Source organism: Mucilaginibacter kameinonensis (assembly GCF_003675385.1).
GTDB lineage: Bacteria > Bacteroidota > Bacteroidia > Sphingobacteriales > Sphingobacteriaceae > Mucilaginibacter > Mucilaginibacter kameinonensis.
The window spans coordinates 807,401-922,743 of record NZ_RCWZ01000005.1 but is presented as its reverse complement, the minus strand read 5'-3'; the positions used below and the strand labels follow the sequence as shown (position 1 = coordinate 922,743).

General features: G+C 43.4%; 83 protein-coding genes (2 of these 83 running past the window's edge). 47 read left to right on the top strand and 36 right to left on the bottom strand.

Annotation, left to right across the window (positions count from 1 at the left end; genetic code table 11):
* From EAH55_RS26670 to EAH55_RS26615, 12 genes are all read left to right on the top strand, one after another.
* On the top strand, positions 1 to 291 hold the 3' end of the coding sequence (locus tag EAH55_RS26670) for a SusC/RagA family TonB-linked outer membrane protein (RefSeq protein ID WP_121812339.1). The gene continues 2,787 nt to the left of window position 1, outside the view; only the last 291 of its 3,078 coding nucleotides appear in the window; its start codon lies beyond the left edge, outside the window; it ends in the stop codon at positions 289 to 291.
* Between the two features lie 17 nt (positions 292 to 308).
* A complete protein-coding gene (locus tag EAH55_RS26665) occupies positions 309 to 2,024 on the top strand; it encodes a RagB/SusD family nutrient uptake outer membrane protein (RefSeq protein ID WP_121812338.1) in 1,716 nt (571 codons plus the stop codon).
* Between the two features lie 12 nt (positions 2,025 to 2,036).
* The gene (locus EAH55_RS26660; protein ID WP_121812337.1) at positions 2,037 to 3,410 is read left to right on the top strand and encodes a sugar porter family MFS transporter; all 1,374 of its coding nucleotides are present in this window, start codon (positions 2,037 to 2,039) and stop codon (positions 3,408 to 3,410) included.
* Positions 3,411 to 3,440: 30 nt separating this feature from the next.
* Entirely contained in the window at positions 3,441 to 4,916 is a 1,476-nt protein-coding gene (locus EAH55_RS26655; protein ID WP_121812336.1) for a family 43 glycosylhydrolase, read from the top strand.
* Between the two features lie 6 nt (positions 4,917 to 4,922).
* Entirely contained in the window at positions 4,923 to 5,894 is a 972-nt protein-coding gene (locus EAH55_RS26650) for an ROK family protein (protein ID WP_121812335.1), read from the top strand.
* 238 nt (positions 5,895 to 6,132) lie between these two features.
* Positions 6,133 to 6,654, top strand: coding sequence for an N-acetyltransferase (locus EAH55_RS26645; protein WP_121812334.1), 522 nt, complete (start codon positions 6,133 to 6,135; stop codon positions 6,652 to 6,654).
* Positions 6,655 to 6,832: 178 nt separating this feature from the next.
* Positions 6,833 to 7,576: a DeoR/GlpR family DNA-binding transcription regulator gene (locus EAH55_RS26640; RefSeq protein ID WP_121812333.1), complete on the top strand. Its 744-nt coding sequence runs from the start codon at positions 6,833 to 6,835 to the stop codon at positions 7,574 to 7,576.
* A gap of 264 nt (positions 7,577 to 7,840) precedes the next feature.
* Positions 7,841 to 8,692, top strand: a complete 852-nt coding sequence (locus EAH55_RS26635) for a phosphodiester glycosidase family protein (RefSeq protein WP_121812332.1) — start codon at positions 7,841 to 7,843, stop codon at positions 8,690 to 8,692.
* A gap of 20 nt (positions 8,693 to 8,712) precedes the next feature.
* Positions 8,713 to 9,942: an exo-beta-N-acetylmuramidase NamZ family protein gene (locus tag EAH55_RS26630; RefSeq protein WP_121812331.1), complete on the top strand. Its 1,230-nt coding sequence runs from the start codon at positions 8,713 to 8,715 to the stop codon at positions 9,940 to 9,942.
* Positions 9,943 to 10,023: 81 nt separating this feature from the next.
* Positions 10,024 to 13,290 (top strand): SusC/RagA family TonB-linked outer membrane protein, encoded by a 3,267-nt coding sequence (locus tag EAH55_RS26625; protein ID WP_121812330.1) that lies wholly within the window; start codon positions 10,024 to 10,026, stop codon positions 13,288 to 13,290.
* 18 nt (positions 13,291 to 13,308) lie between these two features.
* Positions 13,309 to 15,021, top strand: coding sequence for a RagB/SusD family nutrient uptake outer membrane protein (locus EAH55_RS26620; RefSeq protein ID WP_121812329.1), 1,713 nt, complete (start codon positions 13,309 to 13,311; stop codon positions 15,019 to 15,021).
* A 62-nt stretch (positions 15,022 to 15,083) separates the two neighbouring features.
* Entirely contained in the window at positions 15,084 to 16,940 is a 1,857-nt protein-coding gene (locus tag EAH55_RS26615) for an outer membrane protein assembly factor BamB family protein (RefSeq protein ID WP_121812328.1), read from the top strand.
* Between the two features lie 8 nt (positions 16,941 to 16,948).
* Here EAH55_RS26615 and EAH55_RS26610 read toward each other — a convergent pair whose 3' ends face one another.
* From EAH55_RS26610 to EAH55_RS31095, 7 genes are all read right to left on the bottom strand, one after another.
* Complete coding sequence (locus EAH55_RS26610; RefSeq protein WP_121812327.1) at positions 16,949 to 17,452, bottom strand: glycosyl-4,4'-diaponeurosporenoate acyltransferase CrtO family protein; 504 nt, start codon at positions 17,450 to 17,452, stop codon at positions 16,949 to 16,951.
* Positions 17,453 to 18,269: 817 nt separating this feature from the next.
* Positions 18,270 to 18,728 (bottom strand): MarR family winged helix-turn-helix transcriptional regulator, encoded by a 459-nt coding sequence (locus EAH55_RS26605; RefSeq protein ID WP_121812326.1) that lies wholly within the window; start codon positions 18,726 to 18,728, stop codon positions 18,270 to 18,272.
* 6 nt (positions 18,729 to 18,734) lie between these two features.
* Positions 18,735 to 22,019 carry an efflux RND transporter permease subunit gene (locus tag EAH55_RS26600; protein WP_121812325.1) on the bottom strand — a complete coding sequence of 1,095 codons (3,285 nt, stop codon included), beginning with the start codon at positions 22,017 to 22,019 and terminating at the stop codon, positions 18,735 to 18,737.
* A 2-nt stretch (positions 22,020 to 22,021) separates the two neighbouring features.
* Positions 22,022 to 25,276, bottom strand: a complete 3,255-nt coding sequence (locus tag EAH55_RS26595; protein ID WP_121812324.1) for an efflux RND transporter permease subunit — start codon at positions 25,274 to 25,276, stop codon at positions 22,022 to 22,024.
* Between the two features lie 44 nt (positions 25,277 to 25,320).
* Positions 25,321 to 26,505, bottom strand: coding sequence for an efflux RND transporter periplasmic adaptor subunit (locus EAH55_RS26590; protein WP_121812468.1), 1,185 nt, complete (start codon positions 26,503 to 26,505; stop codon positions 25,321 to 25,323).
* Between the two features lie 17 nt (positions 26,506 to 26,522).
* Complete coding sequence (locus EAH55_RS26585; protein ID WP_121812323.1) at positions 26,523 to 27,992, bottom strand: TolC family protein; 1,470 nt, start codon at positions 27,990 to 27,992, stop codon at positions 26,523 to 26,525.
* A gap of 184 nt (positions 27,993 to 28,176) precedes the next feature.
* On the bottom strand, positions 28,177 to 28,557 hold the full coding sequence (locus EAH55_RS31095; RefSeq protein WP_162997060.1) for a hypothetical protein: 381 nt from the start codon (positions 28,555 to 28,557) through the stop codon (positions 28,177 to 28,179).
* A 255-nt stretch (positions 28,558 to 28,812) separates the two neighbouring features.
* Here EAH55_RS31095 and EAH55_RS26580 point away from each other — a divergent pair, with 255 nt between their 5' ends.
* A complete protein-coding gene (locus EAH55_RS26580; protein ID WP_121812322.1) occupies positions 28,813 to 31,305 on the top strand; it encodes a M1 family metallopeptidase in 2,493 nt (830 codons plus the stop codon).
* Positions 31,306 to 31,357: 52 nt separating this feature from the next.
* On the opposite strand, the gene EAH55_RS26575 is transcribed toward EAH55_RS26580, so the two are convergent.
* Both EAH55_RS26575 and cobA read right to left on the bottom strand, forming a co-directional pair.
* Positions 31,358 to 31,723, bottom strand: coding sequence for a DUF7009 family protein (locus EAH55_RS26575; RefSeq protein WP_121812321.1), 366 nt, complete (start codon positions 31,721 to 31,723; stop codon positions 31,358 to 31,360).
* A gap of 6 nt (positions 31,724 to 31,729) precedes the next feature.
* Positions 31,730 to 32,458, bottom strand: a complete 729-nt coding sequence (gene cobA, locus EAH55_RS26570; protein WP_121812320.1) for a uroporphyrinogen-III C-methyltransferase — start codon at positions 32,456 to 32,458, stop codon at positions 31,730 to 31,732.
* A gap of 289 nt (positions 32,459 to 32,747) precedes the next feature.
* Between cobA and nirB the strand changes: the two genes are divergently transcribed.
* From nirB to EAH55_RS26540, 6 genes are all read left to right on the top strand, one after another.
* A complete protein-coding gene (gene nirB, locus EAH55_RS26565) occupies positions 32,748 to 35,243 on the top strand; it encodes a nitrite reductase large subunit NirB (protein ID WP_121812319.1) in 2,496 nt (831 codons plus the stop codon).
* Between the two features lie 46 nt (positions 35,244 to 35,289).
* Positions 35,290 to 35,640 (top strand): nitrite reductase small subunit NirD, encoded by a 351-nt coding sequence (gene nirD, locus EAH55_RS26560; RefSeq protein ID WP_121812318.1) that lies wholly within the window; start codon positions 35,290 to 35,292, stop codon positions 35,638 to 35,640.
* Positions 35,641 to 36,315: 675 nt separating this feature from the next.
* Positions 36,316 to 37,857 carry an alginate export family protein gene (locus EAH55_RS26555; RefSeq protein WP_121812317.1) on the top strand — a complete coding sequence of 514 codons (1,542 nt, stop codon included), beginning with the start codon at positions 36,316 to 36,318 and terminating at the stop codon, positions 37,855 to 37,857.
* A gap of 111 nt (positions 37,858 to 37,968) precedes the next feature.
* The gene (locus EAH55_RS26550; RefSeq protein ID WP_121812316.1) at positions 37,969 to 39,264 is read left to right on the top strand and encodes an MFS transporter; all 1,296 of its coding nucleotides are present in this window, start codon (positions 37,969 to 37,971) and stop codon (positions 39,262 to 39,264) included.
* A 90-nt stretch (positions 39,265 to 39,354) separates the two neighbouring features.
* On the top strand, positions 39,355 to 42,867 hold the full coding sequence (locus EAH55_RS26545) for a nitrate reductase (RefSeq protein ID WP_121812315.1): 3,513 nt from the start codon (positions 39,355 to 39,357) through the stop codon (positions 42,865 to 42,867).
* A 4-nt stretch (positions 42,868 to 42,871) separates the two neighbouring features.
* Positions 42,872 to 44,314 (top strand): rubredoxin, encoded by a 1,443-nt coding sequence (locus tag EAH55_RS26540; RefSeq protein WP_121812314.1) that lies wholly within the window; start codon positions 42,872 to 42,874, stop codon positions 44,312 to 44,314.
* A gap of 13 nt (positions 44,315 to 44,327) precedes the next feature.
* On the opposite strand, the gene uxuA is transcribed toward EAH55_RS26540, so the two are convergent.
* The 6 genes from uxuA to EAH55_RS26510 all read right to left on the bottom strand — a co-directional run bounded on the left by uxuA (position 44,328) and on the right by EAH55_RS26510 (position 57,813).
* Positions 44,328 to 45,518: a mannonate dehydratase gene (gene uxuA / locus EAH55_RS26535; RefSeq protein WP_121812313.1), complete on the bottom strand. Its 1,191-nt coding sequence runs from the start codon at positions 45,516 to 45,518 to the stop codon at positions 44,328 to 44,330.
* A gap of 52 nt (positions 45,519 to 45,570) precedes the next feature.
* On the bottom strand, positions 45,571 to 47,181 hold the full coding sequence (locus EAH55_RS26530) for an FG-GAP repeat domain-containing protein (RefSeq protein WP_121812312.1): 1,611 nt from the start codon (positions 47,179 to 47,181) through the stop codon (positions 45,571 to 45,573).
* A gap of 160 nt (positions 47,182 to 47,341) precedes the next feature.
* Entirely contained in the window at positions 47,342 to 49,030 is a 1,689-nt protein-coding gene (locus EAH55_RS26525; RefSeq protein WP_112565833.1) for a RagB/SusD family nutrient uptake outer membrane protein, read from the bottom strand.
* A gap of 16 nt (positions 49,031 to 49,046) precedes the next feature.
* Positions 49,047 to 52,247: a SusC/RagA family TonB-linked outer membrane protein gene (locus EAH55_RS26520; protein ID WP_121812311.1), complete on the bottom strand. Its 3,201-nt coding sequence runs from the start codon at positions 52,245 to 52,247 to the stop codon at positions 49,047 to 49,049.
* Between the two features lie 534 nt (positions 52,248 to 52,781).
* Positions 52,782 to 53,660 (bottom strand): glycoside hydrolase family 16 protein, encoded by an 879-nt coding sequence (locus tag EAH55_RS26515; RefSeq protein WP_244228372.1) that lies wholly within the window; start codon positions 53,658 to 53,660, stop codon positions 52,782 to 52,784.
* Between the two features lie 73 nt (positions 53,661 to 53,733).
* Positions 53,734 to 57,813, bottom strand: coding sequence for a hybrid sensor histidine kinase/response regulator transcription factor (locus EAH55_RS26510; protein WP_121812310.1), 4,080 nt, complete (start codon positions 57,811 to 57,813; stop codon positions 53,734 to 53,736).
* Positions 57,814 to 58,120: 307 nt separating this feature from the next.
* On the opposite strand from EAH55_RS26510, the gene EAH55_RS26505 reads away from it, so the two are divergent.
* Positions 58,121 to 58,978 (top strand): 3-keto-disaccharide hydrolase, encoded by an 858-nt coding sequence (locus tag EAH55_RS26505; RefSeq protein ID WP_208644945.1) that lies wholly within the window; start codon positions 58,121 to 58,123, stop codon positions 58,976 to 58,978.
* Between the two features lie 44 nt (positions 58,979 to 59,022).
* The gene (locus tag EAH55_RS26500) at positions 59,023 to 61,692 is read left to right on the top strand and encodes a DUF7133 domain-containing protein (RefSeq protein WP_121812309.1); all 2,670 of its coding nucleotides are present in this window, start codon (positions 59,023 to 59,025) and stop codon (positions 61,690 to 61,692) included.
* 83 nt (positions 61,693 to 61,775) lie between these two features.
* On the opposite strand, the gene EAH55_RS26495 is transcribed toward EAH55_RS26500, so the two are convergent.
* The gene (locus tag EAH55_RS26495) at positions 61,776 to 63,566 is read right to left on the bottom strand and encodes a hypothetical protein (protein WP_121812308.1); all 1,791 of its coding nucleotides are present in this window, start codon (positions 63,564 to 63,566) and stop codon (positions 61,776 to 61,778) included.
* A 153-nt stretch (positions 63,567 to 63,719) separates the two neighbouring features.
* Between EAH55_RS26495 and EAH55_RS26490 the strand changes: the two genes are divergently transcribed.
* The 8 genes from EAH55_RS26490 to EAH55_RS26455 all read left to right on the top strand — a co-directional run bounded on the left by EAH55_RS26490 (position 63,720) and on the right by EAH55_RS26455 (position 72,086).
* Positions 63,720 to 66,110: a heavy metal translocating P-type ATPase gene (locus tag EAH55_RS26490; RefSeq protein WP_121812307.1), complete on the top strand. Its 2,391-nt coding sequence runs from the start codon at positions 63,720 to 63,722 to the stop codon at positions 66,108 to 66,110.
* Entirely contained in the window at positions 66,107 to 66,268 is a 162-nt protein-coding gene (gene ccoS / locus EAH55_RS26485) for a cbb3-type cytochrome oxidase assembly protein CcoS (protein WP_112565854.1), read from the top strand. The genes EAH55_RS26490 and ccoS overlap by 4 nt, the downstream gene beginning before the upstream one ends.
* A gap of 82 nt (positions 66,269 to 66,350) precedes the next feature.
* Complete coding sequence (gene ccoN / locus EAH55_RS26480; protein ID WP_121812306.1) at positions 66,351 to 68,477, top strand: cytochrome-c oxidase, cbb3-type subunit I; 2,127 nt, start codon at positions 66,351 to 66,353, stop codon at positions 68,475 to 68,477.
* 7 nt (positions 68,478 to 68,484) lie between these two features.
* Complete coding sequence (locus EAH55_RS26475) at positions 68,485 to 68,676, top strand: hypothetical protein (protein ID WP_091206730.1); 192 nt, start codon at positions 68,485 to 68,487, stop codon at positions 68,674 to 68,676.
* Positions 68,673 to 69,572 carry a cbb3-type cytochrome c oxidase N-terminal domain-containing protein gene (locus EAH55_RS26470; RefSeq protein ID WP_121812305.1) on the top strand — a complete coding sequence of 300 codons (900 nt, stop codon included), beginning with the start codon at positions 68,673 to 68,675 and terminating at the stop codon, positions 69,570 to 69,572. Before EAH55_RS26475 ends, EAH55_RS26470 begins: the two co-directional genes overlap by 4 nt.
* A gap of 21 nt (positions 69,573 to 69,593) precedes the next feature.
* Entirely contained in the window at positions 69,594 to 70,967 is a 1,374-nt protein-coding gene (gene ccoG / locus EAH55_RS26465; RefSeq protein ID WP_121812304.1) for a cytochrome c oxidase accessory protein CcoG, read from the top strand.
* A gap of 4 nt (positions 70,968 to 70,971) precedes the next feature.
* Positions 70,972 to 71,397, top strand: a complete 426-nt coding sequence (locus EAH55_RS26460; protein ID WP_121812303.1) for a FixH family protein — start codon at positions 70,972 to 70,974, stop codon at positions 71,395 to 71,397.
* The gene (locus tag EAH55_RS26455) at positions 71,394 to 72,086 is read left to right on the top strand and encodes a sulfite exporter TauE/SafE family protein (protein WP_121812302.1); all 693 of its coding nucleotides are present in this window, start codon (positions 71,394 to 71,396) and stop codon (positions 72,084 to 72,086) included. Before EAH55_RS26460 ends, EAH55_RS26455 begins: the two co-directional genes overlap by 4 nt.
* Positions 72,087 to 72,248: 162 nt before the next feature.
* On the opposite strand, the gene hemN is transcribed toward EAH55_RS26455, so the two are convergent.
* From hemN to EAH55_RS26425, 6 genes are all read right to left on the bottom strand, one after another.
* Positions 72,249 to 73,610, bottom strand: a complete 1,362-nt coding sequence (hemN, locus tag EAH55_RS26450; RefSeq protein ID WP_121812301.1) for an oxygen-independent coproporphyrinogen III oxidase — start codon at positions 73,608 to 73,610, stop codon at positions 72,249 to 72,251.
* An 11-nt stretch (positions 73,611 to 73,621) separates the two neighbouring features.
* The gene (locus EAH55_RS26445) at positions 73,622 to 74,689 is read right to left on the bottom strand and encodes a 2-hydroxyacid dehydrogenase (protein WP_244228370.1); all 1,068 of its coding nucleotides are present in this window, start codon (positions 74,687 to 74,689) and stop codon (positions 73,622 to 73,624) included.
* Between the two features lie 37 nt (positions 74,690 to 74,726).
* Positions 74,727 to 75,779: a response regulator gene (locus EAH55_RS26440; RefSeq protein ID WP_121812300.1), complete on the bottom strand. Its 1,053-nt coding sequence runs from the start codon at positions 75,777 to 75,779 to the stop codon at positions 74,727 to 74,729.
* Complete coding sequence (locus EAH55_RS26435; protein WP_121812299.1) at positions 75,776 to 76,963, bottom strand: PAS domain-containing sensor histidine kinase; 1,188 nt, start codon at positions 76,961 to 76,963, stop codon at positions 75,776 to 75,778. The genes EAH55_RS26440 and EAH55_RS26435 overlap by 4 nt, the downstream gene beginning before the upstream one ends.
* 134 nt (positions 76,964 to 77,097) lie before the next feature.
* Complete coding sequence (locus EAH55_RS26430; protein WP_121812298.1) at positions 77,098 to 77,472, bottom strand: hypothetical protein; 375 nt, start codon at positions 77,470 to 77,472, stop codon at positions 77,098 to 77,100.
* A gap of 151 nt (positions 77,473 to 77,623) precedes the next feature.
* Positions 77,624 to 78,316, bottom strand: a complete 693-nt coding sequence (locus tag EAH55_RS26425) for an OmpW/AlkL family protein (RefSeq protein WP_121812297.1) — start codon at positions 78,314 to 78,316, stop codon at positions 77,624 to 77,626.
* Positions 78,317 to 78,543: 227 nt separating this feature from the next.
* On the opposite strand from EAH55_RS26425, the gene queD reads away from it, so the two are divergent.
* Entirely contained in the window at positions 78,544 to 78,900 is a 357-nt protein-coding gene (gene queD, locus EAH55_RS26420; protein WP_121812296.1) for a 6-carboxytetrahydropterin synthase QueD, read from the top strand.
* 151 nt (positions 78,901 to 79,051) lie between these two features.
* Complete coding sequence (locus tag EAH55_RS26415) at positions 79,052 to 79,909, top strand: universal stress protein (RefSeq protein WP_121812295.1); 858 nt, start codon at positions 79,052 to 79,054, stop codon at positions 79,907 to 79,909.
* 98 nt (positions 79,910 to 80,007) lie between these two features.
* Here EAH55_RS26415 and EAH55_RS26410 read toward each other — a convergent pair whose 3' ends face one another.
* Together EAH55_RS26410 and EAH55_RS26405 are read right to left on the bottom strand one after the other, a co-directional pair.
* Positions 80,008 to 80,478 carry an organic hydroperoxide resistance protein gene (locus EAH55_RS26410; RefSeq protein WP_121812294.1) on the bottom strand — a complete coding sequence of 157 codons (471 nt, stop codon included), beginning with the start codon at positions 80,476 to 80,478 and terminating at the stop codon, positions 80,008 to 80,010.
* A 30-nt stretch (positions 80,479 to 80,508) separates the two neighbouring features.
* On the bottom strand, positions 80,509 to 81,564 hold the full coding sequence (locus tag EAH55_RS26405; protein ID WP_121812293.1) for an alpha/beta fold hydrolase: 1,056 nt from the start codon (positions 81,562 to 81,564) through the stop codon (positions 80,509 to 80,511).
* Between the two features lie 384 nt (positions 81,565 to 81,948).
* Here EAH55_RS26405 and EAH55_RS26400 point away from each other — a divergent pair, with 384 nt between their 5' ends.
* On the top strand, positions 81,949 to 84,303 hold the full coding sequence (locus tag EAH55_RS26400) for a PAS domain S-box protein (protein ID WP_162997059.1): 2,355 nt from the start codon (positions 81,949 to 81,951) through the stop codon (positions 84,301 to 84,303).
* Between the two features lie 4 nt (positions 84,304 to 84,307).
* Here the strand turns inward: EAH55_RS26400 and EAH55_RS26395 are convergent, their stop codons facing one another.
* Both EAH55_RS26395 and EAH55_RS26390 read right to left on the bottom strand, forming a co-directional pair.
* The gene (locus EAH55_RS26395) at positions 84,308 to 85,804 is read right to left on the bottom strand and encodes a lipase maturation factor family protein (RefSeq protein ID WP_121812291.1); all 1,497 of its coding nucleotides are present in this window, start codon (positions 85,802 to 85,804) and stop codon (positions 84,308 to 84,310) included.
* 52 nt (positions 85,805 to 85,856) lie between these two features.
* Positions 85,857 to 86,366 (bottom strand): peptide-methionine (S)-S-oxide reductase, encoded by a 510-nt coding sequence (locus EAH55_RS26390; RefSeq protein WP_121812290.1) that lies wholly within the window; start codon positions 86,364 to 86,366, stop codon positions 85,857 to 85,859.
* A 116-nt stretch (positions 86,367 to 86,482) separates the two neighbouring features.
* Here EAH55_RS26390 and EAH55_RS26385 point away from each other — a divergent pair, with 116 nt between their 5' ends.
* The 3 genes from EAH55_RS26385 to EAH55_RS26375 all read left to right on the top strand — a co-directional run bounded on the left by EAH55_RS26385 (position 86,483) and on the right by EAH55_RS26375 (position 92,611).
* Positions 86,483 to 89,485 (top strand): outer membrane protein assembly factor BamB family protein, encoded by a 3,003-nt coding sequence (locus EAH55_RS26385; RefSeq protein ID WP_121812289.1) that lies wholly within the window; start codon positions 86,483 to 86,485, stop codon positions 89,483 to 89,485.
* Between the two features lie 162 nt (positions 89,486 to 89,647).
* The gene (locus EAH55_RS26380; RefSeq protein WP_121812288.1) at positions 89,648 to 89,989 is read left to right on the top strand and encodes a HopJ type III effector protein; all 342 of its coding nucleotides are present in this window, start codon (positions 89,648 to 89,650) and stop codon (positions 89,987 to 89,989) included.
* 168 nt (positions 89,990 to 90,157) lie between these two features.
* On the top strand, positions 90,158 to 92,611 hold the full coding sequence (locus tag EAH55_RS26375; RefSeq protein ID WP_121812465.1) for a bifunctional YncE family protein/alkaline phosphatase family protein: 2,454 nt from the start codon (positions 90,158 to 90,160) through the stop codon (positions 92,609 to 92,611).
* A gap of 15 nt (positions 92,612 to 92,626) precedes the next feature.
* On the opposite strand, the gene EAH55_RS26370 is transcribed toward EAH55_RS26375, so the two are convergent.
* Positions 92,627 to 93,325 carry a Crp/Fnr family transcriptional regulator gene (locus EAH55_RS26370; protein WP_121812287.1) on the bottom strand — a complete coding sequence of 233 codons (699 nt, stop codon included), beginning with the start codon at positions 93,323 to 93,325 and terminating at the stop codon, positions 92,627 to 92,629.
* A gap of 238 nt (positions 93,326 to 93,563) precedes the next feature.
* On the opposite strand from EAH55_RS26370, the gene EAH55_RS26365 reads away from it, so the two are divergent.
* Both EAH55_RS26365 and EAH55_RS26360 read left to right on the top strand, forming a co-directional pair.
* The gene (locus EAH55_RS26365) at positions 93,564 to 95,444 is read left to right on the top strand and encodes a chloride channel protein (RefSeq protein ID WP_121812286.1); all 1,881 of its coding nucleotides are present in this window, start codon (positions 93,564 to 93,566) and stop codon (positions 95,442 to 95,444) included.
* A 66-nt stretch (positions 95,445 to 95,510) separates the two neighbouring features.
* A complete protein-coding gene (locus EAH55_RS26360) occupies positions 95,511 to 95,750 on the top strand; it encodes a hypothetical protein (RefSeq protein ID WP_121812285.1) in 240 nt (79 codons plus the stop codon).
* A 111-nt stretch (positions 95,751 to 95,861) separates the two neighbouring features.
* Here the strand turns inward: EAH55_RS26360 and EAH55_RS26355 are convergent, their stop codons facing one another.
* A complete protein-coding gene (locus EAH55_RS26355) occupies positions 95,862 to 96,638 on the bottom strand; it encodes an SDR family oxidoreductase (protein ID WP_121812284.1) in 777 nt (258 codons plus the stop codon).
* Positions 96,639 to 96,935: 297 nt separating this feature from the next.
* Here EAH55_RS26355 and EAH55_RS26350 point away from each other — a divergent pair, with 297 nt between their 5' ends.
* The 4 genes from EAH55_RS26350 (at position 96,936) to EAH55_RS26335 (ending at position 101,607) form a co-directional block, all read left to right on the top strand.
* Positions 96,936 to 97,817: a PIG-L deacetylase family protein gene (locus tag EAH55_RS26350; protein ID WP_162997058.1), complete on the top strand. Its 882-nt coding sequence runs from the start codon at positions 96,936 to 96,938 to the stop codon at positions 97,815 to 97,817.
* Positions 97,818 to 97,953: 136 nt separating this feature from the next.
* On the top strand, positions 97,954 to 98,823 hold the full coding sequence (locus EAH55_RS26345) for an AraC family transcriptional regulator (RefSeq protein WP_244228368.1): 870 nt from the start codon (positions 97,954 to 97,956) through the stop codon (positions 98,821 to 98,823).
* A gap of 112 nt (positions 98,824 to 98,935) precedes the next feature.
* Entirely contained in the window at positions 98,936 to 100,282 is a 1,347-nt protein-coding gene (locus EAH55_RS26340; RefSeq protein ID WP_121812282.1) for an amidohydrolase, read from the top strand.
* A 47-nt stretch (positions 100,283 to 100,329) separates the two neighbouring features.
* Positions 100,330 to 101,607: an amidohydrolase gene (locus EAH55_RS26335; RefSeq protein ID WP_121812281.1), complete on the top strand. Its 1,278-nt coding sequence runs from the start codon at positions 100,330 to 100,332 to the stop codon at positions 101,605 to 101,607.
* 44 nt (positions 101,608 to 101,651) lie between these two features.
* Here the strand turns inward: EAH55_RS26335 and EAH55_RS26330 are convergent, their stop codons facing one another.
* On the bottom strand, positions 101,652 to 104,087 hold the full coding sequence (locus EAH55_RS26330; RefSeq protein ID WP_162997057.1) for a TonB-dependent receptor: 2,436 nt from the start codon (positions 104,085 to 104,087) through the stop codon (positions 101,652 to 101,654).
* 199 nt (positions 104,088 to 104,286) lie between these two features.
* On the opposite strand from EAH55_RS26330, the gene EAH55_RS26325 reads away from it, so the two are divergent.
* From EAH55_RS26325 to EAH55_RS26315, 3 genes are all read left to right on the top strand, one after another.
* A complete protein-coding gene (locus tag EAH55_RS26325; protein ID WP_121812279.1) occupies positions 104,287 to 105,405 on the top strand; it encodes a sensor histidine kinase in 1,119 nt (372 codons plus the stop codon).
* Positions 105,377 to 106,087: a LytR/AlgR family response regulator transcription factor gene (locus EAH55_RS26320; protein ID WP_121812278.1), complete on the top strand. Its 711-nt coding sequence runs from the start codon at positions 105,377 to 105,379 to the stop codon at positions 106,085 to 106,087. The genes EAH55_RS26325 and EAH55_RS26320 overlap by 29 nt, the downstream gene beginning before the upstream one ends.
* Before the next feature lie 151 nt (positions 106,088 to 106,238).
* The gene (locus EAH55_RS26315; protein ID WP_121812277.1) at positions 106,239 to 107,174 is read left to right on the top strand and encodes a DedA family protein/thiosulfate sulfurtransferase GlpE; all 936 of its coding nucleotides are present in this window, start codon (positions 106,239 to 106,241) and stop codon (positions 107,172 to 107,174) included.
* Here EAH55_RS26315 and EAH55_RS26310 read toward each other — a convergent pair whose 3' ends face one another.
* Positions 107,175 to 107,918, bottom strand: coding sequence for a LytR/AlgR family response regulator transcription factor (locus EAH55_RS26310; protein ID WP_121812276.1), 744 nt, complete (start codon positions 107,916 to 107,918; stop codon positions 107,175 to 107,177).
* Positions 107,908 to 108,957, bottom strand: a complete 1,050-nt coding sequence (locus EAH55_RS26305) for a sensor histidine kinase (protein WP_121812275.1) — start codon at positions 108,955 to 108,957, stop codon at positions 107,908 to 107,910. Before EAH55_RS26305 ends, EAH55_RS26310 begins: the two co-directional genes overlap by 11 nt.
* A 561-nt stretch (positions 108,958 to 109,518) precedes the next feature.
* Between EAH55_RS26305 and EAH55_RS26300 the strand changes: the two genes are divergently transcribed.
* A complete protein-coding gene (locus EAH55_RS26300; RefSeq protein ID WP_162997056.1) occupies positions 109,519 to 109,680 on the top strand; it encodes a hypothetical protein in 162 nt (53 codons plus the stop codon).
* A 217-nt stretch (positions 109,681 to 109,897) separates the two neighbouring features.
* Here the strand turns inward: EAH55_RS26300 and EAH55_RS31355 are convergent, their stop codons facing one another.
* From EAH55_RS31355 to EAH55_RS26275, 5 genes are read right to left on the bottom strand one after another with little or no spacing between them, the layout of a single operon-like run.
* A complete protein-coding gene (locus EAH55_RS31355) occupies positions 109,898 to 110,908 on the bottom strand; it encodes a hemin-degrading factor (RefSeq protein ID WP_121812273.1) in 1,011 nt (336 codons plus the stop codon).
* Positions 110,909 to 110,910: 2 nt separating this feature from the next.
* Positions 110,911 to 111,729, bottom strand: a complete 819-nt coding sequence (locus tag EAH55_RS31350; RefSeq protein ID WP_121812272.1) for a heme ABC transporter ATP-binding protein — start codon at positions 111,727 to 111,729, stop codon at positions 110,911 to 110,913.
* A 4-nt stretch (positions 111,730 to 111,733) separates the two neighbouring features.
* Positions 111,734 to 112,774 carry a FecCD family ABC transporter permease gene (locus EAH55_RS26285; RefSeq protein WP_121812271.1) on the bottom strand — a complete coding sequence of 347 codons (1,041 nt, stop codon included), beginning with the start codon at positions 112,772 to 112,774 and terminating at the stop codon, positions 111,734 to 111,736.
* A complete protein-coding gene (locus EAH55_RS26280; protein ID WP_121812270.1) occupies positions 112,771 to 113,619 on the bottom strand; it encodes a heme/hemin ABC transporter substrate-binding protein in 849 nt (282 codons plus the stop codon). Before EAH55_RS26280 ends, EAH55_RS26285 begins: the two co-directional genes overlap by 4 nt.
* Before the next feature lie 26 nt (positions 113,620 to 113,645).
* The gene (locus EAH55_RS26275; RefSeq protein WP_121812269.1) at positions 113,646 to 114,152 is read right to left on the bottom strand and encodes an HmuY family protein; all 507 of its coding nucleotides are present in this window, start codon (positions 114,150 to 114,152) and stop codon (positions 113,646 to 113,648) included.
* A 407-nt stretch (positions 114,153 to 114,559) separates the two neighbouring features.
* On the opposite strand from EAH55_RS26275, the gene EAH55_RS26270 reads away from it, so the two are divergent.
* Together EAH55_RS26270 and EAH55_RS26265 are read left to right on the top strand one after the other, a co-directional pair.
* Complete coding sequence (locus EAH55_RS26270) at positions 114,560 to 115,141, top strand: RNA polymerase sigma-70 factor (protein WP_121812268.1); 582 nt, start codon at positions 114,560 to 114,562, stop codon at positions 115,139 to 115,141.
* Positions 115,142 to 115,324: 183 nt separating this feature from the next.
* Positions 115,325 to 115,343, top strand: the 5' portion of a protein-coding gene (locus tag EAH55_RS26265; protein ID WP_121812267.1) for a FecR family protein. The gene runs 1,028 nt beyond the window's last position; the window shows 19 of its 1,047 coding nt (coding positions 1-19); the start codon lies at positions 115,325 to 115,327; its stop codon lies beyond the right edge, outside the window.

Here is a 115,343-nt window from a genome sequence, read left to right as displayed (position 1 = left end):
ACCGGCTCAACTATCCCTGCGCTGACTTTGGTTGATAGGAATAATGAGGCCAGAACATCAACCTATTATCTGGAGAACGGCTCATACATTAAGCTGCGTAACGCGCAGATAGGTTATAACCTTAAAGATGCCCTACGCAAGATTAAAGTACAGCGGGCCAGGATTTATATACAGGCAAATAATCTGTTTACGGTGAAAAGTAAATCCTTTACAGCTACCGATCCTGAAAATCCGTCGGGCGCTTATCCAATCCCAACAATTACATCCATTGGCCTCGACCTGTCATTTTAACCCTAAATTTTAATGAGATGAAAAAATATTTATTACTGATAATCTGCCTGATAGGAACGTTGGTTTCCTGTAAAAAGGCGCTTGATGAGCAGCCGCAGGGCGTTATAGCCAGCGATCAGCTGAACACGCCGGTGAACATCGAAAAAATGGTTGTTGCCGCTTATGCATCTTTAGGCAACGAAAACCTGCACACTTCCAACAGCTTATGGCCTTGGGGCAGTATGCGCAGCGGCGATGCCTACAAAGGTGGCGATGGCGTTGGCGATAACAGCGAATGGAACGATTATGAAACCTTTGTAACCAACCAAAATACCAATGGCCTTACCGACCAGATGTGGGCGCAGATATACAATAACATTGCCCGCGCAAATAACGCCTTATTGCGTTTGGATAATGTTGCCGGAGCCGACTTTCCACTAAAAACAAGCAGGCAGGGCGAGATGAAGTTTTTGAGGGGTAACTATTATTTTATGGCGAAAATATTGTGGAACCTGGTGCCCTACATAGATGAAAATGTACCGACATCAGATTATATCAAGATTTCGAATACGACACTGTCAAGCGATCAGCTATGGGATAAGATAGCCGCCGACTTCAGGAGCGCCGCCAATGTTTTGCCTGCTAAACAGGCAGATGCGGGCAGGCCTAACAAATACACTGCCTTAGCCTATCTGGCCAAAACCCTGCTTTACCAGGCTTACAAACAGGATGATAACCACAACATGACCGGTATCGACCAGGCCAAGCTGAACCAGGTGGTAAGCCTCTGCGATAGTGTGATCAACTTTAGCGGCTACGCCTTAGCGCCTGATTTTGGTGATAACTTTTTAGAAGCAACTGAAAACGGACCGGAATCGGTATTTGCCATTCAGTATTCAAAAAACGATGGTACGCAGTTTGGCCGTATTGATATGGGGCATTCACTTACCTATCCAATGAACCCGGAGTATGGTTGCTGCTGGCAACATATCCCCAGCCAAGATTTGGTGAACAATTTTAAAACGGATGCAAATGGTTTACCACTATTCAGCGGTTATAATAACACGGACGCTACCAAGGTAGCGGATTTTTTGAACCAGACTTTCGACCCAAGGCTGGATCATACGGTGGGTATTCCCGGTCACCCGTTTAAGTATGTGCCTACTTTTGTTTACCAAACTTCCTGGGCACGTGCACCTGCTATTTACGGTTTTTTTACCAGTATGAAGGATGATGCCGCGGCTAACGACCCATCATTTCAAAAGATTCCGCCGTTTATGTCAAGCTCAAAAAACTGGGAACTGATCCGTTTTGCCGATGTACTGCTATGGAAAGCAGAAGCACTTATAGAACTGAACAGGCCAAATGAAGCGTTGCCGCTCATCAACATGGTAAGGCAACGGGGAGGCAATAGTACAGCGAGGTTAAAACAGGCCGATGGCAGTTTTATTTCTAACTATAAAGTAAGCGTTTATCAACCCGGTGTAAACTGTATCTGGACACAGGATTACGCGCGTCAGGCGTTACGTCGTGAGCGCAGGTTGGAGTTTGCCATGGAAGGTAACCGTTTCTTTGATTTGGTTAGATGGGGTATTGCCGATACTTACCTGAATAGTTATTTTGCAAGTGAGTCAACCAAGCGTACTTACCTGAAAACTGCTAAATTTACGAAGGGGCGCGACGAGTATTTGCCTATTCCGCTCAACCAGATCAATTATAGCAAGGGCTTGTACAAACAAAACCCTGGATTCTAAAAACAAACAAATATGAAGTTAAAACCTAATGTGCTGCTCATCGCAGTTATTGCAGCTACCGGTGGCCTTTTATTCGGCTTTGATACCGGCGTTATTTCCGGGGCATTACCATTTCTGAAACAGTATTGGCAGCTTAGTGATGCCAGTATTGAATGGATCACCACCACGGTGCTTGTAGGCGCGGTGGTAGGCGCTTTAACCAGCGGAAAACTATCCGATATCATCGGCCGCAAAAAAATGATCATCATTAACGCGGTCATTTTCACTGTTGGTGCCCTGGGATGCGCTTACGCGGCTAATGTAACTATGTTGATGATCATGCGCGTTATAATTGGTTTTGCCATTGGTATCACCTCATACGTGGTACCAATGTATATTTCAGAGATATCGCCTGCAAGGGTTAGGGGAGCGCTGGTGACATTAAATCAATTGATGATCACCTTAGGGATCCTGCTTTCGTACATTACCGATTACTGGTTATCAAACGATACCAACAATGAAAGCTGGCGCTGGATGTTCCTGGTTGGCTTTGTACCGGCGGCTATTCTGCTTTTAGGCATGTTCTTTTTACCCGAAACCCCGCGTTGGCTCATCAGCAAAAATCGCTGGGAGGAAGGGAAGAAGATCATCCTGAAACTGGAAGATCCTGATATGGTTGAAAGCACCCTGGCCGGTTTGCAGGAAGAGATCGCTATATCGGCAAAGCACAAAGTTTCATCTGCTGAAATCCTGAAACCATGGCTCCGCGCGCCGTTGATTATCACCGTGGGCATTTTCTTTTTTCAACAGTTTTCGGGGGTTAATACTATTATCTATTATTCGCCAATCATCTTTAAAATAGCTGGGATAGTGAGCAATACGGCCAGTATCGTTCCTGCTATCATCATAGGCGGGGTAAATGTATTAGCCTGTCTGCTCTCTGTATTCCTGCTTGATAAAGTGGGTCGGCGCAAATTGTATTTCATTGGTATTTGGGGTATGATCCCGTCACTGGCTTTATTAGGTGCCTGCTTTCATTTCAAAGAGGCGCTTGGCTCAAGCCTGCCGGTATTCGCGGTTTTAAGCATTGTTTGCTACATTATTTTTATAGCTATCAGTCTTGCTCCACTGGGTTGGCTCCTTATTTCTGAAGTATTCCCGCTTAGTGTACGCGGTGTGGGTATGAGCATTGGCTCGCTGGCACACTGGGGTTTTAACGCTATCATAGCCTTTACTTTCCTTAAACTGGTTAATAACCTGGGTATCGATTATACTTTCTGGAGTTACGCCATTATCTGCGTTATTGGCGCGGTGTGGGGATATTATTACATCCCCGAAACTAAAGGAAAATCGCTGGAAGCTATTGAAAACCATTGGCGCAACGGCGATGCGCCAAAAGATATCTGATCTATTTACATATTACTTATCTAACACTATATGAAAAAAATAACACTTGCCTGCTTACTATCTGTCATGGCATTTATGGCTAAAGCCCAATTGGGCGTCAAGTATGATCCAACCGTCCAGTCGACAAAAAGTATGCAATACTTTAAACCTAAAGGGAACCTTTTTGTGGGCGATTGCATTCCTTTTTCGAAAGATGGAACCTACTATTACTACTGGTTGCTGGATTCGGCACATCATAAAAGCCTGAACGGGCTGGGCGGGCACCAATGGGCCCTGAGCAAATCAACCGATTTGAAACACTGGGAGCAATTTCCGTTAGTGCTTAAAATTGATGAACCCTGGGAAAAATCCATCTGTACGGGATCGGTTGTGTACCACAAAGGGAAATATTATGCGTTTTATGCTACCCGTTTGCTTAACGATGGTAAAGTGAACGAGCAGTTGAGTTACGCCATCAGTAATGATGGTGTAAACTTTGAAAAGCAAAAGCCTAACCCTTTTTACACATCGGCACCGGGCTATAGTAAGCGGGACTTCCGGGACCCTAAGGTTTTTGTAGATGAGAAAACCGGCGAGTTTCATTTGTTTGTTTCCAGTTGGCAGGAAAATCCCGTAATGAAAAACAATGGTGGCGCTTTGGTTCACCTCTCATCAAAAGACCTGAAAAACTGGACGGTGCATGAGCCAATCCTAACCGGGCAACCATCTACTCCCGAATGTCCTGACTATTTCTTTTGGAAAGGTTGGTATTACCTGGTTTATAGCGATGGCAGTAACACATCATACGTAAAATCAAAAAATCCTTACGGCCCATGGGAAGCTCCACGCTACCAGGCGCTGAACGAAGATTGGTCAAATGTGGTTAAAACGGCTGAGTTTAAAAACGGTAGAAGAATAGCGGCAGCCTGGGTGCCAAACAGGTCTGAAAGTAAGGATGATAACCATGAAATTTTTGGCGGTAATTCCTTGTTCCGGGAAGTGTTCCAGGAAGCAGATGGCACACTGGATACCAGCTTTCCGCAGGAAATGATCCCTGAAACCGGCGATGCGCTAAATGTGAAAATCGCAACGGATTTGCAGGCTTCAACAATTGGTAATAATGGTGTAGCTATTAATTCGCCGGGCGGTGTTGGAACCGCTCATATTGAAGGCGTACCACTTAATTCCCGCATCACTTTAGAGGTTGAGCCAACCGGAGCTAATGAGGAATTCGGACTTTACCTGCGCTCAGGCGAAGGGGCAACCGGCGGTTACAGGCTTAATTTTTCGGCAAGTAGTAAAACAGTAAGGTTAGGCAATACCGTGATAGAGGGCGTTGATGGTCTGGATAAACCATTTAAATTAGATATTGTGATGAAAGACGGTATCATAGATGTTGATGTTAACCACAAACGTACTATTGTTAACCGTACTTATGAGCAGAACGGCAGTTTTGCCTGGTTTTACGCTAAGCATGGTAAAGTGAATTTTAAATCGATCACGGTAAGCCCACTTAAAGAAAATTAAAAATATATGCTGTTAGGATTTGACATTGGAGGCACAAAATGCGCGGTAATATTAGGTAAAGTTGCTGCCGATGGCGAGATCGATATTGTGGGCAAACAGGCAATGCTTACAAATAAGCCGGTTTATGAAATGATTGAACTGCTGTTTACTACAGCGGAAGAGTTATTATCACAACACAGTGTGCAGAAGGAGCAACTGGAAGGGATTGGTATAAGTTGCGGTGGCCCTTTAAGCAGTAAAAAAGGCCTGATTCTTTCGCCGCCTAATTTGATTGGCTGGGATGAAGTACCTATTGTAAAGATGACCGAAGAAAGGTTTGGGATAAAAACATTGCTGCAAAATGATGCCAACGCCTGCGCGGTTGCCGAGTGGAAGTACGGGGCAGGCAAAGGCATAGATAATCTTATCTTTTTAACCTTCGGAACCGGCATGGGGGCAGGTTTTATTCTTGACGGACGGTTGTATTCCGGGCCATCTGATCTGGCCGGTGAGGTAGGGCATATGCGCCTTGCGGATATGGGGCCGGTTGGTTTTGGTAAGGCAGGCTCGTTTGAGGGCTATTGCAGCGGCGGTGGTATAGCCCAGTTAGGGCAGATCAAAGCCCGGGAAAAGCTGCAGGTAGGCGAGCCGGTAAGCTTTTGTAAAAGTATCGACGATCTGCCAGGCATTACAGCCAAATCAATTGCCGATGCCGCTTTCAATGGTGATCCTGTAGCGATAGAAGTATATAAAATCTGCGCGGAGTATCTTGGTCGCGGACTTGCTTTATTGATAGATATTCTGAACCCGGAGATGATCATCCTGGGCAGCATTTACGGGCGTGCCCACAAGCTTCTTGAACCGGTTATGCTTGAGGTGATCAACAGGGAGGCTTACAAAGACTCTGTAAGTGCTTGCAGGATTGTTCCGGCGGGCCTGTCCGAAAATATTGGTGACATTGCCGCGCTGTCATTGGCGCTGATCAGTAAGGGTTTATAACCTGTCACAATTCGCTTCGTTCTTTATAATTATATTAATTGGTTAATGTATTTGATGAATCCGGTAAACCCGCCAGGCGACGGCAGCCGGGTTCATATTTTTAATCTTACTTCAATCGCCCGATCCATCCAATTAAAAGTGCCATAAATACGCTAAAAAATACCGTAAGCAGTATTGGGTAACTGATAGATTTGATCTGTTCATAATTTTATAACAGATAATCAAATTGGAAATTGAAATGTCGGATAAAATAGTAACAAAATTCACTATTGGAAATAAGGAGGGATTTGACGCGCTGTTGTTTATCAGTACAGCCATAGCCAAAGAAAAGTTTGCCGGGAAGATTGATGATCAGGGGCTTCAGGTTTATATCAACAGAAACTTCAATGAGAGCGAACTGTTGAAAGAACTGAATAGCTTATCTAATCAATATTTGATTGTTTATGTGAACGACGAGCCAGCCGGTTATGCCAAAGTAACATCAAAAGGTACCCGTCCCACTATTTTTGAGGGCAAAACTTTAGCCCGCATAGCGGATTTTGGGGTATTGGAGAAACATAGCGACCCTTTAATCCGGAAAGCATTATTCGAAAAATGCCTTGCCATATCAACTGCTCAGCAAGCGGTTTGGATAAGTGAATATGAAAATAGTCCCTACTTGGATTTCTTCGAAAGCTATGGATTTAAACGAAGTACGGACATCATTGCTCCACAAGAACTTCCGCTCCCGCCTGTTTATCTCGTTAAAGAGAAAATTTGATGTAGCCTCCATATTTTATATCGAGAATGCTTAAGATTATCATCTGTGTTTTAAACCTGGTTGAATTTTGTTGTAACGTGCCTGTAAGTTCGCTGTCTTTTAAGGTGAATATTTTTATTCATAACAATTTAATATAATTACAATATATTGATCCTTAAAAACCAACAGTCACTTAACCATGTTAAAAGAAGAAAGACAGAACTTTATCATGAAGCAGTTGAACCTGCACAACAAGGTATTATCATCAGATTTATGCGCAAAGCTAAATGTATCAGAAGATACTATCAGGCGTGATTTGAATGAGCTTGCCAGTAATTCACAAATCAAAAAGGTTTACGGAGGCGCTATGTCTAAATCATTTTCGCACAGTACGGGGGTAAGGGAAACCTATGCACAGGAAGCCAAAAGGCAAATTGCCAAAAAAGCCTTAACACTTATTAGTGATGGCATGGTAGTACTTTTAGGCGGGGGCACAACTATTATTGAAATGGTGCGGATGATACCCAAAGATTTGAGGTGCACATTTTTTGTTGTTAGTCCGGTGGTGGCCATGGAGCTTATCGAGTATTCGGAATGTGAGGTTGTATTGTTAGGCGGAACATTACTGCACGACTCCTACATTGTTACAGGCTCGATGGTTGTTAATCAGCTTGCGGATATCAATGCTGATCTGTGTTTTTTAGGAACAAATGCCATATCGATGGAAAACGGCATTACCGATGCCATATGGGAAGTTGTTCAGGTTAAAAAAGCTATGATCAAATCGGCAACAAAAACAGCTATTGTGAGCATAGCAGAAAAACTTGGTTCGCTCGAAAAAATGAAGGTCTGCAGCATAAATGAAATCAACTACCTCATAACCGATGCCAACCCCGGCGAAAGCGCGTTATCATCTTATTCAAAGGTACTTACTGTACTGTAACCACCTCTCCCGATAAAGTACAATTACCCCACATAATCTTACTAACAAGAATTTTACAATAAGCGTTTTTTTGAAAAAATACACAGGGAAAGCAACTTTTATGATGGTTTGAAATGCGGTTTTGTGCGTTATTTAATTTAATAGCGCACAAAACTTGCATTTTAACTTTACTTATTAGTTATATTTGGACACGGTTACTCATTTGTATGCGTGTTTATGCGTTATTTAAGCGGGTAATCTATCCAAGCCTTTATCTGTCATCGTATGCGTTTATCAGTCGTATTCGTGCTATTATTTGTGTTGTGTGCAGGAGAGGTATCCGCACAAACAGATTTTGTAAACTTTAAACGAGTAGAGTGGGAAACCAAACGATTGGCTCCCGGCATTCGTTTAAGGCAGGCATGGTTTAGGGGGAAAACGCTTTTTAAATCCAATCAATTTATCTCTGTTCTGGAGATTAAACCCAAAATCAAAAACAGGCTTAGCATCGCTTTTGAACCAAAAGTAAAAAGAACAACCAGCGATTTTGGTTCTGGCAGTATGGCCATCGCAGCTATCAACGGTACTTTTTTCGATGTGAAAAATGGTGGCTCGGTTGATTTTATACGGGCTGGCGGACAAATTATAAATGAAAATCATCTTGAAAAAAACAATACGCGGGCAAGGCACCAGCAAGCTGCGCTGGTAATAAAAAATGGCGCGTTGCACATTGACGAATGGGATGGCAGTACCGATTGGGAGAAAAACCTTGACGGCGAAGATGTGATGCTAACCGGGCCGCTGTTGTTACACAACGCTAAGCAGGCAAAGCTTGATTCCAACAGTTTTAATGTTGCACGTCACCCGAGATCGGCAATGGCGATAACGGATAACAACAGGGTGCTGATGATCACGGTTGATGGCCGTGACGCTAATTCGGCAGGAATGAGCCTGTTTGAGTTGCGCCAGGTACTTCGCTGGCTGCATTGCCGGGATGGAATAAACCTTGACGGCGGAGGATCAACAACATTATGGACAAAAGCCCAGGGCGTTGTAAACTATCCGTCGGATAACGGTAAGTGGGATCATAAAGGGCAGCGGAGAGTTGCCAACGTAATATTAGTTAAAAGGAACTAACAATATAACTCTACCACCACATGAAAACAGCAATCCTTGCTTTAATGTTGACCTTTTCCAGTTGGATAGCAGGTTGGCAGCAGCTCCGTTATGCGCCTGATTTATCACCGCCCGCGTCAAAAAAAGCGATCATTACAGGTGCCGATCAAACCGAAAAATATCTGCCGTATTTAAGCGGTAAGAGGATAGGTATGGTGGTTAACCCCTCATCGCAGATTGGTGATAAGGCAAGCGTTGACAGCCTGAAAGCGCTTGGTGTAAACATTGTAAAGATCTTTGGCCCCGAGCATGGCTTCAGGGGGGATGCCAGCAACGGCGCAAAGGTTGATGACAGCGTTGATCCTAAAACGGGTATCCAGGTGGTATCGCTATACGGTAAAACCAGTAAACCCAGCCCAAAAGATTTAAGTGAAGTTGACCTGATGATCTATGACCTGCAGGATGTAGGTGCCAGGTATTATACTTATCTGGCAACCCTGCACCGTGTTATGGAAGCTTGCGCTGAAAATGATAAGGAACTGCTGATACTTGACAGGCCAAATCCGAACGGTTATATGGTTGACGGCCCCGTACTCGATACGAAACTAAAATCAGGCATAGGGTTTCACCCGGTACCAATCGCCCACGGGATGACAGTAGGTGAGTATGCGCAAATGATTAACGGTGAGGGCTGGCTTGCCGATGGTGTTAAATGCCGTTTGAAAATTATTACGGTAGCCAATTATAAGCATAGTATGCCCTATACGCTTCCGGTACATCCTTCACCAAACTTAAATACCCAGCAATCTATCTTATTATATCCTTCGTTGTGCCTGTTCGAGGGTACCATTATCAGTCAGGGCAGAGGGACTTATTTCCCGTTCACGGTTTTAGGTAATCCTGATTTAAAAGGACAGTATGAGTTTTCATTTACACCAATAGGTATTAAAGGTATGAGCGAAACACCGCTGTTTGAAAACCAGGAATGTTTTGGCCTCGATCTCAGAAACTACGATACCCAAAAGCTGGTCAAAAGCAAACAAATTAACCTGAGCTGGCTCATTGAAATGTATAAAGCCTATCCTTACAAAGACCGCTTTTTTGATTTTAAGCAAAGCAAACAGATGGGAAACTTTGATAAGCTGGCCGGCACAACAGATCTGAAAGAACAGATCATAGCCGGTAAAACTGAAGACGAGATCAGGAAAAGCTGGGAACCTAAACTAAACCAGTTTAAGAAAATGCGCAAGCAATACCTGCTCTATCCCTGATCATATTGAAACTTAACAACAACTATATAAAAATCGCACCCCAAAGTTTTCAAATCAAACACTACTAAGACAAAACAATTCATGAAAAAAAAGCTACTTAACCTGCTTCTGGTTCTGTTGTTTTTTTGCGTGCAGGCCTTTGCCCAGCAAAAAACAATAATCGGAAAAGTAACTTCTGCGGATGACGGAAAACCGTTTCCGGGAGTTTCAATTAAAATTAAGGGAACGCCCAACGGGGTAATTACCGACAGTAACGGATCGTACTCCATTCAGGCTTCAGGCGGGCAGGTGCTGGTATTCAGCTTTATCAGCTTTGCTACACAGGAAGTAACCGTAAAGGATGCGGCAACTATCAATGTTAAACTTGGAGCCGATACCAAATCACTGAATGAAGTGGTGGTGGTAGGCTACGGAACACAAAAACGGGCCAACTTAACAGGCGCCGTTGCTACGGTAGATACCAAGGTTTTACAATCGCGCCCTATTACCGATGTTGCCCGTGGTCTGCAGGGTGTTGTGCCGGGCTTAACCATTACAACTGCTACCGGCGATTTGGGAACAGATCCTAAGATCAGGTTGCGTGGCCTGGTGGGCTCTATAAACACCGGTGCGGCAGGAGCGGCCCCGCTGATATTGGTAGACAACGTAGAGATCCCAAGCCTTCAATTGATTAATCCTGATGATATCGAATCTATATCGGTACTAAAAGATGCTGCATCATCCTCAATTTACGGTGCCCGTGGTGCTTTTGGTGTTATTTTGGTTACTACAAAAACTGGTAAACGGAACGGTACCAACAGGATCACTTACTCCAATAACTTCGCCTGGTCATCGCCTACAAAGCAGCTGGAATTGGCTTCTGCGGCAGATAACTCACAAGCTTCATTAACAGCGCTGCAGCGTTTTAACCCCAATACTTCATCATATAGTATCATAGGTTACTCTGTAGATCAGGCGTCCATTCAAAAAATGCGCGACTGGGAAACCCAATATGGTAATCAGAATTTAAGCCCGGAAATGGTTCAGGGACGTGACTTTGATATCATAGGTGGTAAATTATACTTTTATCGCTCATGGGATGCCGGTAAAATGTATCTGAAAGATTGGACACCACAACAGTCACACAATGTAGGTATCAGCGGCGGCAGCGAAAAGATCAACTACAATCTCGGGCTTGGATACCTTGGCCAAACCGGTGTGTTAAAAGTAAACCCCGATCAGTTTGATCGCTATAATTTTTCGCTTGGGGTAGGTGCCAGCCCTACCAAATGGCTTGATGCACGTGCCAAAGTAATTTTGTCGAGTACGGACACTAAAACGCCGTTTATCTTTTCGGCAAGTCAGTATGGCCCTTACTATTACCTGTACCGCTGGCCGGCAAACTATCCGTATGGCACCTACAATGGCTTGCCTTTCAGGAGCGCCGTAACCGAAGTACAACAGGCCAAAAGAGATGACGATAAAAACAACCTGTCGAGGGTTTCGATTGGCGGTACCTTAAAAATTTTACCAGGCTTTACTGTTGATGCGGATTATACCTATACTGGCACCAATGAGCATCTGCATCAAACGGGTGGTAATACCAACGCTTATGATTTTTGGTCGTTTAACGGTACGGCGTTAAACTATACAGGTTACCAAAGCGCCTCGTACAATAAAGCCAGGTATTATTCTTACTGGAATACCGTAAACACAGGTAAATTATTCGGTACCTACAACAAAAGCATTGGCGACCACTCGTTCAAGGCAATTTTAGGTTCGGATATCGAGCTTAACCAGTATACAAGCCAATCATCAGAAAGAAGAAACTTGCTTGATCCTAACTTTGGAGAGGTAAACCTTGCCACCGGCGATCAATTTGCCACGTCATCAGATGGGCATTACTCAACGCTTGGTTTTTTCGGGCGTATCAATTATGCTTATAAGGATAAATTCCTGTTTGAAGTTAACGGAAGAAAAGATGGTTCATCGCGTTTTCCGGTAAATCAGCTATACGGTTTCTTCCCTTCAGCATCGGCAGGCTACGTATTAAGCAAAGAAAACTACATGGATTGGAGTAAAGGTTTTCTTTCATTCCTGAAAGTGAGGGCATCATATGGTTCAATAGGTAGCCAGGTGATAGGCAGCAACAATTTCAGGTCGCTACTCACTGCCCAAAACTCTGGCTGGATATTACCGTCGGGCAATGCCACAACATTAACTACACCAACCGCGCTTTCGCCCAGCTTAACCTGGGAAACCATCCGCACCGCCGATCTGGGTTTGGATGCACGCTTTTTGAACGATGAACTGGGCTTAATATTTGATGTTTATAACAGGACTACCAGCAACATGATAGGCCCTGGTGTAACGCTACCGAGTTCATTCGGAGCCGCTTCTCCGGTACGTAATTATGGTGAACTGCAGGGTAAAGGCTGGGAGTTGGCTATCGATTATAATCATACATTTAGCGGAGGCTTCCACTTCAGCGCTACTGCAACACTGTCAGATGCCCAGGAAACCATTACCAAATTTGCTAATACAACCCTTGCATTGCCTGCGCCAATTGCCGGCTTAAATACATCATATTATAAAGGCATGAAGCTGGGCGAGATCTGGGGTTTTGAAACCGACAGGTTATTTACCCAGAATGATTTTTCGGGTAAAGACGCTGCCGGGCATTATATCTACGCGCAGGGTGTTCCATCACAGAGCAAACTTGAAAGCGGCTCATTTTACTTTGGCCCGGGGGATGTTAAATACAAAGACCTGAACGGCGACGGTGTTATTTACTATGGTAGTAATACAGTTGACGACCATGGCGATAAAAAGATCATCGGTAACTCAACCCCACGCTATCAATACGGTTTAAGGTTATCGGCAGATTGGAAAGGTTTTGACCTGAATGTATATTTTCAGGGAGTAGGCAAACGCCAGCTATGGGCCAGTGGTCCGGTGATATTCCCGGGTTTCAGGGCGGCTGAGGGATGGTATTCGTACCAGATGAATTATTGGACACCAAGCAATCCTAACGCGTTCTATCCAACACCAACTGATTATGGTGCCGCCGTTGATAAGTGGGATTATCAGCCTCAAACCCGCTATTTGTTAAATATGGCTTACCTGCGCCTCAAAAATTTAAACCTGGGTTATTCATTTAATAAAGCCGTTACCAGGCGCTTAGGCATTGAAAGGTTACGCGTATTCTTCAGCGGTGAAAACATCCTAACCTTCGATCATTTAGGTAATATCCCAATCGATCCGGAAGTCGACTTTTCACAAACCCAGATAGATAATGACCGCGCTGGTTTCGGTCGTGTTTATCCTTACAGAAAAACCTATTCAATGGGATTACAGGTAACATTTTAAAAATTCAGAAAGCAGATTATGAAAACGATAAAATATTTAATGTTAGGCTTGATCCTTGGTTCATTAGGATGCAAAAAGGCCGATGACTTTTTAACCAAACCACCGCTTGACCAGTTTACTGATGATACCTACTGGACAAGCGAGGGCAACGTTCGTACGTTTGCTTTTGGTTTTTATCCAACCTATTTTGTTGGCTACGCTTCAGGTTTTGACCTTAGCTGGGGAGGATATTTCTCTGGCGAAAGCTTGAACGATGATTTCGCTCCAACAACGCCTACTACTTTTACCAAAAATGTACCTGCAACAGGTGGCGGATGGTCATTCTCAAATATCCGTAGGGCCAATTTGTTTATTAACCGTATCCAAACCGTTAAAATGCCCGATGAGGCCATTAAGCACTGGACAGGTGTTGCCCGTTTTTTCCGCGCGCTGGAATATGCAAATAAAGTGAAGGCTTTTGGCGATTATCCATGGTATGGTAAAGTATTGCTGGAAACAGACACAAAAGAACTTTATCGCCCGCGCGATCCGCGTACCACGGTGATGGACAGCGTACTGGCCGATTTTAACTACGCTGCTACCAATGTACGTACGGTTGATGCAGGAACCGGTCCGCAGGGATTGATAGTGAACAGGTATGTGGTACTGGCCTTTATGTCGCGTGTGTTTTTGTTTGAAGGTGCATGGGAAAAATACCAGGCCAATAACCAGGCAAAAGCGAATGAGTATTTTACGGCGGCAAAATGGGCCGCCAACGAGGTGATCACTAAAGGAGGCTATTCTGTTGGCCCGGATTATCGTAAATTGTTTAACTCACTTGATTTGACAGGTAACCCGGAGATCATCCTGTACAGGAAATATCAAACCGGTTTACTGACCCACAGTTTGGAAAGCTACGTAAATAAAGAGCCACAAACAGGTGCTTCTAAAAACGCTTTAGATGCTTATTTGTGCAAGGATGGTTTGCCTATTGGAGTATCGCCATTATACAAAGGGGATAAAAGTATAGGCGATGTCATGACTGACAGGGACCCGAGGATCAGCGCTACGTTTGTGCCAACTGTAAGGTTAAATGGGGTAGTATCTAATTACTCCTCGTCTGGTTATGCCGTATTAAAGTTTTTTAATGAAGATATTAAGGACCTTACCGATGGTAACAGCAGTTTAAATGATACCCAGGCCCCGGTGATCCGTTATGGCGAAGTGTTGATAAACTATGCCGAAGCTTGTGCTGAGTTGGGAACTTTAACCCAAACCGATCTGGATCTGTCTATCAATAAATTGCGTAAACGTACCGGTATTGGTATGCCTGCTTTACAGGTAATTGGCGATCAGCCCGCAGTGAATGGCGCGGTTTACGATGATCCAAAACGTGATCCATCGGTGCCTTCATTACTTTGGGAAGTGCGCCGCGAACGTCGTATTGAGCTAATGATGGAAGGTTTCAGGAATGATGACCTTAAGAAATGGAAAAAGTATGCCTATCTTGATACGCAGGGCAACCCGGATATCAACTTAGGTGCCTGGATAAAAAGGGCCGACTATCCGAAAACCTTATCGGTGGCTATCCAAAACAACGCCGACGAGGGCTATGTAGTTCCGGCTACCAAGGCTGAAACACAAAGGATTTTTAATGATCCAAAGGTTTATTTAAGTCCGCTGCCGTTGGATCAGATCAAGCTTTATAAAGATCAGGGTGTTGATCTGAAACAGAACCCCGGTTGGCAATAAACATAATCTAAATTCAAACCCTTCCTGCCTGGCAGGGAGGGTTTTGTATAATTACTGAACCTATGAAATATCAAAAAATAGCTCTCATTTTAATAGTCTTGTTATTTACGGCAGCCATTGGCCGGGCGCAATCATTCAAGTTTGCGCTGGTATCTGATACGCATGTTAATATTGGCAACCCAACCGCGGCCGAAGATCTGCGCCGGACGGTGAAGGACATCAATAACAATAATGAATTAAAATTTGTAGTCATTACCGGCGACATAACCGAGTTTGGCGCCGATGATGAACTTAAACTGGCTAAGCAAATTCTGGACAGCCTGAACAAGAAGTGGTATATCATTCCGGGTAATCACGATGCCAACTGGTCGGAGAGCGGGAGCAATACTTTCCGTCGTGTTTTTGGCTCCGAAACCTTCGCGTTTAATTACGGCGGTTACCTATTCGCGGGCACCAGCTCAGGGCCAAACATGCGCATGGGGCCGGGGCAGGTGCCAAGGGAAAATATTGTATGGCTCGACTCAGTTTTAAACCGTACTACCCGGCAAACGCCGCTCATTTACCTGAACCATTACCCACAAGATTCGGCGCAGAATAATTGGTACACGGTAATCAACAAGCTCAAAACCAAAAATATCCAGATGATATTATGCGGGCACGGGCACAATAATCACACTTATACTTTTGATGGGATTCCCGGCGTAATGGGGCGATCAAACCTTAGGGCTAAAGACAGTGTTGGCGGCTATAACATTGTAACCATTACCAACGGAAAGGCCTCTTTTGAAGAACGTAAGCCCGGTATAGAAACCAAACCACAATGGGCTTCGGTTGATCTGTTTGATCATCACTTTGAAAAAGACACTGCGCATTACTATCGCCCTTCATATGAAGTTAATAAAGGAACTAAGGTTAAAGTTTTGTGGGCCTACCAGGATCAAAGCGATGTGGGTGCAGGCATGGCTATCGCCAACAATAACATCATCCTTACAGATACTAAAGGCTTGATATATGCTCTAAACAGAACCACCGGAAAACGTGTTTGGGCGTACGCTACCGGCGGAAAAATATATTCAACCCCAAGTGTATCCAATAATTACGTGGTGGCAGGTTCATCTGATAAATATATTTATTGCCTCAATGCAGCTACCGGTAAATTGGTTTGGAAAAACGCTGCCGAAAAAGCGGTTATCGCATCGCCGGCAATTAAAAATAATACAGTTTACATTGGCGCTTCCGATGGGCATTTTCGGGCTTTTAATTTAGTTACCGGCAAGCTGGTGTGGGACTTTGACCAGGTGAACGGTTTTGTTGTAACTAAACCGCTCATTTACCAGGATAAAATATACTTTGGCTGCTGGGCAAATGATTTTTACGCGCTTGACCTTGCAACCGGTAAACTGGTATGGAAATGGAGCAACGGTTCATCAAACCGCATGTTTTCGCCGGCTGCGTGCTACCCGGTAGCTGCTAATAACCGTGTGTTTATTGTAGCGCCCGATCAGTATATGACTTCCTTAGATGCCGCCACCGGAAAAGTTTTGTGGCGCGAGAAAATGCATGGCAAAAGGGTTCGGGAATCTATGGGCATCTCGGCAGATAGCGCCTTAGTTTACGTTAAAATTATGGATGGTCAGCTGCTCGGGGTTTCGACGAAGGCCGATAGCATGCAAATTGCCTGGACTGCCAATTTACAATTGCCTTATGAGCTTTGTCCATCGGCTATTGTAGAAGATGCGGGAGTGGTTTATGTGCCAACACATTCGGGTATTGCTTATGCGGTAGATCGTAACAGCGGTAATGTGTTGTGGAAGTACAAAGTATCCAATTGTTTGGTTAACCCGATATTACCGTATAAAAACACCGTATATGTAAGCACGACGGATGGAAAGGTAGATGCTTTGCAAGGTGCAAAATAGCATGTTGGTTATTTGACTCTGTTGATCTTCAATATTCTGACCCGGTTATACTGTTGCAGTAGCATAGGGTAGAAGTTATAAAAAATGTTGCTTATGGTGATGAGTAGAAATTGAAGATAGTAGCCTTTTATCACTGCTATCACGCTGGTTAGCAGAAAGAAAATGAAACACATTAGATGATAGCGTTCATACATCATCACGGTTTTAAGATAACTTGCCGGGATTGCGCTTTGACGCATAACACGATATTGCGGATCGTTTCTACGTTCCAGCCGGTTCGCAAAATCGCCATGCTGAACAAATTTGCGGATAAACCTGATACCAAAGCGCTCGTAAAATTTGGTGTTGCTGCTTAATTGTAAATGATCAGCTACTTTTTGAGGTAAGATGGCCGGAATAATACTCGCTATTAAAAACAAATAGAACAAGGCAGATAAACCTGCAGAAACCCAATAGGCTACCACCGCTGCAAAGCCAAGGATTGTCCAGAAGAAGTTGATGAGTTGGTTCATGGGATCGCAAGCTTGTATCTAACTAATATCGAAGTTTGAAGCTTTAATGTAAAATTAAAGGTGCACCTGATGAATTGTGACCAACGTTGTTACGGATATTAAAAGAGATGTATGGGTTTGCCTTTCTTGAAAATGATGACAAGTATTTATACCCTTTGGCTTTAATTCTCCGAAGGGGATACCTGTTTGTAGAAAAAGAAAACAGCAACCCTTTTGCCTCGTAGAGGCTACCCTGTCTAACTAATCCTTTTCGTGGGGGTAGCACCTACGGCGCAAAAGCATTTTAAATGTATTGCTACAAATAGGTAGCACCTGACGGTGCATTTCTTGGGACAAAAATATCTACCCTTTTGTCTTAATTCGCCGTAAAGGATATCTGTTTGTAGAAAAAGAAAATTACAACCCTTTGCTTCGTAGAGGCTACTCTGTCTAACTAAGCCTTTCCATCAAGGTAGGACCTGCGGCGCAAAAAATATTAAAAATGTTTTGCTACAAATAGGTAGCACCTGACGGTGCATTTCTTTGGACAAAAATATCTACCCTTTGGCCTTAATTCCCCGTAGGGGATACCTGTTTGTAGAAAAAGAAAATTATAGCCCTTTGCCTCGTAGAGGCTACCCTGGCTAACTAAGCCTTTCCGTGAGGGTAGCACCTACTGCACAAAAAATATTAAAAATGTTTTTCTACAAATAGGTAGTACCTAACGGTGCATTTCTTTGGACAAAATGTGATTTAGAATCGGGTCTAATATCAATAATAAAGCCATCCTACTTTCATAGAACGGCTTTGTTATTGCTTTACCTTATTGAATGAAAAACTATTGCCCACTCGTTGGAGGGTTTTTTCCGGTTTTGTTCTTCGTCAGGTTTTGCATCATCGCTTCAGCTACTTCGGTAAAAACTATCAGCTTTTCTTCACTGATGCCGGTGTTTGCCAGCTCGTTGATCTCCATAACTTTTTGTTCGATGTAAGGAATAACCTTTAGTGCGTTAGGAGACAGCGAGATAAGATGTTGCCGCCTGTCGGCCGGGTTTGTTTTTACCAATACTATTTTGCTTTCCTCCATCGAAAAAATGATATGAGCAACCCGCGATTTATCAATATGCAATAACTCAGCTAATTGATTTTGGGTGATCGGTTTTTGTTGTTTGGCTAACATGAGTAGTACCTCAAAATGATGATTTGCATCGATTGATGACAGTTCACGGGAGAGGTTCCTGGTATAAAGGTGATTGATCAGCCTTAAATTTTGCGATAGCAGTTCTGTATTCTTCATGATTTGCTATTGATTGTTTTGTTTTATCGATGCCTTGTACTCATTATGCGCGGCATGCGCTTGTGCAATATCATATTCCAGTTCGGGGTCAATATTCTGAGCTTCTACTTTCCTGGCTTTTTCCATCAATTCTTCATGGTGGGCTTGTAAATAGTCAAGCTGTTTTTTTCCGTAGGAAACGCGGGTGAACAGCACAAAAAGCACCGGAACAATGAAGATGGAAATGGTGGAAGAAGCAATCATTCCTCCCAAAACGGTTACACCGATTGTATTTCTTGATTCGGCGCCTGCTCCCGTTGCCAGCACTAACGGCAGTACGCCAAGGATAAATGCCAGCGAGGTCATGATGATGGGCCGCAACCTGAGCCTTACAGCTTCAAGGGTTGATTTGATGAGTTCTTCGCCACGGTCAACCCTGATCTTGGCAAATTCTACAATAAGGATTGCATTTTTGGCCGAGAGACCTATTAGCGTGATCAAGCCTATTTGCGCGTACACGTTGTTGGTGATGGTTGGCACTATGGTAAGCGCCAGGATTGCTCCAAACGCGCTTATCGGCACCGCCAGCATTACCGAAAAAGGTACCGACCAGCTTTCATACAAAGCAGCCAAAAACAGAAATACGAATATAATGGAGAAAAGGAAGATATAAACCGTGGTTGATCCCGCCTTTAACTCCTCATAGCTCAACCCCGAAAACTCATAGGTATAACCTCGTGGCAGAGTTTTAGCGGCTAATTCCTTCAATGCTTCAATGGCCTGTCCGCTACTATATCCCGGTGGAATGGAACCATCAACCTCCGCCGAGCGGAAAATATTAAAGTGGCTGATCAACGGGGCAGCTACTATCGGTTTATAGCTGATTACTGCACTTAACGGAAGCATCTGCCCCGCAGAGTTTCGCACATAATATTTATTCATGTTGGATATCAGCGCACGATAGGCAGTATCTGCCTGCACAACCACGTGATAGGTACGGTTATACAAGGTAAAGTTGTTGACAAACAAACTGCCCATGTAAGCCTGCATAGTCGAGAAAACGTCTGAGATGTTGATGCCCAGCTTTTCGCATTTTTCCCTGTCTACATTTAATTGATAACTTGGGGTATGTGCAGAGAAGTAGCTGTATGCACCTGCCGTTGCCGGGGTAGCTTTTGCCGCGGCTACAAACTTTTTAACCACTTTTTCAAAGGTGTAAATATCATCGGTGGAGTTACCCTGCTCAATCTGCATGCTAAAACCGGCCGCCTGGCCAATACCCCTGATGGGTGGCGGCTGCGCAACAACTACGTTCGCGTTTTTGATCCCGGCTTTGGCTATCTTCTTTTTAATAACGTCCATCAGCCCCGGTACACGGGTATCGGGAGTAGTACGGTCATCCCAGGGGGTAAGCATACAGAACATGGAACCATTGTTGGAATTTGCGCCGCCATTAAGAATGTTAAAGCCTGATATCGCAGTATAATGCATAATGCCAGGTGTTGAAGCCACAATTTTCATCAGCTTGTTCATCACATTAACCGATTGGATGGTTGAAGAAGCCTCGGGCAATTGGTAGGTAACATAAAGTCGTCCGCCATCCTCTGCAGGTACAAATCCTGATGGTTTTACTTTGAACAACAGGTAGGTACCCGCACAGATACAAACCAACAAGACGACAATATATCTTGCCCCCTTAATGCTGTGGTGTACGCGATTGGTGTATTTGAAAGTTATTCGTTCAAACATCCGGTTAAAGCCTCTGAAAAACCTGTCGAGCCAGTTTGATTTGTCCGTTACAGGCTTGGTGGGTTTTAATAATAGCGTACAAAGTGCAGGAGTTAAAGATAGAGCAATGAATGCCGAAAGCATCACAGAAATAGCAATGGTAATGGCGAATTGCTGATATAATCGGCCGACGATACCGGGTATAAAGCCAACCGGTACAAACACCGATGCCAGGATCAGCGCTATAGCAATTACCGGTGCCGAAATCTCCTTCATGGCATGATAGGTAGCCTCTTTGGGCGACATATGCTTTTCATCAATGTAGTGTTGTACGGCTTCCACCACAATAATGGCATCATCTACCACAATACCAATAGCCAGTACAAAACCAAACATGGTTAAGGTGTTGATGGTGAACCCTAATGGAATAAAGAAGATAAAGGTTGCCAGTATCGATACCGGGATGGCCAAAATAGGGATAATGGTCGACCGCCAGTTTTGGAGGAAAAGAAATACAACAATAGCCACTAAAATAAGCGCTTTGATCAGTGTACCCACTACTTCATCCATCGATACCTTTATAATGGTAACCGATTCAAATGGCACTACAAAATCAACATCCTTGGGGAAGGATTTTTTTAATTTGGCTAATGCGGCATAAACGTTCTCGGCAGTTTGCAGAGCATTACTTCCCGGTGATTGGTAGATTTGGATGGTAGAAGCCCGGTTACCGTCAACAAAGGCATTGCTGGAAAAAGTAAACTTGCCCAATTCAACCCGGGCTACATCTTTGAGGTGTACCAGCTGACTGGTGCCCGGAATGCTTTTTACTACTATGTTTTCATAGTCTTTCACTTTATTGAGCATGCCGTTTACTAAAATGCCGGTTTCAAAGGTTTGCGAAGCATCCTGCGGAGGTGCACCCACCGAACCTGCCGCGACATACACGTTTTGAGCATTTAAGGCCGCGGTTATTTCTGCAGGGGTTAAACCGTAGGATGCCATCTTATCCGGGTTCATCCAGATCCTCATACTGAAGTTATCTGTACGCGCGCTTACGTCGCCAACGCCCGGTACGCGCAGTATGGCATCCTGGATAAAGGTGCTGGTATAGTTATCTAAAAAGGTAATATTATGGCTATGCTTTGGCGAGTAAATAGCCACCAGCATTAACTGATCGGGATTACTGGCACGTACCGTTAACCCTAATTTACTTACTACCGATGGTAACAGGGGGGCGGCAATACCTACACGGTTTTGAACGTTAAGTGCTGCGATATGTACGTTAGTGCCTATTTTAAAAGTCACCCTGATGCCCATGCTACCACTGTTGGTACTGGTGCTGGTCATGTATTCCATGCCGGGCGTACCGTTTACCTGTTCCTCAATGGGAGTAGCTATATTTTGCTCTACTGTTTGGGCATCGGCACCGGTGTATGACCCGTTAACCGATACGCTTGGTGGCGATATGTTGGGGTACTGGTCAACCGCGAGGTTAAACAGGCATATCACCCCGGCAATCATCAGCACCAGCGATATCACGATGGCGGTTACGGGCCTTTTTATAAATGTATTTGAAATCATCCTTAATTAGCTTTATGTAATGCACGGGATTTTTCAATCTCATATTCCAATTCGGGGTCGATACTCTGAGCCTCTACTTTTTTAGCTTTTTCTTTCAGGTCTTCTTTATGGGCCTGCAGGTATTCCAGTTTTTCTTTACCGTAAGAGAAGCGGGTAATAAGCACAAACAATACAGGCACTATAAAAATTGCCAGTGTTGATGCCGCTATCATACCACCTAAAACTGTATAGCCAATTGTACGGCGGGCTACAGCGCCCGCGCCGGTTGCCAGTACAAGCGGCAATACGCCCAATACAAATGCCAGTGAAGTCATGATGATTGGCCGTAAACGCAGGCTCACCGCCTCCAGTGTTGATTTGATGAGTTCCTCGCCCATATCAACCCTAACCTTGGCAAACTCTACAATCAGAATGGCGTTCTTGGCCGCGAGACCGATGAGTGTGATTAATCCGATCTGCGCGTATACGTTATTGGTCAGGCTCGGCACCAGCACCAACGCCAGGATAGCTCCCATGGCGCCAATAGGCACAGCTAAGAGTACTGAAAAGGGTACCGACCAGCTTTCGTACAGCGCTGCCAGGAACAGGAACACGAAGGTGATAGAAAACAGGAAGATGTAAATGGTAGTTGAACCCGCCTTGATCTCCTCGTAACTCAATCCCGAAAACTCATAGTCATATCCTTCTGGTAAAACACGTTTAGCCAGTTCCTGCATAGCCTGGATAGCCTCGCCACTGCTATGGCCTTCTGCCGCGGAACCATCAACCTCCGCGGTGCGGAAGATATTGAAGTGGGAGATAAGCGGTGGCGCGTCAACTGGCTTGTAGCTCATCAGCGTACCTAATGGTACCATTTCACCACCCTGGTTGCGCACGTAATATTTGTCCATATTGGCTACCACTTTGCGGAAAGCAGTATCGGCCTGTACCACTACGTGGAAAGTGCGGTTATAGGTAGTGAAATCGTTGATGTAGAGGCTACCCATATATGCCTGAATAGTGGTGAATACATCGGCTACGTTAACACCTAACTTTTCGCATTTTTCCCTGTCTACCGTTAAGCTGTAGTTAGGTGTGTGCGAAGTATAGAAAGTGAACGCCTTGGATATAACCGGATTTTTGTTAGCCTCGGTCACAAAATTGTCGACCACCTTTTGAAATGCCTGCAAATTATCGGTAGTGCTGCGTTGTTCTATCTGCAGACTGAAACCTACGGTTGTACCAATGCCCGGCAGGGGTGAGGGTTGGATCACCTCCACATTGGCATCTTTTATTCCGGCCTCAGAAATTCTTCTTTGCAGTTCGCCTATGATGCCCGGCACCTGTTCGGTTTCTTTACCACGTTCATCCCATGGGGCAAGCTGGCAATAAATGGTACCGTTATTAGAGTTGCTGGCATTGGTTACCACGTTCAATCCGGATAGTGCCGCGTAATGCGCCACGCCCGGTGTTGAACCAATAACTTTCATCAGCTTAGACATTACCTCGACCGATCTTGCGGTAGACGATGCAGGGGGCAACTGATAGGTTACGTATAAATTGCCATCGTCTTCTGAGGGGATAAAGCCTGATGGTTTGGCCTGGAATAAAAAGTAAGTACCTACGCAGATACAGATCAATATAATGATAACAAAACGCGATGCTTTGATACTTTTTCGTACGCCCTCGGTATAGCTGGCGGTTACCCGCTCAAACCAGCTGTTGAATTTGAAGAAAAATTTATTAATGCCTTTTGCTTCGCCATCAATATGGGTTGGTTTTAGTAACAGCGTACACAGAGCCGGGGTTAGTGATAGGGCGATAAAAGCCGATATCATTACCGAAATAGCTATGGTGATGGCAAACTGTTGGTATAATCGGCCTACAATACCGGGGATAAAGCCTACCGGCACAAACACCGCTGCCAATATCAGCGCTATGGCTATAACCGGCGCCGAAATATCCTTCATGGCCTGGTAGGTAGCTTCCTTTGCCGACATGCCGTCATGATCAATATAATGCTGCACCGCCTCAACCACAATAATGGCGTCATCTACCACAATACCAATAGCCAGTACGAAGCCAAACATGGTTAGCGTATTGATGGTAAAGCCGAGCGGTATAAAAAAACAAAACGCACCGAAGATAGAAACCGGGATAGCGAGGACCGGGATCAATGTCGATCTCCAGTTTTGAAGGAACAGGAATACCACCACAGCTACCAATCCTAATGTTTTAAGTAAGGTGCCTACCACATCTTCCATCGAAACTTTTACCACGGTAACCGATTCAAACGGTACCCGATATTCGACATCTGAAGGAAAGTTGGTTTTTAATTTAGCAAGGGCGGCGTATACTCCGTTAGCTGTTTCAAGCGCATTACTACCAGGGGCCTGGTAAATTTGAAGGTAGGAAGCTTTGTGCCCGTCTACAAACGAATTGCTGGAGAAGGTAAATTTACCCAGTTCAACCCTGGCTACATCTTTAAGGTAAACCAGCTGACCGGTTGTCGGTATGGTTTTTACAATGATCTTTTCAAACTCCGATACCTTGCTGAGCCTGCCGTTTACCAGGATGCCCAGCTCATAGGTTTGACTGGATGCTTGTGGCGGCACGCCCGCGGTTCCCGCTGCTACCTGCACGTTTTGGGCGTTGAGGGCAGTAATAACGTCCTGAGGGGTTAAGCTGTAGGCCGCCATTTTATCCGGATTCATCCAGATCCGCATACTGAAATCGTCAGTAAAGCGGTTAATACTACCCACGCCCGGTACACGCAGAAGTGCGTCCTGGATAAATATGTTGGTGTAGTTATCTAAAAACGTGATGTTATGTGTGCCTTTTGGGGCGTAAATAGCCACCATCATGAGCATGCTTGGGTTTACGGCGCGTACAGTAAGGCCAAGTCTGCTCACTACGGCAGGCAATAGCGGCGTAGCAATGCTAACCCTGTTTTGAACATCAAGGGCTGCAACGTCAATGTCCGTCCCCATTTTAAAGGTTACGTTCATGCTCATTTGCCCGTTGTTTGTGTTGTTGCTTTGCATGTATTCCATGCCGGGCGTTCCGTTCACCTGCTCTTCTATGGGCGTGGCTACGGTTTGTTCAACCGTTTGCGCGTCGGCACCGGTAAATTGCCCGTTAACCTGTACAACAGGCGGCGTAATATCGGGGTACTGGTCTATCGGTAGCATGAGGATGCTCACGGTACCGGTAATGATCAATACTATAGATATTACGATAGCTGTTACAGGTCTTTTTATAAATGTATTAGCGATCATAGGATGTCTTCGTCTAAAAAATTATTTGTGTTTTAGCCTCACCACTAACGGGAGCCTTTGCCTCCGGCAGATGGCCCAACTTTATTGGCGGTGGTTATTTTTGAACCGTCATGCAATAGCTGCACACCGTCCACAATTACCCGGTCGCCATTGTTGATACCACTTTTGATGATCATGTTAGCCCCAATGGTTTCGCCAACCTGTACCTTTTTCTGCAATGCCACCAATCTCTTTATTTTGTTTTTTGCCGAATCGGCACCTGCTTTAGGATTGTTCATGAGGCTATCTTGTGCTGTGTATACAAAGTATTCGCCCATTTGCTCAACAACCGCTTTACCCGGTACCACTATCTGCGGGCCCGCCTCCTGGTTGTGTACGCGTACAACGCAGCTCATACCAACCCTTAACATCCCTTTCGGATTCGGGAATACCAGCCTTACGGTGATGGCGCCTGTTTGCGAATTAACCGCGCGATCAATCACGGAGATTTTTCCGTTTATGGGATAAAGGGAGTTATCTGCCAATAAAATAGTAAATAGCGAATCGGTTGGCTGATGTTTGGCTTGCTGCAAACGTTCAAATTTGGGCAGCTGCTTTTCGTTAACAACAAAATCTACAGCCATAGGATCATTGGTAGAAATGGTGTTTAACACGGTAGTTCCCGGAGTTACTACATTACCCAATTTAACCTGGCTCAAACCGATGGTGCCATCAAAAGGTGCATATACCTCGGCGTAATTCAAATTGGTTCTGGCTGTTTTAACTGCCTGATTTGCCGACTGAACCTGGCTTTTAGCATTTTCAAGCGTGATTACCGCATGGTCATACAATTGCTTGGCTACCGCGTTATATTTATTCAGGTACTCGTAACGGTCGGCATCTTGCTGGGCCTGTAATAGGGTGCCCTCAGTAACTTTACGGTTGGCAACGGCTGCGTCATAGCTGTCCTGGTAAATCCGTCTATCTATTTCATATAGCTTTTGTCCCTTTTTTACCTGCGAGCCCTCGGTAAAGAATATGCCGGTTACAGCACCCTGCACCTGGGGTAATAAAGTTACCTGGCTTAAGGCCGCTGTTGTTGAGGGGTATTGGTCATAATATAATACCGGTTTAGCCTTTACCTTGTAAAGGTTAACGGGTACTTCAGTATTTTGCGGTGGTTGTTTCTTTTTGCAGGCTGCAAAAACTACAATACTTATAAAAATGGCATTAAAAAATACGCGCTTCATGGTTTGGTTTTTTGGCATTAATAAGTGATATCTCCCATTGCTTTTTCCAGGTCAATTTTGCTCGATAGCAGCTGGAAAAGCGAGTTAGTGTAATTGATTTCGGCTGTGATCAGGTTTGATTCGGCGGTGATCACGTTAAGGTAGGCTACAACGCCTTGTTTATATTGCAGGTTAACCACGAAGTAAACACGCCGCGCCATGGCCACATTTTTGCGCTGTACATTGAAGCCGAACAGGTTGCTTTTATAGCTGGCCAGTCCAGAGGTATATTCTTTATACAACTGTGATTTAAGGTCAACCTCATCCCAATGAACTATCTGTTCCTGCAATTGCGATTTGTGTATATTGTGCAGTCGCGCAAAACCGGTGAATATGGGTATGCTCAATGACACGCCCACTATTGAACTTGGGTACGACCTTGAGAAAAGGTTGGAAAAGTTATTGTTGGCATATTGCAGGCTATAATTAAAGAAGCCTGAAATTGTAGGCAGATAAGCGTACTTGTAATAACTGGTAAGCTGCGATTGCAGGTCTTTACGGGTCTGGATCTGCTTATATTCTATCCGCTTTTCGTATTCCAGTTGCCGGGTAGTGTCAATCTGGATATCGGCCATCATCTGGACGGTATCAATGCTTACATTAAAATTCTTTTCGGGTTCATAACCCATAAGTTGCTTCAGGGCCGCATACTGGGGGATGATATTTTCATTGGCCTGTTTTAACTGGGCAACAGAGTTGTTAAGTGTAATGGTAGCCTGCAGATAGTCGGTTTCATCAACAATACCGCCTTTGTATTGGTGGTAGGCGTCACGCAAATTTTTGCCAAGCCTTGCGGTATCTTCTTTAAGCACATTAATTTGCTGCAGCGTAAGCAGCACATTATAAAATGATTTGCTTACAGCCGATACCAAAAATATTTTGGTGCTGTCGGTCACTTGCTGAGCTTGTTTTACCAGTAGAGGGGCACTTTTAGCGGCGTATAATAACACCGGACTTAAAATGGCTTGAGATACCGCCAGCTCCGGAATGAAAGTATTGGAATAACTGCTGCGTACGGTACCAGAGCCACCACCTGTAGTGGTAGTTCCTGTACTTGTGCCCACGCCGGTAGAAATATTTGAATTTGATTGCTGGATATAATGGATCAGGTTGCCGTTGGCATTAACTTGCGGCAGCCATGCGGCCAGGTTAATGGAGTTGGTTGTACGGGTAATATCCGTATTAATTAATGCTTTGTTTAAGGCAGGCTGATGTATCAGCGCATAATCTATGCATTGTTTCAGGGTTAGGTATTCGCCGCCATTTTTACCGGCATCGGTAGCGTTGGGGATAACAGGAAAGCCTACCGTTGCGGTATCCGGAACACTTTCAGGGGCAGGAGTTTGCTTCTTCTTTATATTTTGCGCCGAGGCTGCTAATGATAAAGAAAGTAAGCCTGCAAATAAAAACGGCTTTAGGCCATAAATATTTATTGGTATGCGCGTCATGGCAAAACAGGTTGTTAGGACGAATGGTTGTTAAACCATTCTGATTAAGTTTTAAGATGAAGATGGAATTTGAATGATGCGGATTTTATTGTCGTGTAAAAAGCAATAAAATCCGTATGGCTGCTGTTAAACCTTGATGCCTGTTGGCAGCTGGTCAGCAAATTCAAAAAGATGTAAGAAAAACTCAGATCCTGAGTGTACGCAGGCTGAGATAAGAAGAAGGGGTATGAGAATACACCGAAGCTAAAACGCTATCCGGTCTTCTGTTTATAGTAAACATCAAACTGCCGGTGAGCAGGAAGGCGAAAAACAGCACAAGCAATTTCGATGGAGCCTTAAGGTCTTTGCGGCTTTCGTCAACAGAATGAAAACTTCGCTGAAATTGCACCCTTGGCAAGTTGGCGTTCGTGTTCTTGTGTAGAAAATCGATGGTCGACGCTGAGTGAACACCGCTCGCGTAATTTTGCCGCGGGAGGTAAGCAAGGTGAACCCAACCCACAAACTGGTATATCACTAAAAGTGACAGTACTACATATTGCTTTATGGTTTGATTATACCTTTTCACTGCGTTGTTTAACTAAGGCAAAAATAGTTCATCACCCTAAAATGTTTTGTAATGATTTGGATACATGCTTATTGAACCAAAGAATCGATTGTTTTTATGGTGTTTGACTGCAAATAATCACAGTTAAATGACAAATGCCACTGTTGTAATGACCTACAATTTGAATAATTCACTGTTTAGGGTTCAAATCTCTATATCGTATGCAAATTATTCATCCGGATATGTATCTTAGCGCTTGGTAAAACGTTTTATTAAATGAAAAAAATATACTTGTCTTCATTTTTAGGGTTGGCGTTATCTGTCGGACTTTCTTTTTCGGCAGAAGCACAACTTAATCATCATGCTCCCGACCAGCCTTATTATCACGCGGCTGCTCCAAAAATCAACGACCTGATTGATACACGCCTTGACGTAAAGTTCGATTATCAGAGATCTTATCTAAATGGAAAGGAGTGGGTTACCCTGAAGCCTCACTTTTACCCTACAGATTCTGTAAGGCTTGATGCTAAAGGGATGGATATTAAAACCATTGGTATTGTTGAAAATGGCAAAGTTGTTCCGCTTCGTTATCGTTATGAGGATAGTCTTTCTTTAGCTATTCAACTAAACAGGACCTACACCGAAAAAGAACATTATACCTTGTTTATTGATTACACCGCCAAGCCAAACGAATTACACGATAAACCTGGTTTTAAGCTTGATGGAAAAGGCCTGTATTTTGTAAACCCCTTAGGTAAAGAGCCAGGAAAACCAACCCAGATCTGGACACAAGGAGAGGCTGAAAGTTCATCATGTTGGTTTCCTACCATTGACAAGCCTGATCAAAAAACAACCGAGCAGGTGAGCATGACGGTACCTGCAAAATATACCACGCTATCAAACGGTTTGCTCATCAGTCAAAAAAACAATGCCGACGGCACGCGCACCGATACCTGGAAACAATCTTTACCGCATTGCCCGTACTTGTTTATGATGGCGATAGGCGATTTTAAAATTTATAAGGATAAATGGCGCAATAAAGAGGTTTCTTATTACCTGGAACCGGCTTATGCGCCTTATGCTAAACAACTGTTTGGCCAAACTCCTGAAATGATTGAATTTTATTCAAAAGCTTTGGGCGTTGATTTTCCATGGGAAAAATACAGCCAGGTTGTTGTTCGCGATTATCCGCTGGGTGCCATGGAAAACAGCTCAGCTACTTTACATGGCGAGTATGTTCAGAAATCACCATGGGACCTGATCGATGATCCTAATGGCTCAGGAGGCACAACAATTGCCCACGAGCTTTTTCACCAATGGTTTGGCGACTTGGTTACCTGCGAAAGCTGGAGCAACGAAACGCTTAACGAGTCATTTGCGGTGTTTGGCGAAAAATACTGGAATGAAAAGAAATACGGCAAAGACGACGGCGATGCCAAACGGTATGATGAGCTACAGGCTTATCTGAATAACGCAACCGCATACAAGCAGCCTTTAACGCCATTTGTATATACCGATAATGAGGGAATTAACGGTGCTAATATTTATGATAAAGGCGGTTTGGTGCTCATTATGCTGCGTAACTACCTCGGAGACGATGCTTTTTTTAAAGGCTTGGGACTTTATCTGAAAACCCGTGGTTTTAAAAATGGTGAAGTACATGATCTTCGCCTGGCTATGGAAGAAATATCCGGAAAAGATTTGAACTGGTTCTTTAATCAATGGTATTACGGCGCTGGTCACCCGGTATTGGATATCACTTACCAATGGAACGAGGCTAATCATGAGCAAAAAGTATTTATAAGTCAAAAACAAGAAGGCCAAATATTTCATGTTCCTGTAGCTGTTGATTTATACGCAGGCGGAAAAGTGACCAGGCAACAGGTTTGGCTCGCGCAAAAAAACGACACGTTAATATTTAAAAGCGCTGTAAAGCCTGATTTAATTAACGTTGACGGTGATAAAGTGCTCCTTACTAAAAAGACAGATCATAAAACCCTGACCGAATTTGGCTATCAGTATCACCACGCACCGCTTTACCTGGATAGGTTAGAGGCTCTGAGCGCGGCTATTGGCAGTCAAACATCCACAGAAGGCAAGGATATTATTACCGCAGCTTTAAAAGATAAATATTATGGTATCCGGATAAAAGCTATCCGTGCGCTGAAGATGGATAGTGTCGAGGTGGCAAAGACAGCGTTACCAATCCTTGCTGATTTGGCACAGTATGATGGCAACTATCCTGTGAGGGCGGCTGCAATTGCTGTTTTGGAAAAGACTAAATCAAAAGACTATCTTGATATCTATAAAAAATCGCTTTCAAGTCCATCTTATACTGTTAAAGGCGCGGCTCTTGCTGCTTTAAATAGTATATCGCCTGACGATGCTTTTCAAACCGCCAAAAGTTTAGAAGCTGACGGGAAAGGTAAATTGGGCCAGGCCATTGTTAACGTTTATGCTGCCAATGGTTCTGATAAAGAATGGGCTTACGTGATCAGCGCCTTTGAAAAAGGATCGGTACAGCTGAAGTTTGATCTTGCACGTGGTCCGCTGCCGCAAATGATTGGTAAGCTGGATGATAAGCAATCGGTTTTGCAGGGCATCAATGCCATTAAGGGCATTGCTATAAGTTTCAAAAAGTATGGTATTGCACCAAAGCTTGTTGCATCACTGCAACAAATTGAAGACGCAAGGAAAAAACTTAACGATACCGCGTCTGCAAGTGCCGCTGAAAGTGCTATCAGCGAAATCAACCAGGCAAAAGGATAACAGTAACCATGATCTGATATTAAAAGAGGGATTTCCAAAAGGGAATCCCTTTTTAATGTGCATGCTGCATTTTTAAAGTTAACGGATTCGGGTAATTGTCGCTTTGATCTTCGGCAACATTGTCCAGGCATTTAAAATCTTTTTCAATAAGCAGGTACATCGCACCGGTGTTACTTTCATAACCCACCCGATCGGTACCTGTCCATTCAAGTGCCATGGTAACCGGCATGTACATGGTTATGGTACCATCGTCAAAATCTGCAGTTAAGGCGTTATTTGAAGAACGTTGAAGCGCATATTTAAATGTTCTGGCTCCAAATTGAGTAACTTCTTCCAGGTAGCCATTGGTGTCAAATCTTTCAACATCGGTTTTTGTCAGGCGATAGCGCAACGAGTTTCCTTTTATTCTGATCTTCATAATTGTTTAATTTTTTACGTTTACTACATCTCCTATAATAATAATGGCAGGGTAGGTGAGCTGATTATCTGCCGCGATAGCCTCCAGGTCGCTTACTTTTCCCTTTGCTGATTTTTGTTGTGGCAATGAGGCATGTTGTATAATAGCCGCCGGTGTATCGCCTTTGCCTGCCTTTACATAGGCCGATGCTATTTCGGCCAGCTTTTTCATTCCCATATATATAACAACTGTAGCGTTGCTGTGCATGGCGCAGGTAAGGTCGGCAGAGAGGTTACCGTCTTTCTTAGTGCCGGTAACCATCCAAACGCTTTCGCTTACCTGTCGGTGCGTAAGCGGAATGTCTTGTAATCCCGAAGCCTGCATGCTGGTTACGCCTGGTATATAATGTGTAGTAATGCCATGCTGCCGCGCATAAATGATCTCTTCAAACCCGCGACCGAATATGAAAGGGTCGCCTCCTTTTAATCTTACCACATTTCCTTTAGTAAAAGCATAGTGCTTTATTAGTTCATGAATGGTTTCTTGTGGTGTATAATCGCCGTAAGGTTGTTTACCAACATATACTTTTTCGCAATCGTCGCGGCTTATCGCGAGTAATTCCTTGTTAGCCAGATTGTCATATAAAATCACATTTGCCTGTTGCAAAACCTTAAAACCCTTCACTGTCATCAATTCCGGGTCGCCTGGACCTGCTCCGAGCACAAAAAGTTCAGGATTTTGTATTTTATTTTGCATTTTATTAAATTTTGTATCAAAAAATAGCTTTTAGAGTCTTTTTATTTTGCTGATTTTAATAAAAATGCAAAATCGTTTTAAAAATTACGCTCTAAAAATGATTTAAATTATAATTATAGCAGCAATTTACGTAATTAAATGTCAATATTTATGATTTATGTGATAAAAAAGTAAAATTAAATTTCCATTTGATGTTTTTTTAGGTTATAATTGTGATATAAATGATGTCAAGGTCGCAGCTGGGTCATTTTTAGTTTGAAAATTGCTTTAACATTTAAAAAATTTCAATATGTCAAAACCAACGGTCGTAGTAGTTGGTAACGGCATGGTAGGTTACAAGTTTTGTGAGAAACTTTTGGCCCGATCAGCGCAGTTCCAAATAATTGTTTTTGGTGAAGAGCCTCGTCATGCTTATGACAGGGTGCATCTCAGCGAGTATTTTAACGGTAAAACAGCAGAAGATCTGTCGCTTTCCACTTTGTCCTGGTATTCAGATAATGGTATCGCCCTTCATTTGGATGATCCTATCCAGGAAATCAATCGTTCCGAAAAAACTATCCATTCTTTAAAGGGTATTACGCTCAAATATGATTACCTGGTTTTGGCAACCGGTTCATCGGCCTTTGTGCCTGATATTCCGGGTATCGAAAAGGAGGGGGTGTTTGTTTATCGTACCATTGAGGATCTGGAGTTGATCAAGGCTCATGCGGTAAATGCAAAATCAGGCGCGGTAATGGGTGGTGGCTTACTGGGTTTGGAAGCCGCTAAGGCTTTAATTGATCTTGGTATTGCCGAAACGCACGTTATTGAGTTTGCTCCACGATTGATGCCAAGGCAGATTGACTCTGCAGGGAGTAATATGCTGCAAATGAAATTGAGTCAGCTGGGTTTGCATATTCATTTAAATAAAAGCACCGCCGCTATTGCTGGCGATAAGAAAATCCAGTCGTTGAGATTTAATGACGATAGTCAGTTGGCGGTGGATATGCTGGTGATTTCAGCGGGTATCCGTCCGCGCGACGAGTTGGCCAAATTGGCGGGGCTTCATGTCGGTACCCGTGGTGGTATTGTGGTGAATGAAAAAATGCAAACCAGTGATGATTGCATTTACGCTATTGGAGAATGTGCTCTATATGAAGGGATGATCTATGGTTTGGTTGCGCCCGGCTATGAGATGGCTGATATCGTAGCGGCTCATTTAACTGAGGGCGAGAAAAGTTTTTATGGTTATGATATGAGCACCAAGCTGAAATTGATTGGTGTTGATGTGGCCAGCTTTGGCGATGCTTTTATAACTGAGCCCGACTGTCGTACTATTTTGTTTGAGGATACCCATAAGGGGATTTATAAACGTATTAATATCACTAACGATGGCAAGAATCTGTTAGGTGGTATTTTGATTGGTGATGCAGATGCTTATAATATGCTGCTGCAAACGGTCAATAACAAAATTGTATTGCCTCCTGATCCCAAAGATTTGATATTGGGTTCAAGAGGTGGTGAAACTAACGCCGGAGCGGGCGTTATGAGTTTGCCGGACGATGCGCTGATTTGCTCGTGCGAGGCTGTTACTAAAGGCGCTATTTGCTCGGCTGTAAGTGATGGTGGTGTAACTGGTATTGATGGTATGAAAAAATGCACCAAGGCTGGTACCGGTTGCGGTGGTTGTGTGCCATTGGTGAAGGATCTGATTGCCGGTACCATGAAGGCTAACGGGCAATATGTTAAAAATGTTGTCTGCGAGCATTTTGATTACTCGCGCCAGGAGCTTTTTGATCTGGTGAAAATAAATGGGCTTAAAAACTACGATCTGGTGCTTGATCATTATGGCAAAGGTGATGGTTGTGAGGTTTGTAAGCCTGTTGTGGCCAGTATATTATCCAGCTTGTGGAATGATGTTATTGTAAAACAAGAAGTAATACAGGATAGTAATGATCGCTTTTTGGCTAATATCCAAAAAGGGGGCACTTATTCGGTTGTTCCGCGGATACCCGGCGGGGAGATTACGCCTGACAAATTGATTGTTATTGGTCTGGTTGCCAAAAAATATGGTTTATATACTAAAATAACCGGTGGGCAGCGCATAGATCTGTTTGGCGCGCACCTGAGTGACCTGCCTTTAATTTGGGAAGAATTAATTGACGCCGGTTTTGAAAGCGGTCATGCTTATGGTAAGGCACTCCGTACTGTGAAGAGTTGCGTGGGCAGTACCTGGTGCAGGTTTGGCTTGCATGATAGCGTGACTTTTGCTATCGAGGTAGAGGATAGGTATAAAGGCATCCGGGCGCCGCATAAAATTAAAGGTGGTGTAAGTGGTTGTGTGCGCGAATGTGCCGAGGCGCAGTCAAAGGATTTTGGAATTATTGCAACTGAAAAAGGTTGGAATTTATACGTATGCGGTAATGGCGGATCTAAACCGCAGCATGCTCAGTTGTTGGCTACTGATATTGACAAAGAAACCGTAGTTAAATATCTCGATAGGTTTTTGATGTTTTACATTAAAACTGCCGATCAGTTAACCCGTACCGCAACCTGGCTTAATAAGCTTGATGGAGGTATGAGTTATCTTAAAAATGTAATAGTAAACGATAGTCTGGGTTTGGGTGAGCAGTTGGAGGAGGAAATGCAGGCCCTGGTAAATACTTATCACTGCGAATGGAAAGAGGCTATTAATAATCCTGCTATGCGCAAACGTTTTGCTCATTTTATTAATGCTCCAGACGAAAAAGATCCTCATGCGCAATTTGAACCGATGCGTGAGCAGGTTCGTGCTAAGGAGTGGTAGTTTTTTAGTCTGAAGTTAGATTGGTCATTATTTAAAAGAAAACACAATGGAAACTGTAATAGCAACACAATGGATCATGGCTTGTTATGTTGATGATGTGCCCGAAAATGGTGGCTCATGTATCAAGCATGGCGATGAGCAGATAGCGATATTTAATTTTGCACGCCGCAATGAGTGGTATGCTACTCAAAATCTTTGTCCGCATAAGCAGCAAATGGCTATCTCGCGCGGAATGATTGGTAGCGCAGGTGAAAGCTGTGAGCCGAAGGTGGCCTGTCCTTTTCATAAAAAGACATTTTCACTGCTTACCGGGGAGTGTTTAGGTGAAGAAGAGTTGGTTTTGAAGACGTATCCGGTAAAAATAGCCGACGGAAAAGTTTTTGTAGGGATCGATTAAGAATTATAGGAAGTAATTCGTATCGGGCGCTGTTGTCAAGTAGGGCAATAGCGCTTTTTTATGCGCGATATTTCGGAATTTAACTGTTGCTTTTCCGATTTTGCTTGGTTTTGTTAATTCGATATAGAAGAAGTTGTGTGTTTTTGGGAGAAATGGGCGGGTTTTGAATGATTTATTGTGTAATTGTTACACTTTGGCTGTTTTTTATGATGGTGTGTGCTTTGTTTTTGTTGTTTTTTTAATGTGTTAGCTTAGTTGTTGTTTGGTTTTTGTGAGTTTGTTTGATTTTTTATTCTGTTTTAGAAGTTTTGTGCGTTTGGTTTTGATTGTTTATATGATTTGCATTAGTTTTTTATTTGTTTTTGATGTATAATGTTCGTTAAAAAATTGTTAAAAATGTATTTCTGTAGTTTTTATATGTTTTAAAATTGAGTTTTTGTCAAAAAAAACAATTTATACTAACTTTTATCATAAAAATTAACTTTAAAAATTGATTATTTGTACTTATTCATTAAATAAGTTATATTTATCATAATTAATTCAATCAAAAAATAGAAAAAAGATAGTGCCTATGATGAAAATCAAAAAAACATAAAAAAGCCCTGCCGGGAGGTCGCATTCCCAGACAGGGTTAAACAGTTTTTAATCGCTTTAACAAATAAAAAACCATTTCAAATGTACAAAAATGTATGTAATCAATACACTATTGGGAAAATTCTATTAATTATATCATGTTTTGTTTCTTATAATGCCTCCGCGCAGCTGTCTTTAACCGGTCAGATCAAAACAAGAGGCGAATTACGTGATGGTTATGGAACTTTAGAACCGATAGGTAACAAAAACGCGGCCTTTGTATCACAACGAACGCGGCTCACCTTTAATTACAAAAGCAGCAAGCTTATTTTTCAAACCTCGGTACAGGATGTAAGGCTTTGGGGCCAAGATGCCTCAACAATTACTATTAATGATGGCAACAGGCTAAGTCTTCACGAGGCCTGGGCCGAATTGATCCTCTCTAACAAAAAAGACACTTCTTTTAAGAAATCACCTGTCGATTATTTTGCTATTAAAGCGGGTCGGCAGGAAATCAGCTATGACGATGAACGCCTGCTCGGTGCTACCGACTGGATACAACAGGGGCGCAGGCATGATGCTATCGTATTAAAACTTCTTCAATCGGGCTGGCAGCTTGATCTGGGCGCTGCTTTTAATCAAAGCTCAGATGCTATTAACTATAACGGTACTTACTATACACCGGCAAACGTACCGGCCACCGTTAAAGATAGCAAAGGTAATTTAGCTAATACGCCCGCCGGACTTATTCCACTGGTAAATGCATCAGGTCTTAGCGCTAAAAACGGAAACCTGTCATTTCTAAATCCACCCGGCACCAACGGGCAAAATCAAAACTATAAAGCACTTGAATATCTCTACTTTGCAAAAAAATTAAACAAGACCAAAATAAGCGGTCTTTTCCTGGCCGATCAGTTTGCCAAATACAAGCTTGATTCGGTAAAAAATGTATCCGGTGAGGACGTTGGTTACATCTACGGTCGCCGGTTTAATCAGCCTGGTGTTAATACCCGATACACAACCGGTCTGCTTGTCAACCCCGTTTTCGGCAGTAAAGACGAATGGGCGGCAACCGGCGGGTTCTACTACCAGGGTGGTCATGACCGTGATGGTGCCGAGTTGAGCGCCTATACATTTACGACATCTTTATGCTATAAAGGCGGTAACCTCGCTTATACAGCAGGTTGGGACTACCTATCGGGTAATGATTCTTTTTCATCTTCAAAAACGGATCACCGGTTTGACCCGCTGTATGGTACCCCGCACAAGTTCTGGGGATATATGGATTATTTTTATGCCGTCAGCGGATCTCCGACAGGAGGCTTAAGTAACCCTTATCTTAAAATAAAATATCTTTCAGATAATAAGCGCTTTAGTACAGAATTGGCTAACCATTACTTCCTGCTGTCAAAAGATCAGAAAGGAACAGACGGGCAGCCTATTGATAAATATCTTGGTACCGAATTTGACCTTACCAACAGCTACAAGCTTAACAAATTTACCGTTGTTGATTTGGGTTTATCCTACATGGCGGCAACCCATAGTATGGAATATGCCAAAGGCTTAACGCCTGATGCTAACAAGCTGCACCCGTTTTGGGCATACCTGCAGCTTAACATTAAACCCGAGTTTTTGAATAAGTAATATAAACGCAGAAAGCTTAAGGCTCAAAGCCTAAAGCCCAAAAAGCTAAATAGATCAGAGTATAAACAAAAGCTTTCAGCCTGTGGGCTTTGAGCTTAAAGCTTAGAAAAAATGGAAAAACAACTTACTAAACTCAATATATTCTCGCTGAAAGGCATTCAAATGCGCACCTTTCACATTACGTGGCTTATGTTTTTTGTGTGCTTTTTTGGTTGGTTTGGCCTGGCGCCGTTAATGCCAACCATTCGCGCCGAACTACATTTAAGCAAAGGACAAGTAGGTAATACTATTATCGCTTCGGTAGCGGCAACCATCATTGCGCGCCTCATTATCGGTAAACTTTGTGATACCTGGGGGCCGCGAAAAACAGCTGTAAGGTTGTTGATCGTTGGTTCGTTACCGGTGTTCCTGGTGGGCCTGGCTCATGATTATACTTCATTTTTATTGTTCCGTTTGGCTATTGGGGTAATTGGTTCATCGTTTGTAATTACCCAGTTCCATACTTCTATGATGTTTGCGCCTAATATAAAAGGTACTGCCAACGCGGTAACCGGTGGCTGGGGCAACCTTGGCGGCGGGGTAACCAACATGGTGATGCCTTTAATATTTGCCGCAATAGTAGGAGCGGGCTATACCAAAGCCGAAGCATGGCGCTACGCCATGATAGTACCGGGAGTACTGATGCTGGCAATTGCTTTTTTATACTGGAAATTCACTAAAGATACCCCTAATGGTAACTATGATGAGATTGGCTATGCCAAAACCAATCCGTCAAAAACAGATTGGTCAATATTGGCCGATTGGCGTGTTTGGGCATTGACCATGGCCTATGCCATGTGCTTTGGTATGGAGATCACTTTTGACAACGTGGCTTCATTGCATTTTGTGGATACGTTTCACCTGTCGCAAAGCTCGGCCGGTTTTTGGGCCGGCATATTCGGGTTCATGAACCTTTTTGCGAGGGCATTGGGCGGCATTGTATCTGATAAAGTTGGCGGCAAATTTGGCATGCGTGGCAAAGGCCTGCTGCTGGCGGGTGTTTTACTGCTGGAAAGCATTGGTCTCATCCTGTTTGCACAATCGGGCAACCTTACCATGGCTATTATTTCTATGCTTTCGTTCGCGCTGTTCCTTAAAATGTCAAACGGTGCTACTTATGGTATCGTTCCATTCATCAACAGTAAAAATGTTGGGATGGTAAGCGGCATTGTTGGCGCGGGCGGCAATCTTGGCGGAATGTTGTTTGGTTTCCTTTTTAAATCAGAGCATATCACCTATGTACAGGCATTCACCTATATCGGTATTACGGTAATGATTGTTTCTGCCATTGTTTTGGTAACCCGTTTCCAAAAACAAGCAGTTACCGAACCTGCAAAAGATGCCGTATTAGCAGGAAGCGTAGCTTAAAGCCAAAGGCTGAAAGCTTTTTGAATACTAATAAAGATAAAGAACAAAAAACAAAGCTTTAGGCCTTAAGCCTTCAGCTTTAAGTTAAAAATGAAGCGCTCACAACAAAATACATTTACAAGCACCTGCTGTTATTGCGGGGTTGGCTGCGGCGTGGTCATTAATAAAGAAAAAAATGGCAGTATAACGCTTGAGGGTGATAAAGATTATCCCGTAAATAAAGGGATGCTGTGCAGTAAGGGACTCAACCTGCATTATACTGCCAACGATAAATCAGACAGGTTGCTGTACCCTCAAATGCGCTACAACAAAAGCATGCCCCTGCAAAGGGTAAGTTGGGATGATGCATTGGAGCGTACAGCAGCTATTTTTAAAACCTTCATTGATAAATACGGCCCTGATTCGGTGGCGTTTTACGCTTCCGGCCAATGCCTTACCGAGGAGTATTATGTTGTTAATAAGTTGATTAAGGGTTTTATCGGTAGTAATAATATCGATACTAATTCGCGCTTGTGTATGAGCAGTGCCGTAGCTGCTTATAAAATAGCCCTGGGCGAGGATACCGTGCCCGTTTGTTATGATGATATTGAACTGGCCGATTGCTTTTATGTAACTGGGGCCAATCCGGCCTGGTGCCATCCTATTTTATGGAGAAGGGTTGAGGCCCATAAAGCTGCCAATCCTGATGTGAAGATCATTGTGGTTGATCCGCGGGTAACCGATACCTGCAGCACTGCCGATCTGCATCTTCAATTGAATCCCGGTACCGATGTCACGCTGAACCACGCTATCGGCAGGGTGTTGATTGAGAATGGCGACATCGATATTGACTTCGTGAGCAATCATGCTGATGGTTTTGAGCAGTATAGCAAACTGGTATTCGAGCGTACCCTTGCCGAATCATCGGCTATTTGTGGTGTTAGTGAAAGCGATATCCGCCTTGCGGCCCAGTATATTGCCGAGGCAAAAGGCTTTATCACCATGTGGACAATGGGTTTAAACCAAAGCTCTGTTGGAGTAAATAAAAACCTGAGCCTCATAAACCTTAATTTAATAACCGGGCATATCGGTAAACCGGGCTCTGGGCCGCTTTCGTTAACCGGCCAGCCGAATGCAATGGGGGGGCGCGAGGTTGGTGGCCTTGCAAATCTTTTACCGGCACATCGTAATCTTGCAAACCCCGTTCACCGGGCAGAGGTTCAAAAGTTTTGGGGCGGAAAAGAGATAGCCGCCAAGCCGGGGCTAACGGCCACCGAAATGTTTGAAGCCCTCAATAATGGTAGCCTAAAAGCTATCTGGATCATGTGTACCAATCCGCTTACCAGCTTGCCAAATGTACGGCTGGCCGAGGAGGCTCTGAAAAAAGCAAAGTTTGTGGTGGTTCAGGAGATCAGCAATAAACCCGAAACTTTGGCTTATGCCGATGTGATCCTTCCGGCCGCGGCTTGGGCCGAAAAGGAAGGGACAATGACCAATTCCGAAAGGCGCATCAGCTACCTCAATAAAATACTTGATCCACCGGGTGAAGCTATGCCAGATAGCGAGATCATTTGTCGTTTTGCCCGTAAAATGGGGTATAAGGGTTTTGACTTTAAAAACGCTGCTGAAATTTATGCCGAGCACGCTAAACTTACCGCTAAAACCAATATTGATATCAGCGGACTTAGCTATGATATCATTAAACAGCAGCGGTCGGTACAATGGCCATATAAAAAACGCCAGGCAGCGCCGGGCACATCCCGTTTATTTACCGACAAGCAATTTTACACGGCTACAGGTAACGCGCAAATCAGCGCTGTGCCCGATAAGCATAGCAGCGAAATGCCTGATGATGATTACCCTTTTATTCTCACTACCGGCCGTATCCGCGATCAGTGGCATACCATGAGCAAAACCGGCAAGGTAAACAAGCTTAATCAGCATATTAAGGAATCTTTTGTGGAGATCAACCCTGCCGATGCTGCCGTTTTGGGTATCAGCGAAGGCGACGTTACTATTATTACGTCCCGTAGGGGCGAAGCAAGAGTTAAAGCGCGTCTTACCGAACAGATAAAGCAAGGCGTAATTTTTGTGCCGATGCATTGGGGCAAGATTCTCAATAATGACCTACACCGCGTTAACAATGTTACCAACGACGCCGTAGACCCGATATCGAAAGAGCCTGATTTTAAGTATTGCGCGGTAAAAGTTGAAAAATATAAAAAGCCTTTCCAAAAAATTGTGGTAGTGGGCGCCGGTGCCGGTGCACATGGCTTTGTACGCTCGTACCGCGAGTTGAACAAGGATGATGAGATCGTTATTTTCAGTAAAGAAGATCATCCTTTTTACAACCGCGTAATGCTGCCCGATTATATCAGTGGTGAACAACGTTGGGAGCAACTGGTAAAAATGACCGATGAGGAAGAGCCGGAGCTTAAAATACGGTTGTTACGAGGCGTAAGCATCGAAAAAATAGATCGTGCCAATAAATATGTGCTGGACAGCCGGGGCATAAAAACATATTATGATGTACTGCTGCTGGCTACCGGCAGTCGAGCTGCAATCCCTAAAAACGTGCCATCGTTACCGGGCATCTTCAGCATGCGTAGCCGCAACGATGCCGATAACTTTAAAAAGCACGTACCTAAAAACGGGCACGTGGTTATAGTTGGCGGTGGCTTGTTGGGTTTGGAAATGGCAGCTTCCCTGCGTGAGATAGGTATCACCATAACTATTATTCAACGTACGTCGAGGTTTTTAAACCGACAACTGGATGAGCTTGGCAGCAGGCTGTTGCACGAAGAAATGGTTGACCAGGGCTGCGATATTTTTTATGACGACGAAGTTCAACTGTTTTATGGCCGCAGTAAGCTAACCGGTATCGGTTTAAAAAGCGGGCGAAAAATTGATTGCGATGCTATGATCCTTGCTATCGGCACAACGCCTAACCTGGAAATTGCCAGGGATTGCGGCCTTGAAATAAAGCGCGGCGTAATAGTGAACGAACGCTTGGTCACCAGCGATCCTAACATCTACGCCATTGGCGAAATAGCCGAATTTCAGGGTACTTTATACGGCATAACCGCAGCGGCGGAACAGCAGGCGGCGGTTGTTGCCGGGTATATGAACGGTGACATTGCCAGTTACTACAAGGGCAGTTTGTTTATGAATATCATCAAAATTCATGGCTTTGATTTGTGCAGTATCGGTTTATCCGATTGCCCTAATGATAAGGATTATGAGGAGATTGTATTTATAGATAAAGCCAAACGCTATTACAAGAAGTGTATTATTCACCAAGACAGGCTGGTAGGCACCATTTTAATCGGCGATAAAGGCGAATTTCAGGAGTTTAGGGAGTTGATAGCTAACAAAACAGAACTGAGCGACAAGCGCCTTAAATTGCTTCGCAGTGGCAAAACCGCCGAACCTGTTTTAGGTAAGCTGGTTTGCAGTTGTAATAACGTAGGGGCGGATAATATTCGTAATAAAATAGCAAGCGGCTGCACGCAACTGGCAGATGTTTGCAGCCAGACAGGAGCTGGAACCGGATGTGGATCATGCCGGCCTGAGGTTAAACGTTTGCTGGAAGAGGCACTTCAGCAGCAATTAGTAAAAGCTTGAACCAATGGAGAATAAGCAACTGATTAAGATAAACCTGCCGGGAGGCGTAGCCTCTGCCGGCGATTTTTATGAAATGCTCATCATAGCTCAAAATGCAGGTGCTACACAGGTGCGTTTTGGTAACCGGCAGCAGCTTTATTTTGAGCTTGACGAGGCACGCCTTGAAGATCTGGAGTTTGATATGTTAAGCGCCGGTATTGATCATGAAGCTAACCAGGATGCTTATCCCAATATTACCAGCTCATATATTGCCGATGGTATATTTAACCAGGAAAACTGGCTCAAGGAAGGTGTTTATAAAGACATTTTCGATCTGTTTGATTATCAGCCCGAGTTAAAAATAAACCTGGTTGACAGTAACCAGACTTTTGCGCCGTTTTTTACCGGTAACCTTAACTTTATTTGCTCGCCGGTAAGTAATTACTGGTATTTGTATATCAGGTTTCCTAAAACCAATATCCTGTATTGCTGGCCTGTATTGATTTATTCGGACGATATTCCTGCCGTGGGTAAAGCCATACAACAGGTAATATTTGCTAATAAGGCGCGCTTTTATGATCAGGCCGAGATCAATCCTGAAGAGCTTTATCAATTGGTTATTGCCAGTCACCAATTTGTTATCCAGGAAATTGATCAGCCGCTGGTAATTCCGGAATTTCAATTGCCCTATTACGAGGGTTTTAATAAACAGGGTAACAAATACTGGCTGGGAATATACCGGCGTAATGAACTTTTCGACATTGAGTTTTTGAAGGAAATCTGTAACCTGTGCATGCAAACCAGGGTAGGACAGTTATATATCAGTCCATGGAAATCTTTACTGGTCAAAAACATTGAAGCTAAACACCGGCCATTATGGGGCAATTTGCTGAACAAATACCGGGTAAATGTCAGGCATGCATCAAATGAACTTAACTGGCAGGTAGAGGATATTTGCAGTTCATGTCTTGAGCTTAAGCAGCAATTGGTAAGCGAGTTTGAAGAGGCTGATCTGCGAACTTACGGCCTTAGCTTTGCCATAAAGCGTTCGCCTAAATCGGGTATTTATGGTTCGGTTATGATCCGTTCGCGGATGCCCGATGAGTTTGAGATTGTACATACCCGCGATTTTAACCATAACACCCGCGAATTTGTGGTATATAAACAAAGCGTTCCAAAAGCAGATCTCAGTAAACACCTGATTGCGCTGTGCGATATGTTTTACGAACAACAGTGCAATAACCGCTTGCCTTTGCAAGTAGGTACCAGCAATAACGACATTAAATCAACTAATCAGAAAACCGTTCACCAATGCAAAAGCTGCTTCACCATTTATGACGAGTTATATGGTGACCTGCTGAACGCTATAGAACCCGGGATCCCATTTGAAAGTTTAAATAACTATGAGTGCCCAACCTGTGGCTCAGAAAAAGAGAATTTCGCCGAGGTTATGTATGTGGTTGAATAAATACTCGGATGGCTTAAAATAACATCCGCTTTATACCCAGCTCCAGTCCGCGCAATTCTGCAAGGCCTTTTAAACGCCCAATTACCGAATAACCGGGGTAAGTATTATGATTAACATCATCTAATATCTTATGCCCATGATCCGGACGCATTGGTATCGCTGTATCATTCCGCCCGGTTTTTTCCCTTTTTATTTGTTCATCAATAACCGCTTTCATAACGGCAAACATATCTGTGCTGCCGTTTAGGTGTTCGGCTTCATAAAAGCCGCCGTCAGGCTCCTGCTTTACATTACGAAGGTGCAGGAAATGAATATGGCTGCCCAGGCGGTTGATAATACCCGGAATATCGTTATTGCCGTTTGCGCCTAATGAACCGGTACAAAGTGTCAATCCATTGGCTTCAGAGGGATACATATTAACGATATCAGTCAAATCCTGCTCATTTTTAACAACCCTCGGTAAGCCTAAAATGGCAAATGGCGGATCATCCGGGTGGATGCACATTTTTATTCCCAGTTTTTCGGCATGAGGTATTATCGCACTCAAAAAGTAGCTGAGATTTTCCTTTAGCTTTTGCTCGTTTACGGCAGCGTATTTTTCCAGGTATACTTTAAACTCATCTATAGTAAACACCTCGTCGGTTCCGGGTAAGCCGGCTAAAATGGTATTGATCAGGAGCTCACGTTCGCTTGCACTTAAGCTGTCGAGGTATGATTTTGCTACTGATTGCTGTGCCGGACTAAAGTCGTTAAACGCTTGTTCTCTTTGCAGTATATAAAGGTCGAAAGCTGCAAGTGCGGGTGCGTGGTACCTGAGGGCCGAGGCGTTATCTGGCAGACGGTAATCAAGATGGGTACGTGTCCAATCCAATACAGGCATAAAGTTGTAGCATACCGTATTAATCCCGGCATCGGCAAGGTTTTGCAGCGTTTCTATGTAGTTTGAAATGTATTGATCGCGATTAGCAGTTCCTATTTTTATACTTTCATGAATATTTACGCTTTCCACTACCGACCACCGGAAGCTCGCATCAGTGATCATCTCTTTTCTATGGCTGATTTCAGCACTGCTCCATGCGTTGCCGCATGGTATATGATGCAATGCGGTAACAATGCCGGTTGCCCCGGTTTGCCTGATAGCCTGTAAGGTTACCGGATCGGAGGGGCCAAACCATCTGAATGTCTGTTCTAAATTAGGCGTCATTTTGAATTTTAAGCTAAAGTATAAAGCTAATTAGTTCAGATATTACGAATCATTATTTCGAAATGTTTTTCAAAGCATAAAAAAGCGGCTCGCTAACGTTATAACCAAATGGCCCAAAATCAAAATAGGCATTCCCAATCAGCAGATCAGGCTTATTATCTCCATTGATATCACCTGCATCAAGGGTAACCGCCCGCTCAAATTTGATATCGGATGAAAAAGCGTAAGGAGCAAAAGTTAAACCTCCTGTGCCCTTTAGATATACGAAGCCCTCTTCCGGTTGCCGGGCATCAGTGAACAGGCTGATAGTCGCAATGTCGATATTACCATCGCCGTCAAAATCTCTTGCAATTGCCTTATAGCACCCGTTTATTGGGTAAAAATATTGCTGTTTGTAATTGCCTTTTCCGTCGTTTATAAAAATGTACACGCCATGATAGGGTTTTAATACCAACGTGGCATTCCCATTGTCGCCACAGGTGTATACAATATCTTTGTATCCATCATGGTTCATATCAACCATCTCAAAGTATGATGAACCATAAATAGCCGGGAACCTAAGCATTTCCTTAGTCTCAAATTTACCATCGCCTTTATTGGTAAAGTGAAAAATACCTTCTTCGCCCTGTGCAAAAAGCACATACAGTCCGGGCAGCTTACCTTCCTGATTGTCGATGTAGGCTTTAATGGCACCGGGTAAGGTACTTATAACATGTTTGGTAAAGTTGCCGTTGCCTATGTTCTCCATCCAGCATAACTCGCCCGTTAGGCTCCCAAACTCACAAATAACATAGTCGGTTTTGTTGTCTCCATTAATATCAGCAGCCAAAATCTGTACAGGCCTGCCGAGTTTACTAAAAGTAGGCTCGGGGGCAAGCTGCATTTTACCTTTAGCCGAAATCGTTAGCTGGGTTATTGTACCCAGTTTATCGCTGTTTGCACCCAGATCTTTACCTATTGTACAGACCACGGTATTGCCATGGTCAAAAAGGATATCAACCACCGGGCCGGTTGTCGCTATTGAATCAATGATTTTTAGCTGTGCCGATAGCAGATAGAGCTTTTTGGCCTGCCCATTGGCAACAAATACACGGGCTGGTTTAATGCCATTATCTATTTTTACATAGCTTCCCAATACCTGCTTGCCTTCAAATGATTGTTGTGGTTTTTCAACGGTGAAAAATGGTAGCTCTTTTTTTATAGGAAATCGCCTGTTTTGAGGCGAAAGCTTAATCGGAGCGGTGTTCATGTAATAATCCATAATATCCTGCCATTGCTCATCATTTAATACAGGAGTGGAGGGCACTACCAGGTCATCACCTTTGATCGACCCTACATATGATTCCCCGCGGTGACTTTTGATGCCCATACGTAAGCCCATTTGGGGGAATACATTTTTCCATTTAAACCTGTTGAGCAACGCGGGATCTGGCAGCATATGGCATGAAGTACAGTATTGTTGGGCTAATACCTTTCCGGCAGCAATGCTTTCCACTGTGGCTATTCGGAAACCATCTGCCTCGTTGGCAATTGTGTTGTCGTCTTTATCTGCATGTAAATACCAAAACAAACCAATAGCAACTGCTATCACCAAAATCACAATACCAACAATTACAGTTTTTGAAACTTTTGCAGGGCGAGGCTTATCGGGTTTATTAGTCATGAATAATTGAAGGTAAGAGGTGTGCTGAAGATACAATCATTAATTAAAAGAAGGAGGGTATAGTTATTTCTTTTTGGGACCTCATTTTTTTACAATTCACGTTAAACACATAACCCCAGGCATTACGCCCGGGGTTACATCGGTTTAGGAGTTAATTAGTTTAGTATCCTGGGTTTTGCACCAGTTTTTTATTCTTATCAATTTCTGTCTGCGGAATTGGCATCCAGTTTTGCCGTTCGAAGAAGGTATTGGTAAAAATCTTAACCGGCGTATAGGATAATCCCGAGCCGGCGGCCTCTATCTTCATACCATATTCAGGCGAGGTAAGTACACCGTTTGGCCCGGTTGTGATGAGCCACCTGCGGATGTCAAACCATCGCTTATCTTCAAACGCCAGCTCGATACGCCTTTCACGGCGAATGTACACACGCATTTCATCCTTGGTTAAGCCTGCTTTTACAGCTGGTAGTGCAGAACGGGCCCGCACTTTATTAACCGCGTCATAAACAGACGCGTCTGGCCCGGCGGCTTCATTTTGGGCCTCGGCATAGCTTAACAATACCTCGGCATACCGGAAGATGATGTAATTGGCAAAACTCGGCGCCAGGTTGATACTGGTTTGTCCGGTAATGCTTTCATCAAGCGTTTTACGGGCGTTATAACCGGTGTTGGTGATATCACTTGTAGAGCCAAGGTCAATCTGGTTACTGCCGCCTATGCGCGACTTAAATATATCGCCCTGCCATGGAGCTCCATCGTACAAAATAGACTGATAGAAGCGCTGCTCACGATGGGTGTAAGGAGCTTGCGGATTATAGCCTGAAGCCGCATCGGTAATCGGCAAGCCATTATCCATCGAGTAATCATCAACCAGGCCCTGAGTAGGCGCAAGGTTACCCCATGATTGCTGAACACCATTTACATATACCGGGCCAAGGTAACCCTCGCGGTGACTGCCCTTTGCGGGGCCTGTAGCATAGCCACGGGCAAAAATGGTTTCAACGTTCCAGTTGTTTGCCGATAAAAACTGATCGGCATAAGAAGTAGCTGAAGCGTTGAAAAGGCTATAAGTCCCCATATCCATTACCGATTTATTGGTAGCTGCCGCTTTGCTCCATTTAGTAGCATCATTAGCAGTATTCACCAACGGACTGGCTGCAAAAAGCTCAACCCAGCCTTTTAGTGTTAATGCTGCACCTTTGGTTGCACGGCCGCTTTCTGTAGCTTTTGTTGGCAAAACCGCAGCTGCTGCGTCGCAATCAGCTTCAATAAAAGCAACTGTTTCATCAATGGTAGAACGTGCGGTGAAAATGTCGCTTCCGTCCTGGTTGTTAAGCGGAGTGGTAATAATAGGAACTCCGCCGTAGGCTGTGAATAGCAGCGAGTAAAAATAAGCCCTCATATAGGTAACTTCAGCAACACGCTGTTTGTACCAATCGTCGGTGTATTTAGCTTTATTAGCTGCAGCCTGTTGCAGGAAGATATTACATTTCCTGATCTTGCCGTAGTTGCCTTCCCAGTCCCACATACCGCCGGGACCGGTGGGTACGTTACTTGGACCTATTGATCCGGCCCTTACAGTGGCCTGCCCGTTTTCCCACGCTGCACCGCAAAAGCTATTGTCGGCATATTGCTCGGTAAGCTGATAGTCGTTGTTGATATCCGGAATTTGATTATAAATATCGTTCACAAAAAGATCAGCGTTGCTTTGCGAACCAAATGTAGCAACGTCGGTCAGAAACCCCTTGGGCGTTACATTTAAGGAATCATCTTTCTTACATCCACTAATACTTACAACAAGTAAAGCAAGTAAAAAAAGCTCTCGGTATTTTATAAAAATCTGTTTCATCGCTTTCTTATTTTAGTTAAAATGTGGCATTTACACCTAATGAAAATACACGTTGCTGGTAGTAATTGGTGTTACTGCCACTGTTTTCAGGGTCGATGATCTCTTTTACATGCGGTAAAGAGTTAATCACGTTTTGCCCGGCAAGATATATCCTTATGGATTGGATCTTGTTTTTCAACAGTTTGTTTGACAACGTATAACCAAGCTCAAAGCTTTTTAACCTGATGTACGAATCGTTCCTGATAAACCAGGAAGAAGCTTGTGTATTATTTGATGTTGGCGTACCTGTAACCCGAGGATATAAAGCATTAGGGGTAGATGGGGTCCAGTGGTCATCAAATACCAGCTGTGAAGCCGAACCTGACGCGTTGAATGGAAACGCGAAGTAGTTGTTGATTTGGATACTACTGTTGCCTGAACCCTGGAATAATACATCCAGATCAAAGTTTTTAAATGTTAACCTTGGCTCCAAACCCCAAATAATTTCGGGAGTGTTAGGATGGCCTATCACGGTTTGGTCATTGGCATCTATTTTGCCATCCGGTTTGCCATCTGGGCCGCTCAAATCCGCGTATTGGATATCGCCTGCCTTAACCGGGCCGAAAGACGGAACAGGTATGCCTGCTTTTAATGATCCGTCTGGGTTAAAATCGGTTGTTTTGAAGTATCCCAATGCCTCATAGCCAAATTGAGTGTTTATAGGGCGGCCGGTTTGCCTTCTGTTTGGGTTATTGGCTGTAGCGCTTGTTTCATAAACCTGTAACAATTTATTCCTTGCAAAAGTGAAGGTACCCGTAACATCTAATCTTAAATCTTTTGAAAAACTATGGCCGCTTTGCAAGGTTAAATCCACACCATGGTTGCTCATGATACCACCATTTACAAGCCCTGTACCTATACCATATTCGCCAGGTAATGTATTGCCAATGCTTACAAGCATATTAGCACGCTTCTCATAAAAATAATCAGCTTCGATGCTCAGTAAACCTTTCCATAAAGTTGCTTCAAAGCCTACGTCGGTTTTAGTCGCTTTTTCCCAGGTGATATTTGGGTTACCCTGTAGCGACTCATTGATACCCTGGGTAGCACTGCCGTTAAGAACGGCCGAATTAGAGTAAGGGTTATAAGGGCTCAGGTATTGGTACGTCTGTATAGCACCACCGGTTCTTGGATAAGCACCCGATTTACCCCATGAAGCCCTAAGCTTTAAATTATCAAGCCAAAGCAGGTTGTCTTTAATGAATTTTTCTTCAGATAAGCGCCAGCCTGCTGAAAAAGCGGGGAAGAAACCATACCGGTGACCCGGAGCAAATAAGTAGCTTCCGTCATACCTACCTGCAGCTTCAAGCAGGTACTTTTTATCGTAAGAGTAGCCAACCCTGTAAACGTAACCAATTTGTTTTTGTCCGTTTGAGTAGCCATAGTTGGTGGCATCCGCGGCAGCCGGGCCACCGTAATTTAGCTCATCAATATCAAGGTTATAATTGTATTTGGTAGCGCCAAAGGTTTCGTATTTAACCCGGCGGCTTTCAAATACAGCTAAAGCTGTAACATCGCTCTTGCCAAATGAACCGGCGTATGATAGCAAGCCCTGAATGGTTAAAGAGTGGTTTTGGCTATAGTTTTCAGAGAACGTTGCCTTTGAGTTACCCTGGATACCTTGTTTGTAGGTGTAAGGGGTAGTAGTTACGTCAACGTTATAAAAAGGTATTGGCGTAGTATAAATACGTTGAACCGATGTGATATTGCCTGTAAACAGCGGATCCGGCCCGTTGTCGTAGCTAATAACACCTTTTAAGCTTAAACCTTTAATCGGAAGCTTCTGATCAATTGTAAATTGCGAAAGGACGGCAGTGTTTTCATTGAATTGATAGCCGCTGTGGTAAATTTCACCAATAAGCGATTGCCCGATATAACCCGACCATAATCCATTACTGTAGTAGATGGGGGTTGTTGGTGCCTGGCGCTGTGCCTGGCCTATAATGGTGGCGGCACTTTGAGATGGGAAATGCTGATCCTCAACATAACTGTTTACCGATAATGACACGGTAGTGCTTTTGGTTGCATTTGCTGTTAAATTTAATGAACCATTGTACTTGTTAAGATAGGTAGTACTCCACATACCATCCTGGTGAGTGTAACCTAAAGCGGCAAAATATTTGATATCCTCGGTGCCACCGGCCAATGTTACGTTATGATAAGTAATAGGGCGGTTTTTCTGGATAATTTGCTGTAGCGGATGCCCGTCCGGGTGACCGTCGGGATCTGAATGATCTTTAAATTTCTGTATATCCTCTGCTGTGTATGCCGGGGGCTGGCCATCGTTGGCATTAGCCTCGTTTCTTAATAAAGCATAATCGTACGATCCAACAAAGGTTGGTACTTTGGTTGGGTTTTGGATACCATAATAGCCGTTATAGGTTAATGTTGGTTTGCCTGATTTACCCTTTTTTGTAGTAACCAGGATTACGCCGTTTGCACCGGCTACACCATAAGGAGCAACAGCTGCCGCGTCTTTCAGTACCGAAACATTCTCGATAGTATTGGGGTCAAGACGGCTGAAATCGCGTGGTACACCGTCGACAATCAATAGGGGAGAACTACCGCCGGTAGAACCAATACCCCTGATCTGGATGTTTGAACCGTCGTAACCCGGCTCGCCGCTTCCCTGGGTAATAATTAAACCCGAGGCACGACCAACCAGGCTGTTGGTTAAGTTAACTACGGGCTTTTTAGCAATTTCGGTGGTTTGTATGGTTGATACTGCCGCGGTAGAGGAAGTTTTCTTCTGGGTACCGTAACCCACTACGATAACCTCGTTAAGGTTTTTGGCAGATGCCTGCAGTCTGATGGTAACTGAGGTTTGGCCGTTAAGTTGAAATTCGGTTTGCTCGTAGCCGATATAAGAAACTATCAAAGTAGCATTAGGGTCGGCGTTTAACGTGAAACTACCATTTACGTCGGTGACGGCGCCTACGGTTGTTCCTTTCACCTTTACGGATGCACCGATAATGGTTTCGCCGGTAGTTTTATCAACGATTTTTCCTTTAATGGGGGCCGGTTTATAAGCGGTGGCTGATAGGTTTGGCTTATTTCTGAAACGGGAGCGGTTTGCCGCATAGGAACTTGTTTGAGCAATTATCAGCAGGATCAGCGGGAAGGTGACTGATCGGGATATTTTTCTTAAAAATATTTTAACAGGTAAAAAATACTGCATAATGAGAGTTGATTAAGAGTTGAGATTGGAGCATTTGTTTAATGCATTGGGAGCTTAGTCCGATTTTCTTTTTACTTTTTTTGTCTTGCCATATTTTTTTCGGTTAGGTTTATAATTGGTTAATTAACAGGATAATAAGTGTTAAAACAACAGTTTAAATTTAGGGCGTAATAATATATCGCTATCAAAGAACAGGAGTTGCTTTTCCGTATTATTAAACCATAAATAAGCTCCCGCTCTGAGGCGTTTTCCTGGCTATATTATGGTTGATTTTATGGATCAACTTCAATGAAAATTGTACAAGCAGGTCGTAATAATAGTTGCGGTAGTCAAGCGCTTACCGCTAATTGGTGTCACAATTAACCGCTATTTTTTCAGAAAAAAAGGGGACAAAGCTGTAAAATAAAGGGGATAAAATATATAAGATCGCTGTTTTTGAAGCGAAATCGCATTTTATTAAGATGGTTATGATATAACAGTTAAATATTCCGGGTTAAAAAATGTCGCTGGAAATTTATTATTCGCTTTGAAGGTTTAATTTTTTTGATACACCCTAACGTAATCAATTTCATAACGTTTAGGGAATTTTGTAGCTGAAGGGTCGCCGCCATTGTCGCCGCCTATGGCAAGGTTCAGCAATATGTAATGTGGCTGCATAAAAGGATTAAACTGGCTTCCATCCTGATTAACCAGGTCTTTAAGCGCTACACGGTTAAGCAGGAAATCATCTACATATAAACTTATAGCTTCTGTATCCCAATCCATCCGCCAGATATGAAATTTTTTACTCCAGTTAGCTTTGAAAGTATTCAACGCTTTGGTGTTACTATACCATTTGGCCTTGTAAGGTACCGAAGTACCGCAGGCGATATTTGCCAGAAGTTTCTGCCGGTAATATTCCATGATATCAATTTCACCGTTAGATGGCCACGGCTTGTCTATACCCAGTGTCCAGAAAGCGGGCCATAAACCGGCATCAGTACTGATACGCCCACGCATGATAAAGCGCCCATATTGAAAATTATGTAAGCCGCTGGTATTTATACTTGAGGATGTATAGTTTATAAACTCCCTTTTCTGTTTCCAGTTGGTACTGTTGGGAACGTAATCGGGATTGGGTTGGTGCACCTTTTTCGCTTCTATTATCAGTTTACCATTGCGGCAAAAGGCATTTTGTGCCTGGTACCATTGATCTTCATTATTGCGCACAAAGCCGGTTTCAAATTTCCAGTTGGCAGGATCAGGCGTGCCGTTTGTATTAAACTCGTCTGCCCAAACCAGTTTATACCCACCGGTGGTATCCTGTTGGCATTTACCTGCAAAAGGACTGATCATTAATATTCCGGCAATAATTACTTTCTTGATCATCATAAACGAGCTTAATGGTTCAATTTCGGTGGTTTTCTTGAACAAATTAAGTGATATTCGGGAATGCCGATGGGGGGCAAAACAATAAATTAAAGGGGCTTTATCCTTTTGGTTTACTTTATGCCGATTTTTCAAATTCATTTAAGCGGTACGAAACCCGGAAGTTTGCCCTGTGCTTCTTAACAAACTCTGATGGATTAACACCAAATTGTTTATTGAATTGCTGCCTGAAATACCTGATATCGCTGATGCCTACCTGTATCGCGGCTTCATTGATGTTACAATTGGTTTGAATAAGCAGTTCGGCAGCCTTTCGCAGCCGAACAAACCTGATAAAGTTGTTAATGGATTGCCCGGTAGCGCCTTTAATTCTTTTAAACAGTGTAGGATAACTGATACCGATGGCTTTGGCCAAAGCATAAACATCAAAATTATCTTCGGTAAAGTTTTGCTCAATAACAGCTATGCAATTATTAAGCAGGTCTTTATCTTCCCCGGAAATTTTAAGTCCGGCATTGTCCTTGGTAACCTCTTTATAAAAATACTGATGAAGCTTTATCTGGTTTCTGAGTACACTTTTAACCCGGGCAGTAAGCAATTCCTTATCAAAAGGCTTGCGTAAAAAATCCATTGCCCCTTGTTCAATGCTTCTTACCATAATATCAGGTGTGGTATCGCCGGTGAGCAAAATAACGGGGATATGTTTTATCGCGGCATCTTCCATGATCATTCTGCACAGATCGAGGCCGTTTATTCCATCCATCACAATATCGCTTATAATTACATCGGGTATATGTTTTCTGATCAGTTCCAAACCAATAGCGCCATCTTTTGCCTCAATTACCGAATAATCGGCCGAAAATATTTTCCTGATATAGGTTCTTATCTGTTCATTATCGTCTATAATAATGATGGTGTGTTTTTCTTCTGCAAATAATTCAAGCTTCTGTAATTCAACGCTTTCTTCTGCAATGTCTTTGTTGTCAAGATCAATAAGGTCATTAACAAATTCATAATCAGGCGAAGTACCAACACCCATAGTTATCTCATCAGTATTAAAATGTTTTGCGCCCTTTTGAAGCATTAAAGTGAAGGTGGTGCCACCATCTTTGTTGTTTATGTAACTTATTGCACCCTTATGGCTGTCAATAAATACTTTAACAAGATACAAACCAATGCCAAACCCCTTTTTTGAACTGTTGCTGTCCTTTACTTGGTAAAACTTATCAAAAAGCTTATCCCCGGTTTCGGCATCAATACCGATGCCGCTATCACTGATTTTAAAGTAGACCTGTGTTTCATCTTCCTCTACAAACACATTCACATGGCCATGATCAGGTGTGAATTTAAGCGCGTTTGAAATCAGGTTGAACAATGAGATCTCAATTTTTTCGATATCAGCAAAAACTTCAATACGCGGACTTGTGCTTTCGAAGGTATAATTCAACTTTTTAATTTTTGCCTGATGGGCAAAGCAGGAAAATACCTCTTCGCACACCCTCACAAAGTTTATCTCACTTATAGTCAATTCTGCATTTTCGCTTTCAGTTTTTCTGAATAACAGCAAATGGTCCACCAGTCCTAATAACCGGCGGGCGTTCTTGTATACTGTACCGAGCTCATCAGCATTGCCTTTGTTTTTATCCAACAGATCTTTAATTGGGTTGATGATAAGCGTAAGCGGGGTACGGAACTCATGCGATACATTGGTAAAGAAAGCGAGTTTCTTTTCGTTAACTTCTTTTTCCTTTTCAACGTTCAACTTGGCAAGGTTAATTTCAAATTTCAGTTTTGCCTGTTTTTCCCTGTATCTGAAATAGATGTATATTAAGGCGAAAGCTATAATCATATAGGCGGCATAGGCCCACCAAGTTCTGTACCAGGGCGGGAATACAATTACCTTAATACTTATTTGCCCGGGCATCCAGTTTCCGCGGGTGTCGGTGGCTTTAATTCTGAGCGTATAATTGCCCTCATCTAAATGAGTGTAAGAAGCCGATTTGGTTTGACCCACGTAATTCCATCGGTGATCCCAGCCCTCCAGGTAATAAGCGTATTCAATTTTATCGGGGAAGGAGTATTCAAGCGCGGTATAATGTACGGTTAAAGCTGCCCGCGCGTAATCCAGCTCAATGGTTTTAAGATCGGCCAGCGATTGGCTTTTCATTAGCCCGGAGCTATCAGCTTCCGAATTGTTGATCTTTAAACTGGTAATGTGCAGGTCTGGCTTATGGTCTTCCACCTGTATACTATCCGGATCAAAAAGATTAAAACCGTTGATACCACCAAACGCCATTTTTCCGGACTGCAACCGTATAGCGGCGTTGTAATTAAACTGAAGGCTTTGAATACCGTCTGAAACTGTGTAATTCGTAAAAGTGTTTTTTGACGGAGAGTACCTGGTCAGGCCATTATAAGTACTGCACCAAAGGTTTCTTTTTTTATCTGTCAGGATATTTAATGGAGAGTTACCCGGCATACCGTTAGCTTTGGTGTACCTTTGATATTTCATATTTGAAAGATCGTATTTAAGTAAACCGCCGCCCTCTGTTCCAACCCACAGGTGATTGGAATCGTCGTCGGTTATAGCTCTTACTCCGTAGCCAATGTAAAAAAAACGATGCTTTTTGGTAATGGTATCTAATTTAATGAGCCGGGTTAAATCACCCACCCATATCGTGCCATGCCTGTCTTCAAATATGGAATGAACATTAACCAGGTTGCCATCAAATAGTTCAAATTCGTCTTTTGTTCTGTTGTATAGATATACGGAACCGCTACGTGTACAGGTGGCCCAAAAACGGTGTTTGGAATCTTCATAAAGTTTCCAAAGGTTTTTATCGATAGTGCCGGATAACGTATTATAACAGTTGTAGTGTTTAAACTTACCGGTTGCTTTATTGAATTGATCGATACCGCCATTGTATGAGCCAATCCATAATTTATTATCGAAGGTTTTAAGCACGCTGGTGATAAAATCAGAACTTAAGCCGCCACCGGTGGAGGTATGCGTATAATTGGTGTATTGGTTGTTTTTAGTATCCCAATAAGAAAGTCCGCCGCCATCCGTACCTATCCATAAATTGTGTTTCTCATCTTCGCAAAATGACAGGATGAAATTGTTGATCACACTGTTGCTGTTAAATGGATCATTGCTGAAGAGCGGGAATGGTTTTTTTAAATTATCTATAATGCTCACCCCGCCGCGTAATGTGGCTATCCACTTCCTTGACTCCCTGTCGTGATAAACGGTTGTAACAGCCCCGCTGCGCAATGAGCCTGCTTTATTGCCGCAAGTTATAAAGCTGAGCTTGCCCGTTTTAAAATTGAAGATATTTATACCCCCGCCGTCTGTGGTTATCCACAAATCACCCTTTTCGTCGATAGTTACATTAAATATATTATCGTTTGTAAGTTTACCTGCAACCGGGTTAAACTTGCTTATAGCTTTGGTATTTTGGTTAAAAATATACAGGCCGTTTTCGGTTCCGATCCATACGTTGCCTGCTTTATCTGCAAGCAAGCAAGTGGCGGATGTTAATTGATTATTAATTAAATTTAGATGGCCTGATTTAGTGTTGTAAAAGCAGAGCCCGTTATTTTTTGCAAATACCCACACCCCGGCAACGCCAGTACTCAAGGCTTGTACGTTATAATTATAGTTGTTATTGAGGGCCGCCTGAAGGTAAATTTTCCGACTCTTGTCATACTCAAAAAGTCCGTGCGCACTTGAACCGACATATACATTACTATCCTTGTCGCTGGATATATTGTTAATGCTAAAAGCAATTTTTGACTGACGTTTGCTATGGCTATCCAGGTAATATTCGGGGTGAAAATGGGCATCCTGGTAATCATAAAATGAAAGCCCCCGCTGGCTGCCTACCAATATTTTATCGGCTATGCCATCTATAGCGGTTATGTGGTTGTAGGGCAGTGATTTATCGTCGCCCCATTCATTTCTGTATATTTTAAATACATCGCTATCGTACCGGTTCAGGCCATCGTAGGTTCCCATCCACATAAAACCATACTTGTCCTGGTAAATACAGGTGACAGCGTTATTAGATAAACCGTTTTCGATGCCAAGATATCTTATCGGCCCGCCGGTTGTACCTAAGGTATGCAGGTAAGTAAAAAGGAATAATAAACTAAAATATATTCTCGGATTTAAAGCATTATTTATCCTGCTATACATTATCGGTTATTAAATTATTGGTTAATAGTTGGTAAGTAAAAATATCAAAATCATTGACAAAAGAAACCTGATTTTAATAATAAACGGGAATGTTACAAAAGTGGGAACGGCTCGGTACGGTTGACTGCACTTAGTGCGGCTTTGTTTTTTGAATGATTTATTTTACCCCCTTAAATATAAGGCTTTGTCCCCCTGATATCTAATAGTATTATTGCATTTTTGATGGAAATACCAATTTAAGCCAACTGCACAAGTTTGCTTGTAAAACCAAACCAATTCATATCACGCACAAAAATTATAAATACCTATGTTGAAACGCCGTCAAATATTCCCCATGCTGAGTATCGCAGTGTTATTCTGCCTGCCCTTTCTGTTGGCCCTTAAAAGCGCGGATGCTCCGCCTAAAGTTAAATGGGAGCAGCTTTTTAACGGGAAAGATTTAAAAGATTGGACTGTTAAGATCAGGAAACATAAACTGAATGAAAACTTTGGCAATACCTTCAGGATTGTGGATGGCAAAATACAGGTGAATTATGACCAGTATTCAAAATTTGATGAGCAATATGGGCATTTGTTTTATAAAAAGCCTTTTTCATATTACCTTATAGCAGTAGAGTATCGTTTTACGGGTGATCAGGTTAAGGACGGCCCCGGATGGGCTTACCGTAACAGCGGTGTTATGATACACGGGCAGGATCCTAAAACCATGGGGCTTGATCAGGATTTTCCTGTTTCTATTGAAGTACAGCTGCTGGGTGGTAATGGCAAGGATAAACGACCAACAGCCAACGTTTGTACGCCGGGCACCCAATATGTATTGGATAACTCTGTTGTTAAAAGTCATTGCCTTGATTCAAAATCCGCAACTTTTCATGGCGACCAGTGGGTTAGGGTGGAAGCATTGGTATTGGGTGACTCACTGGTTGTGCATTATGTAAACGGTGATGAGGTATTACGTTATCAGCGCCCGCAATTAGACCCGGTAGGTGGGGCAGAAGAGGGAGCGCTGTTAAAAAGCGGTACAATTTCTTTACAAAGCGAAAGTCATCCCGTAGAATTCAGAAAGGTGGAAATTGTTAATTTAGAAAAGTATGCGCATGACCCTCAAAAACTGGCGGGCGTGATACAGCAATTAACAGCCGAAAAACGTATCCCTAAACAATAAAAAAGAATCACCAATAATTTTACCTATAACCAAAGAAAGAAACAATGTTAAAGTTTTCCCTGACCCTGTTCTTATGTATGTCCTTTTTGCTGACGTTCAAATATTTTGTGAATACCGGCAATCATGAAGTAAAGCCTGCCAAACACAGTACTTCCGTTTCAAAACATTTAAATCATGCTAAAAGCGACTCGCTTCACTGGCCTGCCGGTTTTACCATCACCAGGTTTGCGGGACCGGATCTTACTCCAAGCCCGGCATGTTTAGCTGTAGCAGCCACCGGCGAGGTTTTTGTTGGCGTTGATATGATCGGTTCGCTGGGCAAAGACCCGGGGAAAGGGCGGATAATTAAACTTATTGATAGTGATAACGACGGCAAATTAGATAAGCATACCGATTTTGCCGATGTTGACGACCCCCGTGGTATACTCATCATGGGCGACCAGGTTTTTGTGCTCCATACGGTTTTCTCCAAAGAAACACTTAAAGCAACCGGAATGATCCTTGAAGTTTTTGAAGATAAAGATCATGATGGCATTGCCGATGGGCCTCCAAAACCACTTCTTGAACACTTGAGTAATGCACATATGCTGGTTGAGCGTGGAACAGACCACGCTACCAACGGTATCCGCATGGGTATTGACGGATGGATCTATATAGCTGTGGGCGATTTCGGTTTTCATGACGCAACAGACCGTGATGGTAAAAAACTTACCATGCTTGGAGGCGGTATTATCAGGGTGCGGCCGAATGGTAAAGAAATGGAGGTTTATACGCATGGGCTACGTAATATTTATGATGTAGCTATAGATCCATATATGAATGTATTCACCCGCGATAATACCAATGATGGCGGAGGTTGGAATATCCGTTTTTCGCATCAAATCCAATCCGGCGAATATGGATACCCCTTATTATTTCAGCATTTTACTGATGAGATTTTGCCGGCACTGGTTGATTTGGGCGGCGGTTCAGGAACGGGTTCATTGTTTATGGACGAACCTACCTGGCCAGAAAAATATAACCACGTACCTATGACAGCCGATTGGGGTCGCAGCGAGCTTTATATTAATAGGGTAACACCCGATGGCGCCAGCTTTAAACAAGCCGAGGAGCCATTTATTGAACTGCCGCAGATCACTGATTTGGATGTAGATGGCTCGGGAAGGCTTTACCTTTCGGCCTGGGACGGTGCCGGTTATTCGGGCAGTGCTTCTAAGGGCTATGTTATCAGGGCCATACCTAATGGCTGGGTATACAAAGCGTTTCCGGATATTAAAACGATGTCAGTACCGGATTTAGCAAATATGTTAAAATCAGAAAGTGCAGTGGCAAGGTTAAATGCATCGCAGGAGCTTATCACAAGGCCAGCAGATGAAAGCAGCAAAGCGGCTTTCGCGATAGCATCAGATGCAGGTGCCGCTTTATATGCCCGCGTAGCAGCTTTATTTACATACGCTCAAATTGCCCGCGAAAGCGGCACGACCAATCTGGTACAACTTACGCATGATAATGCTTTAAGGGAATTTGCCCTGCGTGCCTTAACCGACAGGAAAGGTGGAATAGACCAGGTTCCGATTGCGCCGTTTTTAAGCGGACTAAAAGATGCTTCGCCACGTGTACAGGCCGCGGCAATTATAGGTCTGGGTCGTCTGGGCCGTTTGGAGGCCGCTTCTGAATTGCTTAAAACTCCGGTTCCGGCAAGTTTTGTAGCTCCTGCAAAAAATACAGAGGGGCCGCACGCTACACCTAATTCGCCTATAATACTTCCGCATTTAGCTGTGCGGGCGCTTGTGAGTATGAACGCGGTTGACGCATGTGTTGGCGCGATAGGTACACCTAACTCAACACTGGCGTTGTGGGCACTACGTTATATGTATGATAACAAAGCGGTAAACGGTTTAATTGCTGCTTACCCTAAAGTCAAAGATCTCAAAACAAAGAAACAAATACTGGTAACCCTGGCACGCCTGTACAAGCAGGAAGCACCATATGACGCCTCATGGTGGTGGGGGACCCGTCCGGATTCACATGGGCCTATTTATAAAGGTATCCAATGGGAAGCTTCACCGCGCATCGAGAAATTCCTGACACTTGAACGAACCAAAGCCGGTGTAACAGGCAAACAGTTTTTTGCCGACCTGAACGAGCGCCATCAAATGGGCATCACTGCTTTTGGCGGTGAAGAAAAACCTGCTGCGACAAAAGAGGTTAAGGTTGACCTGGCTAAGATCCGAAATAAAAAGGGGCAGATAGGTAGTTCATCTATTGAGGATATTATGCTGATGCTTAACCAGGTTAAAGGTAATCCCGCAATAGGAAAGGCTTTGTTTACCCGCCAGGGCTGCGTTGCCTGCCATAGCCTTAACCGCGGCGAAAAATTGAAAGGGCCGTTTATGGGCCAGATAGGATCTATCATGAACCGTCAGCAAATAGCCGAATCCATATTGAAACCAAGCGCTTCCATATCGCAGGGCTTTGCTACCGTGATGATCACCGCAAAAGGCAATAAAAGCTATATGGGCTTTATTTCTGAAGAATCGGCTCAGAAAGTAGTGATGAGAAACATTGCGGGCGATGTGTTCACTATCAAGGCAAGTGATATCCTTAGCCGCAAGGAGTTGAAAACATCTATGATGCCAACCGGATTGGCCAGCGCATTATCTTATGAAGAATTTGCATCGCTGGTTACCTTCCTTTCTCAGCAAAAAAATTGATAGTTTATAATCTCGCAAAAACAAAGAAGGCTGATTTTCCTGAGGAAATCAGCCTTCTTACTTATAGCCTGCATATTATTAATTTAGATAACCTCTTCTTTACAAGGAACCAACAGGTGGTTCAAAATATCTTCAAAAGTGAATAGTTCATTAAGGTAATCCTTGGTTACTAAGGCCTTGGATTCGGTAAATAGCTGCTTGTAGTACCTGATGCCATCCTGTAACTGCGCCTTAAACTTATCCAGCTGTTTTTTTTTCTTATCGGTAAGGGTAGTTAAATGAGCCTTAATATCAGTTTGTAAATAATCAATATAAAGTTCAATCTCTTTAATGAACATATGCGGGCGTTTTACTTTATCAAGCAGGTCCAGCTTGCCATAAATATGTTTTACCATTTCATCAAGCGTGTATAACCTGTTGAAGTAGGCCAGGTTAGGGCCGGGGCATACAGCTACTGCCGGTGTTTCTTTAGGTTTAAGAATATCGTGTTTGATATAGGCCGATGTACATAGCCCTTCACAAAGGCAGATCTTTTCTGTAACCGAATCAACTTGTTGCTGCAACTCGTCTTCAGGCAGGTTAAGTGATTGCAATTGTTTGATTTTTAAGTTCTGGTATTCTCTTGAAGCCGTACAAATGGGCTGCTCGGTAAATTCGGTATTGGTAACCAGGTATTTCTTGGTGCAGGGGCTGCCTGGTCTGTTCATTTGCAGGCGTTCACGTCTTAATTGTTCCATGCTGTTTGGCCTGAAATTGTTGAACAATATGCCCAAAGGGGAGGCTTCGCTTACATAAAAATCATCGGTAGTGGCGTCGGCAAGCTGCATGAGTGTTTGTTCATCAACATTGGTAGTTTCCGGAACCAGTAAAAAAGGGCTTCCCCAGCCGGTTGCATCCACCTGGTAGTACTCCATCAGGAAATTATTTTCTTCGGCAGTGCCTATGCCTCCCTGTACGCTCAGGCGTTGAGCAGGCATGCTGCTGTTAATTCCTTTTTGACTCAATGCTGCATGATATAAACCAAAAAGTTCGGCAGTCATTTCGGCGCGTTTCTCTTTAAACTCTTCCAGTATTGGGCCGAGTAAAAAGCCTTCGGTGGCAAAGGCATGCCCGCCACAGTTTAATCCTGATTCTACCCTGAATTCCGACACCCATAGTCCTTTCTTCGCCAGAAATTTTGCCTGTATAAATGCCGAGCGAAAATCACTTACCTTGAGGATAATCCGCTTAGCGAAATGCCCTTCATTATCCGGCAAAAACTCATTGAAGGTTTCCAGGTAGCTGTAAAGTCTGGGGTTCATCCCGGCGGATAAGATAATTGAAGAATGAAGCGAGCTGTTAACAAAGCCACGTAAAGCCGCCAGCGCATCAGTGTTTTCATCGCCCAGGTAATTGCCATCGGCATCAAAATTCATCTTATCAACTTTCGACATGATGTTTACGTCGATAGCGCCGATAGTCATTTTTTTACGCAGGATGTTTTGAAAAATCTGCTTGCGTTCACCATCCGGATATTCCAGCATCAACTCATAACCTTGTTTAAGCTGTGATGAATCGGGCAAAAGTTCAAAGTAGCGGGTTATGTCGGTGCCCGGTTCAAACGGCTCTTTTTGTAGTTTTTCAAACTGCCGGGTTACCAGTTCATGAACAAGGTTTAAGTAAGCGGTGATCCGTTTGGCCCTGGCGTCGGGAACCGATTTAGGGATAGGTGTAAATGTTTGATTGCTATCTAATGTATGATACTCGCGCATTCTTTCAATCAACTCGTCATCAACTATCGAAATAACCGACGATATGCCGTAACGTGCGACCTTTAATGGGGTATCAACAGAATATCCTAATCCTAATACAGGGATATGAAATGTATGGCTCATGCAGATTTTTGTTTTGATGGAACATTAGTTCCGGTGCCAAAACTATGCAGGGTTCAATGCTCAAAAACTGACGGATATCACTTTTTAGGCAATTGCTCATCATTATTTATACGGCGTTTATGGAGCAGTTTTGAGCCCGAAAGCATATCAAGCATGACAGGAAACCCTACTATTGAAAAAATAAGCTGTTACCATTGCGGTGATGATTGTTTAACCGAAGCTTATACCTTGGATGATAAGCATTTTTGCTGCCACGGCTGTAAAAGCGTTTATCAGCTGTTATCAGAAAGCCAGCTTTGCAATTATTATACTTACAATGACCATCCCGGCGCTACACGTGCCCGTACTGACAGGCGTTTTGATTACCTGTCAGAACCGGCTATAGTAAGTCAGCTTATTGATTATACCGATGACCAGGTTACTATGGTCACGTTTTATATACCGCATATCCATTGCAGTTCGTGTTTATGGTTGTTGGAAAAGCTCCATAAAATTAATCCCGCGGTGCATTATTGCCGTGTAGATTTTTTGAAGAAACAGCTTAATATCCGCTTTGATCATCACCGCATAAGCCTGCAGCAATTGGTTGAGTTATTATATGATATAGGGTATGAACCATTGATCAGCTTGCAGGATGTTATTAAAGAACAAAGTGCCGCTACTAAAGATCAGCTGGTACAAAAAATAGCCGTGGCAGGGTTTTGCTTTGGTAATGTAATGTTGCTGAGTTTTCCCGAATACTTTGGCATATCGGCGTATGAACATTCGTTCAGGCTGTTTTTTGGCTGGTTAAATGTGTTATTCAGTTTGCCGGTGGTTTTTTACAGCGGCCGAGAATACTTTGTTTCTGCCTGGCAAAATCTTCGTCGTAAATCGTTAAATATTGATTTTCCGTTGGCGCTGGGAATTGCTGTGCTTTTTATCCGCACTTTTTTTGAAGTTGCCACCCATACTGGGGCGGGCTTTGCCGATACGCTTTGCGGGCTTGTGTTTTTTTTGCTGGTAGGTAAGTTTGTGCAAAAGAAAACCTATCACCATATATCCTTTGAGCGCGATTACCGTTCATTTTTTCCTGTAGCGGTAAACACCATTGTTGATGAAAAGGAGAAACCTGTTCCGCTTGCCGATCTGCACACGGGGCACAGGATATTGATCCGCAATAATGAGATCATCCCGGCTGATGCTATATTATTGAAAGGGCACGCGCTGATTGATTTTAGCTTTGTTACCGGCGAGTCCGTACCAATAAACAAAACCTGGGGCGAGATCATTTACGCGGGCGGCCGCCAAACAGGAGAAGCCATTGAACTTGAAGTTATAAAACCCGTATCGCAAAGCTACCTTACCCAACTCTGGAACAACGAAGCTTTTAACCATAAACAAGATAACCGTATGCAAACCTTTAACCAAAAGGTGAGCAAGTATTTTACTGTTGTTTTATTGGTTATTGCTATATCTTCTTTGCTGTTTTGGTTGCCAACAGATATAAACCGCGGGATTGCCGCTTTCACAGCAGTGCTTATAGTGGCCTGCCCGTGTGCGCTGGCTTTGAGTACGCCATTCACCATGTCGGCAGCGCTTAGCATTTTCGACCGGAACCTTTTTTACCTGAAGAATACTGCTGTTGTTGAACAGCTCGCGGCTATCGATACCATTGTTATGGATAAAACGGGTACCATAACTACAAGTGATAATGATAATATCCGGTTAAATGCCCAGTTAAGTGACGAAGAGCGCGAATTGGTTTACAACGTTTGTATGCACTCCAATCACCCGCTTAGCAGGATGATATGCCGGTACCTGGGAACTCACAAGCGTTTGAACGTAACTGACCTTTCTGAAGCTGCGGGCCGGGGTATTACCGCCTCTGTTAATGGGTATCAGGTACGTATTGGCAGCGAACAGCATGTTTCAGGGTATAGCAGGAATACATCGGCCGGTACAAAGGTTCATGTTGCCGTAGATGGTAACTATAAAGGATACTTTGCCTTTGCACATCAATATCGCGAGGGCTTGAAAAACATTAATGGCCTCGAAAATGATTATGAATTATACCTTTTGTCTGGCGATCAGGATCATGAGCGTTTTGAATTGATCCGTTTTTTTAAAACTACCGATAAATTGTTTTTTAACCAGTCGCCCCAGGATAAGCTTGACTTTACAGGCAAGCTGCAGGAGCATGGTGCTAAAGTAATGATGATAGGCGACGGGTTGAATGACGCGGGTGCCCTTAAACAAAGTGACCTGGGTATTGCTGTTACGGATAACGTAAACAACTTTTCGCCCGGAAGCGATGCCATTATGGATGGTCGGTCATTTGGCAAGCTTCCTGCGTTTTTAAAGTTTTCAAAAGATACGGTTAGGATCATTCATGCATCATTCCTGATTTCCCTTACCTATAATTTTATTGGTTTAAGCTACGCCATTACCGGAAAGCTCTCACCGCTGTTTGCGGCAATCCTGATGCCGGTAAGTACGGTAACTATTATTTCTTTCACCAGTCTGGCAACGCATTTCGCGGCCAAGAAAAGGAAATTATCATGAGCGTTATTTATTTTCTGATAGGGTGCAGCGTGGTGCTGGCACTCATTTTTTTGACTGCTTTTTTCTGGGCTCAAAGAACCGGACAAAACGAAGATTTGTACACTCCATCTGTGCGTATCCTGTTGGACGATTCGGAGGATGCCGATACCGAAAAGTGATATCTGTCATCTTTTACGCCAATCTCCATCATTCTGCCGCTTACACCAAGGCAATAGTTTTACACCATAATAAAAACACTTTATGCAGCCCGAAAAATTTTACTATGACAACAAGATCGTGCGGAATTTTGGCATAGCCACCGTGATCTGGGGAATAATTGGGATGACCGTGGGCCTCATCGTTGCTATACAGCTGTATAGCCCGGGGATGAACATGGGCAACCAATATACCACCTTTGGCCGTATCCGGCCGCTACACACCAATGCCGTGATATTTGCCTTTGTGGGTAATGCCATTTTTATGGGCGTTTATTATTCACTGCAACGTTTACTTAAGGCCAGGATGTTCAGCGATTTACTGAGCAATATCCATTTCTGGGGCTGGCAGCTTATTATTGTTTCGGCCGTTATTACATTACCGCTTGGGTTGACCACATCTCATGAATATGCCGAGCTTGAATGGCCTATTGATATTGCCATTACAGTGATTTGGGTGGTATTTGGTATTAATATGTTTGGCACCATATTTAAACGCAGGGAAAGGCATTTGTATGTAGCCATCTGGTTTTACATAGCCACCTTTGTTACTATTGCAGTATTACATATTGTAAACTCATTTGAGCTGCCGGTATCTGCCTTTAAAAGCTATATGGTTTACGCCGGTGTGCAGGATGCCCTTGTGCAGTGGTGGTATGGCCACAATGCGGTAGCGTTTTTCCTTACAACGCCTTATTTGGGTATGATGTACTACTTCTTGCCCAAAATGGCTAACAGGCCAATCTATTCATACAAGCTTAGTATCCTGCACTTTTGGGCGCTGATATTCATTTACATCTGGGCCGGGCCTCACCACCTGTTATATACTACCTTGCCTGGCTGGGCGCAATCTTTAGGTATAGCATTTTCCATTATGCTGATAGCACCAAGCTGGGGAGGTATGATCAATGGTTTGCTTACGCTGCGCGGCGCCTGGGATAAAGTTCGTGATGATGTTATCCTTAAGTTTATGGTGGTTGGTCTTACCGCTTACGGTATGGCAACTTTTGAAGGCCCCATGCTTTCGTTAAAGCAAGTTAACGCCATTGGTCACTTTACCGATTGGATTATTGCCCACGTGCACGTTGGCGCTTTGGGCTGGAACGGTTTCTTAACCTTCGCTATACTTTACTGGTTGATACCACGCATTTACAAAACTCAGCTCTACTCCAAAAAAATGGCTTCGTTCCATTTTTGGATAGGCACTTTGGGCATCTTATTTTATGCGGTGCCGATGTATTGGGCTGGCTTTACACAAGGCTTAATGCTTAAAGAATTTACACCCGAAGGTATTCTGAAATATCCAAACTTTCTGGAAAGCACCTTGCGCATTATCCCAATGCACGTAATGCGCTCTGTAGGCGGCGGATTTTATTTGCTTGGTGTAATTGTAATGGCGTACAACCTTGTACGTACAGCAATGCAGGGCAAACTGGTGGCTAACGAGGCCGCGCAGGCGATGGCTTTGGCACCATTGCCAAAAGCCGCTAAAGATGGCACATGGCACCGTACGCTCGAGCGCAAGCCTATTCAGCTCATGATAGCCGCTTTGATAGTGATATTGATAGGTACGTTTGTTGAGCTGATGCCAACGCTTACCATTTCATCAAATATCCCAACCATAGCCGCTGTTAAACCTTACACACCGCTTGAGTTGCAAGGCAGGGATCTTTACATCAGGGAAGGTTGTTCAAATTGTCATTCTCAAACAGTAAGGCCTTTCCGGTCTGAAACGGAGCGATATGGCGAGTACAGCAAGGCTGGCGAGTTTGTATATGACCACCCGTTTTTATGGGGATCAAAACGTACCGGCCCCGATCTGGCCCGCGAAGGAGGGAAGTATGGCAACGCATGGCATTATAACCATCTGATGGATCCGCGCCTGATGTCGCCAGGCAGTATCATGCCAAATTATGACTGGCTTTTAACCCAAACACTTGATACTACTACTACCATAGCTAAAATAAACGCGATGCGTAAACTGGGCGTACCATATGCGCCGGGTTATGAAAGGATAGCCAACAGTGATTTAGATAAACAGGCCAAAGAAATTGCGGCAAACCTTTATACCGATCACATCAAAATCAAGAATGATAAGGAGGTGATTGCGATCATAGCATACTTGCAACGTCTGGGAACAGATATCAAAGCCAACAAAACAGCCAATAAATAAAATAGCCATGTTTAAACAATTTACAGAAAGCGTTAACGGTACCCAGGTGTACCTGCTGTTTTCATTAGCCATATTCCTGGTGTTTTTTATTGTTGTATCTGTGTTGCTCATCCGCCTCAGGAAACAACATATCGACCACATGAGCGATTTGCCGTTGGAAGATGGCATTGGTGAATCATTTAATCCTTATCAGTTATGAAACATTACCGCATATTATTTCTAATACCGTTTATGTTATTGATGCAACCCGGTATGGCGTTTGCCGATAATCTGATCCCCGACGATCTGCAGAATGAGATAGCTTACTGGATCATAGTTGGTATGCTGTTACTATTTGTTGTAGCCATGCTGGTATTGCTCAAAACCTTTAAGGTGCTTGCAAGGGTAGTCCTTAAATCGCAGGGGTATACTGAAGAGCAGATAGCTGCTGAATTGGCTCCGGCTAAAAAGGTCAAGAAACCAAAAGCTGAGGTTTGGAACAAGCTGCTTTCGCTTAGGCCACTCGCCGAAGAGAAAGAACTACTTATTGCGCATGATTACGATGGCATCCAGGAATTGGATAACCCGATACCTGCCTGGTTCTCATACCTATTTTATGCCACTATCATTTTCGCAGTTGGATACATACTTAACTATCACGTTTTTCATTTCGGGCAGCTGCAATACGAAGAGTATAGCACCGAAATGGCACAGGCGGATATCGCCAAGAAAGCTTACTTGAGTAAAGCCGCCAATCGTGTCGATGAAAATACCGTGAAGTTAGATGCTGAACCGGGAGTAGTGGCCGCCGGACAGGTGATATTTAAGCAAAATTGTGTGCCTTGCCACGGCGATCATGCGCAGGGAGTTGTTGGCCCTAACCTTACTGATGAGTACTGGCTGCATGGCGGCAAGATCAATGATGTATTTAAAACCATTAAATACGGTGTACAGGCTAAGGGTATGCCAACCTGGGAGAAGCAATTATCGCCTAAACAGATCTCGGATGTGGCAAATTACATCAAATCATTACACGGTACTAACCCCGCGGGTGCTAAAGAGGCCCAGGGCGAAAAGGAAAGTGACGACGATGCTAAAGCAACAAAAAAAGCATAGCGCAATATTATTATTAAAATAATGGAAGGATTACTGGAGGGTAAGGAAAGCAAAAAGCGGCAATGGATGTACCCGTTGGTGCGTAAGGGCAGGTTTTACAAATGGAGAAGCTGGCTGAGTTATTTTTATCTCATCTTCTTTTTCAGCGGCCCATTTTTACGCATCGACGGGCAACCATTGTTGCTGCTTGATTTTATGAACCGGCATTTTGTGTTGTTGGGCCAGGTATTTTGGCCGCAGGATATTTTTCTGTTCGCGCTGGCTTCGTTGGTTTTCCTGGTTTGCATTGTGGTGTTTACCATAGCTTTTGGTAGGATATTTTGCGGTTGGATTTGTCCGCAAACCATTTTCATGGAGATGGTTTTTCGTAAAATTGAGATCATGATTGAGGGCGACGCCAATAAACGTAAAAAACTGGATGCCGGCCCCTGGACTAAGGAAAAGATCACGAAGAAAACGCTCAAACATGCTTTGTTTATACTGGTATCATTCCTGATAGCCAATACTTTTTTGGCTTATATCATCGGTAGCGAAAATTTGATCCGGATTATAATTGAACCGATTACGCTGCATTGGGTAGGTTTTGCCAGTATCTGGGTGTTTACCTTGGTATTTTACCTGGTTTATAGCCAGGTGCGTGAACTGGTTTGTACATTGATATGCCCTTACGGCAGGCTGCAGAGTGTTTTGATAGATCAGCATACGCTTGTTGTGGCTTATGATGATGTACGCGGCGAACCTCGGGGGAAATTAAGCAAGCTTGCCGATCCTTTTAATTTGAAAGGCGATTGTGTTGATTGTAGTTTGTGTGTGGCGGTTTGTCCTACCGGGATCGATATCCGTAAAGGAACACAAATAGAATGTATTAACTGCACCGCCTGCATTGACGCCTGCGATCAGGTGATGGATAAAATAGGTAAGCCCCGCAACCTGATAGGGTATTTTTCTGAAAATATGATCAGGCTTAAAGAGAAGCCAACTTTTACCGGCAGGATGATGGCTTATACTGCTGTGATCACTGTTCTGGTTGGCGTATTAAGCTATTTTATTTTTAGCCGCAGCGATATGGACATTACGGTTATGCGAAGTGCGGGTATGCTCTATCAACAACAGCCCGGCGGGTATATCAGCAATATTTATAATGCCGAGATCATCAATAAAACCGATAAAAACAAGCGCATAACTATCGTAGCCGATGACCCTTCTATCAAAATAAAATATATCCAATCGCCCGCTGTGGTAACCCGGGGCGGAACGGAGAAGACAGTGTTTTTTGTTATGCTGCCTGCAACACATATCCATACCGCCAAAACAAAGATCCGGTTACAGCTGGTGGCCGATAAGCGGGTTATCCAAACAGTGAGCACCAATTTTATAGGACCAGTAAATGATTAAGTAAATGAATTGGGGAAAAGGAATTATAGCGGGGATGGCGGCATTTATGCTGTTTATCCTAAGTATGTGTATCTATATGTTCAACGCACCGGTTGATGACTATGATCATCAGTACTATGAAAAAGGATTGAGTTTCAATAAAGATCATGACCGCGAAGAGCAAGTAAGTAAAGATCATGCTGAACCGGCAATCTCTCAAAGTGCCGACCGGCTTATGATAACTTTTAGCGAACCTATAACCGGAAAGGTAAGTTTTATGCGACCATCTGATAAAGCTTTGGACAGATCGTTTGAGCTTGATAGCAAGAACGATAAACTGTTTGAAATTGAGCTAAAAGACATTGCCAAAGGCCCGTGGCAATTAACATTTGAATGGGAAAGCGGTAAAAAATCATACTTGTATCATAAGGAGGTATATATTAAAAAATGAGCAATAACGAGATAGCGTTTTTTATAGGGCTGTTTGGCAGCGTACATTGTATAGGTATGTGCGGACCGCTTGCCTTTGCCGTCCCCGTTTCGCAAAATCGCTGGTGGCTTATTGTAACCGATAAAGTGTTGTATAACATTGGCAGGATAATCACCTATACCTTTTTAGGATTGTTAATTGGTTTGGTTGGTAAACAATTGTGGCTTTACGGTTTGCAGCAGGGGATAAGCTTACTGAGCGGCGCACTTATTATTATGGCCGGGCTCTCTCGTTTATTTAAACTGCGCCGGTTATCACAAATGAGTAGGTTTCCCGCTATATTATCGCCCGTTAACAAACTGCTGCAATATGCCTTGAAGCATAAAGCCGGTCATTTGGTTATTGGTTTGCTAAACGGCTTTTTACCTTGTGGCTTTGTCTACCTGGCGCTGGTGGGAGCGGTTAACAGTCCTTCGCCTGCAGATGCTGCAGCTTACATGTTTTGGTTTGGAACAGGAACTTTTCCGCTGATGCTGGCTGCTACGGTTAGCTCAGGTTTTGTTGGGCCGGCGATAAGGCGCAGGATCAACAAGATAATGCCTTATCTGATGGTTTGCCTTGGGTTCTGGTTTATTTTGCGGGGATTAAATTTGAATATTCCTTATTTGAGCCCTGCAAAGCAATCATCGGGTATTGGGGTATGCAAGTGATAATTAAAAAGGGGTGTCATGCTGAGGTTCTCGAAGCATGGTGGTGGGGCCTCTGCGCGCGACCCTTCGACAGGCTCAGGGTGACAGGCCTAAGAATGGCAATTACTATTCAATTGAATCCAGACTTACGAAGTTTTTAAAACTTCGTAAGTCTCTTTTACATCATATCGCCATACTAAATAACTGCGTAGCCGGTTTATTTGCCCATAATCGGGCATCGATTGCCATACAAATATTGCGTAAAAAGTTCTTGCCTGTTGGGGTAACCTTCAACCCCCAGGAGTTGAGCTCTATCAGCCCATCGTCGGCCAAAGGTTGTAAGCGTTCTATTCCTTCAAGTAACGGCTCACAGGGTTCGGTATGATGGTTCCAGGTGGTTTGGCCTGTACACATGATATCCTGAATATGCCTGCGGATCATCATATCATCATTGGTTAAGATATGGCCCTTAAAAACCGGAAGCTCGCCATTTTTTACAAGCTCCAGGTATTCCTCAACTGTTTTTACGTTTTGGGCGAAAGCATATTGGGAATCGCTGATAGAGGATACCCCTAAACCAATCAATAGCTGTGTGTGCTGATGGGTATATCCCATAAAATTACGGCGCAGGTTACCGTTTTGTTCAGCTAATAGCAATTCATCGCCGGGGAGGGCAAAATGGTCCATGCCTATTTCAATGTAGCCGTAGTGTTTTAGCAGAGACCTGCCTACCTCATATAACTTAGCCTTAAGCTTTGCATCAGGCAAGTCTTTTTCTGTAAACCGGCGCTGGCCGGGTTTTATCCACGGTACGTGCGCATAGCTGTAAAAGGCTATTCTATCGGGCATTAATCCGGCAACCTGTTGCATGGTTTCTGCTAAGCCAGGTAAGGTTTGCAGAGGTAAGCCATAAATGAGATCATAATTGATTGATGTATAACCAATACGGCGCGCCTGACCGGTAACGGCCTGAATCTGTTCTATGGTTTGATGGCGGTTGATGATAAACTGAACTTTAGGATCGAAATCCTGTATCCCCAGGCTCAGCCTCCTGAAACCAAGATCATACAAAGCCTGTAAGTGATTAACCGTAGTATTAGCAGGATGAGCTTCAAAGCTAAAACTTGCATCCGGATGGATATCTGCGTTAAGCAAAATAGCGCTGATCAGCGCTTTAAGATTTGCCGGACTAAAGAATGTAGGCGTGCCACCGCCAAGATGAATTTCGCGGATGAGTGGCTTTTTGCCAAATATATTCCTGTACATAGCCCATTCCAGTAGCAAGGCTTTAATGTACGGTTCCTCAACCCGATGGTTTTTGGTGATACGTGTATTGCAGCCACAGTATGTGCACAGGTTTTCGCAAAAAGGTAAATGGATATATATGCTGATACCGTCCTGTGTGTTACTTTCAAAAAAAGAGCGTTTTACTGTTTTTATCCATTCGTTATTACTAAATGCATCGGTATCCCAATAAGGCATGGTTGGGTAACTGGTGTAGCGGGGAGCAGCCACATTGTATTTGGCTGTAAGTGATTGTTCCATGATCTGAAATCTTAAAGCGTTGAGTGGATGGTATTATTCCGGCAACTGTTAGCGCATACGCAGGCTTCGCCGGAACACTTGTTCTGCCGCCACTGATCAAGGTTGCAGATGGTTTGGTCTGCTATTTCCTGCAGGGCTTCTTTGGTTAAATAGGCCTGGTGCGGAGTAACCAGCACGTTGGGGTAATTTAATAAGCTGTGCAATAGAGGATCTTTAATAAGGTCATCTTCATGATCTTCAAAAAATAACCCTTTTTCAAATTCATATACATCTAAACCCAAATAGCCAATCTTGCCGCTTTTTAGCGCCGCTATAACATCGGTGGTCCGGATGAGCGCGCCTCTTGAAGTATTGATAAGCATTACCCCGTTTTTCATGAGGCTGATGGTTTCGCTTTTGATGAAGTGTTTTGTGCCAGGATTAAGCGGTAAATGAAGCGAAATAATATCAGCGGTGGTAAGTAGTTCATCCAAAGCAACGGGTTTAATGTTCAGGACATCTGCGGGGAACGCCGGATCGTAAGCAATTACATTGCAGCCAAGTCCGTCAAAGATCTTCGCTGCAGCTTTGCCCGTATTGCCAAGGCCAATTAGTCCTACTGTTTTTCCTGAAAAGTTAAATCCCATCAACTCATCATTTCTGAAATCAAAATGATGACTGTGCTCATCGGCTCTGATGATCTGCCGATTTAGCGCAAATGCAAGGGCTACCGCGTGCTCAGCTATAGCCTGCGGCGAATAGGACGGGATATTTGATACACTGATGCCATATGCAGCCGCGACTTGTTTATCGATATGATCGGTGCCGGTTGAGCGGGTGATAATGAGCTTTACACCAAAGCCGGCAAGCTTTTCAATCACCGGGGCCGACACGTCATCATTAGTAAAAACAATTACGGCATCTTTACCTTCGGCAAACACGGCTGTATCTGGGCCGAGGGCATTGGATATTAAAGTAATGTCGTGTTTTTTTTGATTGGCTTTTGCCAGAAATTCTTTTTCAAAAGGCTTGATACTATACGCTACCGCTTTCATTTGCAATGATTTATCAAGCGTAAAATTAGGCTTGAACAAACGCATGCGGAATGATCCTGATCAGCAGAAAAAGTGATGCTGGTCAGTTTCTCATCTTTGACAGCTTGTTGATATCAAGGATGGTGATCACGCTACCTTTTTTGTCTATCAGGCCCTCGTCTTTAAAATCGGATAGCGTTCGGCTAACCGTTTCTGTAGCCATGCCTGCCATGGCGGCTAAATCTTCCCTTGATATTTTAAAGCTGTCAATAGCGCTGGTATATTGTTTATGGAGGCGCAGCATAGCTTCGGCCATTCTTTTTCTGACGGAGTGATAGGCCAGTTGCAGCAACTGTTCTTCCTTATCGCGGATGTTGTTGGCAAGCAGCCTGATAAATTCGCGTCCAACCTCGGGGTATAAATTCAATAGCTCATCCAGCTGGTCTTTAGGGATAAGGCAGAGTAAACTATCCTCCAGGGCTGTGGCAGTTTCGCTATAGGTTTCGTTTGATAGCAGAGAGTGGATGCCGAGGTATTCGTCGGTAGTATAAATTCCGGTCATCAGCTCTCGGCCGTCCTCGGCCATTTTTACGGTTTTTATCCTTCCTTTTATTACCAGGTAAAGGCCGTTACCTTTATCGCCCTCATAATAAATTACCTGGTTTTTCTTGAACTGCCGGGCACGTCGTTCTTCAATGATCCGTTTTAATTCGGCCAGTCCTTTGTTTTTAGATAGTAGCTGGTTTAAATTATCGAGCGATTTGCTGTAAAAGTTTTGTTGAGCCTCTTTCTTTTTGAGCCGGCTTTCAACCGCGCTCAGCAGTTCCATGTCATCAAACGGCTTGGTAAGGTAATCGTCGGCACCCATTTCCATGCCTTTGCGCAGGTCAACGCGCTCAGCTTTGGCGGTTAAAAATATAAAGGGGATGGCAGCCGTGACCGGGTTTTTATTCAGCATATACAATACACCGTATCCATCCAACTCCGGCATCATAATATCGCATAAGATAACATCCGGGATGTTTTTCAAAGCCAGGTCGACCCCGGTGCGACCGTTGCTGGCTTCAAAAACGCTGTAGCCGGCAAGTTCCAGTATTTCAACCACGTTTTCGCGGATATCGTTGTTATCTTCAATAATTAGTATCTTTTTGCTCATTGTTCGGGAAATGAAATGGTGAATATGGTGCCCTTATTAACGCTGCTTTTAAAAGCTACGCTGCCATTCATGAGGCGGGCATAGCGGGCAACAATGTTTAAGCCCAAGCCGGTGCCGGGAATATTGCCCGTGTTGTGTGCCCTGAAGAAAGCTTCAAATAAATGCTTCTGATCGGTTTCGGGAATGCCTATACCGTTGTCTTTTACGGTAATGATACAGCCGTTTTTTTCAATCTCGGTATTAAACTCAATAAAAGTGTTTTCGCCAGAGTATTTGATCGCGTTGGCAATGAGGTTGATAATGCAGTTTTTGAGCAGGTTTAAATCGAGGTTAACCCTGCTGTTGCTGCCGGTATGCTGGTAGATGATGTTCTGATCTTTTTTGGCTATCAGCTGCATTTCCTCCGTGATCTCTTCTGCCAGCTTTACCAGGTCAAAAGATGTTAATGAGGCCTCAACACGCCCGGCTTCAAGCTTTTCGTGCGACAGGAAATCATTCAATATCGTGGTAAGATTGCCCACCGCATTTTTGATCTTGTTGACGTGTTTACTGATGTTTTGACTTTGCAAATGGCCCGCGTATCGTTCAATGAGTGAGGCAGATAGCTGCACTGCACTTAAAGGCGTACGAAACTCGTGCGATGCCATCGATACAAAACGGCTTTTTAGCTGTCCTAACTCCTTTTCTTTTTCGAGCGAAATGCTGACTTCCTCTTTAGCTTGTTGAAGTTCTTTTACAGAGAGTTGTAGGGATTGTGTACGTTCATGTACTTCATCTTCCAGGTGTGACGCATAATCCTTTAGCTGTTCTTCTGCTTCCTTTTCGCGGCTGATATCGTGTATAAAGCCGGTGTATATTTTGCGCCCCGAGTATTTTACCTCGCTTACCGCAAGGCGGAAAGGGAATTGTGAACCATCTTTTCGCAATCCTGTAACCTCACGGCCAATACCTATAATGTGTGCCCGCCCGGTGTTCTGGTACCTGTTGATGTATTCATCGTGATTGTTCCTATCTGGTGGGGGCATCAGCATGGATACGTTTTTGCCGGTTACTTCGGCAGGGGTATACTGAAATAGTTTACATGCAGAAGGGTTGATCGATTCGATCAACCCTCTTTCATCAATTGTTATGATACCATCAATAGCGTTTTCGATGATCGCATTCAGTAATGCTGCACTTTCCATATTAAACCCATCGCCATTTTATGTGGCAAACAAATATCCGTACCCAATGCAAAGTGGAGCATAATCACCTTCAGTTTAAAAAGTGATATTGATCATTTTTTAAACTGAAGAGTTTACTTATAGATGGCCTGATCTTACGCCCATTCGGTAGTGAATTGTTCAAATTCCGATCTTAATTCGTTTACCGATTGCTGTTGCGCTAAACATTCCTGATTTAAGACTTCGAAGATTTTTAAAGTTTTGTCAACGGAGTCTTCATCCGCAGCGTCCGCTGCCAACCGGTTCAGGTTTTCACGGATCCGGTTTCTTAATTTGTCGATATGATTTTTGCGGGCAATTAGTACGGCCTTAAAATGCTCCGCCCTTTTTAAAAGATCCTTATCCGCACTGTCCTCTGTTACTTCGCCCAACTGCTCTTGTATGAGAAATAACTCAAAATGATAAAAATCAAGCCTCCGCAGCCATTCCTGGTGAAGAGGAGTGGTTTGTTTTATGTTGATTTGTTCCATGCCATAAGAGTAATGATCATGCGGCTTAAAAAAAATGACTTTCGTCACTTTTTTTATTGATTGATGTCATAAAGCATGACAGGGTGCTCATAAAACAGCCAGGTTATTGCTACCTGGCTATCTTAAAATCGTCATATTGTGTTGAAAGTTATTACTTTATCCGGTATCCAACTCCAATGCCAACTACCCAGGGCCTTATTTTAACATCCGCACCAATGTTTTTCAATACAGGTTCAAGTGATTGATTACCGGCAGGTGTGAGGTTAGCCACGTTTACGGTTGCATTAGTATTCAGGAAAAGTTTCTTCACATCAATATTCAGGAATACGGTTTTAGTAATGTCATAATCAATACCTGCCTGCGTTGCAAACGAAAACTTATTTTGATAATCTATCGCCTGTACAACCGGGCCTTTATCGGCATTATAAAATATGGTATAATTTGCACCCGCGCCTATGTAGGGTTTAAATGCTGTACCGGTTGGCAAATGGTATTGTAAAGTAAGGGTGGGTGGTAGCAACCAAACTTTGCCAAGGTTAATATCTGCCGAAGAATTGCCGCCTATAGCTGTAAGGTTTGATCCCTGCGTTTTTACTTTATGCTTTGATGTGCCAAGGATCAGTTCGGCCGAGAAGTTTTTGGCGAAGAAATAAGTAATATCCAGCTCGGGTACGTACGCGTTGCTTATATTGATATCGCCGCCTATAACTCCAATTTTGGCGCTTTCCTGGGGTAGTATGCCTATTGCCCTCACGCGGATATCCCATTCATTTTTCTGTTGGGCTAAGCCATTAAACGCACTAAACAGGCATAACGCCAACACACATAGTTTTAAAGTTTTCATAATATATGGATTTGAATTATGCCCCAAAACTATAGCTGGTATTTAGTCCGGTACATGACGGTAAGCAGGCTGTTTACTGATTATTGTCATTGCCATACAGTGCTAAAATGTGAGCGGGTAAAATGCTTATCAAACAATGATAAAGGTTACTTACTTAAGCAATCCTGGTCATATACTCATTAATAGGTTTAGCCTAATCTTACAGCTTTTATTTAGTTAACTTATTTATGATCATTTACCAACACTTTACATTTGATGCCGCGCACTTTTTGCCGCATGTTCCCGAGGGCCACAAGTGCCATAATTTGCATGGGCACACTTATCATTTTACACTTTATATTGCCGGCGATGTATTGGAAAAAGAGGGCTGGATCCTGGATTTTTCTGACTTGAAAGCAATTGTAGCACCCGTTATTGGCATGCTTGATCATACACTTTTGAATAATATTGAAGGGCTCGAAAACCCCACCGCCGAACTTTTGGCCACCTGGATCTGGAAAAAAGTAAAGCCTTTATTACCGGGGCTGAAAAAGATCGAACTGAAAGAAACGCCGTCATCAGGGGTGATTTACGAGGGAGAATAGATCTGATTAAGTTGTTTGATAGGAATACCCGGTATTTTATTGTTATACAGTTTGTTTTGGGTTTTTAATCACGTAGATAGATGACGATGGTCATTATTTTTAGCGCTGTAAACAGGCAGTTTTGTAGTGTAAAACATTCAACACTCAAAACATGAAAACACTGCTTGTTACCACCGATTTTTCAGCCAATGCAAAGCATGCTGCTGAATATGGCTATAAACTTGCCAAACAGATCAAAGCTAACATGGTACTATGTAACGCGGTTATCGTACCTGCCGAGATGCCGCAAGCGGGCGCCGTAGTATGGCCAATGGATGACCTTGAATTGTTATTGGGGGATAGTACTATCGGCCTTGAAAGTTTAAAAGCCGACTTGGAAAAGGCGGCTATTACTAACGGTTTTATCCCCGAAATTACTATTAAAAATGAACCGGGAATTTTGACTGATGTTGTGGAAAGCTATGCGGAAAGCCAATCGGTTGATTTGGTAGTGATGGGTACTCATGGCGAAGGGATGAGTAGCTTTTTATTAGGCAACCACTGTAAAAACATGATAGCAAATACCACCAGGCCTTTAATGCTTATTTCTCCCGATACTCAATTTGTGCCCTTAAAAAAAATAGCTTTCGCGACAGATTTTGCCGACCCGGAGAATGATATACAGAGCTTGTTTCATTTGATTCCGCTCGCCAAAATTTTAGGTGCCGAAATTTTGCTTACTCATGTTTATGATGGTGAAGAACTCACCGCTGAGTTGAAAAAGACGATCTCGGATTTCATGACCCATGTATCTAACAAAGCGAACTACCCGCACATTTATTATCGCAGTGTAAGGAACAGCAAGGTTGAAGCTGGTTTAAGCTGGCTTTGTGAACACGGGCAGGTGGATATGCTTGTAATGGTGCACAGACCTCATAGCTTCGTTTACCGCTTGCTGAAAAGCAGCCACAGTGAAAAAATGGCCGGTCGTATCACTATTCCGCTATTGGTTTTCCCCGCTGTGAAATAAACTGTTTTTAAAAAGCGAACCGGCTGCAGTTATACCCCCGTGTTTTGAAAAGGTATAATTGTAGCCGGTTTGTTTTTATAGCCTTGTTTCGATCTTAATCAGACAGAAACATTAATTAAAACGTTGATATTACCGCGTGTAGCCTTTGAATAAGGGCAGGTTTGGTGTGCGGCTTCAACCACTGCCTTTGCCTGGTCTGCTGTAAGGCCGGGAAGATAAACTTTCAAACGCGCCTGGAGGCTAAAGGCAAGGCTGCTTCCCTCGCCGTTTGTGGCCAAGTCAATTTCTGCTTCAACGGTAGTATCAGCCGGAAGCGGGATTTGCAAGCCCGCTGCATTGCGCCTCATAGCACCAATAAAACAAGCCGACCAGCCGGCAGCAAATAGCTGCTCGGGATTAGTCCCGCTGCCTTGCCCTCCCGGAGTAGACAGACTGATATCTAAACGGCCATCGGTGCTTTTTGAGGCGCCTTCGCGGCCGCCGGTTGTTTTTACTTTGCCTGTGTATAATACTTTATCCGCAACAATCTGCGCGTTATTGCTTACATCAATTACCGTTACTGATTCCATTTTATTTAGGGGATTTTAAGAGGTATTGAATTATTTAGTAAAGCTTTCGGCTTCAATTATCGCGTCAGCAAAAGCTTTCGGGGCTTCCTGCGGAAGATTATGGCCGATACCACCGGTTATGGTATGGTGTGCATATTTGCCTTTAAACCTGATGGCATAATCAGCGGGCTGGGGGTGCGGGGCACCGTTGGCATCACCTTCAAGTGTTACTGTTGGCACGGTGATAGGTGGGGCCATTGCCAGTTTCTTTTCAAGCTCGTCGTATTTTGCTTCACCTTCGGCAAGGTCCAGGCGCCAGCGGTAATTATGTATCACAATAGCAACGTGATCAGGATTGTTAAATGCCGGAACTGAGCGCTCAAATTCGGCGTCGCTGAATTTCCATTTAGGTGAAGCCGTTTCCCAGATCAACCGGTTAAAATCGCGCCTGTTGGCTTCATAGCCCGCGCGGCCGCGTTCGGTGCTAAAATAAAACTGGTACCACCATGATAGTTCTGCTTTTGGAGGCAATGGTTTCTTGTTTGCTTCCTGGCTGCCTATCAGGTAACCACTTACAGATACCAGGGCTTTACAACGCTCCGGCCATAAGGCTGCCATGATATCGGCGGTGCGCGCGCCCCAGTCAAACCCACCAATAATAGCGCTGTCTATTTTAAGGGCATCCATCAGCTCGATGATATCGGTAGCTAATGCAGCCTGTTGGCCGTTTCTGAATGTTTGTGCCGAAAGGAATTGTGTTGTACCGTGGCCGCGCAAATGAGGAACTATTACCCGGTAACCTGCTTTGGCAAGTATTGCAGATACCTCAACATAACTATGTATATCATAAGGCCAGCCGTGAAGTAATATTACGGGTTGCCCGTTAGCCGGACCGCTTTCGGCATAACCGATATCAAGCAGGCTGGTTTTTACCTGTTTAATGGTATCAAAAGTGCTGTTAGAAAAAGCAGTATCTTGTTGTGCCGACGAATTAGTATTCCTGGTTTCAGCTTTCAATAATCCGAAGCCACCAAATTCTGCTGCGGCAACGGTTAGCGCGGTGATACTAAGAAAGCGGCGGCGACTGAAGTTTGTTTTGTTTTCCATGATAAATATAGTTTTTGAATGTCCTGTTCAGTTGTTTTTGATTGTTTGTTATAACAAAATTATATCGTCATGATTGATATCGGAACGACAGATGCTATGAACCGGACAGATCAGAGTTTCAGTTAGACATTTTTACCGATGGATTAATTTTCACGGTTTTTTTCGTCGCTAATGCGGATGTATTTATCGATAATAAAAATACTCGCAACAAAAAAGTAGCGAATGATCCGGCATAACGACACGGTTAAATTAAGTCAGTATTGATTATTGTAACATATATGTTACTTTGGCGTTTATCGACTACCATAGATAAACATGCTTGTGGTATTTTTTTGTAAAAACCTAACTTTAGCGGGCGCAGTTATACTTGCGTTGGTTTACCTTATGAAGCTAAAATTTAACCGTAACCTGCAACTCGGCTATGGGTTTTCTATTATAACCTTACTTGTAGTCGGCATCATATCTTATATTACACTAAATAATCTTCTGAATAGTAATAAGGCTGTAGAGCATAGCACACTGGTTATCCAAAAACTGGAGCAGGCTATGTCTGTGATGAAGGATGCCGAAACCGGGCAGCGAGGTTATTTGCTTACCGGTAAAATCGCCTTTTTGGAGCCATATAACGGCGCTTACCAACGTGCAACCAAACTTGTTAATGAAGTGAGTGTACTCACTGCCGATAATCCGCAGCAGCAGGCAAATCTGGTTAAGGTGCATGATGTGCTTACTCAACGAATGGAAATTCTGAAAGAGTTTGTTTCCAAGAAGCAACAAAACCAACTGATATCCCCCATCGATCTGGAACGGGGGAAATCTGCCATGGACGCGCTGCGTTCTGCTGTTGACCGTGCAGAAAATGATGAGCGGACATTACTGGAGCAACGGGCATTGGTTTTAGAGAAATATACCTTTTTTGCCCCAACAGCTATTATTGCAGCGCTTGTACTGGCAGTTGCTATCTCATTGATATCTTATTTTAATATCATGCGGGATGTGCGGGAGAAAGACAGGCTTCAAAAAGAACTACAGGCCAAAGAGGAAGAAACAGCAGCTTTCAATGAAGAACTAACGGCAGCCAATGAGGAAATCACAGCAGCAAATGAAGAACTGACGGCTATTAACGAAGAGCTTTTTCAGACGCAGCACCAGCTCTCTGAAATGAACGAATCGCTTGAAGAAAAGGTAGCTACCCGTACCAGGGCACTGGCAGAAAGCGAGGAAGAAACCCAGGCACTTAATGAAGAGCTCACCGCGATAAACGAAGAACTGGCTGCGGCTAACGAAGAAATGCTTGCCACAAACGAAGATTTACAAAAAAGTCGGGAGGAAACCCAGCAGAGTGAGCGGTTATTTCGTTCCATTGCTGTAAATATTCCAAAATCGTTAATTCTGGTGATGGATCCGGCACATAACCTAGTTACGGTAGAGGGTGATCTGATGGATAAGTTAGGATACCACCGCTCCAGTTACAGAGGTGTGTCCATGGCATCTGTTACAACCCCGGATCGATATGAGGCAACAAAAGGTTATTACGATAGAATGCTAAACGGTGAACAGATCCGTACTGAGCTTAAAAGTCCTGCGGGAGAAGATTTTCAGGTTGATTTTGTTCCTCTGAAAAATAACAACGGAGCGGTTTACGCCGGCCTGGTGATAGCGCTTGATATTTCAGAACAAAAGCTGGCTGAGGAACGAAGTGCGAAGCTCGCGGCAATTGTTGAATCATCAGATGATGCTATCATAAGTAAAACACTGGATGGGGTAGTTACCAGTTGGAACAGGGCTGCCGAAAGGCTTTTTGGCTATACTGCTGAGGAAATGATTGGTCAGTCAATTTTGAAGATTTTCCCTGAAGAGCGTGTAGATGAGGAACCGGAACTTGTTATCCGTATTAAAAACGGGGAGCGGATAGAGCATTATGAAACTGAAAGACTTACAAGCGATGGTCGTATGCTGAATGTGTCCCTCACGGTTTCGCCTATATTTGACATTCACGGTAATATTACCGGCATTTCCAAGATTGCCCGGGATATTTCAGAAAAAAAGCAGGACGAACAGCGGAAAAGCGATTTTATAGGTATGGTAAGTCACGAACTTAAAACACCGCTAACGTCATTGATGGCCCTGATTCAGGTTACCAATATTAAGCTGAAAGGCAGTGAGGACAGTTTCCTGGCGGGTGCTATGGAAAAGGCAGAAATCCAGGCGCGAAGAATGAGTAGTATGATCAATGGTTTCCTTAATGTTTCCCGGCTGGAGTCCGGTAAAATCGCCATAGATAAAGAGTTGTTTGATCTGGACGAGTTGATCACCGAAGTAGTGGAAGAATACGAATTGACAGTTTCTTCGCATATCATTCATATTGATATTTGCGATCATGTACAGGTAAATGCCGACAGGGAAAAGATAGGGTCGGTTATTTCCAACCTGCTCAGCAACGCTGTAAAGTATTCGCCTAAAAATAAAGATATCGAGCTAAGGTGTGCCTTGGTTAATGGCTTCGCCGAAGTAAGTGTAAAAGATCAGGGTATGGGGATCAAGGAACAGGACTTGCCTAAAATATTTGATCGTTATTACCGGGTGGAAACCAGCCATACCCGTCATATTTCAGGTTTTGGTATAGGCCTTTATTTAAGTGCCGAGATCATCCGTAGGCATGATGGGCAGATCTGGGCAGAAAGTGAAAGCGGAACCGGATCTGTTTTTCACTTTAGTTTACCGATAGAACAGGCTTAATACTTTACCGGAGCCACCCTTCACTTTTCAGAAATGCGATAAGCTGCGGATTTTCTGCAGAAAGTATGGGGAGCCAGAGGTCTGTTTCTTGTCGTTTCCAGAAAATACCCTCTGTATTTCCGGGATCGGCGAAACTATACCGGTAACGTACCGCCCGGATATAACGGGGCGGTTTGTTGGGAAAAGGATTTATTGCAAATAAACTTACAGCGCCGGGATCATTATGAAGCAGTTTCCAGGTTAGGTTATAGGTCCAGGGATATTGATCGGCCGATGACATGGCTGCAAACCACATTTGCCAGTCCAGTCGCAGTTGGTATGGAGCTATTTGAGGTGGTCGCTTATTTGGTAAAACCGGTAACCCTTTATAGATATAGGGTTTCCATCGCGCTTTATTTCCGATGGTATCATCGCTTGTGCCTTCAAAAACTACATTATACCGCTCTTGCCCCACCGAGCCAAATGCCCCGTAAGTATTGACCAGTTCAAGCGGATCGAAGGAAGTATTCATCACCTGGTTGGGAGAAAGCAGGTTGAGCATAGGCTGTATACTTAGTAATGCAACAACACCGGCCACAACCCACGAAGCGGTAGTCATTGCTTTTGATTCGTGTGCACCGGCTATAGCGGCTTCAGCTTTTTTAACAAGCACGTTCGGAAGGATTTTTCTCCAAAAACTGTCGTCAAAACAAGCCAAAGCCGGGACGATAGTGAGCCAGTTTAAAAATGACAGGTTCCCGCTGACAGCAATAGCCAGTTGAAGCAAAATCATCACAATGCCTGCTATATGCCGGGCCAATTTTGGCCCGAAACTAAACCATGGAGCTATGAGCTCGGCTAACCAGTTAAACCATACGCCGATTTTTAAGAGCGTGCGCGGTAAAAAATGAAACCAGCGTGTGAATGGGCCGGGAATAGGCTGCGTTTCAAAATAGTAATAGAGTGCTGTTCCATTTCGCCATACCTGATCTCCGCGGTACTTAATAAGACCGGCACCCAACATGATCCTAAAAATGAGCCACCTGAAAAGTATTATAATGAGCAGGGGTGGTGGGTATTTGGGGAATGGCCGCATATCCCATATCGGACAGAGAAATATCGCCAGGAAACCGGTTTCGGCCAGTTGGATCTCCCAGCCGTACCCGTACCAGTCCTGCCCCGCGTGAACGAACGATAAATAAAGGACCCAAAGCACAGTAAGTAATGGCGCGTTGGCATAACCGGCAATTAGCACAATGGAAAGTAATAATCCGCTCCACGCGGCATATAACAAAACATCATCGGAATACGTAAACCAAAAAACAGAGGGCAAACGGATAAAGCCCGCTCCAGTTGAGCCAAGAGTCGAGCTGATATGGTTAAAGTAAAGCTTAACGGGTAATAATCCGTTTGAGCCAATTAGCGGAATAATCTGGTTAATGGCCACCAAAAAGGCTATAGCATATATGACGCCGAGCAGCCGGAGTATCATAAAGCGGGTTAACCAGTAGGTGGAAGGCATTGGTTATTGATTAAAACATGTTACAAACTGTGGTAGCTTTTGAAATTAATATTTAGAAATTTTGAATATAGTTTTGTTTGTCCGGATCGATCTGGTTTTTGAAGCGTATTAGTAACGCTTTTAACTTAGGATTAACGATGTTTTGGCAAAAGGGTTTGGATGGATCTTTATAATAATAGTCCAGGTAGTTTTCGCTATTGAGTTTGAAGGTTTGAAAGGGCAAAGCTTTGGTGATAACAGGTTGCTCAAACTCGGTCTGTAATGCTTTAATAGCTGCTGTTGCTGCGTTTAATTGTGCGTCATTAAAGGTGTAAACTGCCGATCTGTATTTGCCGCGCATGGTGTGTTCGGCTGTGCAGCTATGTGTGTGTAAATGAATAGCGACAAGCGTTTCGAGGCTGATCTGTTGCTGATCAAAATGCACGATGACGGCTTCAGAAGGCGTAGTGTTTTCAGCATCAGATGCTATCCAGCCTTGATCAACGCTGCTAACACCTTTAAGTGAACGGAAGATTGCTTCTGTGCACCAGTGACACGAACCGCCAAATCCAATTTTTTGCATGGCGTAAAATTAAGAATTTTGACACGGATGTTCGCTAATGCCAAACGATGTTGACGATGATCGGGCATTAAATAGTGTTGTTAGAGAGCTGTTTAGTTAGTTTACATATCGGTTTTATGAAAAAGAATAGTACCTGCCGTTGCCTTGTTACTTTATTCGCCGCATCAATTTTTATACTAATAGCACAACGCTCTTTTGCCCAGGCGAGTTTTACTTTTAAACTTGATGGCACAGCAAAAACCAGTGCAGGGGTATATACAAAAGATGGAACCCTGGTACGAACACTGTGGAGCGGAGTAACCTACAATGCCGGTACACAGCAATACAGCTGGGACGGCCTTAATGATGATGGTGTTGCTGTAGCAAATGATGCCTACGTGGTTAAAGTATTGTCGAACAATGTGCGATATAAATGGGAAGGTGTGATAGGCAATACATCAGATTTGTTTAGTGGTTCATCGGTACACCATGCTATTGAACGTATGTACGGTATGGCCATCAGCGGTAATAATGCCTATTTCGCGGTTGGGTACAATGAGCAAAATGGTAGCAGCTTTAGGTTTAACACCAGTACTCCTCAAAAAAAAATAGCCATACTTGGTAAAGGATTGTCTGCAAAATATGTGGCTACAGATGGTGTAAATGTTTATTGGGCGGCCAACGATGCAGCCGTTGTTAATAACTGGATGGTGTTTGGCACCAAAGTAGCCGGAGATGCTGAAGTTAGTTTTACCAAAGGTAAAACTCAAGGTACAAAATACGGCCGAAGTTATAAAAGCGTCATAGATTTATTAAATAATGATAAATCTGAAATTTCAGGACTGGCGGTTCAAAAGCGTGGCAAATACCTTTTTGTGGCGCATAAAAAACTTAACGAATTACATGTACTTGATAAAACAACGGGTACCCTTGTGCAAAGGCAATCATTTGATAGCCCATCAGGTATTACGGCGGATGATGCCGGGCACATCTGGCTCATCTACTCAAAAAATAGCAAGCGGATCATAGAAAAATTTACTGTAGGAGCCGATGGGAAATTGGCTTCATTGCGCATAGCGCCAGCAAGTTTACTTTATCCTATGGCATCCGCTGTGAGCCCGGATGGTAAAACCCTTGTTGTTGCAGATGGCGGGGATAGTCAGCAGTTAAAAGCATATAAGGCTGATAATGGTTCGTTATTGTGGACATATGGCACAGCCGGCGGGTACAAGACTGATCCTAACGTGCGTAATGAAAAGTTTTATTTCAATGAAGCCAAAGGTCCCGGCACTTTTATCGCATTCCAGCCCGATGGCAGTTTCTGGGTAGAGGACGCCGGCAATTTACGGGCACAACATTTTGCTGCCGACAGAAAGTTTATTGACCGTATCATGTACCTGCAAACATCTTATAGCTCTTTTGTCGACGGCAATGATCCCACGCGCGTGTTTTCTGATTATCTTGAATTTAAGGTAGATTATAGCAAGCCCCTGGCCCCCAATAACGGATCATGGCAGTTGGTACGCAACTGGGGATATGGCATATCTTCGGAATATGATGATAAATATAACAGGCTTAGGGGAGTTGCAACATTGAGCAACGGCAGAACATATGCCGTGCTGCAACAAAGGGTTAGCTCGCTCATAAGCTGGAAAGTAGTTGAATTGCCTAAAACCGGGCCATTAAGAATAACCGGAGCCAATTTTCCTAATGATAATACTCAATTATATCCTGATGGCTCGTTGCGTAAGGTTTCTACATTTAGGGCGGGGGTACCAACAGTTTTTACCAAAAAAGAACTTGTAAAATTTGCGGCCAATAATGATCCTGTTTGGGGCCCCGAAAGTATTATCGCCCAAACCCAACCTGCTTTGCCCGCAGACCCAGGTTTTCGCGGTGATAATACGTTATTAAGGTCGGGGGAAATTACATCATCCGGGATAGTAACAGTATTTGACGGTACCATTGCTGATAGCTGGCACCTGGGTGGAATAAAAGTTGGTGGAAATAAACTGCTTTGGCGAACCGCTATGAGCACAATAAAAGAGTATGCCGGTCCTTTTCCTGCTAACGGGGATTTTGATATTGGTAATCATACTAATAACGCAGGGTGTGTAGGGATTGCAAGTGGCCGCAGCGTTTTTTGGGGATATCACGGCGAATTTTGGAAAAACAGCCAGGTGAACAAATGGACACAAGTTTACGACAATGGGTTATTTGTAGGCCAGTTTGGCACCACCGGTCCTGAAACCGCGAACGTTGAAGCTGCAGCTGAGATGGCCGGCAACGGTTTTTCAGCCTCGGTGGTAAAATTGCCCAACGGCGATACTTATCTATACCATAATGATGAAAGCGTTCACGGGGGCGTTCATCGTTGGAAAATCGATGGCTTATCAACCATAAAAGAACAAATAATCCCGATTGATTTAACTGCTAAAGCCCTCGTCGCAGAAAAGCCTGTAACTTCATCGGCTATTCAATTGATGGAGAAGCTTCCGTTTAACAGTGTCCTTGAAAATAACAAGTACGGATGGACGCGGAACCCGGCGCGGGATGATAATACAAGTAAGTATACGCAATGGTGGACTGTACATACCAATGTCAAAACCTACCGTAAAATCAATCCTGATATTTACATCGAATACAGCCAGCAAAATAAGCAGGCGATTTTAAACCGGGATTTTAATCAGCAATCTAATTTATTTTCCTGGACATTATCGGGCATTATTGATTTTACCCAAAGTTGTGTTAACGTTGGCCCCGGCTATAGTTTTGACGAAAAAAATGGAGTTTATTTCCAGGTGTTGGACAAGAGCAAAAAAGTAATGGCCAAGGTGTTTTTAATTTCGGCCTATTACCGTGGTGATGTAAGTTTAGTGGTAAACGGAACAGCTATTTACACATTTAAATATGATAGCTTAATGTCCCTTACAGACAATTGGCAACCAATTACCTTAAAAATGGCTAACGGTAAATTACAGGTTGCTTATGCCAATAACAAGTCATTTGAAATTAAAAGCCTGAATAATGCGGATATTAAAGGTCCGGCGTCTATAAAGTTAGTTTGTTCATCGCTAACAAAAAAAGGAAATTACAGTTTGGGCTTAGACGCCTGGAAGTTTGAAAAGAAATGGCCTTAACGGTTTTAAACGACAAGGGGGATTTATTGCTTTAATCTTTTATGATAAAAAAATTAAAGATGCGTTTGCCCTGTAGCATAACGGGACTTATGTTATAGTATAAAGCTTCGGTATTGTGCAGATAACAGTTTTTAAATTCTATTTTCGCAAAAAATACAAAGGATGAAAGAACAACTCTCAGATCTGCTTAATGCTTTAAAACAAGGCACTGTTCCATTTAATGAAGTTATCGCGTTTATAGAAACTTATTATACACATCGGCCAACAGCATTTAAAAACGGCGAGGCTTATAACGAAGCCACGCAAAACCAGGGCAGTGCTAAGGTTTTTACTTTTGCCCAACTTAATGGTTTAACTGCAGAAGATACCCTTTACTTATTTGCTGAACACTACAAGGCTGTATTAGCCACTCCAAATGCTACAGACCATCAGAACATTCGTCAGTTTATGGCTCATGGCTGGGCGGGGATTGCTTTTGAAGGCGAGGCCTTGACCTTGAAATAATAACAAGTACTAATTTGTTACAATTAGGAGTGATCATCTACTCCTTGATTTAATAGTATGTTAACACTGATGGGCTACTTTTACCGGCACATCAGTTGTTTTATGCTGCCAGATCTGAGCAGTAGTCCGGAATTTTTGAGGGCGAGGCAATTGAAAAACAATTTTCTCATGAAAACTCTACCGAATAAAATTCTTTGCCTGGCATTCCTGTTGCTTACTTGTAATAAATTTGCGCATGCCCAGGATCTCGCCACTCTTGAAAACAAAAGGGTAAAATTACCTAACGGATGGTCGTTAACACCGGTTGGTAAAAGTCTGCCTTTGGGTGATCTGCCATTAAATATCGCCATAAGTAAAAGTCACCATTACGCGGCCGTTACCAATAACGGGCAGAGCGTGCAAACCATCCAATTACTGGATGCCCGCACAGATCGCGAACTTGACAAAGTATTGATCAGTAAAGCGTGGGGCGGCCTTGTGTTCAGTGCCAATGAGCAATCGCTTTATGCATCGGGAGGTGATAATAACTGGATTGTTCGCTATGCCATTAATAACGATAAACTGATAGCCGCTGATACTATTAAACTGGGCGAAGCCTGGAGCAAAAAGCCAAACTCTGCATCTATTTCGCCTACGGGTTTGGCGCTTGATGATAAGCAGGGTATTTTATATGTGGTTACCAAGCTTGATAACAGCCTGTATCTTATCGATCTTAAAACAAAAAGCATTCGCCAACAAATTAAACTGGGCACCGAAGCTTATACCTGCCTGTTATCGCCGGATATGTCAAAGTTATACATCAGCCTTTGGGGAGGCGATAAAGTAGCCATATTTGATACCAAAGAAAATAAACTGCTTGATCCTATAGCGGTTGGCGACAACCCTAATGATCTGTGTGTATCACGGAATGGAAAATACCTGTACGTAGCTAACGCCAATGACAATACCGTATCTGTAATTGATACGCGCAAGGCTAAAGTACTTGAAACTTTAAACACCGCGGTATCTCCTACACCATTAAGCGGAACTACCAGTAACTCTGTAGCGCTAAGCAAGGACGGCAAAACATTATACATTGCCAATGCCGATAATAATTGTCTTGCTGTATTTGATGTAACAAAGCCGGGTTCAAGCCAGTCGCTTGGTTTTGTGCCAACAGGCTGGTACCCAAGTGTTGTACGTGTTTTAGATGATAAGCTGTATGTGGCCAATGCCAAAGGTTTTTCATCATTGCCAAATCCGCACGGGCCAAATCCGGCCGCTAAAAACCAAACGGTTGTATTGCACGGCGGAGACCCATTTAGGCCAACACGTACCGAATACATAGGTGGCGGCTTACTGATGGGTACCCTGAGCATTATCCCAACGCCATCAGAAAAAGAGCTTTCTGTTTACTCGCAAGCCGTAGTTCATAATACACCTTACCATCGTGAGCAGGAAACAAGTGCAGATGGCGAAGCCGGCAATCCCATACCGGCAAAAGTTGGAGCCGCATCACCTATCAAGTATGTATTTTACATCATCCAGGAAAACCGGACTTATGACCAGGTATTATCTGACATGCCTAAAGGCAACGGCGATACAAGCTTGCTGTTATTCGGAAAACGCGTAACGCCTAACCACCATGCCCTTGCCGAAAACTTTGTGCTGTTGGATAACTTTTATGTAGATGGAGAAGTGAGTGCCGACGGGCATAACTGGAGCCTGGGTGCTTATGCTACCGACTATATGGAAAAAAACTGGCCAACCAGTTATGGAAACCGTGGTCCGGGTGCTGTTGGGCTTACTGCTAAAAATAGGTTGTACATCTGGGATCAGGCCAATCGTTTTAACGTAAGTTACCGCACTTATGGTGAGTTTATTAATGCAGATAACACACCGCAGATACCTGTGCTAAAAGATCATTTTACCAAAGCTTATCCAACCCGCGACCTGCGCGATCCGGATACCCTGCGGTACAGTGCCTGGGAGCATGATTTTGATTCATTAATGCGTAGTAACGCTGTGCCTCGCCTTAATACCGTACGTATGCTATCTGACCATACCGAAGGTACAACCGCCGGCAGACCTACACCTTTTGCCCACGTGGCCGATAATGACCTTGCCGTGGGTAAACTGGTAGAGCATATCAGCAAAAGCCCGATATGGGAAAACAGCGTGATATTTATATTGGAAGATGATGCCCAGAACGGCCCTGATCACGTAGATGCGCACCGTTCACCTGCGTATATTGCCGGTGGCTTTGTAAAACGCAATTTTGTAGATCACACCATGTACTCTACATCATCTGTGCTGCGTACGATAGAGCTTATCCTCGGCCTGCCGCCTATGACGCAGTATGATGCTTCGGCTAACGCTATGTGGCGCTGTTTCGATAAAAAATCGGATGCTACACCGTTTAAGAGCTTTCCTTCAAACATCAACCTTAATGAGCTTAACCCTAAAGGTACCAAGCTTGCAGCAATGGCCAAAGGACTTGATTTTACGGGTGTGGACCGCGTGCCAGATGAGATCATGAACACCATGATTTGGAAAGCCATTAAAGGAGAGTATGCACCAGTACCTACACCGGTACGCGCTGCTTTTGTAAAAGCAGTTCAAAAAGCCGACGATGACGATTAAGCGTTATTAACATTTTTAAAGCTGAACCTTATCAATTGTCATGGCCTTAAGTTCGGCCTCATTCAGCAGCTTGATACTCTTTCCATTTGTCGCGATCAGGCTGCTGTTCTGAAACTCGTTCATTACCTTGAATAAGGTTTCGTAGGCAACAGCTGCGAACGAGGAAAGGTCCTGCCGGGATAGTTCGATGTCGATGTAACCATCTTCGGTAGTGCCAAACTGTTTTTTTAGGTTCAATAAAGCCAGTGCAATTCTTTCTTTAACAGGCATATGCACCAGGTTTCGCATCCTTTTTTCAGATTCCTGCAATTCGTTGGCGAATAGTTTCATCAATGAGTAGGTGAGTTTAGGGTTAACGTTTAAGCTCGATTCAAAAAAAGCGAGGTCAACGGAGCAGATCACCGAGTTTTCAAGGGCGGTTGTAGTTACCGGGTATACAGGTTCATTACCGAGGCCCATATGACCGAGTATATCACCAGGTTTGGCAAACCGTATAATCAACTCTTTTTCGGCATCCCAGCGTTTGTGTGTTTTTATTTTACCGGAGTAAACAAAATAGATCCGCGTAACAGGTTCTCCTTCAGTAAAAATGTGCTGCCCTTTTTTTACTTCGTAATTCTTTTTGTGCGAAGCTATCGCTATTGCCCAATCTTTAGAGCAATGGTTGCATAAGTAACAATTGCTTACATCACATTTACCTTTTATTTCCTTCATTCTCTCGTTTGGATAAATATCCGCAATAATAACCAAGTAACGCAGCACTTAAACAGCACCATAGTTCAGGTCCGGTTCAATCCGCAGCGTGCAAAAATCTATAAAAAAAATCAAAAGACATTATTTTGATGATTTTATATTGTTTGTGCAATAAAAATATCTAATTTTGTGTTTTAAAATTAATAATTATATTGTTTAAGCAATATTTAACTCTTAAAATTGACGCTCTGATTTTCTCATGAAAAAAAACATTCTTTCTAATGCCATTCCAATTGCTCCTCTGCTAAACGAAATAGGCGAAAACGAAAGCGATACCAAAGTAATTACTTATAAAAAAGCACGACTTATCCGGATTTCTGTATACGCTGTTGCGGTAGCTTTCTGTATCAGTCTAATTGCCAAGGTGCTTATTTCCTTGATCAACTTAGTAACCAATATCTCTTTCTATGGAAATCTTGATTTGCGGTTTCACAGTCCGGCCGGCAATCATTTAGGTTTATGGGTGATTATAATCCCAGCTATAGGTGGTATACTGGTGGGATTAATGGCCCTATACGGCTCAAAAGCGATAAGGGGGCATGGTATCCCCGAAGCCATGGAACAGATCCTGGTAAATGAAAGTAATATCAAACCTTCTATTACTTTTCTGAAGCCGATCTCATCTGCTATAGCGATAGGGACAGGTGGTCCTTTCGGTGCCGAGGGGCCGATCATCGCGACCGGCGGTGCTTTGGGTTCAACTTTAGGCCAGCTTTTTAAGATCACTTCTAACGAACGTAAAATTATCCTTGCTGCAGGTGCAACAGCCGGAATGTCTGCCATATTCGGTACACCGATAGCCGCGGTTTTTCTGGCTATCGAATTGTTACTTTTTGAGTTTTCGCCACGTGCTATATTGCCGGTGGCTTTAGCCTGTATAACCGGGGCGGCGGGGCACCATCTTTTATTTGAATCGGGGCCGGTATTTACCATGCCGGAGCTGGCCATTCCATCCAATACAGCCCTGGGGATTTACAGTTTCATGGGCATTGTGATTGGGTTTATGTCTATCGGTATCACTAAAATAGTTTATTTTATAGAAGATAGCTTTGAAAAGCTGCCTATACATTGGATGTGGTGGCCCGCTATTGGCGGTCTTGCTGTGGGTATTATAGGTTATTTTGCGCCACATACACTTGGCGTAGGCTATGATAACATCACCGGTGTGCTTTCGGGCACGTGGTCTATCCGCTTAATAGCCATGCTGTGCTTTTTCAAATTTTTATCATGGGCTATAGCATTAGGTAGCGGTACATCAGGCGGTACACTGGCCCCGCTTTTAACCATTGGCGGCGCTGCCGGTGCGCTTATTGGTTCGGGGATACTGCTGGTTTTTCCGGATTCGGGTATTACAATACCGTTGGCGGCATTGATTGGTATGTCGGCTATGTTTGCGGGCGCGTCAAGGGCATACCTTACCAGTATAGTTTTTGCCCTGGAAGCCACAATGCAGTCACATGCATTACTTCCTTTGCTTGGCGCCTGTACAGCGGCTTACCTGGTATCGTTCTTTTTAATGGAGAATACCATCATGACCGAGAAAATAGCGAGGAGGGGAGTGTTTACACCCGATTCGTTTGAACCTGATGTTTTACAGAAAATGAGCGTAGGGCAGGTGATTAGCGAAGAAGGGATAGTTATCAATGATAAAAGTACGGTAAGCGAGGTGCGCAACTGGTTGGGTAATAACGTAACTGACGATAATTACCTGATTCTGGTTGATGACCAGGGCGCTTATGCCGGTACAATACAGATCACCGCTGTTTATCAGGATAAGTTATCGCCTGATACTTTATTAAAGCAGATAGTTAAGCAACAACCCGCTTATTTCATTAGCACTAAAGATAGCTTGCGGAAAGCTTTGGAAACCATGTCGAAAACAGGGGCAGACGTATTGCCTATTTCATCCGCAGGAAGCAATCGCAGTTTGGTTGGGGTACTCTCTTATAAAGACATCGTAAAAGCTTACCAGATCCAGATGGATGCCGATGATAACACCCATGTGAAAATATCATTGAAAAGACAACGCATCAAGATGCCTGCAAATGGGAAGGAATTGACTGATGTAAGCGGTAAATAGAAATTTCGCCCTGCTCAGCTCAAAATTGATTAAAAACAAAATTCATCATTACCATAATTTATCATCATGAGAAAGTTCAGTATCATATTAGCTATAATTGGCTTGGCTCTTTTTATTGTTCCAAATTTCTTTTACCATGCCACGGTTAATGCCGTAGATAGCAGCGGTTCGATGGAGATCATCACTTACCCTGATGGTACCTGGACTAATAAATTGCCTGTGTTTTTTGGCGCGGCAATCGTTGGCATTGCCGGAGTATTTTATGTTGCCGGACAGCCTGATAAGAAAAAGAATCCAGCGTTATAATAAAATCCCGATAGGGAAGAAGAATTCATGACCGGGTTAACCGTCACACAAAAAAGGGAGGATAGTATTATTATACTATCCTCCCTTTTTTGTGTTTCAATAGAAATAATTTTAAAGAATAGCGCGGCTTGCACCTCCGTCTATCTGTATGGTTGTTCCGCTGATGTAGGCAGCCGGGGTAGATGAAAGAAACGCCACCAATGCCGCGAATTCTTCGGGTTTGCCTATACGGCCCAACGGAATGCTTTTTGTTTTCTCTTTAATAGCTTCTTCCGGATCTACATCTTGTGGTAGCGTATGCTTGATCCGGTCGGTAAGGATAAGGCCTGGCGCGATATTATTAACGCTGATGCCGTAAGGTCCCAGTTCGTCGGCAAGCATTTTTGCCATTCCTACAACACCCATACGCATCGCGGTTGATAGTACCGAGTTTGTTAATACCGATTTAACCGAACCACTAACGATATTAATAATGCGGCCGCTGCCGGTAGTTTTCATAAAGGGCAATACAAGCCTTGATGTCCTGACGAAACTAAGCATGTTTTGTTCAAATGCCTGCTGCCATTGCATATCATCAAAGCCTTCAAATTTTCCAAACGGAGGCCCGCCGGCATTGTTCACTAAAATATCTATGTGGCCGTAAAGGTTTCCGGCCTTATTGATAAAAGAGGTTAATTGTTCGCTGTTATTAACATCAACCTGCAGGCAAGCCACCTCATTTCCTGTTTGCTGCCGGATCTCATCGGCTGTAGAATTCAGCTCGGCCAGGTTCCGCGAGCCTATGATAACTTTTGCGCCTTCGGCTGATAAAGCCAGTGCCGAAGCCTTTCCGAGGCCTTTGCTTGCCGCCAGTACTACGGCTACTTTTTGATCTAATCCCAGGTTCATAAGTAAATGTTAAAAGGTAAATGAATTTTCAATGGCTCATCTGTCAGCACATTGTGATTGCCCCGGCAAGTTATATCAAATTTGGAAATTAACGTTTCGTCACGTCCGGAAAAAATGCTATAAACTATTGTTTTTGATTCTTTAGACAAAAAAGGATGCCAGAGCATTGAAGTTCAGGAGATAGTTATAAAAAATACAATTATCGGAATAACGAACACAATCTCGCATAATGCTGAAAACTTAGATTTGTTTCATCCAACAAACCTGTTGAGTTCAACCACTTATAAACCTAAAATTATGCGATTATTAATCTTGTCCTTTTTTATCACCGTTTTTTTCGCGGGCGCGCAAGCGCAGCAAGCGCCACTTCGTATCATGATGATTTTCGCGCACCCTGATGAGGGTGAGGTGTACACGGGTGGTACCGCGGCATTGTATACGCAGATGGGGAACCAGGTAAAATTTATGTCGCTCACTAATGGGGATAAAGGCCATTGGGTGGAAAAGCCCGAAGCGTTGGCCAAGAGGCGTTACCAGGAGGCGATGAATTCCAAAAATATCCTTAACCTGGCAGATTATGAAGTATTGAACTATCACGATCAGGGGTTAAAGAACACCCCGGAGTCGCGCGGAAAGGTGATCAAAAGCATTGAAGCATTTAAACCCGATGTTGTATTTACTTTTTACCCGGCAGAGGGCGGTCATACCGATAACATGACAGCCGGGTACATTGTGCGTGATGCCGCGAAGGATCTGAAAATGGAGAAGATGCCGGTATTCCTTTATATACGTGATTTTCATACGCACAATTTTTCTTACATCCCTGATTTTGCTTTCAGTATTGATAAAGTTTGGGAAACCAAACTTGCCGCATGCGGTGCACATAAAACGCAGGTGGAAGAAGCTATTCCGCATGGTATGGGGATTTTGGATGAAGTAAGAAAAGATCCGGCAAAGCAAAAGCAGTTAATTTACAATAATACCTACGCATACAGCAAAGTATTTCCATCATATGTTTATGCATTAGAGAAATGGAGCGGAAAGAAAGCCGTACCCGAGGTAAAATATGCTGAGGGATTTGAAATAGCTGAATTTGGCAGGCAGGTAACCGAAGTTGAACTGGTGAAACTTGTGCCGATGCTTAACGCTTCTTTAGCAGTTCCCGTCACAAAGGATTGATCCGAAGCTGTAAGTTTTTGGGCATTTGTTTATATCGGCTTGTTTTTATAAATTTCACAATCGGCGTTAGCCTGGAATTTGAATCCGGGTTGCGGAAAGCGGAGTAAGCCGATGATTTTAACAATAACAGCCGATTGTGAACAAGATTGCCAAACATGAAACAGAAGCCCGGGTGCCGGTTATTGGGCTGGATGGCTTCCGCGAGGGGCAAACTGCCGGACGAGAAGAGTTGTTGTTCAATGAAATTCATGGGGAAAGGCACATCGAGAAGCCCCATAAACATGACTTTTTTATCATCATGCTTTTTGATAAGGCTGAAGGTGTACACACTATAGACTCGGTCGATTACACCATAAGCGATCGTCAGATCCACGTGCTTTTTCCGGGGCAAATGCATAAATGGTATATCGGCAGCAAAACCATAGCTTACCAATTGATGGTCGAGCGTTCATTCTTTGAACATTTTGCGCCGTTTTTCAGGTTCTCGTTTACTAATTATCAGAACCATCCGGTTATCGACCTTACGGAAGACGCCTGCGATCAGTTGCGCTATGAATTTGATGCTATCAAAAAAGAACTGGGAAGAAATAACTCGCTGGCTACCCTGATCACCGCCCGCGCGGGTACCATTGCAGCAATTGTGAGCAGAGAAGCCGAATATGCTTTTACTGAGTTTAAGGTATACCAGTCAAACCCAAGGTTGGCCAAATTCAATATGCTGATAGATGAATATTTTAAACAGCAGAAATTCGTGATGTTTTATGCGGAAAAACTCCATATATCCGCCAACTACCTTAATATTCTATGTAAAAAACATTTGAAGATCTCGGCAACAGAGCTCATTCATCAAAGGGTTTGCGTAGAAGCAAGAAGATTACTTCAAAGCGGCGACCTATCTATTAAGGAAATAGGCTTTGAACTGGGCTTTACAGACAATGCCTATTTTTCCAATTTTTTTAAAGGCCAGACAGGCATGACGCCTACCGAATTTCGCGAGAAATTATAAATTTTACAAGTATTGGCAGGAATAGTTCACCGGCGATGGGCGGTTGGCCGCGTACTTTTGTGAAAGTTAAAGCGATTGCTTTTGCCGAAGAGCATGATAACCTGGAAGCCAAATGAACAGATCAATACTATCCCGTAAAGAATTTATCCGAAACTCAGCATGGGCACTCGCCGGTGCTACGCTTATTCCCGGAATGCTATTTGCAGATGAGCGGGAAGAACACGCCGGATTGAACTCTTTGAACGTAAACAACACCGGCAAAAGTTTTACGCTTAAAAATGTGCGTTTGGAAACCGGTTTCGATTATGAAGATGGTGATGTTGTGGCTACCAAGACCGGCATTTTTTCGGTAGAGATAGCAAACGGCAAGATCAAAAAAGTCAGCACCGGTCAGCCCCATGCAGATGCCATCGATGTAAAGGGGATGCTGATGTTGCCTTCCTTCAGGGATATGCACATCCATCTGGATAAAACTTTTTATGGCGATAAGTGGCAGGCTGTTCGGAGAAGAACCGGAGGTGTAAAGGGAATGATAGCACTGGAGCAGGAGATACTGCCCGAAATGCTGAAAAATTCTACCTACAAGGCTGAGAAACTGATTGAGCTACTGCAATCAAAAGGAACCTCTTTCGCGCGGAGCCATGTCAATATAGAGCCTACTTCTAAACTGGATTCACTCAGGCATTTGCAAAAGGCCCTGGATAATAAAAAGAAGGGCTTTGGCGCGGAGTTGGTGGCCTTTCCGCAACATGGGGTGTTTTATACCAATACCGCTCCTTATCTGAAGGAAGCAGCCCAGGCGGGCGTTGATTTCATTGGTGGAGTGGATCCTTTTACCGTTGACGGCGCTATTGAAAAAACAATGGATTTTACAATTCAGCTGGCGCTGGATCATCATAAAGGAATTGACATTCACCTGCATGAAACAGGCGAATCGGGATTGAAAACAGTTGAATACCTGATTAGTAAAGTGAACGAAAACCCGGTACTGAAAGGGAAAACGTACCTGAGCCATTGCTTTGTATTAGGAAAACTTGACCAGGCGAAGCAAGAGGAAATGGCAGAGAAACTTGGTGCAGCGCAGATTGGGATCAATTCAACCATACCTTTCGGTGGCCTCATCATGCCCATTCCTATGTTGATGAAACACCAGGTAAAAGTAATGACAGGGAACGACAGCATTGTTGATCATTGGAACACCTTCGGCACCGGAAGTGTGCTGTACAAGGCAAATATGGCGGCGCAGCTATACGGACATAACACAGAGTTTGGCCTGTCCCGGATGCTGGGCCTTGCAACAGCAGGGCCGTTGCCATTAGATGATAAGGGGCAGCAACAATGGCCTAAGGCAGGTGATGCTGCCGATTTTGTACTCGTTGATGCCAGTTGCTCAGCAGAGGCCGTCTCAAGGCTTTCCCCTGTAAAGTCCCTGATTTATCAGGGAACCGTCGTTTTCTAAAACAGGGATTGCTAACGGAATAACTATTAATCAAAATTGCATTGGAGATGGAAAAAACAAAATATGCCCCGCCTGTAACCGGTAGCTATATTTTAAAAAATATTCGCCTGGAAACGGGTTTTATAATGGACGAAACCGGCGCGAAAGAAACACGTACAGAACTATTCTGCATTGAAGTTAGCGAAGGGAAGATCACAAAGATATTTACCAATAACGCATCACTCCCGGGTGCTATAGATGCAAAAGGCTATCTGATGTTGCCTGCATTTAGTGATATGCATGTCCATTTGGACAAAACCCTATATAGCCTCCCATGGCAGGCCCACTCCCCAAAGAAAAGAAGTATTTTGGATATGATTGCCTATGAGCAAGAGATCATTCCAGAGCTACTTAAAACATCGACGGAGCGGGCCGGACTCTTGATCGACCTGATGCAGGGTTACGGTACAACCTTTGCCCGTACGCATTTCAATGTGGATACAACCTCTGGGCTTCGTTCGTTGGAAAACCTGCAAAAGGCATTAGATAACAAAAAAGGAAGCTTTAGTGCCGAACTGGTTGCATTTCCGCAACACGGATGTTTTTATACAGATTCGGCTCCTTTGCTAAAAGAGGCTGCCCAACTGGATAGTGTTGCTTTTATCGGCGGCGTTGATCCGTTTGGAATAGACCGGAATATTGAAAAAGTGCTGGACTTTACTGTAGAGTTGGCGCTGGATAATAATAAAGGGATCGATATTCACCTGCACGATGGGGGCAAGGAAGGTCTTTGCACAATAGAGTACCTTGCCGAACAGGCGCTTAAAAACCCATCATTACAGGGGCGCACTTATGTTAGTCATGCTTTTGTGCTTGCCTCGCTTCCGTCAAATGAGTTAGAACGTATTGCGGAAAAATTAGCAGCGGCTAAGGTTGGTATCGTATCCTCTATTCCGTTTGGCAAACTGGTGATGCCTGTTCCTGCATTGGCGAAACATGGCGTAAACGTATTGGCGGGTAGCGACAATATTCAGGATCACTGGAGTACATTCGGGACGGGTAATATGCTTCAGAAAGCCAACCTTATAGCTGATCTATATGGTTGGCGAACAGAATTTGACCTTTCCAGAACTTTGCGTTTTGCCACGCACAATGTTTTGCCCCTGGACAATGAAGGGAACATGCAATGGCCAAAAGTAAATGACAGCGCCGAATTTGTGCTGGTTGACGCAAGCTGCTCGGCAGAAGCCATATCACGTATTTCGCCTACGATGGCTTTTGCTCATCAGGCCAGATTGCATTGGAAAGAAGCTGAAAGGGATGCCGCGTTAGGAAAATTTGAGTAATTCAAGTAGGCGCAGAACTTCCAACATTAGCGGAACTATTGATATCAGTTCTCAGCACGTCGTTGTTCTTCTTCCGATCCGGATTTATGTCGCGCGCCGGAAAGTTTGTCATTTCCAAAGCGGTAACTGAAGCTCAATGATACTGACCTTGTATAAAAGCGATTAAAAGTATACTGGTAAAGGTTTAAATAGCGATCCGTACTGCTTCGCTTGTCGCTGTTTAATACATTAATAGCATTGATAGTTATAGCGGCTTTGTTATGAAATAATTTTTGTTTCATAACAAGGTTTAGTGTTGTATACCCACCATATGTCGACCCTATAAAGCGGCGTTTCGATTCATATTCCCAATCCGCCTCCATAGATAGTTTATCGGTGCAACGAAAGGTGTTATTAGATACTATATCAACCGTGTTTATCCCGGGATCGTTTAAACTGAAACCACTCACATTGCCGGTAAATGAGTTTTTATAAAGTGTGATGGAGGTATTGGTAGTTAACCATTTCAACAGATCTTTATCATAACTCATGCTAAAGTTGTAGAAATGGGCTCCCTGTACATTGGTTGGAATTCGAGTCATGGTTGTACTGTTCTGATCGAGATAAGGTAAAGTCCGCACGTAATTATTTGTTGTTTCATATGCGGCTGTTAGGAATAAGCTGTTTTGATAAGCCCAGGTTATCTCCTGGTGCCAACTTTGTTCTGGCTGCAGAAATGGGTTCCCCTGAAAGTAAAGCAGTGAAGATAGGGGGCGTCGAAAGGGGACAAGTTCATGATAATCAGGCCTGTTTGTTCTCCGGCCGAACTGGAAATTAAGTGTACTTTGATCCCCGAGTTTATAGTTCGCAAAAAGAGTCGGGAACAGCTGAACATAGTTCCTGTTTATGGAGATATCGGCGATCAGCTGATGGCCTTTCATTACAGTTTGTTCGGCCCGCAAACCGCCCTGTAGTGAGAGTCTGCCGTATTCGCCGTTAAAGTTGATATAAGCGGCGTTGATATTTTCCCAGTTGGTGCTATAATCACTTTTTTGCGGATCAATCATATTATAGCCGTCTGCCTGTTGGTAATAGTTGTTCTCATTATTGGTTTTTACATAGCTGGATTTAAAACCGGTTTCTATCCGTGCGTGATTTATTAATGGTAAAACGTAATCCGCCTTTGCGCCAACAATATAAAGCCGTCTTGATTCATCAATTAAGATATTTTCCTGGCTTTGAAAATCTCCATTAGAGTTGAACATTGTAGTTGCAGTCTGTTGCAAGGGCTTATAAATGAAACTGGAATAATCTATACCTGCAGACCACTGTTTACCAAGTGTATCCAGCTTTTTTTGCAATTGAATGCCAGCCATATAGTTAAATGGTTTATCCCTGTTCAATGCATTAAATGCTTCGCTTCCAGTTTTGGTCTGATCATGGTTGAATATATCAGTTGAGGAAGTGATAGCCTCACTTGTTCTTCGGGTAGAAATATTACTAAGCAATGTTAACGTGGCGCCTTTACGCAGGTACAGGTCCAGGCCCGCGGCAGCATTATATGCGGTTCCGGCAGTTACTCTATTTGTAGCAGAAATGTTTTCCGTTAGCGGAGCATTTTCCTGCAATATGTTGTTGATGGCGTTACCCTTCAATAGCGTTTTGTTGTCGAAATAACTACCATTTATATAATAGCTGTACTTTTTCGTTTTATAGCTAACGCTCGAGCCGCTATTGTAACGATTATAGGTGCCGACCCCAAAGCCGCCGTTGAAATTTCCGTTCAGGCCACTTTGGGTATTTTTCTTATGTACAATATTAATGATCCCAGCCGTTCCTGCCGCGTCATATTTGGCGGATGGATTGGTCATGATTTCTATTTTTTGAATATCGTTTGAAGACATCCCAGTCAGCAGGTTGCTCAGATCTTCGGCAGAAAGGTAAGTGCTTCTACCGTCAAGCATGATATTGATCCCTGAATGGCCGTTTAATGTGATCTGTCCGTCAGGGGTAACCTGAACTCCGGGTAGCTTTTTTATCAATTCCAATACGTTAGTACCGGTATTAGCGATATTTCTATCGACATTGATAATCGTTTTGTCAATAAGCTTTTGAATGTGCGGGGTTTGGGCTTCAATGATTACTTCCCCAAGCATATTAGAAGCCGGAAGCAATTTGATCTCACCTATATTAATAGTGGTGTCTTTCTTATTGATTGACAAATCAGGTATAAATGCTTTTCTAAAACCTACAAAACTCAGGTTTAACAGATATCTGCCTTCCGGAACCTGGTTGAAGTGAAATTTACCAGTCTGATCACTCGTTGTTGCCGTGTATAACACAGAATCCGACATTCTCAAAAGCCTGATTATTACCGATGGCAGTGGTAGTTTATGTTCATCTGTTATTGTTCCCTGAATTTTTCCCTGAGCGTTTGCTTCTGCATTAAACTGAAAGGAAAGCCATGCTGTTAATATTGTAATGAGATTTAGTGGTTTCATTGCCGGGGTTTTGAGCAATGATAGTCTCCGGGATGATGCAAAATAGAAGATACAGGCAGACACGCGTATTTTGAAGACGGAAAATGCAAAAACGCCTACAGCCCTTTAATTTCATCAAAACAACCTGTTCATGGGGCGAAATTCCCTTTATGTCGATAGTTGTGTTTTGAAGCGAGGAAATAGTTATAATTGTTTGTAAATGAGCTTTCCTGATAATTTGTTGAATTTTCATAAGCGGCACCGTTGGCCAAGCCATATTTTATATTGGCTTGTTTATTTGCTGGTGTCTGTTAGCTCGAGCAAATATTACAACGGCGGGCAAGCATCATCACTGTTTGAATTTATCAGCGACGGATTATATATTTCGACAGAAATGATGGCTGCTTATGGTATTGCCTATTTGGTGATACCGCAGTTTATCAAAAAAAGATACCTTATTGCAGCATTGGGGTTTGTGATAATAAGTTATGCGGCGTGTGCACTTGCACGGGTTTTCATAGTAAAGATATGCGAGCCACTTGCCGGTATCCGCCCTAAAGCATCCGAAACTTACCACGAAATATTTACCGATATCCCCAAGCTGCTGTTTGTGTATTTTTTTCAGATCATGGCCGCAGCCTTCGTTTTCGTTTTCTTTAAGCTGTTGAAGGACAAGCTGGAAATACAGAAAAAAACACTGCTGCTTGAAAAGGAAAAAGCAGAAACAGAATTGAAACTACTTAAAAATCAGCTTAATCCCCATTTTTTATTCAATACACTTAATAATATTTACTCGCTTTCGCTGGTTTCGTCGCCTGCAACTTCGCCATCTATAGCAGGCCTTGCAGATATTCTTGATCACATACTTTATCGTTGTGACGGGCAATTTGTATCATTAAAGTCAGAATTACGACTGATCAGTAACTATATTGAACTTGAGAAATTAAGATACGATGAGCGCCTGACCGTAAATTTAAATTCTGATATCAGGCAGGAAGTTGAAATAGCTCCGCTTATTCTGCTTTCTTTTGTCGAAAATGCTTTTAAGCATGGCGCCAGTAATGACATGGATAAGCCGCAGATTGATATAACGCTAAGTGCCAGCGAAAATGTCTTTGATTTCAGAGTATCCAACACCATCGGATTTGAGAGCGCTACCCGGAATAATAGTTACCCCGGAAAAATAGGATTGAGCAACTTGCGAAAACAACTTGATCTTATTTATGGCAAAGATTACAGTTTAGATATCATACAAGATGAAAAATCATTCACGGTTCAGTTAACGATCCATCATATTAATGCAGTCAAAAATGAAAAAGATTCGTTGCCTGTTGGTTGATGATGAACCGTTGGCCATTACCTTATTGCAAAACCATATTACCAGGTTTGATTTTCTGGAGGTAACGGCCACCTGTCCTAACGCTTTGAAAGCACTTGAAACATTGAAAAGTCAGGATGTTGATCTGATGTTTCTTGATGTCCGTATGCCAGCCATAGATGGAATTGAATTTCTTAAAATGCTCCGCAACCCGCCCCGCGTAATTATTACTACCGCGTATCGTGATTACGCCATCGACGGATATGATCTTGATATTGTAGATTACCTGCTTAAGCCCATTACCTTCGAACGTTTTTTTAAAGCCATAGAACGTTATTTGCGGAATGCCGGCCAGCAAGCACAGCCTTCTATGCCTACAGATCCGGAGCCAGAAAACATCGTCTTGAAATCGGGTTATCGCAATGTAAAGGTCAACGTTGCAGATATCCTGTACATGGAAAGTGTAAAAGATTATGTAAAAGTATATACCCTAAATACCACCGTTGTTACTAAATATAAGATCAGCGATATGGAAGCAGACCTCGCATCTAAAAATTTCCTGCGGATACATAGGTCTTTTATAGTAAATCAACAACATATCACTGCTTTTTCTGCCAGTGATGTAGAGTTAGGCAAAAAAGAATTGCCCATCGGCGAAAGTTATAAGGAGCATGTTACCCAAATTTTGAAAAAACAGCCTTAACAATCCTTTTTCGAAACAATTGGCCTCTTTAATTTATGATTTAAAATTGAGCGTCACGGCAGATTCGTGTTTTTGACGTCAAATAATAATTAATTAACAGAATCTGACAGGCCAATAAAATTATGTGTTTTATCTTAGCTGCTGCTGAAGTATGAACACATTAGTTGAACTGGTACAAACATATGGGCTCTGGGTAGTTTTCCTGATCACACTTTTACAGAGTGTAGGATTGCCGCTACCTGCATTTACCGTAATGATTGTAACTGCAGCTGTAACACCTGCAACCCCGGAGAACGTTATATCTCTAATCTTGGTTGGATCACTCGGGACACTAATAGGCGACTTTGTCTTATTTTTTGCCGGAAAAAGATACGGAACAGGCATCCTCGGAAAATTATGTAAAATTTCCATATCACCAGATTCCTGTGTCCGTAGCACAGGCGATCTTTTTGACCGTTATGGTGCGCCTGCGTTAACAATAGTGAAATTCATTCCCGGCTTGTCTACACTCGCGCCGGTTGTTGCGGGCGTTTATGCAATGCGGGTAGCAGTATTTGCCTTTTTTTCATCTGTTGCGGCGCTTATTTATCTTAGCGCAGCCGTGGCCTTGGGCGCTATCTTTCGTCACCAAATCGATAGTGTGATCTCAGCATTAAGTCGCTACGGGAAGTTGGGTGGTTTATTTGTTCTTGTTTTATTCGGCTTGTATCTTTTGTTCAAATGGTTGCAGCGCTATCGCCTTATCAGGCAGTTTGAAGCAGATAGGTTAACGGTGAACGATTTGATAGAATTAATAGACGGCAACTCAAATCCAGTGATACTTGATGCACGCCCGGTAGATCAGCGCGTAAAAAACGGTTTTATTCCGGGCTCAATTCCCGTAGATGAAAACAGCCTCAGCGATATCGCCGACCGGTATGCCAGCCATCAGGAGATTGTGATTTATTGCTCGTGCCCAAATGAAATTACTGCCGCCAGGTATGCAGAGAAATTACGAAAAATAGGGCTTAAACGTATCCGGCCTTTATTAGGAGGTATTGATGCCTGGGCCGAATCAGGCCAGGAGGTTACATTTATTCAGCCGTAATCACAGTACCCACTGTTTCAAAAACTGACTAAAATTGTCTTTAAACTGGTCGCTCACATAAATGGTTTCGGCGCCGATTTGTACAGAGGTTTTAGTAGCCGATTTTATTGCTGCTTTTGATACAATGAATGATCGGTGCAAACGCAGAAAAAGCTCTGTGGGAAGCTTTTCCTCCAGCTTTTTAAGCGACATAAGGGTTAGTACAGGCTTTTCTTCGTTTTTAAGATATAATTTAACATAGTCTTTCAAGCCCTCGATATAAAGAATATTATCGATATCCACTTTGTGCAATTGATGCTCTACCTTAAGGTATAAAAATTGGGGAGCCGCAGGCACAGCGGCTATTGGTTGCTGAGCGCCATTTAACATCACGAAATACTCATACGCCTTGGTAGCCGCCCGCGAAAAATCCACAAAGTTGAATGGTTTTAGCAGGTAATCAATTGCATCAACCCGGAAACCATCCAGCGCGTAATGGTCATAGGCTGTGGTAAAAATAACCCGCAAGTTTTTTCTCCTGTCCGATTGTTCAATGATCCGGGCCAGTTCTACGCCGCTCAAATCGGCCATTCTGATGTCGAGGAATATCAACTGCAGGTCCTGGTTTTCGTGAACATACTTTAACGCGTCAATAGCGTTATTGAACCTCGCCATTAAGCTCAGGAAAGGCGTCTGATTAATATAGTTGATGATGAGATTAAGTGCCGCGGGTTCGTCATCTACCGCTATACAATTAATTTGCATTGGTGTTCAATGTTAAAATAGTCAGATATTCGTTGGTGCCGGCGTCGTCATTCACTACCAGGTTGTATTTTCCCGGGTAGAGGAGGTCAAGTCTTCGTTTGGTATTAGCGATCCCAATACCATACTCTTCATCGAGCTCTTTATTTGTATTTTTATAGATCGAATTACGTACCATAAATTTTAATATCCCGCCTGCTTCGCTTATCTCCACAAAAATATAACTGGCCTGGCGCGCGCTTATGCCGTGTTTAAAGGCATTTTCTATAAAAGGTAAAAATAACATGGGCGCTACATTTATATCGCGTAGCTTATCGGGCATGGTAAAACTTACTTCCACGCTGCTGTCTATTCGCGTGCGCATCAGGCTAATATAGTCTTCAATAAATTTTACTTCTTTTTTTAGCGTGGTTACATCCTGCTTGGTTTCGTAGATCACATAACGCATCATATGCGATAGGGTGTATAGCGATTCTTTTGCCGATGCCGGATCCGTATCGGTTAAAGCGTAAATGGTATGCAGGGTATTGAAAAAGAAATGGGGATTGATCTGTGCTTTAAGGAAAGATAGTTCGGCACTGATGCGTTCTTTTTCTGAAACCTGGATAGCCAGCTCATGCGATTGCAGTTTTTTTGCAACCGTAGTAACGTTGCTAAAACCGAGTACTATGAGGCACATTAAAATAGTCCAGGCGCTGCGCATATGATGACCGGGCACGTAGGGGTGAAACATCTTAGCCATGGCCGCATCAATATGCAACGAGTCCTGCATCCAACCGTTGTACTTTACCATCAGAATTATCAAAGCTATTACACTAATAATGTAAAAGCCAAGCCGCCTTTTAGTTAATAGCTTAGGAGATAGTACTGCCGTGTTAATGGTGTAAACAACTGCATACCCCAGATTTTCGGCAACCTGTTTTATCCAGTATGAAGATGGCATATTAACCGGCCACGTAAGCGGAAACAGGATCCAGATAATAAGGGCCGTGGCTGCAAACAAATGTACCGGAAAAACAGCTTTTCTTAATTTAACAAACACGTTATAGAGATTTACCTGATAAAAATAGAAAAATAACCATGTCCCGCTTGGCCTTGAGCACTGTTTTATACATGAAGCAGACGCATTGCGGGTAGTTAAAATTAATCAAAAAGAAGGTTTTATTACCGCATACAAAACCGATATCGATAATCGGGTTAAAAAAATAGACGGTTTGCTTAAAATAATCGACTATATGCATTGAGGCAATTTACCGGCAATTCACTCAATTCGTCGAGAATATTGGGCAAATCGTCTATAAAAAAAATATCGCATGAATTAATTGCTTTTTTTTGGAGGCGAGGGTCACCCTTACTTTATCAGCATCAAAGCTATTGCCGATATATTGCTTTAAAGATCGTCGGGCTGTTTGAGACACATCCCAGCGCCGGCCAACATGAGATTGGTCGATTTAGTTGATTACCGAAAGGTAAAAAGCGCCCCGGGGTGAGATACGGGGCGCTTCATTCATAAATGTGTTGACCCGGATTGTTCAGGAGAATGTTTAATAATACTGCGAAAACTGCTCAAAACAATAAATCGAAAATAACTATCACCATTAAATTGGCAGAACTTTTTCTTGCCGGAAAGTGCAGCGCTGCCCAGACGTTAAAAGTTGAAGCCTGGTATCAAAGTTTTAATGATGAAGATGACCACGTAAGCGGATTGGATGAACCTGAATTATCAAAATTGGAAGATAGGATATATAAAAGGATAGGACTTTAATATCTCAGATTTGACGGAGGATAACAAATCACAGCGCTATATGAAATAATATATGCAAATAGCGCCTACCCCTTGGGGCTTACTATCTCAGCACAAAAGGAATATTTAGCAAAGTTGTTATTAAAATAGCCTAAGGCTATGTGCCAATACTTGTTTTCAGACGAGGCCTGTCAAGGCTCGCCAGAAAACAAGTCATCGTTGCTGAGATATGTCGTTATTATAGGGCCAATACTTCGCGCCATTCGTTTAATTCGGGCAGGCCTGGTTTACGTTTGCCGAAAATCTGAACAATCATTTCGCCCTTATTGTCAAAAAGCTCCAGGGAGTTAATATCGCCATCGCTCGATGGTTTAATTACGTGCCATACCGATGCAATGGCGTCCATTCGTAAGTGCAGGTTAAACTCCGGATCGAGCACGTTAAACCACACGTCCATTTCTACAATGCGTGTAACTGTACCTGTGTGGATTTGGATGCAGCCGTGATTGCCAACAAATACCATGATTGGTACCTGTTTTGCAGCGCAGCTTTGCATTACGGTTTTAAAATCATCAACATTAATCTGTTTTGCAAATCCTGCCGGGGCAAGCCGCAAAGCCTGTGTACGGTTAAGGTTAAAACGTTTCAATAAGCCAAAAAACTCGTGCGTGTCCTGTAAGGCTGTCCAGGCGTGTTGAAATGCTGCTACATCAACTTCATCATCAGAAATATTAGGTTTAGCTGCCGGTTCAGTTGGCAATAATACCACTGCTTGCTGATCCTCTTTACGGAAGCGGGCAACAAGCTCATGGTATGTTTCAGCGTTACTTTTATCTGTGAGATAGATCTTATGTATGGCAACGCCATTGGCATCAAAAAACTGGAAGCTTTTAAGGTTATTGTCTTCAACGGCAAAACCCAATTTCCACTGGCTCATGAATAAACGCAAATCGATATCCGGGCCTAATACCAAACCGGCATGGGTGCTGAAGGAAACTTTTTCGTAAACGCCTTTGCGTTCGTGCACGCAATATTCATTACGGGTAAGGGCCATTACATAACCTAAACCGGTTATTTCTTTCAGCAGGTCTTCAAATTTATTTTCAAGAATGGTCACGTTTTCGCCGATACCGGTCATCAGTAATTCAGCTTCGCTTACATTTAGTGCGGTAGCAATATCGCGAATCCTCTTTTTGGGGTTTTCGGCTTTGAATGCAAGATATTGTTCTTTTAATGATATGGTTTCCATATTTATAGTGTGAAGGGTTTCAAATTTTGTTCGCTCAGGTGATGGGTGATCACCTTGGGCATAATAAGTTGTTTGAGTGTATTAGGATTGGTGAAAACATCGGCCTCGGTTTCAAAAACATCATAAATGCTTTTCGTACTGAGTATGTCGGCTGGTGCACCGTGGTACCATTTACGGCCGTTTTTCAGCATCATGATGCTGTCGGCATATTGGGCGGCAAGGTTAATATCATGTAAGATAGCTATCACCATAAAACCTTTTTTCGCCAGCATATGTGCCAGCGACAAAGTTTGCTGCTGATACAGTATATCCATACCCGATACCGGTTCATCAAGCAATAGGAGCGCCTCCGGTGTATCCCAAATCTGGGCCAGTACACGTGCCAGGTGTACCCGTTGCTGTTCGCCGCCGGATAGCGACAGGAACGAGCGTTCGGCCATGTGCGTTGTGCCGGTAATGCCCATTACTTCGTTAATTATATCCAGGTCGTGCGTCGTAGGTTTGCTGTTGTAGTGCGGGTAACGCCCCATCTGCACAATCTCCATCGCCGAAAAATCGAGGTTAACAATGTTTTGCTGATTGAGAATAGCACGCTTTAACGCCAGCTCTTTTGCCGTGTAGTTGTTCAGGGCTTTGCCTGACAGGGAGATCGAACCTGCAGATGCCTTCTTTTCGGCGCTCAGCAAACGCATTAACGACGACTTTCCTGCTCCGTTGGCGCCCAGTATTACCATGATCTCGCCCGGGTGCGCCATGAACGAGATATCTTTTACCAGGGTATGTTTCCCCGTTTTATAAGTTACGTTTTCAACTGTAAGCATAATATTATCGGGCAATTTTCTTTTTGTCTTTTATTAAAATATACAGGAAAACCGGGGTGCCTAACAGCGCTGTAATAACACCTATTGGCAGCTCCACCGGTGCAACAACCTTGCGGGCTATCATATCGGCCAGGGTAAGGATAAGAGCGCCCAGCAATGCAGATGCCGGCAATACACGGCGGTTATCCACGCCGAAAATAAGCCTGGTCATGTGAGGTACCAGCAAGCCAACAAAGCTGATTATGCCCGATACCGCTACCGAAGCCCCTACGGCCATAGTAGCCAGTACAACCACCCAGCGTTTTACCCTGCCAACGGGTAGTCCCAACTGCTGCGCTTGTGTTTCGCCCAACGCAAATGCATTCAACGTTTTAGCCATAAATGGCAGTAATATCAGCGGAACAAATACAAAGGGTATGAGGCACAAAACAATTTGCCAGGTAGCACCGCCAAGACTGCCCAGTAACCAGAAAGTAATGTTTCGTAACTGCTGATCATTAGCCATATAGGTAACCAGACCGGTTAACGCCCCGGCAAGGGCATTAACCGCTATACCTGCCAGTAGCATGGTAGCAACATTGGGCTTTCCGTCATTACGGGATATCTGGTACACAATAAGCGTAGCAATGCCCGCACCCGCAAATGAGCCGAAAGCGAGTAAATAATAACCGAGTAAATTGCTTACACCAGCCAGAAAAGCCGTTTCTGCAGCGATGATCAGTACCGCAAATAGTGATGCCCCGGACGATATGCCGATAAGCCCAGGCTCGGCAAGCGGGTTACGAAAAATACCCTGTATGGCAGCTCCCGAAATACCCAGGGCTGCGCCGACAAGCAAACCCATAATAACCCTTGGCATACGTACAATGGTTAATACGGTATCGTATTGTTCATCAACAGGCATGTTCCTGAATAGCCCTATTTTTTTTACCAATATTAGCAGCACATCCTGAACGGGGATTTTCATAGCACCCATGCTTAATGACAATGCCGCTGTAAGAAAAACGCCTATGCCTAATAATGTATAGATCAGTCCGTTTTTCATTGCAGGTTTTTATTCAGGGTGGTGATGGCCTGATCAAGCCTCACGCTGAAGTTGATCAAAAGCTCTCCATCCATCTGCACTATTTTCTTGTTTTTACCTGCATTGGTTTGAGCCACGCCAGGCATTTTCAAAACCGCGTCGACACCGCCCAGGCTGCTCAGTCCGAAATCAAACATCAGTATCACATCCGGGTTAGCTTCAATTAATGATTCGGTAGTATAAGGCTTAAAGTTGTCAAAGCCTTGAGCGGCGTTTTTACCGCCGGCTAATGCAATAATAGCGTCGATATTGGTGTGTTGCCCGGCAACCAGCATTACGCCGGTACCACGGGCGTAAATAAACAATACTTTAGGTGTCCGGGTAGATTGCTTAACCGCGGCGAGCGCTTTATCAACTTTGGCCTGTGTTTGCTTAGCTAAAGCCTCGCCCTTAGCAGGAACCTGTAATGCAGTTGCTACCGCTTTAATAAATGCTATAGAGCCGCTTACAGAATAGTCCTGTTTAATATTTACAAGATTTATACCGGCTGACTGCAACTGATAGGCTATCTCCTTTGATACACTGCCTTCAGGTGCAAGTACCAGGTCGGGTTTAAATGAGATCAGGCCCTCGGCAGATACCGTGCGATTTTTGCTCACTTTGGGTAGGGCAGCAATATATGCCGGGTAAATACTGGTTACATCAACAGCAACAATACTTTTTCCAAAACCTAAAGCGTCAACGGTTTCTGTTAAAGCGCCGCTTAGGGTAATAATGCGTTTAGGAGTAGCAGCGTTTGTGCTGAAACTGAAAGCCACCAAAATAAACAGGGCTACGGTTTTTATGTGGTTAGCAAATAATTTCATAGTTAATTAATAGAGGGAAAATTGTTTTAAAGGGCGCCGTAGCGGAAAGTGTAGTTACCTGATGCTCCGTCTGGTCCATCCTTATAATAGCTGTCGATGATCAATTTGTAATATTTGCCAGCCGCGGTATGGATAAAGATAACCTTGCCCGGAATAGGGGTGATCTGGTGATTATCCATGTTATAGGCATACCAACCTTTTCCGCTTCCCCACGGAACAGCCTGATTACCTTTTTTATAACCTGATGCCGGAGCTTTATTCACCTGGTCAAATGCCGTTTCAGAAACAATTTGTCCTTCTCCGGCACCTTGAATAATAACTCCCGTATGCTGAAAAGAAATATCCCACCCGGTTTTAGTGGTATCAGCTTCACTTACCGCTGTTCCTTTTTCCAGGTTAAAGTAAACCATTTTATCAGAGGCGTTAAGGTTTTGGATTTTTTTGACCGGGCTGGTTTGGGAAAAAGCATATCCAGCGGGCATTAATAAGCCGGTTAGCAGGAACCTGTAGCTTAATTTTTTAATGTTGATCATGGTTAAATTTTGAATTAGCTGTGAATTGATAACGCAAAGCAAGTATTTAATTAGACTAATTCCAAATAGTAAGTGAAATTTTATAAATTTAACATTTAGCGTTCCGCTCAACTTTTTATAGAATAAGCAAGCAGGTTTATTCCTCCGAGCGATAGAAATTAAAAATTTTGTTTTTAGTGTTATAAATACAATTAATAATTTTATTTTTACTTTGCGATATAAATTTATCTTATATTGTGCTGGTTATAACCTAAGATAATTATTCTTTTATACTAAAAAGGCGGGTTGGCGATGGCCGCACGCAAATAAGCAACTGCGATAATATCATTTCATTGACTAATTAAATGTTAATTAAACGATTAAATGATATGTCGGTTTCAGTGTTGTAAAAGTTGATTTTATTTGCAATGAAAAAGTTTTGTGATCATACGGATATTCAATTAGTTGAGCTCTTCGGGGTTGGCGATATTGACGCGTTCGAAGAGATCTATAACCGGTATTGGTTAAAACTTTATGCTGCCGCGTATAAACGTCTTAAAGAGAGGGAAACCGCAAAAGAAATTGTGCAGGATTTTTTTACCAGCTTTTGGATTAACAGGGAGCAGGTGAAAATCCGTACGTCATTGCAGGGATATCTTTTTACATCGATAAAATACCTCGTGTTAAACCATAAGCGGGCCGAGGCGGTGAGGAATTCCTATGCCGAGATCTTACTTATGGTAGGCAACAGCTTCGATAATTCGACAGAAGAGAATTATTACTATAAAGAATTACTGGAACGTGTAGAGACAGAAGTAAACCTGTTGCCGCCAAAATGCCGTAACGTGTTTGAATTAAGCCGTAAGCAATACAAAACCAACAAGGAGATTGCGGAACTTATGGGCATTTCTGAAAAAACAGTCGAAAATCACCTTACTAAAGCTCTACGATATTTAAGGGTTAACCTTAATAGCTTGCTATTGCTTACTTTTCTTTATTTGCGGAAGTAATTTCTTTCCGAATAACATCATCTTTTCCAAAACGAACTTTTTACCTCAAATGGCTTTCCATCGGCCCGACTGTCGTTACCGGAATTTTTTTAAAAAAAGTTATAATCACAGTAGGGGTTGAGGCCTGGCCGGGTTACATCTTATTATAAACCATCAATAAATCTTGCCTAAAACAAGCGCTTAATGAAGAAGAATTTACCTG

Excerpts from the sequence above, each read along its gene's own strand:
- EAH55_RS26440 (WP_121812300.1), bottom strand. The coding sequence starts at position 75,779 with ATGAGCAAAAAGATACTAATTATTGAAGATAACAACGATATCCGCGAA.
- EAH55_RS26325 (WP_121812279.1), top strand. The coding sequence starts at position 104,287 with ATGAGCTTTCCTGATAATTTGTTGAATTTTCATAAGCGGCACCGTTGG.
- EAH55_RS26275 (WP_121812269.1), bottom strand. The coding sequence starts at position 114,152 with ATGATCAACATTAAAAAATTAAGCTACAGGTTCCTGCTAACCGGCTTA.
- EAH55_RS26365 (WP_121812286.1), top strand. The coding sequence starts at position 93,564 with ATGAAAAAAAACATTCTTTCTAATGCCATTCCAATTGCTCCTCTGCTA.
- EAH55_RS26430 (WP_121812298.1), bottom strand. The coding sequence starts at position 77,472 with ATGGAACAAATCAACATAAAACAAACCACTCCTCTTCACCAGGAATGG.
- EAH55_RS26375 (WP_121812465.1), top strand. The coding sequence starts at position 90,158 with ATGAAAACTCTACCGAATAAAATTCTTTGCCTGGCATTCCTGTTGCTT.
- EAH55_RS26330 (WP_162997057.1), bottom strand. The coding sequence starts at position 104,087 with ATGAAACCACTAAATCTCATTACAATATTAACAGCATGGCTTTCCTTT.
- EAH55_RS26455 (WP_121812302.1), top strand. The coding sequence starts at position 71,394 with ATGAGCAATAACGAGATAGCGTTTTTTATAGGGCTGTTTGGCAGCGTA.
- EAH55_RS26650 (WP_121812335.1), top strand. The coding sequence starts at position 4,923 with ATGCTGTTAGGATTTGACATTGGAGGCACAAAATGCGCGGTAATATTA.
- EAH55_RS26660 (WP_121812337.1), top strand. The coding sequence starts at position 2,037 with ATGAAGTTAAAACCTAATGTGCTGCTCATCGCAGTTATTGCAGCTACC.
- EAH55_RS26520 (WP_121812311.1), bottom strand. The coding sequence starts at position 52,247 with ATGCAGTATTTTTTACCTGTTAAAATATTTTTAAGAAAAATATCCCGA.
- EAH55_RS26395 (WP_121812291.1), bottom strand. The coding sequence starts at position 85,804 with ATGCCTTCCACCTACTGGTTAACCCGCTTTATGATACTCCGGCTGCTC.
- EAH55_RS26585 (WP_121812323.1), bottom strand. The coding sequence starts at position 27,992 with ATGACGCGCATACCAATAAATATTTATGGCCTAAAGCCGTTTTTATTT.
- uxuA (WP_121812313.1), bottom strand. The coding sequence starts at position 45,518 with ATGACGCCTAATTTAGAACAGACATTCAGATGGTTTGGCCCCTCCGAT.
- EAH55_RS26415 (WP_121812295.1), top strand. The coding sequence starts at position 79,052 with ATGAAAACACTGCTTGTTACCACCGATTTTTCAGCCAATGCAAAGCAT.
- EAH55_RS26610 (WP_121812327.1), bottom strand. The coding sequence starts at position 17,452 with ATGAACCAACTCATCAACTTCTTCTGGACAATCCTTGGCTTTGCAGCG.
- EAH55_RS26425 (WP_121812297.1), bottom strand. The coding sequence starts at position 78,316 with ATGAAAACTTTAAAACTATGTGTGTTGGCGTTATGCCTGTTTAGTGCG.
- EAH55_RS26370 (WP_121812287.1), bottom strand. The coding sequence starts at position 93,325 with ATGAAGGAAATAAAAGGTAAATGTGATGTAAGCAATTGTTACTTATGC.
- EAH55_RS26655 (WP_121812336.1), top strand. The coding sequence starts at position 3,441 with ATGAAAAAAATAACACTTGCCTGCTTACTATCTGTCATGGCATTTATG.
- EAH55_RS26490 (WP_121812307.1), top strand. The coding sequence starts at position 63,720 with ATGACAGGAAACCCTACTATTGAAAAAATAAGCTGTTACCATTGCGGT.
- EAH55_RS26620 (WP_121812329.1), top strand. The coding sequence starts at position 13,309 with ATGAAAACGATAAAATATTTAATGTTAGGCTTGATCCTTGGTTCATTA.
- EAH55_RS26380 (WP_121812288.1), top strand. The coding sequence starts at position 89,648 with ATGAAAGAACAACTCTCAGATCTGCTTAATGCTTTAAAACAAGGCACT.
- hemN (WP_121812301.1), bottom strand. The coding sequence starts at position 73,610 with ATGGAACAATCACTTACAGCCAAATACAATGTGGCTGCTCCCCGCTAC.
- EAH55_RS26665 (WP_121812338.1), top strand. The coding sequence starts at position 309 with ATGAAAAAATATTTATTACTGATAATCTGCCTGATAGGAACGTTGGTT.
- nirB (WP_121812319.1), top strand. The coding sequence starts at position 32,748 with ATGTCAAAACCAACGGTCGTAGTAGTTGGTAACGGCATGGTAGGTTAC.
- EAH55_RS26615 (WP_121812328.1), top strand. The coding sequence starts at position 15,084 with ATGAAATATCAAAAAATAGCTCTCATTTTAATAGTCTTGTTATTTACG.
- EAH55_RS26495 (WP_121812308.1), bottom strand. The coding sequence starts at position 63,566 with ATGAGCCATACATTTCATATCCCTGTATTAGGATTAGGATATTCTGTT.
- EAH55_RS26390 (WP_121812290.1), bottom strand. The coding sequence starts at position 86,366 with ATGCAAAAAATTGGATTTGGCGGTTCGTGTCACTGGTGCACAGAAGCA.
- EAH55_RS26400 (WP_162997059.1), top strand. The coding sequence starts at position 81,949 with ATGAAGCTAAAATTTAACCGTAACCTGCAACTCGGCTATGGGTTTTCT.
- EAH55_RS26435 (WP_121812299.1), bottom strand. The coding sequence starts at position 76,963 with ATGGAAAGTGCAGCATTACTGAATGCGATCATCGAAAACGCTATTGAT.
- EAH55_RS26350 (WP_162997058.1), top strand. The coding sequence starts at position 96,936 with ATGCGATTATTAATCTTGTCCTTTTTTATCACCGTTTTTTTCGCGGGC.
- EAH55_RS26550 (WP_121812316.1), top strand. The coding sequence starts at position 37,969 with ATGGAAAAACAACTTACTAAACTCAATATATTCTCGCTGAAAGGCATT.
- ccoG (WP_121812304.1), top strand. The coding sequence starts at position 69,594 with ATGGAAGGATTACTGGAGGGTAAGGAAAGCAAAAAGCGGCAATGGATG.
- EAH55_RS26405 (WP_121812293.1), bottom strand. The coding sequence starts at position 81,564 with ATGGAAAACAAAACAAACTTCAGTCGCCGCCGCTTTCTTAGTATCACC.
- EAH55_RS26580 (WP_121812322.1), top strand. The coding sequence starts at position 28,813 with ATGAAAAAAATATACTTGTCTTCATTTTTAGGGTTGGCGTTATCTGTC.
- EAH55_RS26460 (WP_121812303.1), top strand. The coding sequence starts at position 70,972 with ATGAATTGGGGAAAAGGAATTATAGCGGGGATGGCGGCATTTATGCTG.
- EAH55_RS26475 (WP_091206730.1), top strand. The coding sequence starts at position 68,485 with ATGTTTAAACAATTTACAGAAAGCGTTAACGGTACCCAGGTGTACCTG.
- EAH55_RS26310 (WP_121812276.1), bottom strand. The coding sequence starts at position 107,918 with ATGCAAATTAATTGTATAGCGGTAGATGACGAACCCGCGGCACTTAAT.
- EAH55_RS26410 (WP_121812294.1), bottom strand. The coding sequence starts at position 80,478 with ATGGAATCAGTAACGGTAATTGATGTAAGCAATAACGCGCAGATTGTT.
- EAH55_RS26525 (WP_112565833.1), bottom strand. The coding sequence starts at position 49,030 with ATGAAACAGATTTTTATAAAATACCGAGAGCTTTTTTTACTTGCTTTA.
- EAH55_RS26505 (WP_208644945.1), top strand. The coding sequence starts at position 58,121 with ATGTTGAAACGCCGTCAAATATTCCCCATGCTGAGTATCGCAGTGTTA.
- EAH55_RS26385 (WP_121812289.1), top strand. The coding sequence starts at position 86,483 with ATGAAAAAGAATAGTACCTGCCGTTGCCTTGTTACTTTATTCGCCGCA.
- EAH55_RS26285 (WP_121812271.1), bottom strand. The coding sequence starts at position 112,774 with ATGAAAAACGGACTGATCTATACATTATTAGGCATAGGCGTTTTTCTT.
- EAH55_RS26635 (WP_121812332.1), top strand. The coding sequence starts at position 7,841 with ATGCGTTTATCAGTCGTATTCGTGCTATTATTTGTGTTGTGTGCAGGA.
- EAH55_RS26445 (WP_244228370.1), bottom strand. The coding sequence starts at position 74,689 with ATGCGTTTGTTCAAGCCTAATTTTACGCTTGATAAATCATTGCAAATG.
- EAH55_RS26575 (WP_121812321.1), bottom strand. The coding sequence starts at position 31,723 with ATGAAGATCAGAATAAAAGGAAACTCGTTGCGCTATCGCCTGACAAAA.
- EAH55_RS26530 (WP_121812312.1), bottom strand. The coding sequence starts at position 47,181 with ATGACTAATAAACCCGATAAGCCTCGCCCTGCAAAAGTTTCAAAAACT.
- EAH55_RS26470 (WP_121812305.1), top strand. The coding sequence starts at position 68,673 with ATGAAACATTACCGCATATTATTTCTAATACCGTTTATGTTATTGATG.
- EAH55_RS26510 (WP_121812310.1), bottom strand. The coding sequence starts at position 57,813 with ATGTATAGCAGGATAAATAATGCTTTAAATCCGAGAATATATTTTAGT.
- EAH55_RS26335 (WP_121812281.1), top strand. The coding sequence starts at position 100,330 with ATGGAAAAAACAAAATATGCCCCGCCTGTAACCGGTAGCTATATTTTA.
- EAH55_RS31350 (WP_121812272.1), bottom strand. The coding sequence starts at position 111,729 with ATGCTTACAGTTGAAAACGTAACTTATAAAACGGGGAAACATACCCTG.
- EAH55_RS26545 (WP_121812315.1), top strand. The coding sequence starts at position 39,355 with ATGAAGCGCTCACAACAAAATACATTTACAAGCACCTGCTGTTATTGC.
- cobA (WP_121812320.1), bottom strand. The coding sequence starts at position 32,458 with ATGCAAAATAAAATACAAAATCCTGAACTTTTTGTGCTCGGAGCAGGT.
- nirD (WP_121812318.1), top strand. The coding sequence starts at position 35,290 with ATGGAAACTGTAATAGCAACACAATGGATCATGGCTTGTTATGTTGAT.
- EAH55_RS26595 (WP_121812324.1), bottom strand. The coding sequence starts at position 25,276 with ATGATCGCTAATACATTTATAAAAAGACCTGTAACAGCTATCGTAATA.
- EAH55_RS26280 (WP_121812270.1), bottom strand. The coding sequence starts at position 113,619 with ATGAAATTATTTGCTAACCACATAAAAACCGTAGCCCTGTTTATTTTG.
- EAH55_RS26555 (WP_121812317.1), top strand. The coding sequence starts at position 36,316 with ATGTACAAAAATGTATGTAATCAATACACTATTGGGAAAATTCTATTA.
- EAH55_RS26360 (WP_121812285.1), top strand. The coding sequence starts at position 95,511 with ATGAGAAAGTTCAGTATCATATTAGCTATAATTGGCTTGGCTCTTTTT.
- ccoN (WP_121812306.1), top strand. The coding sequence starts at position 66,351 with ATGCAGCCCGAAAAATTTTACTATGACAACAAGATCGTGCGGAATTTT.
- EAH55_RS26340 (WP_121812282.1), top strand. The coding sequence starts at position 98,936 with ATGAACAGATCAATACTATCCCGTAAAGAATTTATCCGAAACTCAGCA.
- EAH55_RS26640 (WP_121812333.1), top strand. The coding sequence starts at position 6,833 with ATGTTAAAAGAAGAAAGACAGAACTTTATCATGAAGCAGTTGAACCTG.
- EAH55_RS26600 (WP_121812325.1), bottom strand. The coding sequence starts at position 22,019 with ATGATTTCAAATACATTTATAAAAAGGCCCGTAACCGCCATCGTGATA.
- EAH55_RS26355 (WP_121812284.1), bottom strand. The coding sequence starts at position 96,638 with ATGAACCTGGGATTAGATCAAAAAGTAGCCGTAGTACTGGCGGCAAGC.
- queD (WP_121812296.1), top strand. The coding sequence starts at position 78,544 with ATGATCATTTACCAACACTTTACATTTGATGCCGCGCACTTTTTGCCG.
- EAH55_RS26540 (WP_121812314.1), top strand. The coding sequence starts at position 42,872 with ATGGAGAATAAGCAACTGATTAAGATAAACCTGCCGGGAGGCGTAGCC.
- EAH55_RS26320 (WP_121812278.1), top strand. The coding sequence starts at position 105,377 with ATGAAAAAGATTCGTTGCCTGTTGGTTGATGATGAACCGTTGGCCATT.
- EAH55_RS26630 (WP_121812331.1), top strand. The coding sequence starts at position 8,713 with ATGAAAACAGCAATCCTTGCTTTAATGTTGACCTTTTCCAGTTGGATA.
- EAH55_RS26645 (WP_121812334.1), top strand. The coding sequence starts at position 6,133 with ATGTCGGATAAAATAGTAACAAAATTCACTATTGGAAATAAGGAGGGA.
- EAH55_RS26590 (WP_121812468.1), bottom strand. The coding sequence starts at position 26,505 with ATGAAGCGCGTATTTTTTAATGCCATTTTTATAAGTATTGTAGTTTTT.
- EAH55_RS26315 (WP_121812277.1), top strand. The coding sequence starts at position 106,239 with ATGAACACATTAGTTGAACTGGTACAAACATATGGGCTCTGGGTAGTT.
- EAH55_RS26605 (WP_121812326.1), bottom strand. The coding sequence starts at position 18,728 with ATGAAGAATACAGAACTGCTATCGCAAAATTTAAGGCTGATCAATCAC.
- EAH55_RS31355 (WP_121812273.1), bottom strand. The coding sequence starts at position 110,908 with ATGGAAACCATATCATTAAAAGAACAATATCTTGCATTCAAAGCCGAA.
- EAH55_RS26500 (WP_121812309.1), top strand. The coding sequence starts at position 59,023 with ATGTTAAAGTTTTCCCTGACCCTGTTCTTATGTATGTCCTTTTTGCTG.
- EAH55_RS26625 (WP_121812330.1), top strand. The coding sequence starts at position 10,024 with ATGAAAAAAAAGCTACTTAACCTGCTTCTGGTTCTGTTGTTTTTTTGC.
- EAH55_RS26270 (WP_121812268.1), top strand. The coding sequence starts at position 114,560 with ATGAAAAAGTTTTGTGATCATACGGATATTCAATTAGTTGAGCTCTTC.
- ccoS (WP_112565854.1), top strand. The coding sequence starts at position 66,107 with ATGAGCGTTATTTATTTTCTGATAGGGTGCAGCGTGGTGCTGGCACTC.